103 protein-coding genes and 1 pseudogene are annotated in these 113,461 nt (G+C 64.5%); 46 read left to right on the top strand and 58 right to left on the bottom strand.

Annotated features, from left to right (window positions below; translation table 11 throughout):
* Positions 1–92: 92 nt before the first annotated feature.
* Positions 93–3,056, bottom strand: a complete 2,964-nt coding sequence (ppdK, locus tag AC5ZFO_RS26975) for a pyruvate, phosphate dikinase (RefSeq protein WP_282521537.1) — start codon at positions 3,054–3,056, stop codon at positions 93–95.
* A 96-nt stretch (positions 3,057–3,152) separates the two neighbouring features.
* A complete protein-coding gene (locus tag AC5ZFO_RS26970; protein WP_014497329.1) occupies positions 3,153–3,308 on the bottom strand; it encodes a DUF3096 domain-containing protein in 156 nt (51 codons plus the stop codon).
* 222 nt (positions 3,309–3,530) lie between these two features.
* Here AC5ZFO_RS26970 and AC5ZFO_RS26965 point away from each other — a divergent pair, with 222 nt between their 5' ends.
* Positions 3,531–3,884 (top strand): DUF1236 domain-containing protein, encoded by a 354-nt coding sequence (locus AC5ZFO_RS26965; protein WP_282521538.1) that lies wholly within the window; start codon positions 3,531–3,533, stop codon positions 3,882–3,884.
* A 314-nt stretch (positions 3,885–4,198) separates the two neighbouring features.
* On the opposite strand, the gene glyS is transcribed toward AC5ZFO_RS26965, so the two are convergent.
* From glyS to AC5ZFO_RS26935, 6 genes are all read right to left on the bottom strand, one after another.
* Complete coding sequence (gene glyS, locus AC5ZFO_RS26960) at positions 4,199–6,391, bottom strand: glycine--tRNA ligase subunit beta (protein WP_282521539.1); 2,193 nt, start codon at positions 6,389–6,391, stop codon at positions 4,199–4,201.
* Positions 6,391–7,326, bottom strand: coding sequence for a glycine--tRNA ligase subunit alpha (locus AC5ZFO_RS26955; RefSeq protein WP_496122815.1), 936 nt, complete (start codon positions 7,324–7,326; stop codon positions 6,391–6,393). The genes glyS and AC5ZFO_RS26955 overlap by 1 nt, the downstream gene beginning before the upstream one ends.
* A gap of 230 nt (positions 7,327–7,556) precedes the next feature.
* On the bottom strand, positions 7,557–7,748 hold the full coding sequence (locus AC5ZFO_RS26950; RefSeq protein WP_071916131.1) for a hypothetical protein: 192 nt from the start codon (positions 7,746–7,748) through the stop codon (positions 7,557–7,559).
* A gap of 104 nt (positions 7,749–7,852) precedes the next feature.
* Positions 7,853–8,761: a S49 family peptidase gene (locus tag AC5ZFO_RS26945; protein ID WP_282521541.1), complete on the bottom strand. Its 909-nt coding sequence runs from the start codon at positions 8,759–8,761 to the stop codon at positions 7,853–7,855.
* Between the two features lie 151 nt (positions 8,762–8,912).
* Positions 8,913–9,743 carry a tRNA1(Val) (adenine(37)-N6)-methyltransferase gene (locus AC5ZFO_RS26940; RefSeq protein WP_282521542.1) on the bottom strand — a complete coding sequence of 277 codons (831 nt, stop codon included), beginning with the start codon at positions 9,741–9,743 and terminating at the stop codon, positions 8,913–8,915.
* Positions 9,736–9,963 carry a putative signal transducing protein gene (locus tag AC5ZFO_RS26935; protein ID WP_282521543.1) on the bottom strand — a complete coding sequence of 76 codons (228 nt, stop codon included), beginning with the start codon at positions 9,961–9,963 and terminating at the stop codon, positions 9,736–9,738. Before AC5ZFO_RS26935 ends, AC5ZFO_RS26940 begins: the two co-directional genes overlap by 8 nt.
* 134 nt (positions 9,964–10,097) lie before the next feature.
* Between AC5ZFO_RS26935 and AC5ZFO_RS26930 the strand changes: the two genes are divergently transcribed.
* The 5 genes from AC5ZFO_RS26930 (at position 10,098) to AC5ZFO_RS26910 (ending at position 14,791) form a co-directional block, all read left to right on the top strand.
* The gene (locus AC5ZFO_RS26930; RefSeq protein WP_282521544.1) at positions 10,098–11,105 is read left to right on the top strand and encodes a polyprenyl synthetase family protein; all 1,008 of its coding nucleotides are present in this window, start codon (positions 10,098–10,100) and stop codon (positions 11,103–11,105) included.
* 342 nt (positions 11,106–11,447) lie between these two features.
* Positions 11,448–11,963: a winged helix-turn-helix transcriptional regulator gene (locus tag AC5ZFO_RS26925; RefSeq protein WP_282521545.1), complete on the top strand. Its 516-nt coding sequence runs from the start codon at positions 11,448–11,450 to the stop codon at positions 11,961–11,963.
* 1 nt (position 11,964) lies between these two features.
* Positions 11,965–13,227: a beta-ketoacyl-ACP synthase II gene (gene fabF / locus AC5ZFO_RS26920; RefSeq protein WP_496122814.1), complete on the top strand. Its 1,263-nt coding sequence runs from the start codon at positions 11,965–11,967 to the stop codon at positions 13,225–13,227.
* 44 nt (positions 13,228–13,271) lie between these two features.
* The gene (locus AC5ZFO_RS26915; protein WP_282521546.1) at positions 13,272–13,904 is read left to right on the top strand and encodes a LysE family translocator; all 633 of its coding nucleotides are present in this window, start codon (positions 13,272–13,274) and stop codon (positions 13,902–13,904) included.
* A gap of 14 nt (positions 13,905–13,918) precedes the next feature.
* Positions 13,919–14,791, top strand: coding sequence for an alpha/beta fold hydrolase (locus AC5ZFO_RS26910; RefSeq protein WP_282521547.1), 873 nt, complete (start codon positions 13,919–13,921; stop codon positions 14,789–14,791).
* Positions 14,792–14,990: 199 nt separating this feature from the next.
* Here the strand turns inward: AC5ZFO_RS26910 and AC5ZFO_RS26905 are convergent, their stop codons facing one another.
* The 3 genes from AC5ZFO_RS26905 to AC5ZFO_RS26895 form a co-directional block, all read right to left on the bottom strand.
* Positions 14,991–15,875, bottom strand: coding sequence for a 4-(cytidine 5'-diphospho)-2-C-methyl-D-erythritol kinase (locus AC5ZFO_RS26905; protein WP_282521548.1), 885 nt, complete (start codon positions 15,873–15,875; stop codon positions 14,991–14,993).
* 107 nt (positions 15,876–15,982) lie between these two features.
* Positions 15,983–17,776 (bottom strand): tetratricopeptide repeat protein, encoded by a 1,794-nt coding sequence (locus AC5ZFO_RS26900; protein WP_282521549.1) that lies wholly within the window; start codon positions 17,774–17,776, stop codon positions 15,983–15,985.
* Positions 17,777–18,105: 329 nt separating this feature from the next.
* Positions 18,106–19,767 (bottom strand): electron transfer flavoprotein-ubiquinone oxidoreductase, encoded by a 1,662-nt coding sequence (locus tag AC5ZFO_RS26895; protein ID WP_282521550.1) that lies wholly within the window; start codon positions 19,765–19,767, stop codon positions 18,106–18,108.
* Between the two features lie 139 nt (positions 19,768–19,906).
* On the opposite strand from AC5ZFO_RS26895, the gene AC5ZFO_RS26890 reads away from it, so the two are divergent.
* A complete protein-coding gene (locus tag AC5ZFO_RS26890; RefSeq protein ID WP_282521551.1) occupies positions 19,907–20,716 on the top strand; it encodes a uracil-DNA glycosylase in 810 nt (269 codons plus the stop codon).
* Between the two features lie 129 nt (positions 20,717–20,845).
* On the opposite strand, the gene AC5ZFO_RS26885 is transcribed toward AC5ZFO_RS26890, so the two are convergent.
* From AC5ZFO_RS26885 to AC5ZFO_RS26870, 4 genes are all read right to left on the bottom strand, one after another.
* Positions 20,846–22,354 (bottom strand): glycosyltransferase family 39 protein, encoded by a 1,509-nt coding sequence (locus AC5ZFO_RS26885; protein WP_496122813.1) that lies wholly within the window; start codon positions 22,352–22,354, stop codon positions 20,846–20,848.
* A 99-nt stretch (positions 22,355–22,453) separates the two neighbouring features.
* Positions 22,454–23,326 carry a ribonuclease HII gene (gene rnhB, locus AC5ZFO_RS26880; RefSeq protein WP_496122812.1) on the bottom strand — a complete coding sequence of 291 codons (873 nt, stop codon included), beginning with the start codon at positions 23,324–23,326 and terminating at the stop codon, positions 22,454–22,456.
* Between the two features lie 76 nt (positions 23,327–23,402).
* Positions 23,403–23,858, bottom strand: coding sequence for a VOC family protein (locus AC5ZFO_RS26875; RefSeq protein WP_282521554.1), 456 nt, complete (start codon positions 23,856–23,858; stop codon positions 23,403–23,405).
* Positions 23,859–23,882: 24 nt separating this feature from the next.
* Complete coding sequence (locus AC5ZFO_RS26870) at positions 23,883–25,046, bottom strand: PA0069 family radical SAM protein (RefSeq protein WP_014497353.1); 1,164 nt, start codon at positions 25,044–25,046, stop codon at positions 23,883–23,885.
* Between the two features lie 210 nt (positions 25,047–25,256).
* Here AC5ZFO_RS26870 and AC5ZFO_RS26865 point away from each other — a divergent pair, with 210 nt between their 5' ends.
* Both AC5ZFO_RS26865 and AC5ZFO_RS26860 read left to right on the top strand, forming a co-directional pair.
* Complete coding sequence (locus AC5ZFO_RS26865) at positions 25,257–27,644, top strand: phosphoketolase family protein (protein WP_496122811.1); 2,388 nt, start codon at positions 25,257–25,259, stop codon at positions 27,642–27,644.
* A 4-nt stretch (positions 27,645–27,648) separates the two neighbouring features.
* Entirely contained in the window at positions 27,649–28,824 is a 1,176-nt protein-coding gene (locus AC5ZFO_RS26860; protein WP_282521556.1) for an acetate/propionate family kinase, read from the top strand.
* A gap of 178 nt (positions 28,825–29,002) precedes the next feature.
* Here the strand turns inward: AC5ZFO_RS26860 and AC5ZFO_RS26855 are convergent, their stop codons facing one another.
* Complete coding sequence (locus AC5ZFO_RS26855) at positions 29,003–29,386, bottom strand: hypothetical protein (protein WP_282521557.1); 384 nt, start codon at positions 29,384–29,386, stop codon at positions 29,003–29,005.
* Positions 29,387–29,567: 181 nt separating this feature from the next.
* The gene (locus tag AC5ZFO_RS26850) at positions 29,568–30,407 is read right to left on the bottom strand and encodes an RMD1 family protein (RefSeq protein WP_282521558.1); all 840 of its coding nucleotides are present in this window, start codon (positions 30,405–30,407) and stop codon (positions 29,568–29,570) included.
* A 332-nt stretch (positions 30,408–30,739) separates the two neighbouring features.
* On the opposite strand from AC5ZFO_RS26850, the gene AC5ZFO_RS26845 reads away from it, so the two are divergent.
* Both AC5ZFO_RS26845 and AC5ZFO_RS26840 read left to right on the top strand, forming a co-directional pair.
* Positions 30,740–31,315, top strand: coding sequence for a glycosyltransferase family protein (locus tag AC5ZFO_RS26845; RefSeq protein ID WP_282521559.1), 576 nt, complete (start codon positions 30,740–30,742; stop codon positions 31,313–31,315).
* Between the two features lie 66 nt (positions 31,316–31,381).
* A complete protein-coding gene (locus AC5ZFO_RS26840; protein ID WP_282521560.1) occupies positions 31,382–32,359 on the top strand; it encodes a bifunctional helix-turn-helix transcriptional regulator/GNAT family N-acetyltransferase in 978 nt (325 codons plus the stop codon).
* Between the two features lie 358 nt (positions 32,360–32,717).
* Here the strand turns inward: AC5ZFO_RS26840 and moaB are convergent, their stop codons facing one another.
* Positions 32,718–33,281, bottom strand: a complete 564-nt coding sequence (gene moaB, locus AC5ZFO_RS26835) for a molybdenum cofactor biosynthesis protein B (protein WP_282521561.1) — start codon at positions 33,279–33,281, stop codon at positions 32,718–32,720.
* A 167-nt stretch (positions 33,282–33,448) separates the two neighbouring features.
* Positions 33,449–34,390, bottom strand: coding sequence for a KPN_02809 family neutral zinc metallopeptidase (gene ypfJ / locus AC5ZFO_RS26830; protein ID WP_496122810.1), 942 nt, complete (start codon positions 34,388–34,390; stop codon positions 33,449–33,451).
* 401 nt (positions 34,391–34,791) lie between these two features.
* On the opposite strand from ypfJ, the gene AC5ZFO_RS26825 reads away from it, so the two are divergent.
* The 3 genes from AC5ZFO_RS26825 to AC5ZFO_RS26815 all read left to right on the top strand — a co-directional run bounded on the left by AC5ZFO_RS26825 (position 34,792) and on the right by AC5ZFO_RS26815 (position 37,235).
* The gene (locus AC5ZFO_RS26825; protein WP_028150731.1) at positions 34,792–35,922 is read left to right on the top strand and encodes a site-specific DNA-methyltransferase; all 1,131 of its coding nucleotides are present in this window, start codon (positions 34,792–34,794) and stop codon (positions 35,920–35,922) included.
* A gap of 180 nt (positions 35,923–36,102) precedes the next feature.
* Positions 36,103–36,429 carry a hypothetical protein gene (locus tag AC5ZFO_RS26820; RefSeq protein ID WP_014497363.1) on the top strand — a complete coding sequence of 109 codons (327 nt, stop codon included), beginning with the start codon at positions 36,103–36,105 and terminating at the stop codon, positions 36,427–36,429.
* A gap of 119 nt (positions 36,430–36,548) precedes the next feature.
* On the top strand, positions 36,549–37,235 hold the full coding sequence (locus AC5ZFO_RS26815; RefSeq protein ID WP_282521563.1) for a glutathione S-transferase family protein: 687 nt from the start codon (positions 36,549–36,551) through the stop codon (positions 37,233–37,235).
* A gap of 52 nt (positions 37,236–37,287) precedes the next feature.
* Here AC5ZFO_RS26815 and AC5ZFO_RS26810 read toward each other — a convergent pair whose 3' ends face one another.
* From AC5ZFO_RS26810 to AC5ZFO_RS26790, 5 genes are all read right to left on the bottom strand, one after another.
* Positions 37,288–39,297, bottom strand: a complete 2,010-nt coding sequence (locus AC5ZFO_RS26810; protein WP_282521564.1) for a HAMP domain-containing methyl-accepting chemotaxis protein — start codon at positions 39,295–39,297, stop codon at positions 37,288–37,290.
* 271 nt (positions 39,298–39,568) lie between these two features.
* Positions 39,569–42,115 (bottom strand): HWE histidine kinase domain-containing protein, encoded by a 2,547-nt coding sequence (locus AC5ZFO_RS26805; RefSeq protein ID WP_496122809.1) that lies wholly within the window; start codon positions 42,113–42,115, stop codon positions 39,569–39,571.
* Complete coding sequence (locus tag AC5ZFO_RS26800; RefSeq protein ID WP_282521566.1) at positions 42,112–42,696, bottom strand: biliverdin-producing heme oxygenase; 585 nt, start codon at positions 42,694–42,696, stop codon at positions 42,112–42,114. The genes AC5ZFO_RS26805 and AC5ZFO_RS26800 overlap by 4 nt, the downstream gene beginning before the upstream one ends.
* A gap of 130 nt (positions 42,697–42,826) precedes the next feature.
* Positions 42,827–42,994 carry a YjiS-like domain-containing protein gene (locus tag AC5ZFO_RS26795; protein WP_282521567.1) on the bottom strand — a complete coding sequence of 56 codons (168 nt, stop codon included), beginning with the start codon at positions 42,992–42,994 and terminating at the stop codon, positions 42,827–42,829.
* Between the two features lie 53 nt (positions 42,995–43,047).
* Positions 43,048–43,491, bottom strand: a complete 444-nt coding sequence (locus AC5ZFO_RS26790) for a nuclear transport factor 2 family protein (protein ID WP_282521568.1) — start codon at positions 43,489–43,491, stop codon at positions 43,048–43,050.
* 91 nt (positions 43,492–43,582) lie between these two features.
* Between AC5ZFO_RS26790 and AC5ZFO_RS26785 the strand changes: the two genes are divergently transcribed.
* Positions 43,583–44,506 carry a LysR family transcriptional regulator gene (locus AC5ZFO_RS26785; protein WP_282521569.1) on the top strand — a complete coding sequence of 308 codons (924 nt, stop codon included), beginning with the start codon at positions 43,583–43,585 and terminating at the stop codon, positions 44,504–44,506.
* Positions 44,507–44,642: 136 nt separating this feature from the next.
* Here the strand turns inward: AC5ZFO_RS26785 and AC5ZFO_RS26780 are convergent, their stop codons facing one another.
* Positions 44,643–45,263, bottom strand: coding sequence for a glutathione S-transferase family protein (locus AC5ZFO_RS26780; RefSeq protein WP_282521570.1), 621 nt, complete (start codon positions 45,261–45,263; stop codon positions 44,643–44,645).
* A gap of 141 nt (positions 45,264–45,404) precedes the next feature.
* Here AC5ZFO_RS26780 and AC5ZFO_RS26775 point away from each other — a divergent pair, with 141 nt between their 5' ends.
* Positions 45,405–46,682, top strand: coding sequence for a flavin-dependent oxidoreductase (locus AC5ZFO_RS26775; RefSeq protein WP_282521571.1), 1,278 nt, complete (start codon positions 45,405–45,407; stop codon positions 46,680–46,682).
* A 202-nt stretch (positions 46,683–46,884) separates the two neighbouring features.
* On the opposite strand, the gene AC5ZFO_RS26770 is transcribed toward AC5ZFO_RS26775, so the two are convergent.
* Positions 46,885–47,307: a PaaI family thioesterase gene (locus tag AC5ZFO_RS26770; RefSeq protein ID WP_282524348.1), complete on the bottom strand. Its 423-nt coding sequence runs from the start codon at positions 47,305–47,307 to the stop codon at positions 46,885–46,887.
* 52 nt (positions 47,308–47,359) lie between these two features.
* Positions 47,360–48,499 carry an A/G-specific adenine glycosylase gene (mutY, locus tag AC5ZFO_RS26765; protein WP_282524349.1) on the bottom strand — a complete coding sequence of 380 codons (1,140 nt, stop codon included), beginning with the start codon at positions 48,497–48,499 and terminating at the stop codon, positions 47,360–47,362.
* Between the two features lie 128 nt (positions 48,500–48,627).
* Between mutY and AC5ZFO_RS26760 the strand changes: the two genes are divergently transcribed.
* The 9 genes from AC5ZFO_RS26760 (at position 48,628) to AC5ZFO_RS26720 (ending at position 58,771) form a co-directional block, all read left to right on the top strand.
* Positions 48,628–49,119 (top strand): DUF721 domain-containing protein, encoded by a 492-nt coding sequence (locus AC5ZFO_RS26760; RefSeq protein ID WP_282524350.1) that lies wholly within the window; start codon positions 48,628–48,630, stop codon positions 49,117–49,119.
* A 139-nt stretch (positions 49,120–49,258) separates the two neighbouring features.
* Positions 49,259–49,915 (top strand): DsbA family protein, encoded by a 657-nt coding sequence (locus AC5ZFO_RS26755; protein ID WP_282524351.1) that lies wholly within the window; start codon positions 49,259–49,261, stop codon positions 49,913–49,915.
* Between the two features lie 217 nt (positions 49,916–50,132).
* Positions 50,133–53,597 carry a chromosome segregation protein SMC gene (gene smc / locus AC5ZFO_RS26750; RefSeq protein ID WP_282524352.1) on the top strand — a complete coding sequence of 1,155 codons (3,465 nt, stop codon included), beginning with the start codon at positions 50,133–50,135 and terminating at the stop codon, positions 53,595–53,597.
* Between the two features lie 133 nt (positions 53,598–53,730).
* Positions 53,731–54,708 carry a small ribosomal subunit Rsm22 family protein gene (locus AC5ZFO_RS26745; RefSeq protein WP_282524353.1) on the top strand — a complete coding sequence of 326 codons (978 nt, stop codon included), beginning with the start codon at positions 53,731–53,733 and terminating at the stop codon, positions 54,706–54,708.
* A gap of 136 nt (positions 54,709–54,844) precedes the next feature.
* Positions 54,845–55,405, top strand: coding sequence for a LemA family protein (locus AC5ZFO_RS26740; RefSeq protein ID WP_282524354.1), 561 nt, complete (start codon positions 54,845–54,847; stop codon positions 55,403–55,405).
* A 32-nt stretch (positions 55,406–55,437) separates the two neighbouring features.
* Positions 55,438–56,640, top strand: a complete 1,203-nt coding sequence (locus AC5ZFO_RS26735) for a M48 family metalloprotease (protein ID WP_282524355.1) — start codon at positions 55,438–55,440, stop codon at positions 56,638–56,640.
* Between the two features lie 222 nt (positions 56,641–56,862).
* Positions 56,863–57,615 carry a P-loop NTPase family protein gene (locus tag AC5ZFO_RS26730; protein ID WP_071916170.1) on the top strand — a complete coding sequence of 251 codons (753 nt, stop codon included), beginning with the start codon at positions 56,863–56,865 and terminating at the stop codon, positions 57,613–57,615.
* Between the two features lie 60 nt (positions 57,616–57,675).
* Positions 57,676–58,344 (top strand): hypothetical protein, encoded by a 669-nt coding sequence (locus AC5ZFO_RS26725; RefSeq protein ID WP_282524356.1) that lies wholly within the window; start codon positions 57,676–57,678, stop codon positions 58,342–58,344.
* A 94-nt stretch (positions 58,345–58,438) separates the two neighbouring features.
* Positions 58,439–58,771, top strand: coding sequence for a GIY-YIG nuclease family protein (locus AC5ZFO_RS26720; protein WP_282524357.1), 333 nt, complete (start codon positions 58,439–58,441; stop codon positions 58,769–58,771).
* A gap of 221 nt (positions 58,772–58,992) precedes the next feature.
* Here AC5ZFO_RS26720 and AC5ZFO_RS26715 read toward each other — a convergent pair whose 3' ends face one another.
* The 7 genes from AC5ZFO_RS26715 to petA form a co-directional block, all read right to left on the bottom strand.
* Complete coding sequence (locus AC5ZFO_RS26715) at positions 58,993–59,499, bottom strand: GNAT family N-acetyltransferase (protein WP_282524358.1); 507 nt, start codon at positions 59,497–59,499, stop codon at positions 58,993–58,995.
* Positions 59,500–59,538: 39 nt separating this feature from the next.
* Positions 59,539–60,189: a glutathione S-transferase family protein gene (locus tag AC5ZFO_RS26710; protein WP_282524359.1), complete on the bottom strand. Its 651-nt coding sequence runs from the start codon at positions 60,187–60,189 to the stop codon at positions 59,539–59,541.
* A 150-nt stretch (positions 60,190–60,339) separates the two neighbouring features.
* A complete protein-coding gene (locus AC5ZFO_RS26705) occupies positions 60,340–60,879 on the bottom strand; it encodes an adenine phosphoribosyltransferase (RefSeq protein WP_014497384.1) in 540 nt (179 codons plus the stop codon).
* A gap of 9 nt (positions 60,880–60,888) precedes the next feature.
* Positions 60,889–63,054, bottom strand: a complete 2,166-nt coding sequence (locus tag AC5ZFO_RS26700; protein WP_282524360.1) for an anthranilate synthase component I — start codon at positions 63,052–63,054, stop codon at positions 60,889–60,891.
* Positions 63,055–63,360: 306 nt separating this feature from the next.
* A complete protein-coding gene (locus AC5ZFO_RS26695; protein WP_282524361.1) occupies positions 63,361–64,050 on the bottom strand; it encodes a dienelactone hydrolase family protein in 690 nt (229 codons plus the stop codon).
* 144 nt (positions 64,051–64,194) lie between these two features.
* The gene (gene fbcH, locus AC5ZFO_RS26690; protein WP_282524362.1) at positions 64,195–66,258 is read right to left on the bottom strand and encodes a cytochrome b/c1; all 2,064 of its coding nucleotides are present in this window, start codon (positions 66,256–66,258) and stop codon (positions 64,195–64,197) included.
* Positions 66,259–66,320: 62 nt separating this feature from the next.
* Entirely contained in the window at positions 66,321–66,851 is a 531-nt protein-coding gene (gene petA / locus AC5ZFO_RS26685) for a ubiquinol-cytochrome c reductase iron-sulfur subunit (protein ID WP_282524363.1), read from the bottom strand.
* Between the two features lie 278 nt (positions 66,852–67,129).
* Between petA and AC5ZFO_RS26680 the strand changes: the two genes are divergently transcribed.
* The 6 genes from AC5ZFO_RS26680 to AC5ZFO_RS26655 all read left to right on the top strand — a co-directional run bounded on the left by AC5ZFO_RS26680 (position 67,130) and on the right by AC5ZFO_RS26655 (position 70,908).
* Positions 67,130–67,588 (top strand): tRNA (cytidine(34)-2'-O)-methyltransferase, encoded by a 459-nt coding sequence (locus AC5ZFO_RS26680; RefSeq protein ID WP_014497389.1) that lies wholly within the window; start codon positions 67,130–67,132, stop codon positions 67,586–67,588.
* A gap of 18 nt (positions 67,589–67,606) precedes the next feature.
* Positions 67,607–68,242, top strand: coding sequence for a 7-carboxy-7-deazaguanine synthase (gene queE, locus AC5ZFO_RS26675; RefSeq protein WP_282524364.1), 636 nt, complete (start codon positions 67,607–67,609; stop codon positions 68,240–68,242).
* Positions 68,243–68,259: 17 nt separating this feature from the next.
* The gene (locus tag AC5ZFO_RS26670; protein WP_028153666.1) at positions 68,260–68,625 is read left to right on the top strand and encodes a 6-pyruvoyl trahydropterin synthase family protein; all 366 of its coding nucleotides are present in this window, start codon (positions 68,260–68,262) and stop codon (positions 68,623–68,625) included.
* Between the two features lie 116 nt (positions 68,626–68,741).
* Positions 68,742–69,629 (top strand): oxygen-dependent coproporphyrinogen oxidase, encoded by an 888-nt coding sequence (gene hemF / locus AC5ZFO_RS26665; RefSeq protein WP_282524365.1) that lies wholly within the window; start codon positions 68,742–68,744, stop codon positions 69,627–69,629.
* Positions 69,620–70,369, top strand: coding sequence for an HAD family hydrolase (locus tag AC5ZFO_RS26660; protein WP_282524366.1), 750 nt, complete (start codon positions 69,620–69,622; stop codon positions 70,367–70,369). The genes hemF and AC5ZFO_RS26660 overlap by 10 nt, the downstream gene beginning before the upstream one ends.
* Before the next feature lie 332 nt (positions 70,370–70,701).
* Positions 70,702–70,908, top strand: a complete 207-nt coding sequence (locus AC5ZFO_RS26655; RefSeq protein WP_028153663.1) for a YodC family protein — start codon at positions 70,702–70,704, stop codon at positions 70,906–70,908.
* 76 nt (positions 70,909–70,984) lie between these two features.
* Here the strand turns inward: AC5ZFO_RS26655 and AC5ZFO_RS26650 are convergent, their stop codons facing one another.
* Positions 70,985–71,812 (bottom strand): outer membrane protein, encoded by an 828-nt coding sequence (locus tag AC5ZFO_RS26650; RefSeq protein WP_282524367.1) that lies wholly within the window; start codon positions 71,810–71,812, stop codon positions 70,985–70,987.
* Between the two features lie 407 nt (positions 71,813–72,219).
* On the opposite strand from AC5ZFO_RS26650, the gene AC5ZFO_RS26645 reads away from it, so the two are divergent.
* Both AC5ZFO_RS26645 and AC5ZFO_RS26640 read left to right on the top strand, forming a co-directional pair.
* A complete protein-coding gene (locus tag AC5ZFO_RS26645; RefSeq protein WP_282524368.1) occupies positions 72,220–72,723 on the top strand; it encodes a hypothetical protein in 504 nt (167 codons plus the stop codon).
* A gap of 62 nt (positions 72,724–72,785) precedes the next feature.
* Positions 72,786–73,097 carry a 1-deoxy-D-xylulose-5-phosphate synthase gene (locus AC5ZFO_RS26640; RefSeq protein ID WP_282524369.1) on the top strand — a complete coding sequence of 104 codons (312 nt, stop codon included), beginning with the start codon at positions 72,786–72,788 and terminating at the stop codon, positions 73,095–73,097.
* A gap of 124 nt (positions 73,098–73,221) precedes the next feature.
* On the opposite strand, the gene AC5ZFO_RS26635 is transcribed toward AC5ZFO_RS26640, so the two are convergent.
* The 3 genes from AC5ZFO_RS26635 to AC5ZFO_RS26625 form a co-directional block, all read right to left on the bottom strand.
* A complete protein-coding gene (locus AC5ZFO_RS26635; RefSeq protein ID WP_282524370.1) occupies positions 73,222–73,803 on the bottom strand; it encodes a TetR/AcrR family transcriptional regulator in 582 nt (193 codons plus the stop codon).
* 146 nt (positions 73,804–73,949) lie between these two features.
* Positions 73,950–75,416: an amidase family protein gene (locus tag AC5ZFO_RS26630; RefSeq protein ID WP_282524371.1), complete on the bottom strand. Its 1,467-nt coding sequence runs from the start codon at positions 75,414–75,416 to the stop codon at positions 73,950–73,952.
* Positions 75,417–75,715: 299 nt separating this feature from the next.
* Positions 75,716–76,651 (bottom strand): LysR family transcriptional regulator, encoded by a 936-nt coding sequence (locus AC5ZFO_RS26625; RefSeq protein ID WP_282524463.1) that lies wholly within the window; start codon positions 76,649–76,651, stop codon positions 75,716–75,718.
* Between the two features lie 98 nt (positions 76,652–76,749).
* On the opposite strand from AC5ZFO_RS26625, the gene AC5ZFO_RS26620 reads away from it, so the two are divergent.
* Positions 76,750–77,076, top strand: a complete 327-nt coding sequence (locus tag AC5ZFO_RS26620; RefSeq protein WP_028158248.1) for a hypothetical protein — start codon at positions 76,750–76,752, stop codon at positions 77,074–77,076.
* Between the two features lie 140 nt (positions 77,077–77,216).
* On the opposite strand, the gene AC5ZFO_RS26615 is transcribed toward AC5ZFO_RS26620, so the two are convergent.
* From AC5ZFO_RS26615 to AC5ZFO_RS26605, 3 genes are all read right to left on the bottom strand, one after another.
* Positions 77,217–77,915, bottom strand: coding sequence for a helix-turn-helix transcriptional regulator (locus AC5ZFO_RS26615; protein WP_085402513.1), 699 nt, complete (start codon positions 77,913–77,915; stop codon positions 77,217–77,219).
* Between the two features lie 87 nt (positions 77,916–78,002).
* Positions 78,003–78,932 carry an NAD(P)-dependent alcohol dehydrogenase gene (locus AC5ZFO_RS26610; protein WP_282524372.1) on the bottom strand — a complete coding sequence of 310 codons (930 nt, stop codon included), beginning with the start codon at positions 78,930–78,932 and terminating at the stop codon, positions 78,003–78,005.
* A gap of 13 nt (positions 78,933–78,945) precedes the next feature.
* On the bottom strand, positions 78,946–79,326 hold the full coding sequence (locus AC5ZFO_RS26605; RefSeq protein WP_282524373.1) for a nuclear transport factor 2 family protein: 381 nt from the start codon (positions 79,324–79,326) through the stop codon (positions 78,946–78,948).
* 227 nt (positions 79,327–79,553) lie between these two features.
* Between AC5ZFO_RS26605 and AC5ZFO_RS26600 the strand changes: the two genes are divergently transcribed.
* A complete protein-coding gene (locus tag AC5ZFO_RS26600) occupies positions 79,554–80,561 on the top strand; it encodes a class I SAM-dependent methyltransferase (protein WP_282524374.1) in 1,008 nt (335 codons plus the stop codon).
* Between the two features lie 52 nt (positions 80,562–80,613).
* On the opposite strand, the gene AC5ZFO_RS26595 is transcribed toward AC5ZFO_RS26600, so the two are convergent.
* The 10 genes and pseudogenes from AC5ZFO_RS26595 to AC5ZFO_RS26550 all read right to left on the bottom strand — a co-directional run bounded on the left by AC5ZFO_RS26595 (position 80,614) and on the right by AC5ZFO_RS26550 (position 92,769).
* Entirely contained in the window at positions 80,614–82,818 is a 2,205-nt protein-coding gene (locus AC5ZFO_RS26595) for a PQQ-dependent dehydrogenase, methanol/ethanol family (protein WP_496122808.1), read from the bottom strand.
* Positions 82,819–82,954: 136 nt separating this feature from the next.
* A pseudogene (locus AC5ZFO_RS26590) lies at positions 82,955–83,173 on the bottom strand (sulfite exporter TauE/SafE family protein); the annotation flags it as partial.
* Between the two features lie 9 nt (positions 83,174–83,182).
* A complete protein-coding gene (locus tag AC5ZFO_RS26585; RefSeq protein ID WP_282524377.1) occupies positions 83,183–86,578 on the bottom strand; it encodes an adenylate/guanylate cyclase domain-containing protein in 3,396 nt (1,131 codons plus the stop codon).
* 392 nt (positions 86,579–86,970) lie between these two features.
* Positions 86,971–87,876, bottom strand: a complete 906-nt coding sequence (locus tag AC5ZFO_RS26580; protein ID WP_282524378.1) for a hypothetical protein — start codon at positions 87,874–87,876, stop codon at positions 86,971–86,973.
* Positions 87,877–87,985: 109 nt separating this feature from the next.
* Complete coding sequence (locus AC5ZFO_RS26575) at positions 87,986–88,513, bottom strand: hypothetical protein (protein ID WP_282524379.1); 528 nt, start codon at positions 88,511–88,513, stop codon at positions 87,986–87,988.
* 682 nt (positions 88,514–89,195) lie between these two features.
* The gene (locus AC5ZFO_RS26570) at positions 89,196–89,966 is read right to left on the bottom strand and encodes a sulfite exporter TauE/SafE family protein (RefSeq protein WP_282524380.1); all 771 of its coding nucleotides are present in this window, start codon (positions 89,964–89,966) and stop codon (positions 89,196–89,198) included.
* The gene (locus AC5ZFO_RS26565; protein WP_282524381.1) at positions 89,963–91,219 is read right to left on the bottom strand and encodes a CCA tRNA nucleotidyltransferase; all 1,257 of its coding nucleotides are present in this window, start codon (positions 91,217–91,219) and stop codon (positions 89,963–89,965) included. The genes AC5ZFO_RS26570 and AC5ZFO_RS26565 overlap by 4 nt, the downstream gene beginning before the upstream one ends.
* Before the next feature lie 10 nt (positions 91,220–91,229).
* Positions 91,230–91,493, bottom strand: coding sequence for a DUF6111 family protein (locus tag AC5ZFO_RS26560; RefSeq protein WP_282524382.1), 264 nt, complete (start codon positions 91,491–91,493; stop codon positions 91,230–91,232).
* Positions 91,490–92,161, bottom strand: coding sequence for a CoA pyrophosphatase (locus AC5ZFO_RS26555; protein ID WP_282524383.1), 672 nt, complete (start codon positions 92,159–92,161; stop codon positions 91,490–91,492). Before AC5ZFO_RS26555 ends, AC5ZFO_RS26560 begins: the two co-directional genes overlap by 4 nt.
* Positions 92,158–92,769, bottom strand: a complete 612-nt coding sequence (locus tag AC5ZFO_RS26550; protein ID WP_282524384.1) for a DUF1285 domain-containing protein — start codon at positions 92,767–92,769, stop codon at positions 92,158–92,160. The genes AC5ZFO_RS26555 and AC5ZFO_RS26550 overlap by 4 nt, the downstream gene beginning before the upstream one ends.
* A 258-nt stretch (positions 92,770–93,027) precedes the next feature.
* Between AC5ZFO_RS26550 and AC5ZFO_RS26545 the strand changes: the two genes are divergently transcribed.
* The 6 genes from AC5ZFO_RS26545 (at position 93,028) to AC5ZFO_RS26520 (ending at position 103,194) form a co-directional block, all read left to right on the top strand.
* Positions 93,028–94,026 (top strand): AAA family ATPase, encoded by a 999-nt coding sequence (locus AC5ZFO_RS26545; RefSeq protein WP_038935379.1) that lies wholly within the window; start codon positions 93,028–93,030, stop codon positions 94,024–94,026.
* Positions 94,026–94,970 carry a DUF58 domain-containing protein gene (locus AC5ZFO_RS26540; RefSeq protein WP_282524385.1) on the top strand — a complete coding sequence of 315 codons (945 nt, stop codon included), beginning with the start codon at positions 94,026–94,028 and terminating at the stop codon, positions 94,968–94,970. Before AC5ZFO_RS26545 ends, AC5ZFO_RS26540 begins: the two co-directional genes overlap by 1 nt.
* Positions 94,967–97,780, top strand: coding sequence for a DUF4159 domain-containing protein (locus tag AC5ZFO_RS26535; protein WP_282524386.1), 2,814 nt, complete (start codon positions 94,967–94,969; stop codon positions 97,778–97,780). The genes AC5ZFO_RS26540 and AC5ZFO_RS26535 overlap by 4 nt, the downstream gene beginning before the upstream one ends.
* 7 nt (positions 97,781–97,787) lie before the next feature.
* Positions 97,788–99,851, top strand: coding sequence for a hypothetical protein (locus AC5ZFO_RS26530; RefSeq protein ID WP_282524387.1), 2,064 nt, complete (start codon positions 97,788–97,790; stop codon positions 99,849–99,851).
* Positions 99,852–100,254: 403 nt separating this feature from the next.
* A complete protein-coding gene (locus AC5ZFO_RS26525; protein WP_282524388.1) occupies positions 100,255–100,659 on the top strand; it encodes a DUF2946 domain-containing protein in 405 nt (134 codons plus the stop codon).
* A gap of 147 nt (positions 100,660–100,806) precedes the next feature.
* Positions 100,807–103,194, top strand: a complete 2,388-nt coding sequence (locus tag AC5ZFO_RS26520; RefSeq protein WP_282524389.1) for a TonB-dependent receptor — start codon at positions 100,807–100,809, stop codon at positions 103,192–103,194.
* A gap of 135 nt (positions 103,195–103,329) precedes the next feature.
* Here AC5ZFO_RS26520 and AC5ZFO_RS26515 read toward each other — a convergent pair whose 3' ends face one another.
* The 3 genes from AC5ZFO_RS26515 to AC5ZFO_RS26505 form a co-directional block, all read right to left on the bottom strand.
* On the bottom strand, positions 103,330–103,812 hold the full coding sequence (locus tag AC5ZFO_RS26515) for a GNAT family N-acetyltransferase (RefSeq protein ID WP_282524390.1): 483 nt from the start codon (positions 103,810–103,812) through the stop codon (positions 103,330–103,332).
* Between the two features lie 67 nt (positions 103,813–103,879).
* Positions 103,880–104,398, bottom strand: coding sequence for a GNAT family N-acetyltransferase (locus tag AC5ZFO_RS26510; RefSeq protein WP_282524391.1), 519 nt, complete (start codon positions 104,396–104,398; stop codon positions 103,880–103,882).
* A 78-nt stretch (positions 104,399–104,476) separates the two neighbouring features.
* Positions 104,477–105,625, bottom strand: a complete 1,149-nt coding sequence (locus AC5ZFO_RS26505) for a hypothetical protein (RefSeq protein ID WP_496122807.1) — start codon at positions 105,623–105,625, stop codon at positions 104,477–104,479.
* Positions 105,626–105,750: 125 nt separating this feature from the next.
* Here AC5ZFO_RS26505 and AC5ZFO_RS26500 point away from each other — a divergent pair, with 125 nt between their 5' ends.
* The 3 genes from AC5ZFO_RS26500 (at position 105,751) to AC5ZFO_RS26490 (ending at position 107,398) form a co-directional block, all read left to right on the top strand.
* A complete protein-coding gene (locus AC5ZFO_RS26500; RefSeq protein WP_496122806.1) occupies positions 105,751–106,500 on the top strand; it encodes a glycosyltransferase family 2 protein in 750 nt (249 codons plus the stop codon).
* A gap of 64 nt (positions 106,501–106,564) precedes the next feature.
* Positions 106,565–106,945 carry a DUF2304 domain-containing protein gene (locus AC5ZFO_RS26495; RefSeq protein ID WP_282524394.1) on the top strand — a complete coding sequence of 127 codons (381 nt, stop codon included), beginning with the start codon at positions 106,565–106,567 and terminating at the stop codon, positions 106,943–106,945.
* Between the two features lie 48 nt (positions 106,946–106,993).
* Positions 106,994–107,398, top strand: a complete 405-nt coding sequence (locus AC5ZFO_RS26490; RefSeq protein WP_282524395.1) for a VOC family protein — start codon at positions 106,994–106,996, stop codon at positions 107,396–107,398.
* Positions 107,399–107,479: 81 nt separating this feature from the next.
* Here the strand turns inward: AC5ZFO_RS26490 and AC5ZFO_RS26485 are convergent, their stop codons facing one another.
* Positions 107,480–107,971 carry an NUDIX domain-containing protein gene (locus AC5ZFO_RS26485; protein WP_282524396.1) on the bottom strand — a complete coding sequence of 164 codons (492 nt, stop codon included), beginning with the start codon at positions 107,969–107,971 and terminating at the stop codon, positions 107,480–107,482.
* A gap of 116 nt (positions 107,972–108,087) precedes the next feature.
* On the opposite strand from AC5ZFO_RS26485, the gene AC5ZFO_RS26480 reads away from it, so the two are divergent.
* A complete protein-coding gene (locus AC5ZFO_RS26480; protein WP_282524397.1) occupies positions 108,088–108,969 on the top strand; it encodes a metallophosphoesterase family protein in 882 nt (293 codons plus the stop codon).
* Positions 108,970–108,985: 16 nt separating this feature from the next.
* On the opposite strand, the gene AC5ZFO_RS26475 is transcribed toward AC5ZFO_RS26480, so the two are convergent.
* From AC5ZFO_RS26475 to AC5ZFO_RS26465, 3 genes are all read right to left on the bottom strand, one after another.
* Complete coding sequence (locus AC5ZFO_RS26475; protein ID WP_282524398.1) at positions 108,986–109,540, bottom strand: hypothetical protein; 555 nt, start codon at positions 109,538–109,540, stop codon at positions 108,986–108,988.
* A 275-nt stretch (positions 109,541–109,815) separates the two neighbouring features.
* Positions 109,816–110,025 (bottom strand): DUF4170 domain-containing protein, encoded by a 210-nt coding sequence (locus AC5ZFO_RS26470; protein ID WP_282524399.1) that lies wholly within the window; start codon positions 110,023–110,025, stop codon positions 109,816–109,818.
* A gap of 30 nt (positions 110,026–110,055) precedes the next feature.
* Positions 110,056–111,690, bottom strand: a complete 1,635-nt coding sequence (locus tag AC5ZFO_RS26465) for an isocitrate lyase (protein WP_282524400.1) — start codon at positions 111,688–111,690, stop codon at positions 110,056–110,058.
* A 240-nt stretch (positions 111,691–111,930) separates the two neighbouring features.
* Here AC5ZFO_RS26465 and AC5ZFO_RS26460 point away from each other — a divergent pair, with 240 nt between their 5' ends.
* Entirely contained in the window at positions 111,931–113,376 is a 1,446-nt protein-coding gene (locus AC5ZFO_RS26460) for a helix-turn-helix domain-containing protein (RefSeq protein WP_282524401.1), read from the top strand.
* Positions 113,377–113,461: the final 85 nt, after the last annotated feature.

Below are 113,461 nucleotides of genomic sequence, written 5' to 3'. Positions count from 1 at the left end.
CGCTCGCAATGACGCGTGGATGGAGTGTCGTCTGAAATGAAAAGAGGCGGGGCTTTGCCCCGCCTCTCTCAACTCAATCCTGATCTCCGCGCTTACGCCTGGCTCGCGATCGCCTTGCCGAGCGCGGCCTGTGCCGCCGCGAGGCGGGCGATCGGCACGCGGTAAGGCGAGCAGGAGACGTAGTCGAGGCCGATGTTGTGGCAGAAGGCGACGGAGGCGGGATCGCCGCCGTGCTCGCCGCAGATGCCGACCTTGAGCTTCGGGCGCGTCTTGCGGCCGCGCGCGACGCCGATCTTGACGAGCTCGCCAACGCCTTCCTGGTCGAGCGCGACGAAGGGATCGACCGACAAGATGCCCTTCGACACGTAGGGACCGAGGAAGCTCGCCGCGTCGTCGCGGCTGATGCCGTAGGTGGTCTGCGTGAGGTCGTTGGTGCCGAACGAGAAGAACTCGGCGCTCTCGGCGATCTCGGCCGCGAGCAGGCAGGCGCGCGGCAGCTCGATCATGGTGCCGACCTGATAGGTCAGCTTGGTGTTGGTGTCGCGCATCACGGCTTTCGCGGTGGCATCGATGCGCGCCTTGACGAGGTCGAGCTCCATCTTGGTGGCAATCAGCGGCACCATCACCTCGAGGCCGACGGCCTTGCCGGTGCGCTTCTCGGCCTCGACTGCGGCTTCGAAGATCGCGCGCGCCTGCATCTCGGCAATCTCCGGATAGGCGATCGCGATGCGGCAGCCGCGGAAACCGAGCATCGGATTGAACTCCGAGAGCTCGCGCGCGCGGTCGGCCAGACGCCGCGGGTCGGTGTTCATGGCGCGCGCCACTTCCTCGACCTCGGCATGGGTGTGCGGCAGGAATTCATGGAGGGGAGGATCCAGAAGCCGGATCGTGACGGGCAGGCCCTTCATGATCTCGAACAGCTCGACGAAGTCGGCGCGCTGCATCGGCAGCAGCTTTGCGAGCGCGGCGCGGCGCGACTGCTCGTCCTCGGAGAGAATCATCTCGCGAACCGTGCGGATGCGCGTCTCCTCGAAGAACATGTGCTCGGTGCGGCAGAGGCCGATGCCTTCCGCGCCGAACTTGATCGCGGTGCGCGCATCCTCCGGCGTGTCACCGTTGACGCGCACGCCGATCTTGCGGACCTGGTCGGCCCATTTCATCAGCGTGCCGAACTCGCCGGACAGCTCCGGCTCGATCATCGGCATCCGGCCGGCGAGCACCTGGCCGAGCGAACCGTCGATGGTGATGACGTCGCCGGTCTTGAAGGTGCGGGAGCCGATGCTCATGGTGCCGCGGCCGTAGTCGACACGGATGGTGCCGCAGCCGGAGACGCAGGGCTTGCCCATGCCGCGCGCGACCACCGCCGCGTGCGAGGTCATGCCGCCGCGGGTGGTCAGGATGCCTTCGGCGGCGTGCATGCCGTGGATGTCTTCCGGGCTGGTCTCGATGCGGACGAGAATCACTTTACGTCCGTCGCCCTGGAGCTTGGCCGCTTCATCCGAAGAGAACACGATCTCGCCGGAGGCCGCACCGGGCGAGGCCGGCAGGCCGGTCGCGATGACGTCGCGCTTGGCGTCGGGATCGATGGTCGGATGCAGCAGCTGGTCGAGCGAGGCGGGATCGATCCGCGTCACCGCTTCCTTCTTCGAGATCAGCCCTTCATTGGCGAGTTCGACCGCGATGCGCAACGCCGCCTTGGCGGTACGCTTGCCGCCGCGGGTCTGGAGCATCCACAGCTTGCCCTGCTCGACCGTGAACTCCATGTCCTGCATGTCGCGGTAGTGCTTCTCGAGCAGCGTGTAGATCCGCGTCAGCTCCTTGAAGGCTTCCGGCATCGCCGCTTCCATCGACGCCTTGTCGGAACCGGATTCCTTGCGCGCTTCCTCGGTGATGTCCTGCGGCGTGCGGATGCCCGCCACCACGTCCTCGCCCTGCGCGTTGATCAGGAACTCGCCGTAGAGCTTGCTCTCGCCGGTCGATGGGTTGCGGGTGAAGGCGACGCCGGTCGCCGACGTCTCGCCCATGTTGCCGAACACCATGGCCTGCACGTTGACCGCGGTGCCCCAGGATTCCGGAATGTCGTGCAGCCTGCGATAGGTCACCGCGCGCGCGTTCATCCAGGATGAGAACACCGCGCCGATCGCGCCCCAGAGCTGGTCGTGCGGATCCTGCGGGAAATCCTTGCCGGTCTCGCGCGCGACCGCGTCCTTGTACTTGCCGACCAGTCCGACCCAGTCCTCGGCGCTGAGGTCCGTGTCGAGCGTATAGCCCTGGCTGTCCTTGAAGGTGTCGAGGATTTCCTCGAAGTGATGGTGCTCGAAGCCGAGCACCACGTCCGAATACATGGTGATGAAGCGGCGATAGCTGTCATAGGCGAAGCGACGGTCGCCCGACAGTTCCGACAGCGCTTCCACGGTCTCGTCGTTGAGGCCGAGATTGAGCACGGTGTCCATCATGCCCGGCATCGAGGCACGCGCGCCGGAGCGCACGGAGACGAGCAGCGGGTTCTTGACGTCGCCGAACACCTTGCCGGTCAACTTGCCGACATGGTCGAGCGCCTTCTCAACCTGCGACTGCAATTCCTTCGGATAGGACTTGTCGTGTGCGTAGAAGTAGGTGCAGACCGAGGTCGGGATGGTGAAGCCGGGAGGCACGGGAAGGCCGAGATTGGCCATCTCGGCGAGGTTGGCGCCCTTGCCGCCAAGCAGGTCGCGCATCTCCGTCCGGCCCTCGGCCTTGCCGTCGCCGAACGTGAACACCCATTTGCCGGCCTTGGCCGCGGCTGGCGCCGCCTTGGCGGGCGCGGCCTTTTTGGGGGCGGGCTTCACGGCAACCTTCGGCGCAGCCGACTTGGCCGCAGCCTTCGCCGCGGGCTTCGCAGCCGTCTTTGGAGCGGACTTTGCAGCCGTCTTGGCCACCGGCTTCGGGGCGCTCTTCAACGTGCTCTTGGCGAGCGCCTTGCGAGCCGCCGGCGCGGCTTTCGCCGCGGCGGAGGACTTTGATTTCGCTGGCGTTTTCGCTGGAGTTTTATTGGGCTTCGAGGCGGCTTTGGCCATAGCTTGCACACAACCTGCGAGAGGAATGGGAAATCGCGCGCCTTACACCACTTTGGGCAGGCCCGCGCAAGTCGAAGAGTTCCGGAAAATGAAGGCCTAGAGATGGAGCCACTTCAACAATCCGAGCCCGATCGCACCATTTATGATGAGAAAGATCGCGACGATCAGGTTGAGAAGGCGCGGCATGATCAGGATGAGCACGCCCGCAAGCAGCGACAGAAGCGGCGAGATGTGGGCGACGGTGATGTGCATGAAATGTCTTTCCGTGACGTGAGGCGAATCGCGGCTGGATCATACCGGACCGGGTTCCGCGGGTAGAGACGCACAAGAGGCGAGCAGGTTCCCGGCTTCGCGAAAACTGCCCGAAATTGCCGCCGATGCGGCAGGGGTTTCCCGGAACATTGCGAAGGGGACATGCATTGGCAACCGGTCGCGCCAGTAGCGCCGGCTGAAACCAGTTCGAAGGAGTTGCCCATGCGGAACAGGATTCTCGCCCTCGCCGCGCTTGGCGCCGCGCTCGGCTCGCCGATTGCAGCGTCTGCGCAATCCGGTCTCACCGTTGGCCGCGCGCCTGTTGTCGTCGACAGCGGCCCGACGATTGCGGTCGAAGAGAGGCCGGCATTTCGCGAATATGTCGTCGAGCAACGTGTGCCGGCCTTCCGTGTCCCGGATCGCGTGGTGGTCGGCGCCACCTTACCCGAAAGCGGCGTCACTTATTATGACGTGCCGCAACGTTTCGGCGCCACCACCTACCGCTACACCGTCGTGAACGGCGCAACCGTGCTGGTCGAGCCGCGCTCGCGGCGCGTCGTCGAGGTGATGGACTAGATTCTCGTCTGAACGCGTTTTCTTCACGCGAACCGGTATCCACTTCGCTTGAAAACGCTTCCGATCAACTCGATGTCCGGCGTGTCACTTCAATCAGGCTGGCGCGCATCGCGTAGTACGGACATCAGGCCCCGCCCGGTTCTCCCCCCGCCGGGCGGGGCTTTTTTGTGTGCTCTCGTGTCCCGGACGCGACGCAGCGCGCAGCGATGCGGCGCAGAGCCGGGACCCAGAATCTTTGTGAGGCTAACATGGGCCCCGGCTCTGCAGCGCACCGCTGAAGAAGCGCCGCGCTGCGTCCGGGGCACGAGGAGCCCTCAATCCTGGATTTTCGAGAAATCCGCGACCGCACGCGTGGCGCTGCGGATCTCGTTGAGCAGCTTCAGCCTGTTCTCACGCACCTTCGGATCGTCGTCGTTGACGCGAACCTTGTCGAAGAACGCATCGACTGGCGGACGCAGCTTCGCCATCGCACTCATCGCCGCGGCAAAATCTTCCCTGGCGACGGCAGCGCTCGCCTCCACCTTGACCTCGCCGATCGCCTTCGCCAGCGCCTTCTCCTCAGCGAGGCCATAGAGCGCAGCATCCGGCGCGCCGTCGAACGCGCGCTTGTCCTTCTTCTCCTCGATGCCGAGAATGTTACTCGCACGCTTGATGCCGGCGAGCAGGTTCTTGCCGTCATCGCTATCGAGGAATTTGCCCAGCGCTTCGACACGGCGGACGATCATCAGGAGATCGTCCTGGCCGCCGAGCGCAAACACGGCGTCGACGAGATCGTGACGCGCACCCTGCTCGCGGAGCTGAACCTTCAGGCGGTCGGCGAAGAAGGCGAGCAGATCACCGACCAGTGAGGCAAGATTATCGGCTTCGATCGGTCCACCTTTTTTTCGGAGGAACGTCGGATTTGGGGTCGGATTACGAACGATTCGAACAATGTCCTCAAACGCAGCGTCGCTGCCGCGCATGATATGAAGCGCGATTGCATCCTGGAAAATCGGCGTCAGGGAAATACGATCGCTCTGCTCCAGGATAATCCTGATCACGCCCAGCGCCGCGCGACGCAGCGCATACGGGTCCTTCGATCCCGTCGGCTTCTCGTCGATCGCCCAGAAGCCGACGAGCGTGTCGATCTTGTCCGCAAGCGCGACCGCGACGCTGACCGGATCGGTGGGTACGCGATCGGTAGGCCCCTGCGGCTTGTAGTGCTCCTCACACGCCGCCGCGACGGACGCGTCCTCGCCCTGGGCGAGCGCGTAATACTTGCCCATCAGTCCCTGCACTTCAGGGAATTCACCGACGACTTCCGTCAGCAAATCCGCCTTTGCCAGATGCGCGGCACGCGTCGCCTTCGCGACATCGGCGCCGACCAAAGGCGCGATCTCGGCAGCGAGGCGCTCGATGCGCTTGATGCGCGCAGCCTGCGTGCCGAGCTTCTCGTGGAACACGATCTGCTCGAACTTCGGCAGCCGGTCTTCCAGCTTCGTCTTGAGGTCGGTCTCATAGAAGAACTTCGCATCCGACAGACGCGGACGGATCACGCGCTCGTTGCCTGATACGATGACCTTGCCGCCGTCGGCCGCCTCGATATTCGCCGTGAGGACGAACTTGTTGGTCAGCTTCCCCGTCTTGGCATCCCTGACGACGAAGCACTTCTGGTTGTTGCGGATGGTGGCGCGGATCACCTCTTCCGGGATCGCGAGATACTCTTCTTCGAACGATCCCATCATCACGACGGGCCATTCGACGAGGCCCGAAACCTCGTCCAGCAGCACCTGATCCTCGACCAGCTCGAACCCTTGCGCGAACGTCAGCTCCTTGGCGTCGGCGAAGATGATGTCCTTGCGCGCCTGCGGATCGAGGATGACTTTGGCGGCTTTCAGCTTCGCTTCGTAGTCCTCGAAGCGGCGCACGTTGATCGCCGCCGGCGCCATGAAGCGATGGCCGTAGGTGGTCTGGCCTGTCTCGATGCCGTCGACCGAGAATTTGACGACATCGGGCTCTTCCGTTTCGGGCCCGAAGGTCGCGGTGATCGCGTGCAGCGGACGCACCCAGCTCAGCGATCCCGGTTTTGCGGAGCGCGCGCCCCAGCGCATCGATTTCGGCCAGGGGAAGGTGCGGATGATGACGGGCAGGATTTCGGCGAGCACGTCGATCGCGTCGCGGCCGGGCTTTTCGATCAGCGCGATGTAGAAGTCGCCCTTCGGGTCGCGCTGGATCTTGGCTTCATCGAGCGAGTTTAGACCCGTCGCCTTCAGAAAACCCTGCACGGCCGCATCGGGCGCGCCCATTTTCGGACCGCGGCGTTCGGTCTTCAGATCGGGCTGGCGCGCGGGGATGCCGTGCACGGTGAGCGCAAGGCGGCGCGGCGTCGCGAACGCCTTCGCACCCTCGTAGACGAGGCCCTCGGCGACGAGCTTGTCGGTGACCATGCGGCGCAGATCGTCGGCCGCCTTGGCCTGCATGCGCGCGGGGATTTCTTCCGAGAACAGTTCAAGCAAAAGATCGGGCATCAGGCCGCTCCGCCCGCTTCAGTATGGATCCAGGCCTCGCCGCAGGCCTTGGCCAGCTCGCGCACGCGGAGAATGTAGCTCTGCCGCTCGGTCACGGAGATCACGCCGCGCGCATCGAGCAGGTTGAAGACATGGCTCGCCTTGATGCACTGATCGTAGGCCGGCAGCGCCATCAGATGCGCCTCGCGCTTGCCGTCCTTCCAGCCTGCCTCCAGGTACTTTCTGCACGCAGCCTCGGCCATCTTGAACTGCTCGAACAGCATCGCGGTGTCGGCGACTTCGAAATTGTGCTTCGAATATTCCCGCTCGGCCTGCAGGAAGACGTCGCCATAGGTCACCTTGGCGTCGCCCTCGCGGCCATTGAAGTTGAGGTCGTAGACGCGGTCGACGCCCTGCACATACATCGCGAGGCGCTCGAGCCCGTAGGTGAGCTCGCCGGCCACAGGCGCGCATTCAAAACCCGCAACCTGCTGGAAATAGGTGAACTGGCTGACTTCCATGCCGTCGCACCAGCATTCCCACCCCAAGCCCCAGGCGCCCAGCGTCGGGCTTTCCCAATCGTCCTCGACGAAGCGGATGTCGTGCACGGCGGAATCGATGCCGATCGCGGCGAGCGACTTCAGGTACAGCTCCTGAAGGTTCGGCGGCGACGGCTTCATGATCACCTGGAACTGGTAGTAGTGCTGCATCCGGTTCGGATTCTCGCCGTAGCGGCCGTCCTTGGGCCGGCGCGAGGGCTGCACGTAGGCGGCGTTCCACGGCTTCGGCCCAAGCGCGCGCAGCGTGGTTGCCGGATGGAAGGTGCCCGCGCCCATCTCCATGTCGTAGGGCTGCAGGATCACGCAGCCCTGGTCGGCCCAGAACCGCTGGAGCGCGAGGATGAAGCCCTGGAACGAGCGTTCCGGGCGCATATGGGCGGGCAATGAGGCGTCCATCGTCAGATCAGGCTCTCGCGGGGGGTTTTGAATCGCGCGGGACCGTATCGACGGCGAGGATGGGAATCAAGGCAAAGGGGGCGGTTTCGGGCCGATCAGCCCCTCACCCCGAACGGTGCGGTAGGGTGGGCAAAGGCGCCCTTGCGCCGTGCCCACCATCTTTCCGGGACTGCGACTGCTGGTGGGCACGCTACGCTTTGCCCACCCTACGGCACTGTGGAAAGGCGCAGCTAACCCGGGCGATACGCTCCGGTCACGGGGTCACGTTTCAGCTTCTGAATATCCCCGGCATGGGCGGCTTCAGCGACGCGCGACAGGCGCATCTCCTCCAGCTCATGGTTGATCCGGACAGCGGTCTTGTAGGCCCAGCGGACCACGGCAAGCCCGCCCAGGACGCCCGCGAAAGCAACAAACGGCGGCATCGGTCGATCCTTGTCTAGTGCTCAGCCCCCACAGACATTCTTGCGCAGACCGGGCCGCGCCGCAATTGGCTCGGCCCGGACCAAATGGCGCGGGAGGGTGTCGCCTAGAACCCGAATTTCGCCCAAATCGCCCGCGTCTCGACCGCCGAGATCAGCTCGTCCGGCAGGCCGGCCATTGATTCCATGGCCGAAAGCTGCCCCGCACCGGGCGATTTCCGCCCCAAAATGCCCGAGAGCAAACCGGTCGGCTGCGCAATCACGGGGGTGAGAACCTTCTCGCCATAGCGGGCACGAAGAGTTGAGCGGAGATCGCCGATGCCGTCGGCGAGCCCCAGCGCGATCGAACTCTCGCCGGCCCAGTATTCGCCGGTGAACAGGGTGTCGTCGGCGCCCTTCAGCCGCGCGCCGCGGCTCTCCTTCACCAGCGCGATGAAGATCTGGTGGATTTCGCGCTGGAGCACCTTCAGCCTCGCCACGTCGTCGGGGTTTTCCGGAAGGAACGGATCGAGCATCGCCTTGTGCGCGCCGGCCGTGTAGAGCCGCCGCTCGATGCCGAGCCGCTTGATCGCCTCCTGGAAACCAAAGCTGCCGCCGACCACGCCGATCGAGCCGAGGATGGAGGACGGATCGCAGATGATCTCGTCGCCGGCGCAGGCGATCATGTAGCCGCCGGACGCCGCGACGTCCTCGACGAACACCAGCACGGGCAGCTTCTTCTCTGCCGCGAGCTGCTTGATGCGCAGATAGATCTGGCGCGACTGCACCGGCGAGCCGCCGGGCGAATTGATCACCAGCGCCACCGCCTTGGCGTTCCGGTACGAAAACGCCCGTTCCAGCACCCGCGCAACGCCCGCGAGCGTCATCCCCGGGCGCAGCGGCGTCACCGCACCGATCACACCGGACAGCCGCACCACCGGCACCACCGCCGTGCCGGGACGGAAGCGCGCCGGCAGATATTGCATGAGCTTGTCGGCCAGGCCGGAACCCTCACGATCGTTCAATTGTTCGGCCATGCCGTTACCTCTGCTTAACCATTTCTTATCACGCGACTGTCATTGGAAGTGCCTGGAACGTGTTTTGCAGATTTCCCGTTGGGAAGCTGCAATGAGGCAGCGGAGAACACCATGAAAATCTATCTGCTGCTGCTGCTGGTCGGTGCGCTGTTCATGGCGATCCGCCTGACGACCCCGCAAGAGCAGCAATCGGAATCGCTTCCGCAGTAAGCCGTCGCGGCTCCGCCAGCGGCAAGAGCGCCCTGCCCTCCAGGATCTCCGTCACCTGATTTTTAGGCACGCCTGACTCGTCGTTGAGCATGAGGCCCGGCAGCAGTCGTGTCGGAGCCCGGCCACCTTTGACCGCGCGCACCAGCACGCGGATCGCGGGCCGTCCCGCCTCGCCGTGAACCGGCAGGATCGACAGACTGCCGAAGCCGCGTGACAGCGCAGTCAAAACCTCCGCGATCCCATCGGCGCGCCAGATCAGGGTCAGCGCGCCGTCCGATCGGAGGATGCGCCGCGCCGCATGCACCCATGCATTGAGCGTCTCCTCCCTCGCAACATGCGCGGTGCGGCGCGCCTGATCGGGCGAACCGCGATGGCGTGCGGGATCGTTGAAGGGCGGGTTCATCAGCACCACGTCGACGCTGTCAGCCGCGAGGCCATTTGCCGCAAACGCCTGCGCGTCGGCCGTCACGTCGAGCACGATCGTCTCCGCGGCAATTCCATTCGCCGCCGCATTGGCGCGTGCAAGCTCCGCCAGTTCCGGATCAATCTCCACCAGGCTCAGCCCGATACCGGCGACGCGCCGGCCGAGCGCCAGCCCGGCCGTGCCGATGCCGGCGCCGAGATCGACCACGCGGTCGCCCGCCCGCGCTTCCGTCGCCGCCGCGAGCAGGATGGCGTCATGCCCGGCGCGGTGGCCGGACCGCTTCTGCCTCAAGCGCAATTGCCCGCCGAGAAAGGCGTCCTCGGTGAAGTCTGTGAGAACGTCAATCATCGCCGCGCAGTTCATGGCTGAGGCCGGCCTCGGTGAGGAGCTCCCTGGCCTCCCGGGCGTCCTCCTCATGGACCAGGATCCGCCGCGGCAGGATGCCCAGCGACCCCTCGATAATGCTCATGTTCTGGTCCAGCACCAGATGATGGATGTTGGCGCCGTCGAGCAGCGCGCCGATCGCCGACACCAGCACAATGTCGTTGGTCCGAACCAGTTCACGCAAAACGCAGGTCTCCTGCCTGAAAGGGGGCTAAAGCGGCAAATGTCAATGGTTCCGCAGGCCTTGCCGCATCCGCTGCCAGTTTCTATTGTCTTTCCATCAGAATAGCCCTTCCGGGGCAAATATTGGAGACCGGCGTGGCCGTCATCGTACCTTTCGAAACTCCCGGCGCGTCGATCGAAGAGCTGGTTGCCCTTGTCGCCGGTGACATGGAGCGCGTCAACGCCACGATCCTGTCGCGGACCGGGTCGGACGTAACCATGATCCCGGAGGTCGCCAACCATCTGATCTCCTCCGGGGGCAAGCGCCTGCGGCCCATGCTGACGCTCGCCATGGCCAACCTCGCCGGCTACAGCGGGGACGGTCACATCAAGCTCGCAGCAAGCGTAGAGTTCATGCATACCGCGACCCTGCTCCACGACGACGTGGTCGACGAGAGCGAGATGCGCCGCGGCAAGCTGTCGGCGCGCATGCTCTGGGGCAATGAGGCGAGCGTGCTGGTCGGTGACTTCCTGCTCGGCCAGGCGTTCCGCATGATGGTCGAGGTCGGCTCGCTCCGCGCGCTCGACATCCTCTCCGCCGCGGCCGCCACCATCGCCGAGGGCGAGGTGATGCAGCTTGCGGCCGCCAAGAACACCGCGACCACCGAGGACGAATATCTCGCCGTGATCCGCGGCAAGACCGCCGAGCTGTTCGCGGCCGCCTGCGAGGTCGGCCCCGTCATCGCCAATCGCCCGAAGGCGGAGCAGACCGCGTGCCGCTCGGTCGGCATGAATCTCGGCATCGCCTTCCAGCTCGTCGACGACGTGCTCGACTATGGCGGCAAGAGCGCAAAGCTCGGCAAGAACACCGGCGACGATTTCCGCGAGGGCAAGATCACGCTCCCGGTCGTGCTCGCCTTCCGCCGCGGCAACGACACCGAGCGCGCCTTCTGGATCCGGGCACTGGAGCGCGGCGAGATCGGCGACACCGACCTCGACCATGCCATCGGCCTGATGAACAAGCACCGCGCGCTGGAAGATACGCTCAGCCGCGCCCAGCACTACGGCGCCATGGCCGTCGACGCGCTGGCGCTGTTCCCGTCCTCGCCGATGAAGAGCGCGCTGGAGCAGGTGGTCGCGTTCTGTCTGGCCCGGTCGCATTAGGACTTGGCGTTTTTAGCGCGCGCGACGGCAACATGCTTGATGTCGTCCCGGCGACGGCCGCGACGACGCTGGTAAAGTAACGCCGCTCCTGCTTCCACCCCATCATTGCGAGCGCAGCGAAGCAATCCAGAATCCCTTCGCGGAGACAGCCTGGATTGCTTCGCTGCGCTCGCAATGACGGAGTATGGCGCGCGGCCATTGTTCGCCGACTCTCATTTCAGTCACGGCGACAACTCAAATAACAGCGACAGCTGCTGCGGTTCTCGGGGCTCGTTCCCCCACACCTACCGCTGCCCACCCAGTAACTTGCATTTTGCAATCCACTCCCCTACCTTCCCGGTCATGCAGCCCAAATCCCCCTCCATCCTGGAATGCCCGGTCGGCCGCGCCGTCGAGACGGTCGGCGAATGGTGGAGCATCCTGATCTTGCGGGATGCCTTCCAGGGCGCGACGAAGTTCGACGAATTTTCGCAAAGCCTCGGCATCGCGCCGAACATCCTGTCGCGGCGCCTTGCCCATCTCACCGAGAGCGGCATGTTCGTCCGCCGCCGCTATCACGAACGGCCGCCGCGGTACGAATATGTGCTGACGGAGAAGGCGCGGGATTTCTTCCCCGTGGTCGTGGCGCTGCTGGCCTGGGGCAACAGGCATCTCGCGCCCAAGGGCGAATCCATCGTGCTGGCGAATCGGAGCGACGCTCGCCCGTTCGATCCGATCGTGGTCGATGCCGCCGATATGCGTCCGATCACCCTCGCCAATGCGGTCGTCGTCCCGGGTCCCCGCGCCAGCCGCGGGATGCGCAAGCGGCTCGCCTCGCTCAAAGCCATGAACCCGGCCGTTGCGCCGGCTGGAGACTGACATGCGTCGTATCGTCGTGACGGGAATGGGGGCGGTGTCGCCGCTCGGCTGTGGTGTTGAACTCTCCTGGCGCCGGCTGCTGGCCGGCCAGAGCGGGCTGCGCCCTCTGCCGGAATGGTCGCAGGCACTGCCCGCCCGCATTGCCGGTCTCGTCCCCGACAAGGCCGAAGATGCCGAAGGCGGCTTCGATCCCGCGCAAGCCGCCGCGCCAAAAGACCAGCGCAAGATGGACCGCTTCATCCTGTTCGCCCTGCTAGCGACCGCAGAGGCGGTCGCGCAGGCCGGATGGACGCCGCAGGACGCGAGCGCACAGGAACGCACCGCGACGATCATCGCTTCCGGCGTCGGCGGCTTCCCGGCAATGGCGGAGGCGGTGCGCATCACCGAGCAGCGCGGCGCGCGACGGCTCTCGCCTTTCACGATCCCCTCGTTTCTCGCCAATCTCGCCGCCGGCCACGTCTCGATCAAATACGGCTACAAGGGCGCGCTGGGCACACCGGTCACGGCCTGTGCCGCCGGCGTCCAGGCGATCGGCGATGCCGCGCGCATGATCCGCGCAGGCGAAGCCGATGTCGCGATCTGCGGCGGCGCGGAGGCCTGCATCGATATCGTCAGCATCGGCGGCTTTGCCGCGGCACGCGCGCTGTCGAGCGGATTCAACGACGAGCCCGCGCGCGCCTCGCGCCCGTTCGATCGCGATCGCGACGGCTTTGTCATGGGCGAAGGCGCGGGCATCCTGGTGATCGAGGAGCTGGAGCATGCACTGGCGCGCGGCGCCTCCCCGATTGCGGAGATCGTCGGCTACGGCACGACGGCCGACGCCTATCACATGACGTCGGGCCCGCCCGACGGCGACGGCGCCCGCCGCGCCATGGAGCTCGCGCTGCGCCAGGCGAACCTTGCCCCCGCGGATTTGCAGCATCTGAACGCGCATGCGACGTCGACGCCGGCCGGCGACGAAAGCGAGCTCGGCGCGATCGTCGCGCTGTTCGGCCGCAACCGGAACATCGCGGTGAGCGCGACCAAATCGGCCACCGGCCATCTGCTCGGCGCCGCCGGCGGCCTCGAGGCGATCTTCGCTATCCTCGCCTTGCGCGACCAGGTCGCGCCGCCGACGCTCAATCTCGAAAACGCAGATCCCGGCGCGGAGGGCATCGACATCGTCTCAGGCAGCGCGCGGCCGATGCCGATGCTCAACGCCATCTCCAATGGATTTGGCTTCGGCGGGGTGAATGCCAGCGCGATCTTCCGCCGGATGGGCTGAACAAGAGGCCTTGCAATCGCAGCACGCTTCGTTACCAAAACGGGATGATCGAAACGAATTTCTGGCTGTTCCTGGCCGCAGCGTGCCTCATTGCCGCCGTTCCCGGCCCCGGCATCTTCTATGTCGCGGCACGGACCTTGTCGGAGGGACGCGCCAGCGGCTTTGCGTCAACCGCGGGCACGGCGCTGGGCGGGCTGGTTCATGTCGTCGCGGGCAGCCTCGGCATCTCCGCGATCATCCTTGCCAGTGCGGAGCTGTTTGCCGCCGTAAAATTCATCGGCGCGCTCTATCTGATCTGGCTCGGTATCAAGACCTTCCGCACCGCCGGCCGCGCGCTCTCGCTGGAGAGCGAGCCCGTCGGCGACAGGCGCGCGTTCCGCGACGGCGTGCTGGTCGAGGCGCTGAACCCGAAGACCGCCGCATTCTTCCTCGCCTTCATTCCGCAGTTCCTCGATCCCGCCGGGTCGAGCCCCACGCTGCAATTCATCGTGCTCGGCGCGATCTCGGTGATCCTGAACACGCTCGCCGATGTCGTCGTGGTGCTGATGGCAACTGCAACGCGCACGCAGCTGATTGGCAGGCCGCATCTGATGCGGCGTCTCGCGCAGGGCTCGGGCGTCTTCATCGCCGGCCTTGGCCTCTCGCTCGCGCTGGCGCGGCGGCCGGTGAATGGGTAGGGGAACGCAACACGATGCTCGCCCCGCAAAGCCGCTTCTACGAATCACACGGCCTGCGGCTGCACTATGCCGATTGGGGCAATGACGGCGCGCCCGTCGCCATCCTGGTCCATGGCGGCCGCGATCATTGCCGGAGCTGGGACGCCATCGCCCGCTCGCTTCAGCCGCATTTTCACGTGGTCGCGCCCGATCTGCGCGGTCATGGCGATTCCGACTGGACCAAGGGCGGCAGCTACGCGCTGACCGAGTATGTCTATGATCTCGCGCAGCTCATTCGCAGCATCGCAGCGCCTCAAGTGATTCTCATCGGTCATTCCATGGGCGGCATGGTGAGCCTGATCTTTTCAGGGTCGTTCCCCGAGCTGGTCACGAAGCTCGTCGTGCTCGACGGCGTCACCATGTTGCCGGACACCGCCAAGGCGCCGACGCATGAGCGCATCAGCAAATGGGTCAGCCAGCTCGACAGGCTGCACGACCGCACGCCGCGCCGCTATTCGACCCTCGAAGACGCGGCCGCGCAGATGGTGCTTCACAACAAGCGCCTCGCCCGCGACCTCGCGCTGCATCTTGCAACGCACGGCGCGCGGCGGAACGAGGACGGCACCTATAGCTGGAAGTTCGATCCCTACCAGCGCGCCTCTGCGCCGCACCGGCTCTGGCCGGACGATCACGTGGCGCTGTGGTCGCGCATCACCAGTCCGACGCTGCTGCTGAATGCCGGGGAAAGCTTTCTCGCGGGCGCCAGGGCCGCAGGCCTGGAACGCTATTTCCCGCAGGCGCGTGTCAAGACCATCGCCGGCGCGGGGCACTGGCTGCAGCATGACAAGCCGCAAGAGGTGTTGGGTGAGATCCGGCGGTTTCTCGGGCTGGCCGAAGAGAGCGGCTAGCTCCACTGCCGTAGGGTGGGCAAAGGCGCGAGAGCGCCGTGCCCACCATGCTTTCAGTTCGGGCGGTAGAAGTGGTGGGCACGCTTCGCTTTGAATCGTAGCCCGGATGAAGCGCAGCGTAATCCGGGGCCGCTGCGGCGGAAGAATCCCGGATTGCGCTTCGCTCCATCCGGGCTACGTATCGCGGCCGGGGAGATACCTAGCTCAACGTCCCCGCATGCACCCACCAGCCGGGGTGGTCGCGCCGGATCTTTTCCGCGGCGGCGTGCGCCTCGTTCGCTGCGCCGTAGATCGCAAAGCACGTCGCGCCGGAGCCGGACATGCGGGCAAGCTTGACGCCGGCGGAGTCACGCAAGGCTTCGAGCACCACGCCGATCACCGGCTCGATGCGCAGCGCAGGGGCTTCGAGATCGTTGGCCACGGTTTCGAGAACGTCGAGCCAATCGGCAACGGAGGCGCCCTCGTCCGGCCAGGCCGGCGCGTCGAGGACGGAAGTGGCGCCCACCAGCAATTCGCCGTTGCGCAGGCCCAGCGCCTGGAACACGTCCTTGGTGGCGACCGGCACGCGCGGATTGACCATCACGCAGGGCATGCTCGGCAGCGCGAGCGGCAGCAGCTGCTCGCCGACGCCGGTCATGTCACAGGCGCGCGAGACCAGGCACACCGGCACATCGGCACCGGTCGCGAGCGCGACTTTCTGCAAGCGCGGATCATCGAGCGACAGATTGTTGAGACGCGCGAGCAGCCGCAGCGCCGCCGCGGCATCGGCCGAGCCGCCGCCGATGCCGGCCGCGACGGGAAGCACCTTGTCGAGCGCGAAGGCCCCGAGCTTCAGGTCCGGCACGGCCTCGGCCAGCAGCATGGCCGCCTTGACCACGAGATTGTCGGCCATATCGCCGCAGGCCGCGGCCAGCGGCCCGGTGGTGACGAGCTTCAGCTCGCCTCCCGGCTCCAGCGTCAGCTGGTCAGCACAGTCGGCAAACGCGACCACGCTTTCGAGATCATGATAGCCGTCGGCGCGACGGCCGACGACGCGAAGGCTCAGATTGACCTTCGCGCGCCCTTCTTCAATCAACGCCGACATTGGCGATCAGCCCCCAAACGCACTTCACTCTCTCGCATGATCTCCGCGCAAACGCTCCGCGTTTGTCGCGCGGGAAAACCGCTACACACTTTTCCGGATCATGCGGATTAGCCGCCCTTGCCGTCGTCCTTCTTCTTGTCCGCCTGCGCGGCCGAAGAGTTCGAATCGTCGGTCATACCGTTGGAGATCTTGGCCTCGATCTTCGGAAGCTCCTCCGGCTCAGGCTTGAGATCGCGCGCGTGGGCCCACTGGAATTTCGCTTCCAGCGTGCGGCCGACGCGCCAATAGGCATCGCCAAGGTGATCGTTGATGGTGGGATCCTCGGGCTTGAGGTCGATCGCGCGCTCGAGGTTCTTCACCGCCTCTTCGTAATTGCCGATGCGGTAATAGGCCCAGCCGAGGGAGTCGACGATGTAGCCATCGTCGGGACGCTGCTCGACGGCGCGCTTGATCATCTTCATGCCTTCGTCGAGATTCACGCCCTGGTCGATCCAGGAATAGCCGAGATAGTTGAGGACGTGCGGCTGGTCGGGCTGGAGCTCGAGCGCCTTCTTCATGTCGGCTTCGGCCTTGCTCCACTCCTTAGAGCGCTCCTCGCAGATGCCGCGATAATAATACCAGACGCTGTTGGCCTTGTCGTTGCCGGCCGGCAGCACATCGACGCCCCGCGAATAGGTCGCGCCGCAATCGCCGAACTTCTTGCGGCCGCGCTCGATATTGCCGAGCGCCATGATGGCTTCGAGATCCTTGGAATCGTCCGATGTGACGCCCTTGAGGATCTTGATCGCCTCGTCGGTGCGGTCGGCGGAATCCAGATCGATCGCGAGCTGGATCTGCGCGTTGCGCTTCAACGGCGAGGTCGCGGGCACCCGCTCATAAACCTTGATCGCCATCTGCGGTCGCTTCACCGATTCATAGAGATCGGCGAGCGAGAGCAGCGCCAGCGGATGGGTCGGCTGGAGATAGAGCGAGAGCTGGAGATAGACCAGCGCCAGATCCTCGCCGCCGCGGCGGGTCAGCGTGGCGCCGATGCCGTAGAGCGCTTCGGCGGCACCGGCTTGGGCGGAGTCGGCCAGCGGCGGCATCTTCTTGCCGGCCTTGGTGTCGCGCAGGCCTTCCACGATCAGCGGATGGCGGGCGAGCTTCTTGTCGAAAGCCAGGTAGACGGTGGTCGCGGCCGCGGAATCCTTGTTGCGCGACAGCCAGCGCGCATAGGCCTCGGTGACGCGCAGCATGGAATCATCGAGCTTGTAGGCGCGCTCGAAGCGGACGCCGGCGTCCTTCTCCTTGCCGGAGAGCTCTAGGATCATGCCGGCATGGAGGTCCTTGAACAGCGGATACCATTCCGGACCGGCGAGCTTGTCGATGGTGGCGACGCCGCCCTTGGCATCGCCCGCGCCATAGGCGGCCCAGCCGGACAGCAGCGTGGCGACGAGATCGGTGATCGGACCGCGGATCGACTGGTTGATGTTGGTTTGCGCGGTCGCGTATTTCTTCATCTTGAGATCGTGCACCCCGACGACGAGACGCGCGACGCGGTTGGTCTTGTCGATGGTCAGGACGCGCTCGGCGAGCTTGACCGCCTCGTCGATGTCACCGTCGGCAACCGACGAGATGAAGGCGCGATCGAGCAGCTCGTTGTTCTTGGGATCGGTGCGGAGCGCCGAGCGGTAGAAGGCGGCGGCCGAGGCCGCATCGCGCTCGACGCTGGCGTGGCGGGCAGCGAGATAGCTGCCGGAGGTCGTCAGCGACTTCAGATCGTTCCGGGTCGGAAATTGCGCCGCCGTGTCGGACGGATGGTCCGGCGTCTGCGCCAGGACCGCGCCGGGGACCGTCGCAATCGCGGTGCCCATGAGGGCGATGGCGGCAACAGTCCAGCGGTTGAAACGATTTGAGAACATCAGGGGCTCGCCTTGAGTTGTAGTGCCTGGGTTTGCAGCAGTAGGCCGTATCGCATGCGAACGCGGCCGGTGGCATGGGGACCCGGAACCGTTGGGCCGACAATGCCGCTTTTGGCGCTTCACCGCAAGGATTCGGGCATGCGCCCCCCTCCGCACGCCCCAAACCGGCCGACAACGCCCCAAGACGCTGCCAACATGGCCTTATCGTGGCCGCGGACCGCACCCCCGGGCCGGTTCTCACGCGAACGTGCGTCACAATGCCGGGGGCACGTCACATTGGCCCCGGCTTGATCGCTTTGGTCCAATGATCCCGGCTTAGATGGCCTGGCTTACATGGCCTCGTAGTTCGGACCGCCGCCACCCTCCGGGGGAACCCAGGTGATGTTGCCGTTGGGGTCCTTCACGTCGCAGGTTTTGCAGTGGACGCAGTTCTGGGCATTGATCTGGAAGCGCGGGCTCGAGCCTTCCTCGACCCACTCATAGACGCCGGCCGGGCAATAGCGATTCGAGGGACCGGCGAACACGTCGTGCTCCGAGGTCTTCTGCAGGTTCATGTCGGCGACCTTGAGATGGACCGGCTGGTCCTCCTCATGATTGGTGTTGGACAGGAACACCGACGAGAGCTTGTCGAACGAGATCTTGCCGTCCGGCTTCGGGTAGTTCTTCGGCGCGTGGCTCTTCGCCGGATCGAGGGTGGCGCGATCGGGCTTCGCATGCGACTGCGTGCCGAACAGCGAGCCACCGAACAGCGTGTTGCACCACATGTCGAAGCCACCGAGCGCGACGCCGAGCACGGTGCCGAACTTCGACCATAGCGGCTTGACGTTGCGGACCAGGAACAGATCCTTGCCGACCGACGAGGACCGCCAGGCGTTCTCGTAGTCGACGATCTCGTCATTGGCACGACCGGCAGCGAGCGCGGCCGTGACATGCTCAGCGGCGAGCATGCCGGTGCCCATCGCATTGTGCACGCCCTTGATGCGAGGCACGTTGACGAAGCCGGCCGCGCAGCCGACCAGCGCGCCGCCGGGGAAGCTCAGCTTCGGCACCGACTGGTAGCCGCCTTCGGTGATGGCGCGCGCGCCATAGGCGAGCCGCTTGGCGCCCTCGAAGGTGCCGCGGATCGAGGGATGGGTCTTGAAGCGCTGGAACTCGTCGAACGGCGACAGATACGGATCGTCGTAGTTCAGATGCACGACGAAGCCGACGGCGACGAGATTGTCGTCATAGTGATAGAGGAACGAGCCGCCGCCGGTCTTGAGGTCGAGCGGCCAGCCGAACGAATGCTGGATCATGCCCTTCTGGTGCTTGGCGGGATCGATCTGCCAGACTTCCTTGAGGCCGATGCCGAATTTGCCCGGCTCGCTGTTGGTATCGAGCGCAAACTTCGCGATCAGCTGCTTGGTCAGGCTGCCGCGCGCGCCTTCGGCGAACAGCGTGTACTTGCCGAGCAATTCCATGCCACGGGTGAAGGAGTCCTTCGGCTTGCCGTCGCGGCCGATGCCCATGTCGCCGGTGGCGATGCCCTTCACCGCGCCCTGCTCGTCATAGAGCACCTCGGCTGCGGCAAAGCCCGGATAGATCTCGACGCCGAGCGCCTCGGCCTTGCGCGCCAGCCAGCGGCAGACATTGCCGAGCGAGCCGATATAACAGTGATGATTGTCCATCAGCGGCGGCATGATGAAGTTCGGCAGCTTGATCGCGCCGCCTCCCGTCATCCAGTAGAAGCGGTCGTCCTTCACCTGCGTCTTCAGCGGACAGTCGGAATCCTCGCGCCAGTCCGGGATCAGCTTGTCGAGCCCGGCCGGATCGATCACGGCGCCGGAGAGGATGTGCGCACCGACCTCGGAGCCCTTCTCCACCACGACGACGTTGAGATCGGCATTGAGCTGCTTCAGCCGGATCGCAGCCGCCAGGCCAGACGGGCCGGCGCCGACGATGACGACGTCGAATTCCATGGATTCGCGCGGGGGAAGTTCTTCGGTGCTCATCTGATCTCAGCCCTTGAGACGGTTCCTCGTCATTTGCGCCCCCTTGTTTCCGATTTTTCCGGGTAGGACAACCACGGAAATGCGTTCCACTGGGATGCAAGGCACCCCAAACTGATATAGTAAAAGTCTGACTTTCCAAATGATCCCCGAACCCGCACCCACCGTCCGAGAGCTTCTCGCCTTCTATCTGGAGGCCGGGGTCGACTGCGCGCTCGCGGAGGAACCTGTCGACCGCCTGGCGGAATTGGATGCTCCGCCGCCGGCCCCGCGCGCCGCACCTCCGGTCGAGGCACCACGGCCTGTTGCCGCGCCCGCGGTGATGCGCGGCGAGGCCGCACCTGCGCCGGACATTGCGATCGCCTCCGCACGCGAGGCCGCGCGCACCGCGCCGACGCTCGAGGCACTGCGCGAGCTGATGCAGAATTTTGAAGGCTGCGCGCTGAAGCACACCGCGACGCGGCTGGTGTTCGCCGACGGCAATCCGCAGGCGCGCATCATGTTCGTCGGCGAGGCGCCGGGCCGCGACGAGGACATTGAAGGGCTGCCCTTCGTCGGGCGCAGCGGCAAGCTGCTCGACCTCATGATCGGCGCGATCGGCCTCAACCGCACCACCGCCTACATCGCCAACGTGATTCCCTGGCGGCCGCCCGGCAACCGCACGCCGACGCCGCAGGAAACGCAGATCTGCCTGCCCTTCATCCAGCGCCAGATCGAGCTGGTGAATCCCGACGTGCTGGTGACGCTCGGCAATCCCTCGACGCAGACGCTGCTGTCGACGCGCGAAGGCATCATGCGCACCCGCGGCCGCTGGTTCGACTACGAGACGGGTGGGCGCACCATCCGCGCGCTGCCGACCTTCCACCCGGCGTATCTCTTGCGTTCGCCATCGTACAAGCGGCTGGCCTGGCAGGATCTGCGCGCAATCGCGAAGGTGCTGGCGGGCGCGTGAGGGACTGAACGCTCCCTCCCCGTCATTGCGAGGAGCGAAGCGACGAAGCAATCCAGACTATTTCCGCGGAAAGATTCTGAATTGCTTCGCTGCGCACGCAATGACGAACGGAGAGAGTACGCGCCCGACTTACGTCCCCTTCGGCCGCACGATGGCCCAGCCGATGCGCAGCAGTTGCTGGCGGCCGGTCACCAGCCATTCGAAGGCGCGCGGCACTTCCGGAACGATGCCGGGAAAGCGCGCGAGGATTTCCGGCGGCGGGGTGCCGGCGGTGTCGGAGGCGCGCCAGACCACGACGCCGCCGGTCTCGCTGAACTTGGCCTGATTGATCCACGGCGTGCGCGCGGGCTGGGCATCGATGAAGAGATGCGGCCGGCCGGAATGCAGCGTGATCAGGCTCGCAAGCTGGGTCTCGCCTGCGACCGCGCGCAGGCGATGATTGGTGCGGCGGGCAAAGCTCTCGTCGAAGAAATCCGAGATCGCGCGCGCCGGCATCGAGGTCGCAATCTCGTTGGCGCCGGTCCAGGGCAGGAACAGCACGGCGAGCACGACGCCGGCTGCGGGCGCCACGACGGCGGCAGCCCACACCGTCCGCAGCACGCGCGCGCGACGCATCGCGATGAGGTCGCCGGCCGCCACCACCACGGCAAGTCCCGACACCACCAGCACGACGCCGGCGCCACCGACGACGGCATCGAGCCCGAGCAGGCCGGAGATCAGGACCGCGCCGAGCGCAGGCGCCAGCGCGAAGAAATAGACGAAGTTGTGCGCGAGCGGCTCGACCGGCGGCCGGTAGATGATCGGCGCTTCCTCGCCCTTGGCGACGAACAGGCCGCTGTTGAGAAAGGTCAGCGCCGGGATCGCCGCCGCCCCGAGCACGAGCCCGCCGAGCAGCCAGGCCGCGTGCAGCGCGCGGGCGTTCAGCTCGGCGACCACAGGCAGGGTCGGCATGACAAGCGTCTCGGCGCGCATCAGCCAGACCGCATAGGGCAGCGCCAGGACAGCGACGACGATCAAAGCGAACAGCGGATCGAGCGCGCGCAGGGTGCGGCGACCGCCGGCGGTCGAGATCGCGAAGACGACGAGCAGGAGGAGAAGGAAGATCGCCGCGGGGGTCGTCAGCAGCAAGAGGCCCGCTTCGATCGACCAGGCGAACCAGGCATTGCCGCGGCGCTGGCCGATGATCTGCCAGGAATGCAAAAGAAGAAGCGCCCAGAGCGGCCGCGCCAGCACCAGCGGGCTAAAGTCGAGCGCCGGCGAGGAGAAGGCCAGCACCGTCATGGTCAGCAGCACGGCGAGCACCGCCTGCTGTGAGCCGACCACGGCGCGGGAGAGATGATAGAGCGCGATGAAGGTCGCGACCTCGCAGAGCTGGGCGAGGACATAGACGCCGAACATGTGGCCGCCGGCGGCGCGATAGGCGATGTCGGCGAGCCAGATCGGGAGCGGCGGGCCCAGATCGGTGCCGACCTGGTACTCGCGCCCGAAGGCCAGCAGGGTCGCGAGCGTGCCGGGCGGGCTGCGGTAAAACACCAGCGCCACGAACAGCCACATCGCGGCCTGGAGCAGCACGACGATCCACACGATCAGCCGCGGCCGGGCGCGAATGAGCTCGATGACCAGGGAGGTAAACCGCATGCAACGTCCGAAAGATGCAGCCAACCCGTCCAGCCGGCCCTATTCGCTCACATCTGTTTTGATAAAGGGCGTCACGCGTTGTGGCAACGACAGTCTGCCCTACAAGCCCGCTGACGCATCAATTTCAACGCTTGCGACCACCTGCACCTCGACCTCGGTCACCGCAAACAAGTCCCGCACCGGCTCGACCGTCGAGGGCATGTGCTTGGCGCGGGCGGCGGCGACGGGGGCGAAGAAGCTGCGGTGGTGGATGGTGGGACCAAGGCGGTCGAGCGCGTCGAGGTGCTCGGGAACGGCGTAGCCCTTGTGTTGCTCGAAACCGTAGCCGGGGCAGTCCTGCGCCAGCGCGCACATCAGCCGGTCGCGCGTCACCTTGGCGATGATCGAGGCTGCGGCGATCGACAGCACGATGCCGTCGCCGCCGATCACGGCCTCGCAGTCGCAGGCGGTGTCGAGCCGATCGCGGCCATCGACAAACACATGACGCGGCGTGTCGGGCAGCGCCACCACGGCGCGCTTCAGCGCCCACAGCGAGGCACGCAGGATGTTGTCGCGGTCGATCCGGGAGCGCGAGGCGACGGCAACCGAGACCTGCGCGGTGGCGCAGATCTTGTCGAACAGTCGTTCCCGCTCCTCGGCCGTCAGGCGCTTGGAATCGTCGATGCCGCGCGGAATGCGGTCGGGATCGAGAATCACGGCGGCCGCGACCACGGGTCCGGCGAGCGGCCCGCGGCCGGCCTCGTCGCAGCCGGCAACCGGCCAGACGCCGCGCTTGATCAGCGCGCGCTCGCGGCGGAAGGTCGGCGAGGCGACGGCGATGATGGCGCCCTGCCTGCCGGCCGGGGTCTTAACGGCCGACCCCTTGGCCGCCTTCGCAGGTGCTGCCTTCTTGGCGGCATCCTTCTTCGGCGCGGCCTTCTCTGGCTCTGGCGCGTCTTTGGCCGGCTTCCTGGCGGACTTGTCCCGAATCATGGCCGGGATCGTGCGCAAGCGGCCCAGCCGGCGCAACCGGGAACCCCGGACAATTCCCGTTATTCAGACCAGCCGCCTACTCGGCCAGGTGCACCCGCCGGTCCTCACCGACCTCGATGCCCGGCGCGACCACGACTTCCCAGGGATGGCCGTCGGGGTCGGCGAAATAGCCGGAATAACCGCCGTAGTCGGTCTCATGCGCCGCTTTCAGCAGCGCGGCGCCCTTGCCGACAACGAAGGCCAGAACCGCGTCGACCTCGTCGCGCGTGGCGCAGTTCCAGGCGAGCGTGATGCCGCGGAAGGTCGCAGGCCTCGGATTGTCCGGTAACTTGGCGTCGGCCGCGAGTTTATCCCAGTGAAACAGGGCCAACACCGGACCACCGGTATCGTAGAACGCGACGGCCTCGCCGGTCGCCTTCAAACGACGCGAGAAGCCAAGCGCGTCATAGAAGGCGATGCTGGCACGAATGTCGCTCACACCCAGTGTGATGACGGTGAGCCGCGGCACCGGCGCGGTAAGTTCCTGACTCATGCTACGCCTCTTCCACTTCCTCGATCAGAACAGGCTGAGCTGATCGCCGTTCCGCTTCGGCCTCGCAAAGTGATCCGTCGTCAGCTTGGAGCGCCGCTTGTTCAGCCCAAGCCTGTCGCAGGCGATCTCGAAGCGGCGGCCGATGGTCCAGGCCATCGGCCCGGTGCCCTTCATCCGCTCGCCCCATTTCGCGTCGTAGTCGCGGCCGCCGCGCATGTCGCGGATCAGGGTGAAGACGTGGCGGTAGCGGTCCGGATAGTTGGCCATCAGCCATTCGCGGAAGAGATCGCGAACCTCCAGCGGCAGCCGCAGCAGAACGTAGGAGGCTTCCTTGACGCCGGCATGGGCGGCGGCATCGAGGATGCGCTCGATCTCCGAATCGTTCAGCGCGGGGATCACGGGCGCGACCATCACGGTGGTCGGAATGCCGGCCTCCGAGAGCTGCTTCAGCGCCTCCAGCCGCTTCGGCGGCGTCGCCGCGCGCGGCTCCATGGTGCGCGCGAGCTTTGGATCGAGCGAGGTGACCGAGATCGCGACCTTGGCGAGGTTGCGCTTGGCCATCCGCGCGAGAATGTCGATGTCGCGCACGACCAGCGCCGACTTGGTGACGATGCCGACGGGATGGCCGGCGCGCTCCAGCACTTCGAGAATGCCGCGCATGATCTTACGCTCGCGCTCGATCGGCTGATACGGATCGGTGTTGGTCCCGATCGCGATCATCCGCGGCTCGTAGCCGGTCGCGGCCAGCTCCTTCTCGAGCAGCGCCGGTGCATCGGGCTTGGCAAACAGCTTTGACTCGAAGTCGAGCCCCGGCGACAGGCCGAGATAGGCGTGCGTCGGCCGCGCGAAGCAATAGACACAGCCGTGCTCACAACCGCGATAGGGATTGATCGAGCGGTCGAAGCCGATGTCGGGGGATTCGTTGCGGGTGATCACCTTGCGCGAGGTGTCGACGCCCACGCTGGTCTTGAACGGCGGCAGCTCCTCCAGGCTCTGCCAGCCGTCGTCGAAGGCGACGCGGGCCTCAGCCTCGAAGCGGCCGCTGGCGTTGGACTGCGCGCCCCGCCCCCGCCTGCGCTGTTTGTCGATGGCGACCGCCAGTTCGGGAAAATCAGAGTCCGCACCCGCCGGCTCGGAGGGCGCCGTGACCGGCGGGTGCTTGAGAGCATGAGAGGATGCTGGACTCATGAAGCCAAGATAGCACGCCAAAGGAACAAATCAAGAACACAAACAAAAAACTGAAAAACAGCCCCATGCACGGTAGCCGCCCAAATTTCGGGCGCGGTCCTTTGACCTCACGCAACACACCCGTCGCGGCGATCCTGTTCGATGCCGGACAGGGATCAATCGCACCGGAACAAAGTTGGTGACGATCGCTGGGTGAAAGTCGGCAGGAACATGACAAATCAACGACAATCGGCCTCAGGGAGCAGCGAGCTCGATCTGCTCGATCGCTATTGGCGCGCCGCGAACTACCTCTCCGTCGGGCAGATCTATCTGCTCGACAATCCGCTGCTGCGCGAGCCGTTGCGGCCGGAGCACATCAAGCCGCGCTTGCTCGGTCATTGGGGCACGACGCCCGGGTTGAACTTCATTTACGCCCATCTCAACCGCGTCATCCGCGCGCTCGATGTCGGCGTGCTCTATATCTGCGGTCCCGGCCATGGCGGCCCGGGCATGGTGGCCAACACCTATCTCGAAGGCAGCTACAGCGAGATCTATCCCGACGTCGCGCGCGATACGGACGGATTGCGAAAACTTTTCAGGCAGTTCTCCTTCCCCGGCGGCATTCCGAGCCACGCGGCGCCGGAAACGCCGGGCTCGATCCATGAAGGCGGCGAGCTCGGCTACGCGCTGGTGCACGCCTATGGCGCCGCATTCGACAATCCCGACCTGATCGTTGCCTGCGTGGTCGGCGATGGCGAGGCCGAAACCGGCCCGCTCGCGGCGTCCTGGCACTCGAACAAGTTCCTCAATCCCGCCAATGACGGCGCGGTGCTGCCTATCCTGCATCTCAACGGCTACAAGATCGCGAACCCGACCGTGCTCGGACGGATGCGCGACGCGGAGATCCGCGACCTGTTCCGCGGGTTCGGCCACGAGCCGCTGTTCGTCGAGGGCGACGATCCCAAATTGATGCACCAGGCCATGGCGGACGCGCTCGACGTCGCGCTCGCCAGCATCCGCTCGATCCAGCAGCATGCCCGCGACGGCCGTAAAAGCGTCGAACGGCCGCGTTGGCCGATGATCGTGCTGCGCAGCCCGAAGGGCTGGACCGGCCCGAAGGAGGTCGACGGCAAGAAGGTCGAGGGCTTTTGGCGCGCGCATCAGGTTCCCGTTGCGGGCTGTCGCGAGAACCCGGCGCACTTGAAAATCCTCGAAGATTGGATGCGCAGCTACGAGCCCGAGAAGCTGTTCGACGGCAGCGGCGCGCTCATTCCCGAGCTTCAGGCGCTCGCACCCGAGGGCATCCGCCGCATGGGCGCCAATCCGCACGCCAATGGCGGCCTGCTGAAGAAGGAGCTGAAGCTGCCGGACTTCCGCAGCTTTGCCGTGGAGGTGCCGCAGCCGGGCGGTGTGACGGGCGAAGCGACGCGTGAGCTCGGCAAGTTTTTGCGCGACGTCATCCGCCTCAACGCCGAGGCACGCAACTTCCGCATCATGGGCCCGGACGAGACCGCGTCGAACCGGCTCGACGCCGTGTTCGAGGCGACCGAACGGGTCTGGATGGAGCCGACGGAGCCTTACGACGTGCATCTCGCCCAGAACGGCCGCGTGATGGAGGTTTTGAGCGAGCATCTCTGCCAGGGCTGGCTCGAGGGCTATCTGCTCACGGGACGGCACGGCTTGTTCTCCTGCTACGAGGCCTTCATCCACATTGTCGATTCCATGTTCAACCAGCACGCCAAATGGCTGAAGGTGACGCGACATCTGCCCTGGCGGCGGCCGATCGCCTCGCTGAACTATCTCCTGACCTCGCATGTCTGGCGGCAGGACCATAACGGCTTCAGCCATCAGGATCCCGGCTTCGTCGATCTCGTCGCCAACAAGAAGGCCGACATCGTCCGCATCTACTTCCCGCCCGACGCCAACACGTTGCTGTGGATCGCCGATCACTGCCTGCGCACCTATGACCGCATCAACGTGATCGTCGCCGGGAAGCAGCCGGCGCCGCAATGGCTATCGATGCAGGACGCGGCCACGCATTGCGATGCCGGCATCGGCATCTGGACCTGGGCCGGCAACGAGGACGCGAACAGCGAACCTGATGTGGTGATGGCCTGCGCCGGTGACGTCCCGACATTGGAGACGCTCGCCGCGGTCGACCTGCTGCGCAAGGCGCTGCCCGATCTGAAGATCCGCGTCGTCAACGTCGTCGACCTCATGACGCTGCAGCCGAAAGACCAGCACCCGCACGGTCTGTCCGACCGTGACTTCGACAGCCTGTTCACGTCAGACAAGCCGGTGGTCTTCGCCTATCACGGCTATCCCTATCTCATCCACCGCCTCACCTATAACCGCACCAACCATGCCGGCATGCATGTGCGCGGCTTTGCCGAGGAAGGCACCACGACGACGCCGTTCGACATGGTCGTGCTCAATGGGCTCGACCGCTATCACCTCGCGATCGAGGCGATCGCGCGCGTGCCGGGTCTGGCGACCAGGGCCGCGCAGGTGCAACAGCAGTTCCGCGACAAGCTGATCGAACATTCGCACTATGTGCGCGAACACGGCGAGGACATGCCTGAGATCCGCGATTGGGTCTGGCCGGGCAAGACGGGTTGACGTCATGACGGCGTCGGTCCTCGTCCTCAACTCGGGCTCGTCGAGCATCAAGTTCGGCCTGTTTGATATCTCGGCGGACGAACCTGTCCTGCTCTGCAAGGGCCAGCTCGACGAGCAGGAAGCCAAGCCTCGACTCGTGGTGAAGAGCCCCGCTGGCGAGGACCTGTTCGAGACGCGAAGGGAATCGTCCGACGCGGACAGCGGCCATCTGTTCGCCGACGTGCTCGGCTTTATCAAAGATCGCTTTGGCGACCCGCGGGCAGTAGGTCACCGCATCGTTCATGGCGGGCCGGATTATTCGGGTCCGGTCCAGCTGACTGACGACGTCTACGCAAAGCTGGAAGCACTGAGATCACTGGCGCCACTGCACCAGCCCCGCTGCCTTGAACCTGTCCGCTTCATCAGGGCAATACAGCCCGACCTGACGCAGATCGCTTGTTTCGACACCGCCTTCCATCACACCATTGCGCCACCTGCGAGCCGCTTCGCGCTCCCCCGGCGCTATGAAGAGCGCGGTATCAGGCGTTATGGATTTCACGGCCTCTCGTTCGAATATGTCGCAGGCCGCCTCGCCGCAATGGCGCCCGAGCTCGTTGCCAAGCGCACCATCATCGCGCATCTCGGCAATGGCGCCAGCCTGTGCGCATTACGCGATGGTCGCAGCGTCGACACCACGATGGGACTGACGCCGCTCGATGGCCTCGTGATGGGTACGCGCTGCGGCACGATCGATCCCGGCGTGCTGCTCTATCTGCAACAGCACGAGAGGATGTCGGTCGAGGATGTCCAGCACCTGCTCTATCACGAGTCGGGCCTGCTCGGCGTCTCCGGCATCTCTGCCGACATGCGCACGCTTCTGGCAAGCGGCGAGGCTGCGGCGCGGGAAGCGGTAGACCTGTTCGTCTTCCGTGCGGCGCAGCAGGTCGCGGTGATGGCGACCACGCTGGGCGGGCTGGACTGTCTGGTCTTCACCGGCGGCATCGGCGAGCATGCGAAGGAAATCCGCGCCGCGATTGGTGAGCGGCTTGGGTGGCTCGGCGTGCATATTGACGCGGGTGTGAATGACGCGGCACGCGAGCGGATCAGCGGCAGTGGTAGCGCCGTCAATGTGTTCGTCATTCCGACGAATGAGGAGCTGACAATCGCTCGGCACTGCGCGGCTGTACTGCGAGCGAAATGAAAGCCCGGTCGACCGCTGCATCTTTCCCTTCTCCCCCATGGGAGAATTTCAGCGGGCCATGACTTGTCGGGCCATGACTTGTCGCAGCGCTGCGCGCCGCTGCCGAAATGATCATGGTGCGCAAAGCAAATGATTTCGCCATCGCTTCGAGCACCATGGGTCAACTACGTCGCTCCGCTCAGTACGGAGAGTACCCGCCTGGGCAAACATAGTTTCCGTAAGCGTCATAGCCGCAGCCGCTGCGATAGTAGGCCCCCGTCGCAGCTGCGCCGACCGCCGCGGCCCCCACCGCCGCCGCACCGACGCCATAGCGGTATCCACGATACCCTGCATAAGCGCCCCGATAGCCGTAACGCCCGCCGCGCACGGCAACAGCACCGCCCCGGTATCCACGAGCCGCGACCGCGCCCCCGCGGTAGCCTCCTGCCCGCACGGCACCGCCGTGGAAACCTCCGGCGCGCACGCCGGCGCCGCGACCGCCGCGAGCAAACGCGTCATCGGGAGTGAAAGTGACCAGCAGCATAGCTGCGGCTGCCGAAGCGATGAGAGCTTGACGCAACATTAGCGTACTCCTTCTTCGAGAGAGGAAGCCGCGGACACCTGCTCATCGCGTTGACCGCGGGTCCGACCGAAGTCTCGTGCGCTGGAGCTTGGCGCCCTTGATTTGGATCAAGCCAAAATGTTCCACTTACGTGAACGACTGCTCGTCTTCACGCAACTTGCACGACAACGCGCAGCCTGAGCTAGTGCGTCCCCGACAATATCTGGATGCACCCGATCACGACCTCGATCACGATCAGCACCACGACCGCGATTTCCAGCCGCAGCGAGCGCTGGGTATCGATGATGTCGGTGAGCGCGTTGGCGGTTTCCGACACCGCGGTGAGCTTGCGCTCGAGCGTGTCGAGGCGCTCCTTCAATTCGTACTCGTCTTCGAGACGGGCATAGAGCCGGTCGAGCTCGGGCTTCTCCCAGAGCACGTCCGGTTTCTCGGCCACCGCGACACGGCCGGCGACGCGCTGCTGGACCAGAAGCGCGTTGCCGATCAGTCGCAGGATGTCCTTGCGCCGGGGCGGCGTGCGGCCCTGCTCCGCGAGCTTGCGCGCGAAGGGCTCGATCACGTCGAAGACCGCGGCGACGCGCCGCTCGTCGCGGGCAAGCGAGGTGCTCTTGGCGAGCGCATCCGCAATCAGCAGCAGCCGGTCGTCGGAGAATTTTGCGAGGCAGATCGGCCCGCCCGGCTGGATTGCTTCGGTGCTCTCATCCTTGCAGAGCTGCGCCTGCGCGATCTCCTCCTCGAAGGGGCTGAGCTCGCCGGTCACGCGGGATTTCAGGCTGTCGATCAGCACCTTTTCCTCCGAGGGAAGGAGGCCGATCAGCACCACGACGCCGTAGCGGAAGATCACGACGAGGCCGGCATGGACGCGAAAGGCGGCGGGCGTCGAAGAAACGGCCGCACCAAGCTCGAGCCCGGACGGATTGATGCGTTCACCCAGCATCACGGCGCGAATCCGCAAGGTCGGCGCGGCTTCCGGCTTCGGCGATGTTGGCGTTGCGCCAACGGGAAGTTGATCTGCGGTCACTGGACTATCTCACTTTGCGCGGCGAGCGTTGCACGTTTTTCCCGTCGTAAGGTTTGTTCAGACTGCCGGTGCAGCCTTGCGGACGTGCCGTCCTCGTCCCGATCATATCGGCAGAGAATGCCGCGTTTGAGGCTCACGAAAACGAGATTCGCCGAAACATTCGGCAACGACGCCACCCCGCGCGCGACATATTCGGGTGCGATGGACTGCCCGTGGCTTTCCATTGCGGACCGAAGCCCCGTCCAAAAGTTGCACTCGGCGATGGCGCGTGTTTATGACAATATCATAACGAGCTACGCTTCTCCCGAAGTGCGGACACCGAAGCCTCAATCATGCTGAGCGTCATCATTCCGACCGAAGGCGTCGAGCAGACGGCGGTCGCAACCCTCGCCGCGCTGGTGCCCGGCGCCGCCGCGGGCGTCATCCGCGAAGTGCTGCTGGTCGACGGCACCCGCAACGGCGTCATTGAGCGCGTTGCGGACGTTGCAGGCTGCCGTTTCATCGGCTTCGAGGGATCCTCGCAGGGCGCCGCGCTTGCCGCTGGCGCACTCCAGGCCCGTTCGCCCTGGCTGATGTTCCTCCCCGCCGGCGCGGTGCTGGAAACCGGCTGGATCGACGAGACCACCCAGTTCATCCAGGCCGTCGCGACCAGCGGCCGGGACCGTGCGGCGGTGTTCCGCTACGCGCGCTCGCCCTACGCCGATACCGGATTCCGCGACATGCTCCGCGCCGTGGTGCGCAAGCTCGTCGGCCCGCTCGGCGATCAGGGACTTTTGATCGCCCGCGATCACTACGACCGGATCGGCGGCTACCCGCCCCAGGCCCGCCGTTCCGAGGCGCGGCTGCTCCGGCGGCTCGGCCGCTCGTCCCGGACCATGCTGCGCAGCCGGATCGTCATGGTCGGCTGAGGTGACTGACCTGATACTTGCCAAAGTCAAATAATTGTTTGACAATGGCAAGCATCGAGGTGACCCATGCCATCAGCCCTTTCGTCATCCAGCACTTCACCATCCGGCCCCTCGTCGACCGAACAGGTCGCTGACGACCAGGTCCAGGCGGTTCGCGCCTTCAACCGCTTCTACACCCAGAAGCTTGGCGTGCTCGACCAGCAGCTCCTGAAGAGCCCGTTCTCGCTGAGCGAGGCGCGCGTGCTCTACGAGCTGGCCCATGGTGGCGAGCAGTCGGCCAAGGAGATCGGCATCGCGCTCGGGCTCGACGCCGGCTATCTCAGCCGCATCGTGCAGAATTTCGACGAGAGCGGCCTGATCGCGCGCAAGCCGCTTCCGAGCGACCGCCGGCAGGTTCAGTTGAGCCTGACCGCGAAGGGCCGCCAGGCGTTCGCCAGGCTCGAACGCTCGTCCCAGGACGACGTCGCCGCGATGCTGCGGCCGCTGCCGGGCGAGGAGCGCAGCAAGCTCACCGGCGCGATGGAGACGATCGAGCGGCTGCTCGCCATGCCGCGCACGCCATCCCCGCGCGCGACCTTGCGCGAGCCCCGCCCCGGCGACATGGGCTGGGTGGTGCAGAGCCACGGCGCGCTCTATGCGAGCGAATACGGTTTCGACTCCGGCTTCGAAGCGCTGGTGGCCGAGATCGTCGCCAAATACATGACCTCCTACGATGCCTCGCGCGAGCGCTGCTGGATCGCGGACATCGAGGGCCGTCCGGTCGGCTCGGTGTTTCTGGTCAAGGCCAGCGACGACGTCGCCAAGCTGCGCCTGTTGCTGCTCGATCCGGCCGCACGAGGCCAAGGGCTAGGCCAACGGCTGGTCGCCGAATGCGTCTCCTTCGCGCGCGCCTGCGGCTATCGGCGGATGACGCTGTGGACGCAGAGCAATTTGGTCGCCGCGCGAAAAATCTATCAGGATGCAGGTTTCAAGCTGACCGCCACCGAGCCGCATCGCAGTTTCGGCCAGAACCTCACCGGCGAAACCTGGGAGCGCGATCTCTGATGCGGCGGCACGCGCTCATCACGGGAGAGCTCGTCGATCTCTACAAGCGCCGCGCACGACGGCTGCACGCGGAGGCGTGCCGGACTATGTGGCGCGTGGTGTGGGGCTCGCTCAGACTGAAGAGATAGTCACTGGCGCAGCGGGCGCGATGCGCATTGCTGTGCCCTCGCCCCTTGCGGGAGAGGGCGGCGACGCTGGTAGATACGAACTCACTTGGTTGAGGGGTATGTCTCCGAGCATTCCGCGCGGATAGATACCCCTCATCCGGCGCTACGCGCCACCTTCCCCCACATCCGCCCTCGCCAAGGCTTCGGCGGACATGAGGGGGGAAGGGAAGAAAGAGCCTTAGCGTCCGCACTTACACCGTCGCGCCCTGCGCCTTTGCCCTTCGCAGATGCTCATCTAACCGCGGCATGATCTCGACGAAATTGCAGGGACGCGTGCGGTAGTCGAGCTGGGCCGCGAGGATGCCGTCCCAGCCGTCGCGACAGGCGCCGGGCGACCCGGGCAGGCAGAAGATGTAGGTGGCGCCGGCGACGCCGGCGGTGGCGCGGCTCTGGATCGTCGACGTGCCGATCTTGGCGTGGCTCAGCATGTGGAAGGCGATCGAGAAGCCGTCCATGCGCTTCTCGAACAGCGGCTCGATCGCCTCCGGCGTGACGTCGCGTCCCGTAAAACCGGTGCCGCCGGTGGTGATGACGACGTCGACACCGGCGTCAGCAATCCAGCGGCGGACGACGGCGCGGATCGCCTCGACGTCGTCGGTGACGATCTCGCGCGCGGCAAGATGATGGCCCGCAGCGGTGAGGCGATCGGCCAGCGTCTGGCCGGACTTGTCGTCGGCGAGCGCGCGCGTGTCGGAGACGGTGAGCACCGCAATGTTGAGCGCGATGAATTGTTTGGATTCGTCGATCGAGGCCACGACTTCACTCCTGCTTCCCCAACCCCGCCGTCATCCCCGGACGAACGCATTCGCGTTCGCTCGGGAGGTGCGCGCGCAAGCGCGCCTCGAAGGATGGGCCGCGGGCTCGCCATCCTTCGAGGCTCGCCAAGAGGCGAGCACCTCAGGATGACGCCACAATCAGTCTACTAGGACCCGCCGCCGAACGTGTTGCAGGCCTGGACGGTGCCTTGCTGGTAGCCGGTCATGAACCACTGCTTGCGTTGCGCCGCCGAGCCGTGGGTGAAGGAATCGGGCACGACGCGTCCCGTGGCCTGGCGTTGCAGCGTATCGTCGCCGATCGCACTCGCCGTGGTCAGCGCGGCGTCGATGTCACCGGGCTCGAGGAAATTCGGACGCTTCTTCGCCTCGCGGTTGACCCAGACGCCGGACAGGCAGTCGGCCTGCAATTCGACCTTCACCTGGAGCGCATTGGCCTCGGCCTTGCTCCCGGCCTGCTGCTGCAGCCGCGTCACGCGCGGAATGATGCCGAGCAGGTTCTGGATGTGATGGCCTGCCTCATGCGCGATGATGTAGGCGGTGGTGAAGTTGCAGGCGGACTTGCCGGAGCAGCCGCGGAAGCGCGTCTCGACCTCGCGGAAGAAGCCGGTGTCGAGGAAGATGGTGCGGTCCGGCGGACAGTAGAACGGCCCCATCGCCGACTCTGCCCGGCCGCAGCGGCCGCCATTGGTGACGTTGCGGAACAGTACGACCTTCGGACCGGTGTAGGACTGGCCGCTGGCCTGGAAGATCTCGCTCCAGCGGTCGTCGATCTCGCCGAGGATGCCGGAGATCATGCTGCCCATCTCGTCGGTCGGCGCGCCGCGTTTGGCGGTCGAGGACGATTGGCGATCGGTCTGGTAGCTCGGCGCCTGGCCGCCGCCGGTGAGGATCTCGGCGCCGCCGATCAGGATGCGCGGATCGATGCCGAAGGCATAGCCGACCAGGCCGAGCACGATGATGGTGCCGATGCCCAGACCGCCGCCGCCCATCGGCAGGCCGAACCCGACTCCGCCGCCGCCGCCCATGCCGCCACCGTCATCGCGACGATCCTCGATGTCGTCGCTGCGGCGGAAATCATCGTAACGCATGGCGGGTTTCCCTCAGTCCTCAATTGGCGTCATTTGGGCGCAGAAGCGCGAAAGCTCAACGCGCCACACACGTAAAATTTCCAATGCGTTAATCAATATCCCGCTCGGCAATTATTGCCTAGTGCGACAGCATGCCGATGCCAGCAATTTTTTCCGGGGTCGTGCAATTTTTTCCGAGAGAAATTTGGCGACCTGACTGCTCCCGCAGCGCGAAGAAATACGAAATACACTGGAAAACACGACGAATGAGCAGAGCGAAACGCGCGCCATGCGCGATGCGAGGGCTGCTCACGAAAGCGGCGGGTTAAGTCGATTTTTACTTTGCCGCTCCATTGTAACGGTCAGTCGGTTGTTTGGTCCCGCGTCGCCGACAGCGTCGCCTGAGTCAGAGTTCTTGAGTCATGGTAGTGTCGCGTCGCGGGGCGTCTGCAAGGGCGCCCCGCACAAATTTTGAGTCCGCTTCGCACAGCATCATCCTCGGTGATTGCGTCGCCGAGATGTCGAAGCTTCAGGCAGGTTCGGTCGACCTCGTGTTCGCCGATCCGCCCTACAATCTCCAGCTCAAGGGCGATCTCAAGCGCCCCGACGAATCCCATGTCGATGCCGTCAACGACGACTGGGACAAGTTCGATTCGTTCTCCGCCTATGACGACTTCACCCGCGCCTGGCTGCTTGCCGCCCGCCGCGCGATGAAGCCGTCGGCGACGATCTGGGTGATCGGCTCCTATCACAACATCTTCCGCGTCGGCGCGATCATGCAGGATCTCGGCTTCTGGCTCCTGAACGACATCGTCTGGCGCAAGTCGAACCCGATGCCGAACTTCCGCGGCCGCCGCTTCACCAACGCGCACGAGACCATGATCTGGGCCGCGCGCGACGAGAAGGCCAAGGGCTATACGTTCAACTACGAAGCGCTGAAGGCCGCCAACGAGGACGTGCAGGCACGGTCAGACTGGCTGATCCCGCTCTGCACCGGCGAGGAGCGCCTCAAGGGCGCCGACGGCAAGAAAGTGCATCCGACGCAGAAGCCGGAAGGCCTGCTCGCGCGCGTGCTGCTGTCGTCGTCGAAACCCGGCGATCTCGTGATCGATCCCTTCAACGGCACCGGCACCACCGGCGCGGTCGCGAAACGTCTCGGCCGCTCCTATATCGGTTTCGAGCGTGACAAGACCTATGCCAAGGCGGCGGAAGCCCGCATCGCCGCGGTCGAACCGCTGCCGGAAGAAAGCCTCGCCCCGTTCATGACCGCGCGCGAAGCGCCACGGGTCGCGTTCTCCGAGCTGATCGAGCGCGGCATGATCATGCCCGGCACGAAGCTGTTCGACGCCAAGAAGAAGCTCGGCGCACTGGTGCGCGCCGACGGCGCCATCATGCTGGGCGACAAGGTCGGCTCGATCCACCGCATCGGCGCGGTGGCGCAAGGCGCGCAAGCCTGCAACGGCTGGACCTTCTGGCATGTCGAGACCAAGAAGGGTCTCAAGCTGATCGACGAGCTCCGCGCCGAGATCCGCGCGGGTATGGGGGCGGAGTAGCCACTTCCCGCGATCTCGTAGGGTGGGCAAAGGCGCCCTTGCGCCGTGCCCACCATCTCTCTCCCCGGGACGCAGATTTGGTGGGCACGCTTCGCTTTGCCTACCCTACGGCTCCTTGAACGCCGCAACAGCCAGGACTACATTTCCCCGATCAGCCCCGTCCTGACCGGTCCGGCTCCCATGCGACGACAGTCCGAGACTTTGCTGCTGGTGCCGCTGCTGCCGATCTTCCTGCTCGGCATGTTTCCGATGTTCCTGATCGCCCTGCTCGGCTTTTTCGGCCTCGCCATCTTCGGCGTGCTGGTGGTCTGCGTCGGGCTCGCCAGCAGCAACGAGGCGCACGACAATTTCAATCACGACGTCATCGTGCACGGCTATGCGCGCGGATCGGAGCGCAAGGCGCGGGCCTCCGACATGCATCTCGCCACCCGGCTCGGGCTGCGCCTGGAGGCCGTGGGCGCGGCCATGGTCATTACGGCGGCGATCGGTCTTTGTTACGCCGGCTGATCTGCGCACCACGCAGATACCGCCCGGCAAACTCGCCGGTTGCTCTCCCAGGCCATGTTCGGGCACAGAAGGCCGCGACGCCGCAATCATTCTCTAAAAAGGGAATTGGGGAGACAAACATGCTCAAATTCTATTTCAACGGATCGCCGAACCCGACCAAGGTCGCGCTGTTCCTCGAAGAGTCCGGCCTACCGTTCGAGCCGGTCAAGATCGACACCCGCACGGGCGAGCAGTTCGCGCCGGACTATCTGAAGATCAATCCGAACGGCAAGGTGCCGGCAATCGATGACAACGGCACGATCGTGTTCGACAGCAACGCCATCCTGCTCTACCTCGCCGAGAAGACCGGCAAGTTCCTCCCCGCCGCCAACGTCCGCGGCGAGACGCTGTCATGGCTGATGTTCATTGCCACCGGTGTCGGGCCGTATTCTGGCCAGGCCGTGCACTTCAAGCATTTTGCGCCGAAGGACCAGAACCACGACTACGCACATAACCGCTACCAGTACGAGACCGATCGCCACTACAAGATCCTGGACGCTCACCTCAAAGGCCGCAGCTATATGGTCGGCGACAGCTATTCGATCGTCGACATGGCGCTGTGGGGCTGGGCGCGGATGGTGCCGTTCAAGCTCGGCGACGACGCCTTTGCGCGCTACCCGAATGTGAAGCGGTTGGTGGACGAGATCTCGGCGCGGCCGGCGGCCGCACGCGCGATCGCGCTGAAGGACAAGTTCACCTTCAAGGCCGAGATGGACGACGAGGCGCGCGCCAACATGTTCAAGCACATGACGACGAAGGTCGCCTGATCACATCTCGACACGATTTGAAGGCCACGCGCATCCGCGTGGCCTTTTGCTTTTATGCGGCGTGGACCGAGTTCAGGAACTTCGCGACTTCCTGCTTCAGCCGGTTGCTGTCGGCCGAGAGCGAGCGCGCCGCCGAGAGCACCTGCGAGGAGGCCGAGCCGGTCTCAGAGGCCCCGCGCTGGACGTCGCCGATATTGGTCGAGACGCGCTGCGTGCCGTGAGCGGCCTGCTGGACGTTGCGGGAGATGTCTTGCGTCGCCGCGCCCTGCTCTTCCACGGCGGCGGCAACCGCCGACGAGATCTCCGACAGCCGCTCGATCGTGCCGCTGATCTCCCGGATCGAGCCGACCGATTGCTCGGTCGCGGCCTGGATGCTCGAAATCTGTTGGCCGATCTCGCCGGTCGCTTTCGCAGTCTGCTCGGCCAGCGCCTTGACCTCGGAGGCGACCACCGCAAAGCCGCGGCCGGCCTCACCCGCACGCGCCGCTTCGATCGTGGCGTTCAGTGCCAGGAGGTTGGTCTGGCCGGCAATCGTGCTGATCAGCTCGACCACGTCGCCGATGCGGGCGGCCGCCTTGGACAGCTCGCCGACGCGCTCATTGGTCCTGCTCGCCTGCCCGACAGCCTCGTTGGCGATCCGGGCGGATTCCTGCACCTGGCGGGCGATCTCCGAGACCGAGGAGGACAGCTGCTCGGTCGCGGACGCCACCGCCTGCACATTCGCGGTGGCTTCCTGTGACGCCGACGCCACCTCGGTCGAGAGATTCTGCGCGCGCGTCGCGGTCGCCGTCAGCGTGCCGGCCGAAGCCTCGAGCTCGTTCGATGCCGACGACACGGTGTCGACGATCTCGCCGACCGCCTGCTCGAACTGGTCGGCGAGCCGGACCATGTCGGCCTTGCGGCTCTCCGCCTGCCGCGCCTCGGTCTCCGTCTGCTCCGTGCGCAGCCGTTCGGTGTCGATCATGTTGGTCTTGAACACCTCGATCGCCTTGGCCATGTCGCCGATCTCGTCGGCCTTGCCGCGCCCGGGAATCTCGACCTCGAGATTGCCGCCGGCCAGCATCCCCATCGCGCGCGTCATCGACGTCAGGGGACCGACGATGCCCCGCGCGATCAGGAAGGCGACGATCAATCCGAACAGGGTGGCAAGGCCGCCCGCGATCGCCTGCACGGTGGTCGTGCCGTCAATCACGGCTTCGGCCTGGCTGCGCGACTCCTTGTAGTCCTTCTTCAAGGCGGTTTCCGCGACCTTGAGCTTGGCGATGCTGTCGACGATGAGGGGCGCGAGGCTCTTGTGGTAGATCTCGTCGGCCTGGAGCATCGCGGCCGACGTCGTCTCGAACGCGGATTTGTAGATTCCGAGCGAGGTCTTCACGGGCGCGAGCGTGGTTCGCAATTCCGCCGCCTGCGGGCTCTTTTCGAGCGCCGAGAGGCGCTGCGACGCCCTGTCCACATTGGTTCTGAAGTTGGCGGGCCCCTTGCTGTCGCGCAGGGCCAGGAAACGCCAGTTCGCGATCTGGACGAGAAGGAGCCTGGATTCGAGGTCCGCGACGAGGGCCCCGGTGTCTTCGTCGACGGCTGCGCGCGCCACGTCGACCAGCTTGCCCATCTTGACAGTCAGCTCGTCACCGCTCGGCAGCAGCGTCGCCTTGCCCGTCCGCGCCTCATTGACGGCGTCGCCGAGATTGTCACGCAGGCTGCGCATTTTCGCGATGTCGGCGATCAGATCGTTGTAGAGCTTCCGTCGCTCCTCGGAGAGCGTCCCCTGCGCCCCGACCTTCAGCAGCTCGGTCGCCGCCGTCTCCCGCTCTGCGGCCTCCTTCATTGCGGGCTCGCTGGCGTCGTAGATGTAGCGCAGATTGGCGCGCTGGATCGCCTGAAGATGGGTCGAGACCTCCAGGACCCGCGCCGTGCTGTCCGAAAACGCCGAAGCTTTTGCGACCTGGTCCTGCACGGACCGCAAATTCCAGATGGCGACCACCGCCATCACGAGACCAACCGCCACCAAGGCCATGAAACCTGCGTACAGGCGTCCCCTGATCCGCAAACGAAAGTTCGGCATTCCCACTATTCCACCCAGGTGCATGTGAATTCGGGCGGACGAACGACCCCGGCAATCGTCACGGCCACCCCCGGCAGCCGCGAGTCGCTTTTCGGCACCCACGCTGCACCGCGGTACAATGAGGGACACTCGTTAATTGAACCTTCCGATTTTTCGCGTATGTGTGCGCCGGCTCGCACAAGACCTGCTGATTTTATCGGCAGTTGCACAGGTTTCGGGGCAAAGCCCGCAGCCGCATGCAGAGCGCTGCACGCGTCGCCGGGATGGATATTTATTGGGCGACCGTCCCCTGCAACTTGCCGAGCGCGTTCTCGACGACTTCCAGCGTGTAGGGCTTCTGGACCACCGGCGCGGACGCCAGCTCGTCCGGGATCGGCGCGCGCTCGCCATAGCCGGTCGCGAACATGAAGGGCACGCCGATCTCCTTCAGCTTCTCGGCCACCTTGATGCTGCTCTCGTTGCCGAGGTTGAGATCGAGCAACGCAAAACCCGGACGCGTGCGCTCGATCGCGCGCAACGCCTGGTCGACGCTCGCCGCAGTATCGACATGGCGGGCACCGAGATCGAGCAGGATGACTTCCGCCGCCATGGCGATGATCAGATTGTCCTCGACGATCAGTGCCGTCTCGGAAATTCGCGGACGGGCGGGTTGCTGCTCCTCGACGCGCATGGCGGCTCCTGCGATTGATGGTACCAGTTCGACGAAATTGGGCGGGATGACGAATTTGGCCTGGACACCCAACAGGTCGAACCGGATCTCGGCTTCGCCCTTGAGGTCGAACGGCACCGATCGCTCGATGATGGTGGTGCCGAAGCCGCGGCGCGACGGCGGCTGCACCGGCGGCCCGCCGCTCTCCTTCCACTCGATCTCGAGGCTCGAATTCGGATCGAGCCGCCAGACCACCTCGACCTGGCCGGTGGAATCCGCGAGCGCGCCGTATTTGGCGGAATTGGTCATCATCTCGTGCACGACCAGCGCCAGCGTCGCGAACGCCTTGGGATCGAGCGCGACGTCGGGCCCGCCCATCTTCACGCGGCCGGCGCGCGCGCCGAGATAGGCGCCGGCCTCGGACTCGACCAACGAGCGCAGCGCAACCGGCGCCCAGTTCAAATTGGTGATCTGGTCGTGGGCGCGGGCCAAGGCCTGGATGCGGCCGCCGAGCACGCCGGCGAACTCCTCGACCGAAGTTGCGGTGTCCTTGCTCTGCGCGACCAGCGCGCGGACGAGGCTCAAGATGTTGCGGACGCGGTGATTGAGCTCGGCGATCATCAGCTCCTGCCGCTCCTGCGCGCCGCGACGCTCGCGGGCGGCAAGGTCGGACAGTTGCAGGATCACTTCGAGCAGCGTGACGCGCAGGCTCTCGGCGATGCGGATGTCGGCCCTGGACCACGGTTTCGACTGGCCCGCCACCGTTTCCTGCCACAGCTCAAAGCTCTTGCGCGGCGTCAGGCGTGGTCCGTTCGGACCCTCGTCATAGACCTTGTCGGGCGCGCCGGCCCAGTTCACCGAGCGCACGACCTCGCGCCGGAAGAAGATCAGGCAATCCCGCGGGGTCCGCGAGATCGGAATGGCGAGGAATCCGGCCGCGCGGTCGCGAAAGGACTGGCCAGCAGCATAGACCTTGGCAATCTCGGCACTGGCGAAAATCCGTCCCGGCGAGGTCCGGTTGATGAAGGCGACCAGCTCCTTCACCTCGTCCTCGGTCGGCGTCTGGCCCTGAAGCGTGATCTTGTTGTCGGACCACACCGCCACACCGTCGCAATCGATCATCCCGCGATAGTCGCCGAGGAAGTCGACGATCGCGCGCCGGCTGTGCTCGTGCGAGGCCGCGGTCTCGATCAACCGCTCCTGCACCTGGTGAGCGCGCATCTCGTAGGCGACATCGCCCTCGCGCTCGCGCCCCTCCACGATCCAGGAGAACATCTGCCCGAACAGCTCGGACGCGGTGCGCTTCTCGAACGAGATGTAGCGCGGCGAATAATGATGGCAGGCGAACAGGCCCCACAGCTTGCCGTCGCGCAGGATCGACACCGACATCGAGGCCCCGACGCCCATGTTGCGCAAATATTCGATGTGGATCGGCGAGACCGAGCGCAGCACGCTCATGGAGAGATCGAGCAGCCCCGTATTGTGCGTGGCCGTCGAAAACAACGCGGCCGGTTTCGAATTGATATCGGCGATGATGCGCAGCCAGTTGCGCTGATAAAGGATGCGGGCCTGTTTGGGGATGTCGGAGGCCGGATAGTGCAGGCCGAGGAACCGCTCGAGGCCGGCTTCGGCAGCTTCAGCGATCACCTCGCCCGATCCGTCCGGGTGAAACTGATAGACCATGACGCGGTCGAATCCGGTCAGGACCTTGAGCTGGCGCGCCGCCTCGCGGGCGAGTTCGGTCATGCCGCGGGTCTTGCGGATTCGCTCCAGCATCAGGCGGACGAGCTCGCCGGAATTGACGCCGGGCTCGCTGACGCTGGGCTCTGCCTCGATGACCAGATAGGCGCCGGAGAAGTGGATGGAGAGATCGTAAGGCGGCTTGCCGGGCTGGAGTTCGACACCGAACATGCGCTCGGTCGTATCGGGACCGCTGAGATGATCGACGCGGCTGCGAATGGTCTCGACGGCGGCTTCCGCGATGACGCGCGACAGCGGCTGCTGGAGCAGGTCGGCGACGTCAGTCCCGAGAAAGCTGCCGACATTGTCGGAGGCCATGCAGATCGTGAAATCCGACAGCACCGTGAGCAGGAAGCCGAACGGCTGGACGCTGCCGGGAATGTGGATCGGCTCGCGATCGCAATTGGTGAGATTGACCGCCTCGTTCATGCGCGGTCCGCCGCCTGCTCGAAGGCCGCGAAGGCGACACGTGCCGATTCGATCGCCTCGTCCTCGTCGCAAGCCTCTTCGTTTTGAAGCTTCGCCAGAAAGCTCTGCCAGAGCCGTTTGCCCGCGCCATGGCCGAGATAGGCGGTGGCCTCGCCGATGCGCGGATCGGCCGCATCGGCGACCGCCTTCAGCAGAAACTTTGCGCCGAGACGGGAGCCCTCCAGAACGTACAACGTGCCGAGCATGCCACTGCGCGTCAGCGGCTGCACGGACACGGTGGATTGCGCGACGCTGCCGAGCTGCACGAGATCGGCCGCGATCGCGGCGCTGCGCGCCCGTTCCCGCCAATCCGGAAGCATCTTGGCGACGCCAGCCTGCACAAGTGCTGCTTCGAGCGGAAGAAGTGCGCCGGCGCTGGCTTGCAGGAAGCGGCGGTAACCGGACATGACTGTGAGGTCGAACGACGAAAGCTGCGCATCGAGCTCCCGGTGCGCATTCGCAGTCGCATCTCTCAATCGTTCGCGGAGTCCGGGAAAACTGCGGCCCACCTGTGTCGAGACGTCCGAAACCCCAGCCAGCATGAAATTTCCCAAACGCGTGCGATGGGGGGCGCGATTGCCCCCGAACCGAGCAAACGCCCGGCGGAACCCGATGGTTCCGCCGGTGACGATAAAATGGGATGCAGGCGGCGCTTGGATCTCGTTCGTTTGTCTAACTCCGTCGCACCGGTCTCCTCAGTTCGTACGCGATCTCCGCCCGGGTCATGCCGCAGTCCTGAAGCTCCCGGTCGCTCATGGCGGCGAGCTGATATCGGGCCCGGGATCGTTCACGCCTGATACGGACGATCGCTGCCAACCTGCGCCAGATCGAGACGACCATCGCCGACCGGGGTCGACGACACCGGTCGGCGGACGAGATGGTCCTCAATCCCGTCAGCTCGCAGCCCTCACGGGCGTCTGCGGAAACGGACCGAGCGCTTTCTCGGTCAGGGTCGAGTCGCAATATTCCCGGATCTCCTTGATCTTCCCGTCCTCGAGGCGAAACACCAGGCAGTAGTCGTTGTCATAACGAACGCCCTCGGGCGTGACGTTGTCGCCCTTGGCTTCCACCACGACGACGTCGCCATCGGCGACGAAACGGTGAGCGACGGTGCGGGTCCGGTCACGCAAGCGGGTACGTACATAACCGTGCAGATCGCCAAGGATCGCCTCCTTGCCGGAGAAGGTGCGCGACCAGGAATACTGGCCGGTCACGACCCATCTGGCATCGTCGGCGAGGCTTGCGACGAACAGGGCCCGGTCGCGCGCGGCCGGATCGGGATTGGCGGCGGCGGCAAAGATATCCTGCATCAGTTTCTTGTTGGCGCTCGCGCTCATGGCGGCATCTCCGTTTGGTGGCAACACGGAGATCATCCCTGCCGGATGAGAATTCTTCAAATCGATAGTGGATATGATATCTATTCGCCTCATGAATTTGAATTCGCTTGACCTCAATCTCCTGACCGCGCTCGACGCGCTGCTGCGCGAGGCCAATGTCAGCCGGGCCGCGCTTCGGATCGGGCTGTCGCAGCCGGCCGCGAGCCACGCGTTGCAACGCCTGCGCGACATCTTCGGCGATCCGTTGCTGGTGCGCACCGGCGCGCGCATGGAGCTGACGCCGCGGGCGCAAGCGCTCCGCGCGCCGCTGGCCCAGGCGCTCGACCAGGTGCGCGGGCTGTTCATACCCGACGACTTCGACGCCGCGCGCAGCGAGCGACAATTCCGCCTGATGATGCCGGATCTCGCGGTCGAGCTGCTGATGCCGCCCTTGATGGAAAAAGTGACGCGGGCCGCGCCCAACGTCCGCATCGACGTCGTACCGTGGCGGGGCCCCGCGATCTTTCACGCCGAGTTCGCCCGCACCATCGACCTCGTGATCTCGATCGGCAACGCCTTCAAGGGCTTTCACCGCCAGTTGCTCTACACCGACAGCGACGCGCTGGCGGTGCGACGCGGCCATCCCATGGCTGCGAAGCTGAAGCGGCGCGAGACGTTCCTGGCCGCACGCCATGTCGGCGTCATCATCCGCGGCCAACCGGAGGATCTCATCGACACCTGGCTGCGCGCCAAGGGCATCGAGCGGCACATTTCGCTGGTGGTGTCAGGCTATCTCGAAGCGCTGCACGTCGCCGCCCGCACCGACCTCGTCGCCTTCGTGCCGCGCCGTCTGATCGCGGCGCTGTCGAAGCAGCTCGGCCTCGTCGCGGTGACGCCGCCGCTCGATCCCGGAATCGACGAGCAGTTCATGTTCCATCCGACGCGGGCGCAGATGGACCCGGGCTCGATCTGGCTGCGGCGGCTGATGCTGGCGACGGGACGGGAATTGGAGCAAGCCAAGCGCAAGCTCTCGTAGGGTGGGCAAAGCGGCTTGTCCGCCGAAGCTCGAAGAGCGAAGGCGGAAGCGTGCCCACCACTTCTTTCATAACGCGGATAGATGGTGGGCACGGCGCTTTGCGCCTTTGCCCACCCTACGAAGCCGACGCCCTGCCTTACGCCTTCTGCGCGTCCATCACCTTGCGCACGGCGGGGCGGTCGGACATGCGTTTGAAGTGATCGGCGATCTTCGGCGTGGCATTGATGTCGACGCTGTCGCCTTCGAGCCAGAGCGAGAGCGTGTGGAGGTAGGGATCGCAGATCGTGAACTGGTCGCCCATCACCCAGGGACCTTTGAACATCTTCTGCTCGATCAAGGAGAAGCAGGCGCCCATGGTCTTCGGCACCATCGCCTTCATGTCGGCGAACGAGCTCTCCTGCGTCGCCCAGCGCGCGCCGCGCATCTTGTGGGCATGGTTGATGTGCGCGGTCGAGCAGAGATAGGAATTAAACGACTGCACCTGGGCGAAGTCGAAGGGATCGTCGAGCGGCGCGAGCTTCACCTTGGGGAAGGTCTGCGCGATGTAGGCCAGCATCGCCGGCGTCTCGGTCAGCACGCCGCGATCGGTCACCAGCGCCGGCACGCGGCCCTTCGGATTGATCGCGAGATAGTCCGGGCTGTTCTGCTGGTTATCCTTGAAGCTCAGCCGTTCAGCCGTGTAGTCGGCGCCGGCCTCCTCCAGGGTCATGTAGGTGGCGAGCGCGCAGGTGCCGGTGGCGTAGTAGAGCTTGAGCATGTCGGACCTCATGGGAAAATTGGAAACTAACGGCTGCGGGCCGCCAGGTCCATAGCACGGCGTTCTCCGTGCTTTTGCTCTTCGCAGTTGCCCACCGCCGCCCGCCTGTGCCAAGACGCCCGCAATCGGAGGGGTTTTGTCATGACCGTACTCATCGCCGGCGGCGGCATCGGCGGGCTGACGCTTGCGCTCAGCCTGCACGGAATCGGCGTTCCCGCAAAAGTGTTCGAGAGCGTCGCGGAACTGAAGCCGCTCGGCGTCGGCATCAACGTGCTGCCGCATGCGGTGCGCGAGCTGATCGAGCTCGGGCTGATGGACAAGCTCGACGCCTGCGGCGTACGCACGCGCGAGCTCGCCTATTTCTCCAAGCACGGCAAGCCGATCTGGAGCGAGCCGCGCGGGCTGGAAGCCGGCTACAAATGGCCGCAGTTCTCGATCCATCGCGGCACCCTCCAGCAGCTCCTGCTCGACACTGCGATCGAGCGGCTCGGCCGCGAGAACATCCTGACCAGCCACCATCTGACCGGCTGGACCGAGACGGACAACGGCGTGCGCGCGGATTTCATCGACAGGGCGACCGGCAAGGCTGCCGGCAGATACGACGGCGCGATCCTGATCGCCGCCGACGGCATCCATTCCGCCGTGCGAGAAAAGCTTTATCCGCAGGAGGGACCGCCGATCTGGAACGGCCGCATCCTCTGGCGCGGCGTCACGCCGTCAAAGGCCTTCCTCACCGGCCGCACCATGATCATGGCCGGGCACGAGATCCTGAAATTCGTCTGCTATCCGATTTCGAAGGCGCCCGATGCGGCGGGCAACCATCTGATCAACTGGGTTGCCGAGCGCCACATGCCGCCGACCTATCAGTGGCGCCGCGAGGATTATAACCGCACCGCGCGGCTGGAGGAGTTTCTGCCATGGTTCGAGAGCTGGCAGTTCGACTGGCTTGACGTGCCCGGCCTGATCAAGAACTGCCCGCATGCCTATGAATATCCGCTGGTCGACCGCGATCCGGTGTCGCAATGGACCTTTGGCAAGGTCACGCTGATGGGCGATGCCGCGCATCCGATGTACCCGATCGGCTCGAACGGCGCCTCGCAGGCGATCCTCGATGCCCGCACCATCACCCGCGAGATCCTGGCCCATGGCCCGACGACCGCGGCGCTGCTCGCCTATGAGGCCGAGCGCAGGCCCGCGACCACCGACCTCGTCCTGCTCAACCGCAAGAACGGCCCCGAGCAGGTGATGCAGCTCGTCGAGGAGCGCGCGCCGGATGGTTACGGCGTCGTCACCGACGTGCTGTCGCAGCAGGAGTTGGAAAACATCGCCGCGAACTACAAGCGCGTCGCGGGATTCCAGGTCGAGGCGCTGAATGCGAAGCCGCCGATCGTGAGCGCTGGTGCGCGCGCGGGGGTGTGAGGCTCTCGCTCAAAGCGAGATGTGCATGAATGCGCCCTCGCCCCTTGTGGGAGAGGGCAGCGACGCTGGCAGATGCGGGCTCACTTTGGTGAGGGGTCTGTCTCCGCGAGTGCAATCCGCATTTGAATTCGCGGAGACATACCCCTCATCCGGCGCTTCGCGCCACCTTCTCCCACAAGGGGAGAAGGAAGAAAGAGCGAGTCTATTTCCCCACCACCCTCGCCGCCTCCAGCAGCCGCTCGCTGGCGCTGGCCGTCGCCAGCACCGTGCCGTCTTCGGCCATCAGCTTCGCCTCGACGAACGCAATCGTCTTGCCGAGCTGCGTCACCTTGGCCTCGCCGATGATCGGTCCGGGCCTTGCGGGGCTGAGGAAATTCACGGTCATGCTGATCGTGGTGGTGTAGAGCCGGCCCTCGCTCATCACCAGCACGGCCGGTCCCATGGTGTCGTCGAGCATGGCAGAGAGCATGCCGCCCTGGATGAAGCCCGCCGGATTGCAGAACTCGGGCTTGCCCTCGAAGGCGAGCCTGATCCAGCCCTCCTCCGGACGGGCATCGACCAGGCGCCATCCGAGCAGCTCGGCGCAGGGCGGCCTTGGAAAATTGTCGAGTGCGGTCTTGACCATTGGCAGCCTCCGTATCGGGCGCTGATAGCGTAGCGCTGCTGCCAGCGCACTGTCAGGAGCGCGCGGCCGTTGAAAGATCCAGCGCGTGCGCGATCACCTTGCGCATGACGTTGGGCAGCGCCTCACCGGCGAGGGTCGCGATCGGCACCCAGCGCATGCCTTCGGGCGCGCGCGTGCGCGCTTCGGCCTCCGCCGTGTAGACCACCAGCTCCAGCGGAAAATGCGTGAAGACGTGGGTGACGACGCCCAGCTTGCGCTGCCAGCGCGACAGCCCCTTCAGGTCCGGCGCCTGCTGCTTTGCCGTCGCGTCTTCCTGGCCGGCCAGCCAGTCCGAACCCGGCACCTCGGTCATGCCGCCAAGAAGGCCTTTTTCGGGCCTCGAGCGGACCAGCAGCTCGCCGCCGCGCGTCACGACGAAGGCAGCACCGCGCCGCAGCGTTCCGCTCTTCTTCGGCGCCTTGCGCGGAAACGTTTCCTGCGTCGCTAGCGCACGCGCGGTGCAATCCTCATTGAGCGGACAGAGCGAGCAGGCCGGCTTCTTCGGCGTGCAGATCGAGGCGCCGAGATCCATCAGCGCCTGCGCGCTGTCGCCAGCGCGAGACGTCTCGTCGCCGGCGCGAGAGTCTGCGAGCAGCGTCGCCGCCAGTTGCTGGATCAGCGGCTTGGCCTGCGGCAGTTCCTCCTCGACGGCGAACAGGCGCGACACCACGCGCTCGATGTTGCCGTCAACAGGCATGGTGCGGCGGTCGAACGCGATCGCGGCAATCGCCGCCGCCGTATACGGCCCGATCCCCGGCAGCGCGCGCAGCCCCTCTTCCGTGTCCGGAAACACGCCGCCGTGCTCGCGCGTCACGGCCACCGCGCAGGCATGGAGATTGCGCGCGCGGGAGTAATAGCCGAGGCCAGCCCACATCCGCAGCACGTCATCCTGCGACGCTCGCCCCAGCGCCGTGACATCCGGCCAGCGCGCGACGAACTTTTCGAAATAAGGGCCGACGGCTTTCACGGTGGTCTGCTGGAGCATGATCTCCGACAGCCAGACGCGGTATGGGTCCGAGGTCTCGCCGGGTGCAGCCCGCCAGGGCAGGCGGCGACGGTGGCGATCGTACCATTGGAGGAGCGCGAGCGGGCGCGATGAGGTCCCCGCCTGACCAGGTTCCAATTTCGCCTTTAGTGCCGATTTGGGGCTCATGCTCTCAGTGTAGCGGCAACGCGCCGGCCTCTCCACGTCATGCCCACCCTCATCGCGGGCATCCACGTCTTTCTTCGCGGACCGCTTCCCAATGGTGAGGCCTACCCTCCGAAGTGCTATAAGGGTCCATGTCCAAATTCCCTCCCAAACCCGGTCCCATCAGCGCCAAGCCGCTTTCGCTGCTGCTCAACGACGTCTTTGCCGAGGCCTATGCCAAGCAGGGGTTTGCCGCGCGCGAGCTGGTGACGCGATGGGCGCAGATTGCCGGGCCGGAGATTGCGGCCCATGCCGAGCCTTTGAAGATGCAATGGCCGCGGCCGGTCGAGGGCCAGCCGCAGGAGCCGGCGACCCTGGTGCTGCGGGTCGAGGGGCCGATGGCGCTGGAGATCCAGCACTCCGCCGACGTGATCCTGGAGCGGGTCAATCGCTTCTTCGGCTGGAGCGCGGTCGGCAAGCTCGCCTTCCGCCAGGCCCCCCTGTCGCGCGCCCGGCCGCCGGTCCGGCCCGGTCCGCCGGATCCCAAATCGGTGGCCAAGGTGGCGGAGAGCCTGGGGGACATCGAAGATGAAGAATTGAAGACAGCGCTGGCGCGGCTCGGGGCGGCCATCAAGCGAAATTGAGCCTCATTCCGCCGGTAATCTGGACCCGTCCCTGTCGCTCGCCATTGCCTCAAACTACGTTTCAAGCTAGCGACAGGCCGCCTGAACGGGAACTCAATAGGACCCTTGGGGCGAGACCACATCAATTCGGGAGCCGACCTTGATCATCACCCGCCGCGCCTTCAACACGATGCTGTCGCTGACCGGTCTTGCCGCGTTCGCCGGGCTGTCGCCGCTGCGGTTCATCAACGAGGCCATGGCGCAGTCGGCCGCCGATGTGGCCAAGCCCGTGTCGCTCCCCGACATGGCACTCGGCCCCAAGGACGCCCCCGTCACCATCACCGAATATGCCTCGATGACCTGCCCGCATTGTGCGGCGTTCAACGAGCAGGTGTTCCCCAAGATCAAGTCGGAATACATCGACACCGGCAAGGTGCGTTACATCTTCCGCGAGTTCCCGCTCGACATCAAAGCCGCCGCCGGCTCGATGCTGTCGCGCTGCATCGCCAAGGACGACGCGCCGAAATATTTCGCGGTCACCGACATGCTGTTCCGCCAGCAGAACGACTGGGTGTTGAAGAACACCACGGAGACGCTGACGCGGATCGGCAAGCAGGCCGGCCTCACCCAGCAGCAGGTCGAGGCCTGCCTGAAGGACCAGGCGCTGCTCGACAAGATCGCCGCCGACCAGAAATACGCCAGCGACGTTCTGAAGGTGGATTCGACGCCGACCTTCTTCATCAACGGCGAGAAGATCAAGGGCGAAGCCTCGTTCGATGAATTCGCCAAGAAGATCAATCCGCTGCTGAAGAGCTGATTTTCCCCGCTCAACGCCTGATTCGCATCTCAAAAGCCGTATCTTTCCCGGCATAAATCCCTTGGGAAAAGCGGCTTTCGCCGGTTGCCCTCGCGGCGCACCGCGGCCATTGTCCGACCGCATGAGGCGCCTCGCGCGACTCACCCAGAGAGTGACATTGCCTTCCATGGTATTGTCCCGGCAGGGGATTCGCGCCTGCCAACAGAGATGCGTGCTTATGAAAATCACCCGCCTGCGCCTTCACGGCTTCAAGTCCTTCGTTGAGGCCACGGACTTCGTCATCGAGCCCGGCCTGACCGGCGTGGTCGGCCCCAACGGCTGCGGCAAGTCGAATCTCGTCGAGGCGCTGCGCTGGGCGATGGGCGAAACCTCGTACAAGTCGCTGCGCGCGGCCGACATGGACGCGGTGATCTTCGCCGGCTCCGGCAACCGTCCTGCGCGCAACCACGCCGAAGTGACGATGACGATCGACAACACCGATCGCACCGCGCCGGCGGCGATGAACGACAGCCAGCTGCTCGAAATCTCCCGCCGCATCGAGCGCGAGGCGGGCTCGGTCTATCGCATCAACGGCCGCGACGTGCGTGCGCGCGACGTGCAGATCCTGTTCGCCGACGCTGCCACCGGAGCGCGTTCGCCCGCCCTCGTCCACCAGGGCAAGATCGGCGAGATCATCCAGGCCAAGCCCGAGCAGCGCCGCCGCGTGCTGGAAGATGCTGCCGGCGTCGCCGGCCTGCACGCCCGCCGCCACGAGGCCGAGTTGCGGCTGAAGGCCGCCGAAACCAACCTCACCCGCGTCGAGGACGTGATCGGCCAGCTCGCCGGCCAGATGGAAGGCCTGAAGAAGCAGGCCCGTCAGGCCGTGCGCTATCGCGAGGTCGCGGCCAAGGTCCGCAAGGCGGAAGCGACGCTGTTCCACCTGCGCTGGATCGGCGCGCATGCCGACGTCAACGAATCCGGCCAGACCCATGATCTCGCGGTTCGCGAGATGGCCGAGCGCACCCAGCATCAGGCCGAAGCCGCCCGCATCCAGGCGATCCGCGCCGCCGAAATGCCGGCGCTGCGCGATGCCGAAGCGCGCGCCGCGGCCGGGCTGCAGCGCCTGACCAATGCGCGCGAGCTGCTCGACCGCGAGGAAGAGCGCGCCAAGGAGCGCGTCGCCGAGCTCGAGCGGCGCCTCGCCCAGTTCGAGGGCGACATCTCGCGCGCCCAGCAGCAGACCATGGACGCCGACGTCGCGCTCCAGCGGCTCGACACCGAAGATTCCGAGCTGAAGGAAGAGATCAAGTCGCGGGTCGAGAAGCGCTCCGGCGTCGACGAGCGCGTCGGCGAAGCCGAGGCGGTGCTGACTGAAACCGAGCACCAGTTCGCCGAGCTCACCACGGCGCTCGCCGACCTCACCGCCAAGCGCAACCAACTCGAAGCCAATGTCCGCACCCATCGCGACAAGCTCGCCCGCCTCGACCAGGAGATTTCGAATGTCGCGGCCGAGGAGCAGAAGCTTGCCGACGAGACCGGCGGCTTCGGCGATCTCGACGAGCTGACCGCAACGGTCGAGAACGCGGAGCAGACCCTTGCTGCTTCGGAAGCCGCGGCCCAGGCGAGCGAAGCCGCGCATGTTGCCGCGCGCCAGACGCTGGAATCCTCGCGCTCGCCGCTCGTCGAAGCCGACAAGCGCGTGCAGCGGCTCGATACCGAAGCGCGCACGATCTCCAAGATCGTCAACGGCGAGACCAAGAATCTGTGGCCGCCGATCATCGACGGCATCACCGTCGACAAGGGCTTTGAGAAGGCGATCGGCGCAGCGCTCGGCGACGATCTCGATGCGCCGGTCGATCCGTCCGCGCCGATGCGCTGGACCAATGCCGGCGTCACCGACGGCGATCCGGAGCTGCCCGAGGGCGTCGTACCGCTCGCGAGCCACGTTCAGGCGCCCGCCGAGCTGGCGCGCCGCCTGGCGCAGATCGGCGTGGTGCCGCGCGAGCGCGGCGCCGAGCTGGTCTCGCAGCTCAAGACCGGCCAGCGGCTGGTCTCGCCCGAAGGCGACGTCTGGCGCTGGGACGGCTTTGTCGCCGCGGCCCACGCCCCGACCGGCGCGGCGCGGCGCCTCGCCGAGCGCGCCCGCCTCGTCGACATCGAGAACGAGCTGGAGCAGGCCCGCATCGACGCGCAGATCAAGCGTCAGGCGCTAGAGAATGCCGAGTCCGAGCTGCAGATGGCCGCCAGCACCGAGGGTGCGAGCCGCGAGGCCTGGCGCGCCGCCCAGCGCGAGGTGAACGTCGCGCGTGAGCGCCATGCCACCGCCGAGCGCGAGATCAGCCGCCGCGCCGCGCGCAAGGCGACGCTGTCGGAAGCCCATAGCCGTATCGCCGCCGACCGCGCCGAGGCCGAGGCCGCGTACGAATATGCCGAAGCCGGCATCACCGAGCTGCCGTCGAGCGAGGACACCGAGACCCGTCTCGCCGCCGTCCGCAGCGACATCGAGGGCCATCGCCGCATGGCCGCCCAGGTCCGCGCCGAGGCGCAGGCGCTGGCGCGCGAGGCGGAACTCGCCGACCGCCGTGTGCAGGCGATCTTGGCCGAGCGCACCGAGTGGCAGAACCGCAAGGAGAGCGCGGCCTCTCACATCGACACCATCCAGACCCGCATCACCGAGGTCTCGATCGAGCGCAGCGATCTCGAAAACGCGCCCGCCGTGTTCGCCGAGAAGCGCAGCGCGCTGATCACGGAGATCGAATACGCGGAAAACGACCGCCGCATGGCCGCCGACGCGCTCGCCTCGGCCGAGACCGCGATGGCCGAAACCGATCGCGTCGCGAAATTGACCCTCGAGGCGCTCTCCAGCTCCCGCGAGGCCACCGCGCGCGCCGAGGAACGCATGGAAGGCGCACGGCGCCGGCTCGAGGACATCGAGCGCGAGATCCGCGACATGCTGGAGGTCGAGCCGCAGGCCGTTGCCGGCCTCGCCGAGATTGAGCCCGGCGCCGAGTTGCCGCCGCTGCACGACATCGAGGAAGACCTCGAAAAGATGCGCCGCGACCGCGAGCGCCTGGGTGCGGTGAACCTGCGCGCCGAGGAAGAGCTGCGCGAGGTCGAGACCCAGCACACCGGCCTCGTCACCGAGCGCGATGACCTCGTCGAAGCCATCAAGCGGCTGCGCCAGGGCATCCAGAGCCTCAACAAGGAAGCGCGCGAGCGGCTCCTGACCTCGTTCGAGGTCGTCAACAACCACTTCAAGCGCCTGTTCGTCGAGCTGTTCGGCGGCGGCGAGGCCGCGCTGCATCTGATCGAGAGCGACGACCCGCTCGAAGCCGGTCTCGAGATCATCGCAAAGCCGCCAGGCAAGAAGCCGCAGACGCTGTCGCTGCTCTCGGGCGGCGAGCAGGCGCTGACCGCGATGGCGCTGATCTTCGCGGTGTTCCTCACCAACCCCTCGCCGATCTGCGTGCTGGACGAAGTCGACGCACCGCTCGACGACCACAACGTCGAGCGCTACTGCAACCTGCTGCACGAGATGACCGGCTCGACCGACACCCGCTTCATCATCATCACGCACAATCCGATCACGATGGCGCGGATGAACCGGCTGTTCGGCGTCACCATGGCCGAACGCGGCGTCTCGCAACTGGTGTCGGTGAGCCTGTCAGAGGCGGTGGACATCCTCGACCAGAACGTGGCGTGATATCTCTGGCGTCATTCCGGGGCTCGCGAAGCGAGAACCCGGAATCTCGCGCCACAATCTCGAACTTCTCTGATGCGCAATTGCGCATCAGAGTTCACGACTTCGTCGCGCCCCGGAATGACGGTGGGCAAAGATGATCTCACCCACCCTCCCCGCCGAACTGAAAGCCGCCCTCGACGGCAAGCTTCAGGGCTTCTCCCGCACCGACGCCGCACAGCGCTCGCAAAAAATCTCGACCACCTATCGCGCTGGGGGCACCTCCGGCACCATCAAGTCCGACGCCGATGCACTCGCCTACGCGCTGGCACGGATGCCGGCGACCTATGCGGCCGTGGCCGCCAGCCTGAATGCGCTGACCGAGATGGCGCCGGACCTCGCCCCGGAAACCCTGCTAGACGTTGGCGCGGGCCCGGGCACCGCGAGCTGGGCCGCTGCTGAGGCCTTTCCGTCGCTGCAGGATTTTACCCTGCTCGACGCCAACGCCACGCTCAGCCGTCTCGCGCTCGAGCTGGCGCGCGACAGCACGCGTCTCGCTGATTGCCGCTATCTGCCGGGCGATGCCGGCACCAACCTCGTCGAGGCCTCGCAAGCCGATCTCGTCGTCGCGAGCTACGTCATCGGCGAGCTCAGCGAGACCGATCAGCGCAAGCTGGCGGAAACGATGTGGGCGAAAGCGCGCCACGCGCTGGTCGTGATCGAGCCCGGCACACCGGCCGGCTACGCGCGCATCCTCGCGCTGCGCCAGCAGCTGATCGCGCTCGGCGCCTATGTCGCCGCGCCCTGCCCGCACGAGAAGCCCTGCCCGCTCGTCGCGCCCGACTGGTGCCATTTCAGTCAGCGCCTCCCGCGCTCGCAAGCGCACCGCCAGATCAAGGGCGCCGACGTGCCGTTCGAGGACGAGCGCTTCATCTACATCGCCCTGACCCGGACGGCGCCCACAACACGTGCCGCGCGCCTGCTGGCGCCGCCGGATGTCGGCAAGGCCGAGATCACCGCAAAGCTCTGCACGGAGGGCGGCCTCGCCATCACCAAGGTCCCGCGGCGCGACAAGGCCGCCTATGCAAGCGCCCGGCGCTGGCGCTGGGGCGACGCGGTCATTGCCGAAAGTTAACTTCGTCGGACGCTTTTGCCTTGAACTCGGATGGTTCCCCATTCGACCAAGTCTTACCTTCCTCTGCGCCGGGCTCTCGTCCTGCGCCAATTTGGTCTAGGCTGCGCCCGCCTTCTTCCCCCTTCAGGAGTTCTCCATGTCGACCGGCTGGATCGTTCTCGGCGTCATCGTCGTCCTCGTGTTCCTGGCGTTCAGCGCCTACAACCGGCTGGTGGCGCTGAGCCAGCGCGTCGGCCAGGCCTTTGCCGACATCGACGTGCAGCTCAAGCAGCGCCACGACCTGATCCCGAACCTGGTCGAGACGGTGAAGGGCTATGCCTCGCATGAGCGCGGCACGCTCGACGACGTCATCAAGGCGCGCAACTCGGCGATGTCGGCGCAGGGGCCGGCGCAGGTATCCGCCGCCGAGAACCAGCTCTCCGGCGCGCTCGGCCGGCTGATCGCGCTGTCGGAGGCCTATCCGGACCTCAAGGCCAACGCCAACTTCCAGCAGCTCGCCAGTGAGCTCTCCGACCTCGAGAACAAGATCGCGGCGAGCCGCCGCTTCTTCAACAACGCGGTCCAGGAGTACAACACCGGCATCCAGCAGATGCCCGCCGCCCTGTTCGCCGGCATGTTCGGCTTCACCAAGAAGGACTTCTTCGATCTCGGCGCCAGCCGCACCGAGGTCGAGGCCGCTCCGCAGGTGAAGTTCTGAGTTGAGCCGATAGGCCGGCAGGGCATCGCGTCATGGCCGCGTATGGTCTCTACACGCACATCGCCTCGAACAAGTTTCGTTCGATGCTGCTGCTCGCCGGCCTGTTCATGCTGGTCTACGTGCTGGTCTATTCCGGCGCGCTGGTCGCCGAAGTCGTCATCAACAGCAATGGCACTGTCGCCTACTATCTGAACCGCGCTTTCCACGACCTCATCGTCGCCGCGCCGTTCGCGACGATCGCGGCGGCGGTCTGGATCGTCATCGCCTATTTCTTCCACCAGTCGATGATCGATGCCGTGACCGGCGGCCACGACGTCACCCGGCAGGAAGAGCCGCGGCTCTACAATCTGCTCGAAAACCTCTGCATCTCGCGCGGCATCACGATGCCGAAGCTGAAGATCATGGAGAGCCCGGCGCTGAACGCGTTCGCGACCGGCCTCAATCCGCGGCAATATTCGATCACCGTGACCACGGGTCTCCTCAATGCGCTTGATGACAAGGAGATCGAGGCGGTGCTGGGCCACGAGCTGACCCACATCAAGAACGGCGACGTGCAGCTGATGGTGGTCGCCGTCATCATCGCCGGCGTGGTCGGCTTCTTCGGCGAATTGTTCTTCCGCCTGTTCACGAGCTTCAACTGGAGCTCCGGCTCCGGCGGCTCGTGGTCGTCGGGCTCGTCCTCATCGTCGCGATCGTCCTCGTCATCGAGCGACAGCAAGAGCTCCGGCGGCGGCGCGGTGATCGTGATCATCATCGCGGTCGTGCTGATCGTGGTGGCGTGGCTGTTGTCGCAGGTGGTGAAGCTCGCGCTGTCGCGTTCGCGCGAATATCTCGCCGACGCAGGCTCGGTCGAGCTGACGAAGAATCCGGACGCCATGATCTCGGCGCTGCGCAAGATCGAGAACCGCGGCGAGCTGCTGGGCGCGACCTCGGCGGTGATGGAGCTCTGCGTCGACAATCCGCGCGAGGGCTTTGCCGATTTGTTCGCGACCCATCCCTCGGTGCAGTCCCGGGTCGACGCGCTGGTCAAGTTCGCCGGCGGCCATGATCCCGGCCCGCTGCCGCCGCCCGACGAGGCGGACGAGCCTGAGGCACAGGTGGAGCGGCAGGACGGCCCGCCGCCGTTGCGCCAGGGGCCTTGGGACGATGCAGGCGGCTCGTCCGGTCCGCCGCCCGTACCCGCACCCTCCGGAACTGCAGCCGGCAATCCGATGGGTCCTTGGGGCCATCGTTAAACGGCGGGATTTTAAAAGGGCGGGATTTTAAGCGACTTGCGAAGAGCTGCGTTGCGATTGGGAAAAACCTCGGAAATTGCCACAACCATAGGCCGAGGATTTGAATTCTCCCTTGTTTCTGCCATGTTCGCGCCCAACAGCAGACTTGGGACATCCTTGGGACATCGATTTGGGGCCCGACCGATTGCAAGGCGCAATCGGAGGGCGCGTTAGGGGACAGAAATGGCAAAGCCGGCAGTGGTTGTGGTGGGCGCGGACAAGGGCGGGGTGGGCAAGACCACGGTGTCGCGCACCCTGCTCGATTATTTTTCCGCCAACAACGTACCGACGCGCGCTTTCGACACGGAGTCGCCGCGCGGAACCCTGAAGCGCTTCCACCCCGAGATCACCGAGATCGTCGACATGATGACGACCTCGGACCAGATGAAGATCTTCGACACGCTCAACGCGGCGAGCCCGTCGGTGACCGTGATCGACGTCCGCGCCGGCCTGCTCTCGCCGGCGCTGGCCTCGCTGCGCGACATCGGCTTCCTCGACGCCGCCAAGGCCGGCCAGATCACCTTCGCGGTGTTCCACATCCTGGGCCCCTCGATCGCGTCGCTCGACGAAATCGCCGAGACCGCGGGCTTCATGGGCGGCGCAAAATATTTCCTGGTGAAGAACTTCATCAACGACACCCAGTTCTTCCAGTGGGACCAGGCGACCTACAATTCCTACTTCCACCGCATCAAGGACGCGACCGAGCTGACCATCCCCAAGCTCAACGAAATGGCCTATGAGCAGGTCGAGGTGTCCTCCGTCCCGTTCCTGAAATTCGTCGCCAACAAGGGCATCAACGACGAGGCCGCGAACTATTCCTTCGTGCTGCGCGGCTATGTCCGGCACTGGCTGGCGAATGTCTGGAGCGAGTTCGACCGGATCCGGCTGACCGACATCGTCGGATCGAAACCCGCCACCCGCCACAGCGAAAAATAGTTGCAGAGCCCGGGCGGATACGGCTGGATTGGGCGGTGAGTTCGCCTGATATAGCTGCCGATGCCCGTGACGCCCCTTTACATCATCTGCTCGCCCCGCCCGCAGGTCGGCAAGACGCTGCTGGCGCGGCTGTTGAGCGAATTTTTGCTGCTCAAGAACGGCGACGTCGCGGCCTTCGACGTCAACCTGAAGGAACCGTCGCTGCTCGACTATCTGCCGAAGGTCACCGAAACGGCTGACGTGATCGACACCTACGGCAAGATGCAGCTGATGGACCGCGTCATCGTCGATGACGGGCTGGCCAAGGTGATCGACCTCGGCTTCCACGCCTTCGACGAGTTCTTCAAGATGACCGACGAGATCGGCCTGTTGAAGGAGGCAGCACGCCGGCATGTCGCACCACAGATCCTGTTCGTGGCCGATACCGATCGCGTCTCGGCCCGCGCCCATGAGATGCTGCGCGGGCAGATCCCCCGGGTGAACCTGATCACGGTGGACAATGAGCACGTCGTGCGCGGCGAGCTGCCGGCCGCGATGGCGACCGGGCGGCTGTTCCGCCTGCCCGCGCTGCCCGGCTTCCTCAAGACCTATATCGACCGGCTGAACTTCTCCTTCACCGGCTATCTGCGTCAGGAGAAGGACGCCTCCACCGAGCTGCACCAGTGGACCCGGCGGAACTACCTCGCCTTCCGCGAGCTCGAGCTCAGCCTGATCCTGCAACGGTCCTGAGGCGATAATTTTACCCGGGCAATATTGACTGCGAGCCGGACCGGGCCTATTGAGAGGCGGACATCGGTATCCCTCGCAGCAAGGTCCCACCCCCGTGAGCATCGACCGGAAGGCAGCCGTCGCCGCCTACAAGGAGCGCAAGACCATTGCGGGCATCTACGTCGTCCGCTGTGCGGCATCGGGCGAGGCCTGGGTCGGCCAGGCGCCGAACCTGCAGACCATCCAGAACCGCATCTGGTTCTCGCTGCGCCAGGGCAGCCACACCTGCCCTACCCTCCAGGCCGCCTGGAACGCGCATGGCGAGGCTGGCCTGACGTTCGGTGAATGCGAGCGGCTGGAACATGAGGAAACGGACTACGTCAGGAACGCGCTCCTGAAGGAGCGCATGCTGCATTGGCGGTCCGCATTGAAGGCCGAGGCGATCTAGGCAGTGTACCCATAAATTCGTCGGCATGACGCGACGATAAGCCATGTCCGCTTTGCCCTGAGGTCGCGCGCCGGCGCAATCTGTCGCGAAGGAGGCATGGCGGTAGTAGGTCTCTCGTTTCAACTCGCTGCATGCGAGATGCGACGCCAGGAAAGCCTTCTTCGGGCACGTAGCGCGCTCACATGATGGGAGGGATCGGCGATCAGAACGATATTGGTCTTTCATATGCGGAGGACGTAGTACCGTGAATAAGTTTCACCACCCGGGTCCCAAGGGGCCGTGGGTTGGAAGCCCATCCTTTCGTACAGACGATGCGAGTCCGTCAGCGAGTTGTTGCTGGACAAGCGTATGCGATCGTATCCCGCGCTGCGGGCAAAGCTAATAAGTCCATCTCCGATAGCCCGTGCGATTCCGCGACCACGGTAGATTGGGGCGACAAACATGCGAACCATTTCGCACTCTCGATCATCGAAACATTTGATCGCACCGGTGCCGATGATTGCGCTTTCGGCGACCGCACACAAAAAGAGAGCCCGATCGACGTACACGGTTTCCGCGTTGTCGACGTCCGACAAACGCGAATAGATGAAGTCCCGTACAAAGGAGTCCGGGTGGCCATCAAAATGCTCATGCCAAGCGGCCTCGATGAGCCGCCGAGCCCCTGGCGCGTCGCCAAGTCGGAATGGCCGAATTGTCCAATTGGGTTCCAGCCGCGTGAGGATCGCCATGGGCATCGCCTCCCTTGACCATAGTCCCTCACGTGCAAATCAAAAATCAAGCCGGCCGTAGAGTTCGTCGAATGGTACGCACACATGCTCACGGTAGGCGGACCTCGATTGCAGCCGCTCATACCAGCGCTCAACGTTCGGCAAGTTCGGACGCGGAAGGTCAAGATTAAGGTAGCGATAAAGGTGGGTCCCTATCGGAATATCGGCAAGTGATAGGCGGTCTCCCAGCATGAAAGACCGGCCGTTCAACTGATGGTCGATATGTTTCAGACAACGGCTGGTTTGTTCCAGAGCTTTGTCGACCGCAGCCAAATTGCGCTGTGCTTCGGGCGTCCTGTACCAGCCCCAAAATACGCCAATCATGAATGCTGGCTGCAACGCGGTTTGCGACCAGTCCATCCATTGATCTGCCGTCGCCCGCTCAGCCGGATTCGTCTTCCAGAACGAAGTTTCGGAAGAGTATTTGGCCGCAAGATACCTTAAGATGGCGTGCGACTCCCAGACCATGACGCCAGCGTCATCAATCACTGGAACACGGCCATGCGGGTTCATGGCCAGGAATTCTGCCGTATCCAGCCCCCCGAACGAGCCTCCCAGTTCGACATGCTTGTGCACGATGCCGAGCTCACCGATCAGCCACATCACCTTCTGTAAGTTGAACGACGATTTGCGGCCGTAGACGGTGAGCATTTGGCGTAGACCTCAATTGGGGTATTCTGGGATATTCTCTTTCTACCTAAAGTAGCAGTAAGCAAAAATGAAGTGACGGCACAAGCTGCAATAGCTCCTTTGTCACTGCCGTCCGGCTGGCGCTATCCTGATCATCTACGCCAAAGCGACTCAATGCCCTTCGAACGTCATCAGCGTGCGCACCGGCACGTCCATTGCGCGCAGTTTGGCGGCACCGCCGAGATCGGGCAGATCGACGATGAAGCAGGCGGCGACCACATTGGCGCCGATCTGGCGCAGCAGCTTCACCGCGCCCTCCGCAGTGCCGCCGGTGGCGATGAGATCGTCGACCAGGATCACGCGCTCGCCGGGCCGGATCGCGTCGACATGCATCTCCATCTCGTCGATGCCATATTCGAGAGAGTAAGCGATGCGCACGGTGGTGTGCGGCAGCTTGCCCTTCTTGCGGATCGGCACGAAGCCGGCGGAGAGCTGGTGCGCCACCGCGCCGCCGATGATGAAGCCGCGCGCTTCCATGCCGGCGACCTTGTCGATCTTGTTGCCGGCCCAGGGATTGACCAGTTCGTCGACCGCGCGGCGGAACGCGCGCGCATCCGCGAGCAAGGTCGTGATGTCGCGGAACAGGATCCCCGGCTTGGGATAGTCGGGGATGGTGCGGACGCTCGCCTTCAGATCGTGGTCAAAGGTCATTGGTGCCTCTCAATCAACGCGCGCATCCAGCCGGAACGCATTCTCGACAATCCTCAGGCCCACCTCACCGCTGAGCGACATCAGCGATTCCGGGTGGAATTGCACGCCGGCAACCGGCAGCGTCTTGTGCTCGAGCGCCATGGCGACGCCGTCCTCGGTGCTGGCGGTGACGTCAAGCACCTCGGGCATGCTGTCGCGCTCGACATAGAGCGAGTGATAGCGGCCGATGACGATCTCGTTCGGTAGATTGCGCATCAGGCGCCCGCCGCGCACCTGCACCCGTGAGGGCCGGCCGTGCGCGGGATGCGTGAGCTGACCGAGCTCGCCACCGAAATATTCGCCGATCGCCTGCACGCCGAGACAGACGCCGAACACCGGCAGCTTCTTCTCCAGCGCCGCATCGATGGTCTTCTTGATCCCGAAATCTTCGGGCCTGCCTGGTCCGGGCGACAGCACGAGCAAATCCCACCTCTTCCGCTTGAGCATGTCGAGCGCATGCACATGGCGGACCACGGTGACGTCGGCGCCGACCTGGCGGAAATAATCGGCCAGCATGTGCACGAAGCTGTCGTCGTGATCGATCAGCAGCACCTGCTTGCCCGAGCCGGTCGCATCGGGCGCGAAGGCCGACAGCGGCTTTGGCGGATCGCCGCGCAGCGCCTGGAACAGGGCTGCGGCCTTCACCTGGCACTCGCGGTCTTCGGCCGCGGGATCGGAATCGAACAGGCAGGTGGCGCCGACACGCACCTCGGCGAGACCATCCTTCATGCGGATGGTGCGGATGGTGAGGCCCGTGTTGATGCTGCCGTCGAAATTCACCGCGCCGATCGCACCGGCATACCAGCGCCGCGGCGAGCGTTCGTGATCCTCGACGAACTGCATCGCCCAGAGTTTTGGCGCGCCGGTCACCGTCACCGCCCAGGCATGGGTGAGGAAGGCATCGAGTGCGTCGAAGCCGGGACGCAGCATACCCTCGACGTGATCGACGGTGTGGAACAGTTTTGAGTAGGTCTCGATCTGCCGCCGCGCCAAGACCTTGATCGTGCCGGGCACGCAAACGCGCGCCTTGTCGTTGCGGTCGACGTCGGTGCACATGTTGAGCTCGAACTCGTCCTTCTCCGAATTCAGGAGCTGGCGGATCTGCTCGGCATCGCCGATCGCATCGGTGCCGCGCGCGATCGTGCCCGAGATCGGGCAGGTCTCGACGCGGCGCCCGTCCGAGCGCACGAACATTTCCGGCGAGGCGGAGACGAGGAACTCGCCCTCGCCGAGATTCATCAGGGCGCCGTAGGGCGACGGGTTGATGACGCAGAGGCGCTGGAACACTTCCGCCGGCGAGCGATCGCAGGGCTCTGCGAACAGCTGTCCCGGCACCGCCTCGAACAGATCGCCGCGCGCGAAAGCCGCGCGCGCGGTTTCGACGGTGGCCTGATATTCGCCGGGAGCGTGATCGGCAAAACCCTGACGCGGTGTCTTGAGGTACGGGCTCTCGACGGTCTCACGCGGCAGGCCTTCGGTAGACTTGCCCTTCCACGCAAAATCGTAACTCAGCACCACGCCGCGGCCGGTCGCGCGGTCGTAGGCGAGCAGGCGATCGGGGACATAGAGCACGATGTCGCGCTGATCATTTTCGCGTGCGCGCTTCTGCACGAGGTCCTCGATCTGAAACACGAGGTCGTAGGCGAAGGCGCCGAACAGGCCGAGCAGCCCGTCATCGTTGGCGGAGAAGGCGGCGACGAGATCGCGTACCAGCGACATCACGCTGGCGCGCCGCGTGCGCTGGTCTTCCTCGACCGGCGCATCGCCGCGGATGATGTGGCCGGCAAGCCGCGTGGCGCTCTTCTCGGAGATCACGACACAGGGCTCGCGCAGCACGTCTGCGAGGAAGGCGATCAGCACCTGGCCGCGTTCATTGAGCGCTTCCAGCTTGAAATTGACGCCAGTGGTCTCGAGCTTGAGCGGCGGGTCGGAGAAGCCGAGGTCAAAGCTCTCGTAGCGGCCGGGCACGGTCGTGCCCGAGGACAGAACCACGCCGCGGCGGCGGTCGAGCAGGTTGATGAGATCGTCGAGCCTGTTGGCGCCGCCGGTGAACTGCTCCGCCACACGCGTGATCGCGAGACCACCGCGGGTCACGTACTCACTTCGGGCCGGGAGGGCAAAGACTGTCCTGTTCATGTCGTCCTCTTACGAAACTTGCCGAGGGAACGCCACACAGGACAAACGATCAGGCCGCCGCACTGCGTGGCGACCTTCGACGATTTTGAGAAATGAAATCGCACCGGCCACCTCTTTAGGAGGTGCGCCACCAAAGACGGGCTGGGCGGACGGCGGTGCTCATGGGGCCGATACTCACCATGGCGCGGGGACGGCGTCAAGGGTGGCCCCGGCGCCGTAGCCCGGATGGAGCGTAGCGCAATCCGGGGTTCGGCCACGTTGAGACGGCCCCGGATTACGCTTCGCTCCATCCGGGCTACGGGTTGGTTAAGCTGCGCTGTTGCCGCCCAGATGATTTGCGAAGAACTTGATCGCCCTGCCCCAGGCGAGCTCGGCGGCTTCGCGGTCGTGCACGGCCTGGCGCTGCTCGTTGACGAAGGCGTGTTCGGCGTCATAGCGGAACAGCTCCAGCGACTTGCCGGCGGCCTTCATGCCGTTTTCAAAGGCATCGACCAGTTGCGGCGTGCACCAGTCGTCCTTGTTGGCGAAATGGGCCTGGAGTGGGATCTTCACGTCGGCGGGCTTGGCCGCCTGCTCCGGCGGGATGCCGTAGAATACGACGCCGGCCGCAAGCTCCGGAATCTTGGTCGCCCCGATGATGGTGACGGCGCCGCCGAGGCAGAACCCTGTTAGCCCGACCTTGGCGCCGTTGCGCGACAGGTATTGCGTGGCGCCGCGCACGGTCTGCGTGGTGGCGTCCATGAAGTCGAGCGAGTTCATCTCCTTACCGGCGGCGTCCATGTCGTGATACGGCACCACCTTGCCCTTGTAGAGATCGGGCGCCAGTGTATCGAAGCCGGCGAGCGCAAAGCGGTCGCACAGGCCCTTGATCTGGTCCGACAGGCCCCACCATTCCTGGATCACGACCACGCCCGGCGCGTTGCCGCGCGCGGCGTTGGCGAGATAGCCCGAGGCGTCCTTGCCGTCCGGGCGCTTGAAGGTGATGGCGGTTCCCATGGTGTCCTCCGATGAGTTTCTGGGGGAGCGGTTGGCGGTATTTTGGCGTTTGAGCGAGCGATAGGCAATCGCGCCAATCAACACACGCTCGTGTCCAACAAAAAAGCCCCCTTGCGGGGGCTCTTCATTTTCGTCTCGATCCACTCAGTGGGAGTCGGACCAGACCTTCTTCTTGGTGAAGTACATCAGGCCCGCGAAGATGATCAGGAACACGAACACCTGGAAGCCGAGGCGCTTGCGCGCTTCCATGTGGGGTTCGGCGGTCCACATCAGGAACGTGGTGACGTCCTTGGAATATTGCGCGACCGTGGTCGGCGAGCCGTCGTCATAGGTCACCTGGCCGTCGCTGAGCGGCTTCGGCATCTTGATGGCGTGGCCCGGGAAGTATTTGTTGAAGTAGGAGCCTTCCGGGATGGTCACGCCCTCAGGCACCTTGTCCTCAAAGCCCTGGAGCACCGCCGCGACATAGTCCGGGCCCTGCTCCTGGTACTGGGTGAAGAAGTCGAAGATGAACCAGGGGAAGCCGCGGCCGTAGGAGCGCGCCTTGGTGATCAGCGACAAATCGGGCGGCGCCGCACCGCCGTTCGCCGCGCGGGCCGCCTGCTCGTTCGGGAATGGCGAGGGGAAATAGTCTGCCGGCCGGCCCGGGCGCTCGAACATGTCACCCGCATCGTTCGGGCCGTCCTTGACCTTGTAGTCGGAGGCAAACGCCGCCGCCTGCGCCACCGAATAGCCGGGGCCGCCGGCTTCCGCGAGGTTGCGGAACGCGATGTAGGACAGGCCGTGGCAGCTCGAGCAGACCTCCTTGTAGACCTTCAGGCCGCGCTGGAGCGCGCCGCGGTCGTACTTACCGAAAGGGCCGGAGAACGACCATTTGTTGCCCGGCGGCCTGTCGCTGCCTTCGGAGGCGCGAGCGTCCTGAAGGCTGCCGAGGAACAGCGCGCCGGCGGCAACGAGCGCGATGGCGACCGAGGCCACCGCCTTGCCGCCCTTGGCCAGGATCGCCTCCGAGATCGAGTTCGGCACCGGCCGCGGCGTCTCGATGCGCGAGAGCAGCGGCAGCACGATCAGGAAGTAGGCGAAATAGCAGACCGTCAGGACCCGGCCGGCAATCACGTAGATGCCTTCCGGCGGCTGCGCGCCGAGATAGCCGAGCAGGATGCAGACCGCGACGAAGATCCAGAAGAACTGCTTGGCCAGCGGCCGGTACTTCGACGACCTGGTCTTGGCGGCATCGAGCCAGGGCAGGAAGCACAGGATGATGATCGCCGAGAACATCCCGATCACGCCTGCGAGCTTGTTCGGGATCGAACGCAGGATCGCGTAGAACGGCAGGTAATACCATTCCGGCACGATGTGCGGCGGCGTCACGCCCGGGTTCGCCGGAATGTAGTTGTCGGCGTCGCCGAGATAGTTCGGCATGTAGAAGATGAACCAGGCGTAGAGCAGCAGGAAGCAGGCGACACCGAACCCGTCCTTGATGGTCGCGTGCGGCGTGAACGGCACCGTATCCTTTTCCGTCTTCGGCTCGACACCGTCAGGATTGTTCTGGCCGGCGACGTGCAGCGCCCAGACGTGGAGCACGACGACGCCAGCGATCAGGAACGGCAGCAGATAGTGCAGCGAGAAGAAGCGGTTCAGCGTCGGGTTGCCGACCGAATAGCCGCCCCACAACAGCGTCACGATGCTCTCGCCGACATAGGGAATGGCGGAGAACAGGTTGGTGATGACGGTGGCGCCCCAGAAGCTCATCTGGCCCCACGGCAGCACGTAGCCCATGAAGCCCGTCGCCATCATCAGGAGGTAGATGATGACGCCGAGGATCCACAGCACCTCGCGCGGCTCCTTGTAAGAGCCGTAATAGAGGCCGCGCAGCATGTGGACGTAGACCGCGAAGAAGAACATCGACGCGCCACAGGCATGCATGTTGCGCAGCAGCCAGCCGTAATTGACGTCACGGACGATTAGCTCGACCGACTTGAAGGCGAGATCGGCGTGCGGCGTGTAGTGCATCGCCAGGACCACGCCGGTCAGGATCTGCATCCCCAGCATGAAGGAGAGGATGGCGCCGAAGGTCCACCAATAGTTCAGGTTGCGCGGGGTGGGATAGACGACGAAGGAGGAATGGACGAGACCGATGATCGGCAGACGTCGCTCGATCCATTGCAGGGCCGGATTGCTCGGCTGGTAGTCGGATGGTCCGCTCATGATGCGATCCTGAGGAAATAGTACGACGAGACGGCGCGAAGCTTCGGGCGAAGGCCCGAAGCTCAGCCGATCTGGATTTTGGTGTCGGAAACGAATTGGTACGGCGGCACCGGCAGGTTCGCGGGCGCGGGCCCCTGGCGGATGCGGCCGGACGAATCGTACTGCGAACCATGGCAGGGGCAGAAGAACCCGTCGTAATTGCCCTCATGAGCGATCGGGATGCAGCCGAGATGGGTGCAGATGCCGATCACGACCAGCCACTGCTCATGGCCCGGCTTGACCCGGGCCTCGTCGGACTGCGGATCGGGCAGGCTCGCCACGTTGACGGCGCGTGCCTCGTCGATCTGCTTCTTGGTGCGGTGGCTGATATAGATCGGCTTGCCGCGCCAGAACACCTTGATGTCCTGTCCCTCGGCGACCGGGGTGAGGTCGACCTCGATCGGCGCACCGGCGGCGATGGTCGACGCATCGGGATTCATTTGAGAGATGAAGGGCCAGAGCGCAGCTGCGCCCCCTACTGCTGCAGCTGCCCCCGTTGCAACGAATAAGAAATCACGGCGTGTCGGATGGTCCGCCGAAGACGCTGTCGTCACGATTCCAACCCTTTCTTCTTATGCTGCCGACGGAACCGTTCCGGGAGCCCCCGAGGTCCCCAAAACAGTGTGCCGGCGCCCGCGGCCCCCCGCGGCGGCAGAACTTCACTTGTCCCCACCGAAACAAGGCGAAAACAGCAGTCCAGAATCGTTCTATTGGCACCCTTGCCGGGCGAGCGCAAGCCCGCTAACGGCGTGGGGGCGTGCAATGCACGAATTCCGCGGCCGGCGATGTTTTATTGAGACATTTCCGGCCCGCACCGACCCCGATACAGCCCATGCAGATCGCGCTTTTCCAACCCGACATCGCCCAGAACACCGGCACGATTCTCAGGCTCTGCGCCTGCCTGGGCATGGCGGCCCACATCATCGAGCCGGCAGGCTTCCCGTTCTCCGACCGCTTGTTCCGCCGGGCGGGAATGGACTACCTCGATCATGTCAGCGTGACCCGCCACGACTCCTGGTCGAAATTCGAGGACTGGCGTGCGACACAGGGCTACCGCCTGCTGCTGTTCACCACCAAGGCCGCCACCGATTACCGCGATTTTCATTACCAGACGTCGGACATCCTGCTATTCGGGCGCGAGAGCGCCGGCGTCACCGACGCGGTGGTCGAGGCTGCGGATGCGCGGCTGGTGATCCCCATCACGGCGGGGCTGCGGTCGCTTAATGTCGCCATGACCGCGGCGATGGCCGCAGGCGAGGCACTGCGGCAGCTCCGGAACCCGCAAGTTTGAGATGTTGAGGAGAGACCATTGAGTTACGCGGTCAAGGAAATCTTCCTGACCCTGCAAGGCGAAGGCGCCCATGCCGGGCGCGCGTCCGTGTTCTGCCGTTTTGCCGGCTGCAACCTCTGGAGCGGCCGCGAGGCCGACCGCGAGGAAGCAACCTGCAAATTCTGCGACACCGACTTCGTCGGCACCGACGGCACGCTCGGCGGCCGCTATGCCTCGGCCGCGGAACTCGCCGACACCATCGCCGCGCAATGGACGGCAACCACCGACAACAACCGCTACGTGGTGCTCACCGGCGGCGAGCCGCTGCTCCAGGTCGATGCCGCGCTGATCGACGCCCTCCACGCACGCGGCTTCGAGATCGGCGTCGAGACCAACGGCACGATTGCGGCGCCTGAGGGGCTCGACTGGATCTGCGTCAGCCCCAAGGGCGGCAGCGAGCTCGTCCAGTGCCGCGGCCATGAGCTGAAGCTGGTCTATCCGCAGGCCCTCGCCGCCCCCGAGACCTTCGAGAGCCTCGCCTTCGAACGCTTCTCGCTGCAGCCGATGGACGGACCCGAGGTTGCCCAAAACACCGTGCGTGCGATCGACTATTGCCTGCGCCATCCGCAATGGCGGCTGAGCGTGCAGACGCATAAATCGCTCGGCATCAGATAGGATTGGTTTTCGAACAGATGTGGGAATTGACGAAATCGTTCCGCTTCGAGGCGGCGCACTCATTGTCGGGAACGACCTTTGGCGCCGCGAGCGAGGAGATCCACGGCCACTCCTTCCGCGCCGAGGTGACGTTGCGCGGCACGCCCGATCCTGCGACCGGCATGGTGGTCGATCTCGGCCTGGTCCAGCGCGCCATCGAGGACGTGCGGCTCACGCTGGACCACAAATACCTCAACAAGATCGAGGCGCTGGGCACACCGACGCTGGAGAACCTCTCGCGCTTCGTCTGGGAGCGGCTCCAGCATATCGGCAAGCTCACCCGCGTCAGCATCCACCGCGACAGTTGCAACGAGAGCTGCACCTATTACGGTCCGCAGGGGTGAAATTCGTAGGGTGGGCAAAGCGCAGCGTGCCCACCATCGAGCTCTACGATGAAGATTGGTGGGCACGGCGCCAGGGCGCCTTTGCCCACCCTACGAGACCGGTTTTGGAATTGGATATGGACGCTTCAACAATCGAAGACCGCAAGAGCCGCGCCCGCGCCTGGTTCGAACGCTTGCGCGACGACATCTGCGAAAACTTCGAGCGGCTCGAGGACGACGCGCCGGAAAGCCTTTATCCGGGCGAGGCCGGGCGCTTCAAACGCACGCCCTGGCAGCGCACCGATCATACCGGCGCGCCCGGCGGCGGCGGCGTGATGTCGATGATGTCCGGCCGCCTGTTCGAGAAGGTCGGTGTGCATTGCTCGACGGTGCACGGCGAATTCGCGCCCGAGTTTCGCGCCCAGATCCCGGGCGCGGCAGAGGACCCCAAGTTCTGGGCCTCCGGCATCTCGCTGATCGCGCATCTGCGCAATCCACACGTCCCCGCCGTGCACATGAACACCCGCTTCGTCGTCACCACAAAAGCCTGGTTCGGCGGCGGCGCCGATCTCACCCCGGTGCTCGACCGCCGGCGCACGCAGGACGATGCCGACGCGCTCGCCTTCCACGCCGCAATGAAGGAGGCCTGCACCGGCCCGAACGGCGTTGCCGACTACGACAAGTACAAGAAATGGTGCGACGAGTATTTCTACCTGCCACACCGCAAAGAGGCCCGCGGCATCGGCGGCATCTTCTACGACTGGCACGACAGCGGCGACTGGGACGCCGACCTCGCCTTCACCCAGGACGTCGGCCGTGCCTTCCAGAAGATCTACCCTGACATCGTCAGGCGCAATTTCGCGAGCGCCTGGACCGCTGAGGATCGCGAGGAGCAATTGATCCGGCGTGGACGCTATGTCGAGTTCAACCTGCTCTACGACCGCGGCACCATCTTCGGGCTCAAGACCGGCGGCAACGTGGACTCGATCCTGTCGTCGCTGCCGCCGGAGGTGAAATGGCCATGAGCACCACGATGCCTCCGCTGCCGCGCGCCATGCTGATCGACATGGACGACACCATCCTGTCGGCCTACGGCCGGCCCGAAATCGCCTGGAATACGATCGCGGAAGAATTTGCCGACGAGCTCGCGCCGCTGCCGCCGCAGCAGGTCGCGACCGCAGTTTTGGCCTTCGCACGAAACTTCTGGGCGAATGCGGAAGCCGCGTGGCGGATGAAGCTTGGCGAGGCACGGCGGCTCACGGTGCGGGGCGGCTTTGCCGCGCTCGCCGCCGACGGCCACCGCGCCCTCTCCGACGATCTCGCCGATCGCCTCGCCAACCGCTTCACGACCTATCGCGAAGAAGCGATCTTCGTGTTCCCCGGTGCGCATGATGCTATCGACGCGTTCAAGGCACGCGGCGTCAAGCTCGCGCTGGTCACCAACGGCGCCGCCGACATGCAGCGCGCCAAGGTCGAGCGCTTCGAGCTGACCCATCGCTTCGATCACATCCAGATCGAGGGCGAGCACGGCTTCGGCAAGCCCGAGGAGCGCGCCTATCTGCACGCGATGGAGGCGCTGGGCGTCACCGCGAAAGACACCTGGATGATCGGCGACAATCTGGAATGGGAGGTCGTGACGCCGCAGCGCCTCGGCATCTATTCGATCTGGATCGACGTGCATGGCGACGGCCTGCCCGAAGGCTCGGCCGTCAAGCCCGACCGCATCATCCGCTCGCTGACCGAACTCGTGCCGGACCCGACCTAGCCAAGGCGCGCAACCAAAAACATCGAAAACAACCCCATGCACAGTAGCCGGCTGCTGCAATTTCAACAGCTTGCCGCAAACGCAATGCATTGCTGATTTTACGAAATCATTTGACGCGTCGGGCAAAACAGGCGCATGATGCCATCATCGCCGCGCCCGGGACGGAAGAGCCCCTGGTGACCTCGGGCGATCCCCCACTCGAACCTCTGCCATCGACCTTTCGGCAGTCTGTGCAAGCCGCAGCGAATTCACGGGTCCCATAGCCCGTGATCGGCCTGTCATGACGGCTTGCTAGCCTCCCCTCTCGTCGATCAACCCCGAAAGGACCATCCATGGAACTGAAAACCGGCGACGTCGTGATGCTGAAATCCGGCGGCCAGCCGCTGACCGTCGCAGAGGTGAAAGGCGACGACATCCTCTGCCTCTGGATGGGCTCGGAAGGCGATCTGTTCCGCGAGACGCTGCCGCTGGCCGCGCTCGACCGCCTGGAAGTGGAAGACCACGACGAGGATGAGGACGAAGACGAGGATGACGAATAGGCACGCCTAAGCGACCTGCGATCGCGAGAAAGGGAGACCTGAAGCCTCCCTTTCTTCGCGTCTTCAGATCCGCTGATCAGAAGCGATAGTTCACACCAACGCGGGCGATGTCGAAGCTCGGCTTGATATCGACGTGAGTCGCGATGACGCCCGTCAACCCGGCCGGCGATTGAAGCGAGCCGGTCAAGTTGTAGCCTTTCGTGCCGAAACCCATGTGCAGATACTCGCCCTTGACCGACCACCCTGTCCCCAGAGCATATTCGAAACCGCCGCCAACCGCGTAGCCGATCAGGACGGCGCTGTCAGAAGCGCTCATGGAGCCCAGCGGTCCCAAGGTTGGCGGGAAGAGGGCAGTGACGATACTGCCCGTAGCGTTCGCACTAACCTTGGTATCGGCCAACGCAATACCGCCGGTCGCGTAGAGCAACGCCGGCCCAAACGCATAACCCACTCGGCCACGGAAGGTCGCATACCAATCGGTGCTGACGGAAGTACTGCCGCTGAAATTGCCGCCGATGGAGACGGGAACACCAATAGCCGAGTTGCCGGTGCTGGCCTTTGAATTGAGATACTGCCAATCAGCCTCGATGCCGAGCACCGTCTGCTCAATCTGCCAGTTGTAGCCGCCCTGGACACCGGCGGTGACCCCATTACCGTTGCCGGATACGGGGTTGAAGCCATAGATGCCCGAACCGCCATTCGAGTTCACGATTGTCCCGGTGGCGTTCGACGCACCGTAGCTGCCCCAGCCATAACCAACGTTGCCGCCGATATAGAATCCCGTCCAGTTGCCCACCTGAGCGGGAGCCTTCGACGACATACGGACCGGCGCCAGATCCGCAGCCTGGGCCGTGATCGGGCCGAGAGCGACTGTCGACAGCAATACAAGCGAAAACTTCCTCATTTCAACACCCCCCCTTATTGAGCCGCACTGGCGGCCTGCCAATCATCATGAAGCAAAACCAACGCAGCCTCAAAGCGCGATTGAATGCGCGAATCAGATCGCCCAATCGTTGCGCTCGGAGCCGGCGACTCCCTTCGCTGCTCGGGGCGGACAATGCGACGCCGTGTCTGCTCTGTTTGGTGAAGCGGACCTCGAGGGACTGCCTCTCGCTGGTCGGCTATGGGTCAAAGTGGTCTATCGGCTTATCGCGCGGAAATGTCCGCTGAGGGCCACGAGCGGGCACCGGGGCGACGGCACGCGGCGTTGGCAATCGGGATAAACTTGCCTTTCACCATGGCTAGCGACCACTGTGGCGCCGACGTATCTCCCTGCTAGAAACTAATACCCACACAATCGGAGCGAGAGCAATGAGGGCGATGGTTTCGGCGATGGTCTTTGCCACGATCTCTTCATATGACGCCGCCCATGCCGATTCCAGCACGGCCTCTGCGGCCCGTGCTCCTCAGAGCGCTAAGATGCTGGATAACATCTTGCAACAGCCTCGTACTTCTAAGAGTGATGAAGTTTTCCGGAAGAGCGCGCCGCCACCGGGGACGGTGCGGTTGAGCAATAGGGCTTTAGCGGTTGTAAAATCCTTCATGCACGGGGTGCGCCGTGCGATGCCCGAAGGCGATCAGATCGCGTGGATTGGTTGGGTAAAAGATCAGGCGGTTAAAGGGCCGAACGACACCAATTGGACAAGTCATGGCGCGGGCTGGGTCCTTGGTGCGTACCCACGGGCTCAAGTACCACCCGACATCATCGACACGGTTCGTGGTGTAGAAATTGTGTTCACGACCAACGATGATCCATCATCACTGACGGGAAAGACCATCGACGTAGCCAATCATAAGTTCTTTGTGCACGACTAATTCGAAGCAGAAGGCCCTATCTAACCGCCATAAAACGGATCTTGGCCATCTCGAGTTTAAGCATGCCGAAAACGCGTATCATGTATATCGAGAATAAATCCGCGTCGCTGAACGGACCGGCGCGGATTGGTCGCGTCTCGTTCTCGAAAACGGGCAAATCTATCAGCTATGGAGGGCGCACTTTCCAAAGCCTGAAAGGTAGTGGCTTCAAGGCAAACCACTACGACGTTGAGACGCGAGAAAGATTTTGGATTTCGGGTCCGCGAAAAGATGGCAAGGATCGCCTCTATGCTGACAGCTCCGCGGCTGTCGAAATCGACCCGGACGTTGCGGAGGAATACTGGCGCGATATCAGGGAAGCGCGCTCCGAATGAGTTCCGCGAACGGCACGGTCCGGCGTCGCGCGCAATCAGCAGTCGTCTTTGGGGGCACAAGCGGTCTGACCTCGGATTTTTGCGGATAACGATCTCCAGGCTGAGCCTCTCCCGGCTTCCTAATCTAGGGAGAGGGAGCCCGTGCCAAGTGCAAGGCGGCCTCAACGCCGCCTTCCAGGATCTGCTCCGCCTGCGCAGCGTTGGGCACGGCCCGCGCGAACTGAAGGGTGCCCACCATGAGGCCGAAGATGGCGGTCGCGCGGCGGCGGCTCGCTGATGCATCTGCGTCAGGAAGCAGTACGGCTAATGTCGCAACGTAGCCTCGCAGCCCTTTCTCGTAATCTCTCCTGGTGGACAGGGGCTGTCGGGCGATTTCGGGGAGCAACGCCGCCGAGGGGCATCCGCCCGTCGGGTCTTCGAGGTGAGCGCGGTTCAGGTATCTCCGGATCGCGCCCTCAAGGTCCAGGCCTCTCCGCTGATCCTCATCGAGGCGATGTTGCTGGTCGTCGAGCGCGCTCGCCAGCGCCTCGCGAACGAGCGCGTCTTTGGATTCGAAGTGCGGAGAGAATGCGCCTTTGGTCAGGCCGGCCTCGTCCATGATCCCGGCGATCCCGGCGGCGGAGATGCCGTTCCGGCGCATGCACTTCGACGCCACATCGATGATGTGCCGTCGCGTCGCCGCCTTATGACCTTTCTCGAAGCGCATCTTCTCTCCTCTCCACAAATATCCCGCGGCCCTTACGCTGCGGCCGCTTCCAGCAAAGCTTGGAGGTCGCGATCAAGTTGCTGGGCCACTGGATCGACATTATCGCTGCCAAGCCGACTGAAAACGGATGCTGGTCGATCACGACGTTAGATCGCACTCGACTCTGCGCCCAAGATGCCTTCGATGCCGCGGGCAAGGTTTAGAAGCCGCCGGTCGCTCCCTAAGGGGGCATCCAGCTCAAGCCCAATCGGCAGCCCCGCGCGAGACAAGCCAACAGGAAGGCTGACACCGGGCAACCCCACGCTGCTTGCCGACACGGTGTGGTTCGCCAAAGCGAGGTAGCTAACTTCCTGTCCCGCGATATGGACGGTCGCCTGCTCCTCGATCAAAGGCGCCGTGCAGGGCGTGGTCGGTTGCAGAATGACCAGCGCCCCATGAGAGACGAACGCCGTGTTGAGCCGGCGCTGGATTTCCGGCCGGCTCACGTCGAGCGCAGTCTGATAGGCCTCTGCCGAGGTAGCACCTGCACCACCCGGCAGTACGATGTGCGCCCACGCCTGCCGAAGTTGGGGCTTAAGGCCCTCGTAAATGGCCTCGAACGTGGTCGGAATGTCATGGCGGTGAAGAAATTCCGAAATTTCGCCCATCGTCTCATGAGCGAAGATGCCCCATGTTGCGGTTTGGACAAGGGAATTGAAATCGTCGCCAAGATCTACTTCAACGATCTCGGCGCCGGCGTCCTGCAAGCGCCGAACCACCTCGCGGAAGCGGGTCTCGACTTCCGAGTCCACCAGATCCAGGAACTGTCGCGGCGCGAAGGCCAGCCGGGCACCCTTCAGGCCGTAGCCGCCGTTGGATAACTCCGCAGCCTGTTCACCGGTCACGACCTGATCCACCAAAATGCAGTCCTCGACGTTTCGGGCGAACACGCCCGTCGTATCGAGCGTATGGGAGATCGGCGCAACGCCGTCGCGTGGCCAACGTCCAGTGGTTGGCTTGAAGCCCACGACCCCACAGAACGATGCGGGGACCCGGATGGACCCAACGGTGTCACCGCCCAAGGACGCGGGAACGATGCCGGCGGCCACGGATGCGGCGGAGCCGCTCGAGGAGCCGCCCGACACGCGATCTCGTGCGTGCGGATTCTTCACCTGGCCGTAACGTGCGTTGTGACCGGTCAAGCCGTACGACATCTCGACGAGGTTATTCTTGCCGAAGACCAAAGCGCCCGCCCCCTTGATGGCCCGGACGGCGTCGGCATCTTCGCGCGGCACGAAGTGAGCGAGACCTTCGACGCCCAGGCTGGTAGGTAGCCCTTTCGTCAAATAACTGTCCTTCACCCCAAGCGGCACGCCAAGGAGCGGGGCCGCCGATCCGGCCGCACGCGATTTGTCTGCGGCCCTTGCGGCCGCCAGCACCCCAGCCTCGTCGATGGTGATGAAGGCGTTCAGCTCGGCAAGCGCTCGGGCGCGCTGTAAAAGCGCCGCGGTGTAGGCCTCCGAGGTAATGTCGCCGTTGCGAACCGCTGCTGCAGCGGTTGCGAGCCCAAGCGAGTCGACATCTGTGGTTTGTCGCGATGCGATGTGGCGTGAGGCCGTGGTCGTGTCGTCCATGAAATCCTCGCTGGGAGCTGTTTGGCGGCACCCGGCCGCCGCCCAACAGCGGCTCAGCTTGATGCCATTACGGTCATAATATTAAATTACGATCGTAATTCAATAGAAATGGCGGCTTCGCTGGGGACACATGAGCGTGAGGTGCCGATGGATTGCGGGCAATGATTGGTTTCAACGGCGATTTCTGCTTTGGGTCACAAGCCGGCATCGACCCAGAGCGCTGGAACGTCTGCTAAGGGGCTAAAAGGCGACATGCGGCCTGTGGAGTCGGCACCGCTCCTCGCCGGGTGGCGGCCAGCTCAAAGCTCGGAGACCAATTCCACCAGGATATGACGCAGCCACGCATGAGATGGATCGTGATCGTAGGAAGCGTGCCAGAGCAGTGAAACAGCTACGTCCTGCAAATCCACCGGAGGCTGGCTCAGGCTAAGCTTGAGTTCTGTGGCGAACAACCGAGCCAGCCGCGCGTGCATTGTCACGACGACAGGTGCGCGTGCCACCAAGGCAGGGACAGTGAGGAAGCGAGGCGTGGTCAGGACAACCGTCCGCCGCAATCCTAGTTTCTCAAGGGCGTCGTCTACCACGCCGCGCACAGTCCGGCCCGGCCGCAGGCTCGTGAGAACATGAGGTAACCGCACATAATCTTCGAGCGAGATTTTGGCGTCGGTGATGCCCGTTATCTCCGCGTTGAACATGCACAGATAGCTCTCGTTGAACAGCAGACGCCGCTTGTGGTGGATCTGGCCCTGAGGAAAGACGTCATAGCCAATAGCGAGGTCCAGTTCGTCGGCATCGAGATCATCCAGAAGTCTCGACGAGTCGATGTTGTAGAGGCGCAGATGGACGCCAGGCGCAACCTTGCGCAGGCGTGCGAGGAGAGCGGGAAGGACCAGGATTTCCATGCTGTCCGGGAGTCCGAACCTGAAGGTCCGCTCTGCCGTCGCTGGATCGAATGCGTCGTCGCGTGAGACAATCGTTTGGATTTGAGACAGCGTAGCCCGCACCGGCTCTACCAGCATCACTGCACGAGGAGTGAGGCGCAAGCCGTCGGGCCCGCGCGTCAGAAGCTCGTCGCCGAACAGGTCACGCAGGCGGGCGAGGTTGTGGCTCATCGCCGACTGACCAATGCCTACACGGCCCGCAGCTCGCGTGACGCTACGTTCGCGAAGCAAGGCATCGAGGTGAACCAGTAGGTTTAGGTCGAGATGGCTTAGATTGACGGCATCGATACCCATCATCGATCCAATCTGTTTGATCAATGAACATAGGCCGTCCATCTTATGTGGCAAGGGAACGGAGGGCATGGCCCACCGCCCAGCTAAAGGAGATCAACATGTCAATCCGCAGTAGCCTTTTAGCCGCCACACTAGCCTTAGCCGCTTTTGGAACCGCTCATGCAGATAGCCTCAGGCCAATTCAGGCAAAGAGCATCGATCTCGGCGGGGTGTCCGGCGTCGCCTACTACACCGTTGAGCGCGATGGGTTCCATGTCGTGACGACCCTTGCTCAGGGCGAGACGGGAACGCCAATCCGCGTGGTCTCTGTTCTTGCGCCAGGCCAAAGCGTTGTTCTCTCAACGTCCCAGCAGCCACGTGCGCTTGAAATCAGCCGGGCGGGCAACGAAGTGTTGGTCCGCAAGGCGGCGCCCGTCACAAATTAAGGTTCGAGCCTAGCGGGCGCGGTAATTTTCGGCGCCCGCTCTAACCCCGGAAGGCGTCAGGCGGCCCCTCATGCCGGCGATGGTGAAGCGCACCAGCAGGTGATAGCTCGCCAGCATCGGCGTCGGACCCGGTGGCGAGATCAGCCGAGAGTCTTGCGACGTTCCGCGTCGACTTGAGCTCGCCATTGCTTGACGAGATCGCGTCGGCGACCGGGATAGCGTTCCGTCCTGAGCTTGATCTTTTCTATCCGATCCGCCCGGAATGAGCGGAAGTCCTTTCTCATTTCGCACCAGCCGGCAATGATGCGCCGGGAATCGAAAAAGCCGACGCCAATTGGCCAGATGATCCGCGTGGTCTTCGCGCCTTGCGGGTCGCGATACACAATGGAAAGCTTGTGTTGGTCGCGCATCGCTTGCCGCACGACGCGAAGGTCGACGGCTTCGGGCTGCTTCGGCCTGCGCCCCACATGAAAGGCACTGTCGTCCAGCTTGTGTTGCAGCTCCGAGGGGAGGACCGCGCCAATTTTAGCGAGCGCGTCACGCGCCGCCAGCGCGAACTCGTCATCGGTCTGGCGAGATACCCATTGGGCGCCCAGCGCCAAGGCCTGGATTTCCTGTTCCGAGAACATCAGGGGAGGAAGGAGGAAGCCGGGTTGCAAGACATAGCCAAAGCCAGGCTCACCGTCGATTTGTGCGCCCAAGCCCTGCAAGTCGGCGATGTCGCGATAAATCGTTCGCAACGACACGCCCGCCTCAGCCGCAAGGTCGTTGCCCGACACCGGGGTGCGGTGCCGCCGCAAGATCTGCATAAGGTCGAATAATCGTTGGCTCTTCGACATAGACCAAGTCTAGCACGAATCCTGCCAAAAAATGGCAGTAGGCATCGCGGGCGACGGGCGGCGGGGCTTTACTGGCCCGGACGGCATTTACATCGCTACCAGAGCCTTTCCGGCAAGCTTGCGCCCGGCTTCAAGCGCCGCGATGAGCGGGATCGCATCGTTCAGACGCACGGTCTCAGCAACTGGCAAGCGCAGCTTTCCATTCGCCGAAGCGACGGCAAGGCCGTCAAGGATATCAGCCCGCGCGGTGCAGACGATCGGCTTGAGTTTCCGGTTGAAGATCGCACGGATGAACTTGATTGGCGCTGGATTGATATCGAGATACACGCCGCCTTCGCGAAGCAGGCCAACCCCGGCAGCAACCGCCATCGTTCCCGCCGTGTCATACACTACGTCGAAGCGTTCACGGATCTTCGACAGATCGGTGGCCCGATAATCGAAGAGAGGCTGGACGTCCAAGTCACGGGCTCGCTGCATCGCCTGCGCACTGCATGTCCCCGCGACGGTCGCCCCGAACACCTTTGCGAGCTGCACCGTGGCCTCGCCGACAGCACCGGTGCAGCCGTTGACGAACACCTGGCTGCCGGATTTCAGGCCAGCCTTGTCCACGAGGCCGTTCCATGCGGTGACCCCCGGCGTAGCCAGGCAAGCCGCGTCCTCGAACGAGACCGAATCCGGCCTCCTGGCGACGAAGGCTTGGGGGGCTATGACGGCTTCGCCAAGCGCGCCGCCATGCTTTATCTGCGCCATGCCGAACACGGGATCGCCAATTTTGAAGCGCGTGACGCCAGCGCCGACAGCGGTCACGATGCCGGAAAAATCGCTGCCCATGGCGCGCGGAAATTTCTTCCCCGTCACCATTTTGAGATAGCCATTGCGCACCTTCCAATCGATGGGATTGATGGCGGCGAACTTGACCTTGACCGCGACTTCGCCGGTCCCCGGAGCCTTCAGCTCGAAGGCTTCGAGCTTCATCGTTTCGGGACCGCCGTAACTGTCATATTGAATCCGTTTCATGGTCGATCGCGCCTTAGTGCGGTTGGACGGTCGCCGTGTAGGCGGCGAACGGAGCCGCGTCGTAGATCACTTCGGTCGATGCGATCTTGCCGTTCTTCACCTTGAGGAGCTCCGCGACGACGGCGTTGGCAACCGGATGGGTGTCCGCGCTGTAAACGACGACAGCCTGCTCATCGTCGCCGTAGGCGACGAGAACCGTGACCTTCTTGATCATGCGGGCGAAACCCTCGTGGAATTCGCGAAACTTCTGCACGCCGGCGATCCGCCCGCGCGGCGACGTGCAAACAACGTCGTCCGCCGACACGGAAGTAATCGTATCCACGCTCCTGCTGGCGATGGCCTCGATGTAGGTCTTGGCGATCTGCAGCGCTTGGCCGTTGCTTTGGGTTTTCATCGTCTTCCTTTCAGTGAAAAATGCCCTGAAAGAAGACCTAGCGCAGGCCGGTGACAGATTCTGGCAGTAGGAAATCGGCGCGGCTATAGGCGCCTTCGCGCCGCGACCGGCCTGCCTCCCCTGTCCACTGCCCCGGACCTCGCGCTCCGCCAACCTTCATTTGAATGATGACGAGACAATTGGTCGCAACCACTTTCCACCGAAAGACCTGAATGAGGTCGGGAGAGATGAGCACCTGTCCAGCATGCGGCAGTGGATCAACTGCCAAATTATTCGAAGTGACCGCAGATCAAGCCTCTCGATCCTTCGTCAGTCCGCGCCAATATCCGGATCGCTCTCGAAAGTTAATAAGCCACCTGTCGCTGCTCTGGGGCCGCGACAGCTGCGATATCCGCAAATGCGCCGATTGCGGATTCGGATTTGCAGATCCGTTCGTCGCGGGCGGCGCCGAGTTTTATAACCTGGCCGCGCCGCATCCCTCCTATCCAACCATGAAATGGGAGTATGCGAGGACGATCGAAGCGCTGAGCGGCCTCGGCACTGCCGGAAAAACGGCGATCGATGTCGGGGCCGGGTTTGGCTATTTTCTCGATCACATCAAGGACAAACTCTTTCACGCGTCCGACATTTACGCTGTCGACTACAACGAAGCAGCGCAACAGGCATTGCAATCGAAAGGCTACAAGACCTTTTCGGTCGACCTTCGAGAGGATGGCTTCAGCCCGATGAAGGAGGCCTTCGACATCATCTTCATGTTTCAGGTGTTCGAGCACATGGACCGGGTGGATGACGTCTTCGCGCGGTTGAAATACCTTCTCAAGGCGCAAGGCTCTGTCTTCATCGCCGTGCCGAATGATATCCGAACACGATACATGGAGTGCCACGGATCGCTCATCGACATGCCGCCGAACCACATTGGCCGCTGGACGAAGGACGCGTTTGATGCGGTATGTCGACGACACGGCCTGCAATTGAGCATTTGCGAGCGGGAGCCATTCAATCTCCTGAAGTTCCTCAGGGAAGACATCGTAGACAGCTTTTTGCGCAGGGCAGAGAAACCGGGCAGCGTCAGTGAGTTCGTGCGCGGCCTGCCGCGAAGCAAAGCGCAGCGGATTGGGCAGGCTGTGATCGCACTTGCGCTTTCGCCATTACGCTTGCCGGCATGGGCCTACGCGGCCAGGAACTCCTCGACGCTCGGCAGTGCGCTCTGGGTGAAGATCGACAAAAGCGCGTGACGGGCGACCCCGGTCGAACGGGCCGCTCGCCGCCGCAGCGCCTGCTGGCTCATCACCTGCTCTTCGGTCTGATGGCGTCAACAGTTCCCTGTATGAAGGCCTGGAGTTTCCCGACGTCCCCTTCCGTCAACTTGCCGCTGAAGTCAGGCATGCCGTGGTCGCGGAATGGACCGTGGAAGAGGATATGCCTCAGATTGGTAATCTCTTCGGCGCTGACGTAGCCGAGATTGATGATGTTGCCGCCACGGCCGACGCCAGGCACGCCGTGGCAGGCTATGCAGGCCGCCGCGACATAGATCTCCCCGCCTTCCCTGATATCCCTCGGATCGTACTTCACACCCTGCAGCAGACCTTCGGTCCGATACTTGACGAAGTCCGGCAGCTTCGCCGTGCCGCCGAGTGCGTATGTGTAGATCGTTCCCGGATTCTGGTACTCGGTCGCGCGGTGCGTCAGGCCGTAGGAGCCGCCCCAGCCGACCGCAATCGAGATGTATTGCCTGTCGTCGACCACGTAGGTTGCGGCGGCCGCCACCGCGCCGGAGCCGGTTGGTCTTTCCCACAGCTTGGTTCCGTTTGCCGCGTCATAAGCGACGAAGCGGCCATCCGCCGTGCCCTGGAAAACCAGATTGCCGGCGGTGGTCAGCGTCCCGCCGTTCCACGGCGACACGTGCTCGACGCGCCAGACTTCCTTTTGATGCACCGGATCCCAGGCGAGCAGACGTCCGAATGGGGCCGACTTCGGAGGGTTGAAAACGAAACCGATATTCCCGCCCAGCAAGCCGCCGAGCTTGCCCGGCGCAGCAGCATTCTGCACGAACGACTTTTCCGGCGACAGATTGACCGGGATGTGCTGCGCTGGAAGGTAGACGAGGCCGGTCAGCGGATTGAACGACATCGGCTGCCAATTGTGAGCCCCGTCCGGTCCCGGAATCGACTCGTATTGATCTGCGTCGCGCGCGGCCGGCAGCTCAACAGGCCGTCCGCTGGAATCGTATCCCGTCGCCCAATTCACATCGACAAAATTCTTCGCCGAGATGAACTTGCCGTTGGTGCGATCGATGACGAAGAAGAAGCCGTTTTTCGGCGCGTGCAGGATCACCTTGCGCGCCACATCGTCGATCTTGATGTCGGCCAGGATCATCGGCTGGGTTGACGTGTAGTCCCAATTGTCGCCGGGCGTCTCCTGATAGTGCCAGACATACCGGCCCGTGTCGGCGTTGAGCGCGACGATCGAGCCCAGATAGAGATTGTCGCCTCCCGACGGGCTGCGAAGCTTGCGATTCCAGGGGCCGCCGTTTCCGGTGCCGACATAAACCATGTTCAGATCGGGATCGAACGTGATCGAGTCCCACGGCGCACCACCGCCACCGTTGACCCAATATTTGCCTGAGGGATCCCAGGTCTTCGCCGCGGCTTCCATCGAGGCGTCTTCAAATGGCTTCGACGGATCGCCGGGCACGGTGAACCAACGCCAGAGTTGCTTGCCCGTCTCGCTATCGTACGCCGTGACATAGCCGCGCACACCATACTCGGCACCGCTCTGACCGATCACGACCTTGCCGTTGAAGACACGCGGCGCGCCGGTGATCGTGTAGGAATGCTCATGATCGATCAGCGTGTCCGTTTCCCAGATCTTGGCCCCGGTCGCGGCATCGAGCGCGATCAGGCGCCCGTCATAGGCGGCGACGAAGACCTTGCCCTTGTAGAGCGCGAGGCCACGGCTGACGGAGTCGCAGCAGCCCCTGTAGCCCTTCGACCGGTCAACGCCTGGATCGAACGACCAGATTTTTTTGCCGGTCCGCGCGTCAATGGCATGGACAACGTTCCAGGGTGCCGGCTGATACAGGATGCCGTCGACGACGAGCGGGGTTGCCTCGATCCCGCGCGATGATTCAAGATTGTAACTCCAGACGAGCCCGAGATCCCTGACGTTGTCAGTGTTGATCTGGTTGAGCTTGCTGAACCGCGTTTCGGCGTAGTCGAGGCCGACGGTCGGCCAATCCCTGGATGTTTTCGTATTTGCTTTGATGAAGTCGCTGTCGACTCTCGAGATATCCGCCTTGATGCGGTCCTGCTTCGCGTCGGTCCCGGTCTGCGCCCATGCACTGGAAGGGAGGGAAAGACCCAGGAGAGCAGGAATGAGAACAAGAGCGACACTGATCTCACGGAAGGCAATCTGAATCCCGGACCGATCGCTCGACGTTTTTTCAGGCCAATGGCACTCTGCGTTGGGGCACTCTGCGCTGGATCGTTCCATGCCTCACCTTCCTCCGTGCATGTCGAGACCACGATGCGTGCGCATGCCTGCGCCCGCTTCCGTTGATATGAAGCCTCCAACCTGCCTCGACGGTGCTACCGAAGCATTTCAGTCCTGACATGCCCGATTGCAGTTGTAAGAAAGCGTCCACGACCGTCATCGGCGAAATGCCGTAGGCGCCGAGCGCGGTCGTCGGCGCCGCACGGACGAGCACGATCAGCGCACGGCGGCAGTCGGCATAGCGCAGATAGGCAATGGCGCGGTTGAGATTGGTGAAGATCGCGGAGATCGCGATGATCGGCACGGGCTGGGCGCCGACCAGCGGCACCAGCACCAGCGGCATCAGGGCGCCGGTCGCGCGGGATCAGTCCAGGGCACTTTGAACGTCGCGCGCCCGTCTGAGGTCAGCCGTTTCGGCTCCTTCGTCGAACCAACGGAGGATTGGTTCTAACAGAGCGCGCGCCTCGTCAGGCCTTCCCTGCGTCCGCCAGAGCTCTGCGAGGCTTGTGACGGCGCGTAGTTCCAAGGATCTGGCGCTTTGACCACGCGCCACCTCGATAGATTTCTTGAGATGAAGTTCAGCCTCTCTTGTCCTCGATGGGTCGCATACGAGAAGAAGCTGCGCGTTCTGCCGATGCAACTCTGATTCCCATGACCTGCCTGTCATGTCACCCATATCGGCCAGGGTTCCTTCGACAATCGATAGCGCGCTTTGGATGTCGCCCGCCTTGGCGTGCAGGTCCGCCAGCCAGCTGGTCATCATCGGAAGCATGAAGCCGACACCCTTCCGTCGCGCTTCGCCGAGTCCCAATGCCATGTCTTCCTGGGCCTCTCCGAGCCGGCCTAGTTCGCCGGCTGCTCGGCCTCGAGAAATTCTCGACAAGATTGCGTATAGCGAAAACCGCTGCTCCTGCGACATTTGAAAGCTTTTCTCGGCGCTTTCGAAGGCGCGGCCGGCCTCGCCGCGCAGCAGGTGCACGACAGACGTCATGTAATGCGCGAACGCTACGGTGTAGGGGTGGTCGAGGTTTTGCCCCAAAGCAAGCGCTTCCGAAACGCGGGAAAGGGCTTGATCCGGATAGCCCAGAAACCACGAGTCCCAGGACAGCAGCAGAAGTGAAGCCGCTTGGGGTTCCACCATGTAAAGATTGGATAGGGGCTGTTTTCCTTTGCCAACCGAGAGCTTGATCGATTCCTTGAAATGGTCCGCTGACGATTGGAAGCTTCCCATCGTCAATAACGTACTGCCCATCACTCTATGAGCCACCATCAGCGGCACGGGTTGGGACAATGCCCGGGACCGTGACAGGAACTCGCCGGCCAGGCGGAGCGCATCGTCATTCTTTCCACCCATCCAGAGGTGCCCCCACAACCCAAACAGGGCCTGGAAATACTCAGGGATATCGCCCAGCTGCAGGCATAAGGCATGAGCTCGCGAAAACGCTTCGCGGGTTTCCGCGGAGGCATACCCCTGAACGGCGATAAGCGGTATTCCCAACGCCAATTGGATGTCGATCTCCTGTTTGATCCGCTCAGGCGTTTCCGGCAAGGCGTCCAGAAGCTGAAGGGCCTTTCGAAAGCTGGCAATCGCTTCGACGTTGGCGGAATGCGCGAGCGAGCGCTGCCCGGACTCGAACCAGCAACGAATGGCCGATTGGTGATTGCCTGCCTCTTGATGGTGATAGGCCAGGACCTGGGGTTGATTTTCGGCGAGCTCCGAAAAATCATGCTGCAAGACTGCCGCGATGTCCGCGTGTATCTGCTGCCTCTTGCTCCGAAGCAAGGAGTCATAGATCGCGTCGCACAACAGCGCATGCTTGAAGGCGAAACGAAGGGAAGGCGAAATGCCGACTCGATAGATGATGTCCGCCTGTTCGAGCAACGAGAGGGCCGACAGCATGTCGTCATCGCCCATTCGTGATGCGGCCGACAAGAGATCATAGGAGAACTCGCGCCCAATCACGGCCGCAATCTGTACAAGTCTGCGGCTCGGCGCAACGCGGTCCAGCCGCTCCATCAATGCATCACTCAGCGTGTCCGGAACCCTGAGTGACGCCAGCTGTGGTGCGCGCTCGAAACCGCCTCGGGTTCGTGAGGGCGCGCTCATCATGCTGCTCGTCAGTTCTTCGACGAAAAGTGGCACGCCGTCGGCCTTTGCAATAATTCGGTCGAGCACCGGTTCGGGTATGCTTCCTCCCTTCAAGATGTCCCGGATCATCGCCTTGACTTCGGTGAGCGACAATCGCGTGAGCGAGTGCATGGTGGCGTTCGCACGCGTTATCCAATTGGGACGAAACTCGGGTCGGCACGACACGATCAGCAGGACGCGGGCGTGATCGATGCCGCTAATGATCGATTCAATCAGCTCAAGTGACGATGGATCCAGCCAGTGCGCATCCTCGAGGATGCAGAGCGTGGGGCGCTGGACAGAAAACGCCAGGATGATGTCGACAAGCGTGCTTATCGTCCTGTTCTTTATTTGCTGCGGCGTTAGACCGGATAGTTCCAGGTTATTCTCCAAAGGGATTGATAACAGCTTGGCAATGAGCAAGACCGGCTCTTTGGAGTGATTGATTGATCGCGGAAGGTAATTTGTAAGTTTGACAAGCTTGTCTGTCTCGGCGCCGCGAGCTGTTAATTGGGCCGCTTGTTCGATCTGACTGATCACCGGATAGAATGCGCTTTGACTATGGTAGGGCGAGGACTGATGGTGCAACAGAACGTGTGGCTCCTGCTGAACATGCGATATCAATTCGTGGAGGAGCCTTGATTTGCCGACCCCGGGAATACCCGAGAGCAATATGACCTGGCCCTCGCCTTCTTTGACCTTCCGCCATCTATCGAGCAGCAAGCTCAGTTCGGTTGAACGTCCAATGAGCGGGGTAAGAGAGCCCGTATGCGCAGCGTCGAAGCGGCTGGCGGAATGTTTGGCGGAGAGCACGCGATACACGTGAAGCGGCTCACTCAGGCCCTTGATTTCATAGAGCCCGACGTCCTGAAAATCAAACGCTGCCCATACCAGACGCTTCGTCGATTCCGAGATGAGCACCGTATTGGGAGCGGCAAGGGTCTGTAGACGTGCGGCGATATTGGGCGTCTCCCCCACTGCGTCCATCGACCACGTACCACTATCTCCAATCTCACCGACAATGACCGGGCCTGAGCAAACACCCACGCGACAATTCAGGGCGACCGGCCCTGAAATCTTCGTAATTCCGAACGCAATTTCCAGACTGGCGTGAACAGCGCGAACGGCGTCATCCTCGTGTGCGTAAGGCCAGCCGAAAAATGCCATCACGCCATCGCCGAAATAGCGGGCGACCTCGCCGCCATAGCGTGCGATTGCGGCGCTGCACTGTACCCGATACACGTCAATGAGCTTTTGGAGATCCTCTGGATCCAACTTCTCCGATAGCTGCGTAGAGCCTACCAGGTCACAGAACATCACCGTGATCTGGCGAAACTCGGCTTCGCGATGTTTGTCAGGAGGATGTTTGTCAGAAGAGGGTGACACCACGGCGGCGCTTGCAACCGCCGTCGGCGTGCCGGCGGGCTGGCGCGCGGCTGTCAATGCCTTGATGGCCGTCAGCAGCTTCTTGCGGTGACCTAGAGACGATACTCCCAGCTTTTCGAGATCATCCTCCGTCAAATCCGGCAGGACCGAGAAGTCGATGTGGTTTTCAGCGAAGGTTTTGGCGTAATGGCCTAGACCGTGGCTCCCCAGCCACTCAGCCAAGTCGGTGATCGTTGTCCTCGTCATTGCAGAGGTCCTCGCCTACTGCCGTGGTCCATCAGGGAGCTGAGCCTCGGACCTCCATGCGCGGCCTTCGTCACCTGAACATAGGAAACCTTCTCCGGCGGACGACATCATTTTCCGCACGCGACACTAAATGAGCGAGCGTTATATCAGCGTTAAACGAGCGTTAGATGAGCGCTCATTCAACTCCGAAATTTTCCCTATTCGGTGTCGAGGCGCAACCGCAGCTCGGCGCGAGGACGCCATACGCCGGTGCCATACCCCGCTACCCGCGGCGCAGTCGCGCGCCCTGATGGCTTGAAGCGCAATCGTCCTGTCACCCTATCGGGGACCGGGCCTCCATTCTCGTCCGTCTCGCCAAGCCGGACCGGCGATGGACGATCGCGCTGTTCCGCTCACGCTGCGGGCCGTCGAGCACCCCGCTTTTCACCCTTCAAGGGATGTGAGCGGCGACAACAGGGGAGCGCCTCTCCAAGCGCCTGCTCAAGCTCTTCGAGCATCTCCGCATCGGATTTGAGAAGCTCGTGATTATATCCCTTCGCCAGAATCACTGCCGATTCATACGTCTCCTGAACCACCCTGATACGATCATTCGCGGGAAGGGAGGCTACGAATTTGATGGTTTCTTCGACGTGATTGGCCTCGCTTCCGAGGGAGCTGTGACTTCTGAGGAAGCGGGTCGCATCAGTGTCACCCGGACAGATCGCCTGCACCTTCTCTATATCGCTCTGCTGCTTCAGCGCCGCGATGCGCTCCAGGCAGTACGAATAGCCGATGCAGCCGATTGGATAGTCCTGGACGCAAAGTTCGTCGAAGCGCTTGCAGAGCGGCTTGATGCCCTCTGGAATGAAGTTGGCGACGAGGCGCTCGCCGGGCGCACCCAGCGCACGCAGGTCCTTCAGCGCGAGCCGGTCGTGACCGGTTTCCTCGCGTGCACGCTCTTCCAAATAGTCTGCAACCTCGGGCCTCCCCAGCTCGTTGAAGCGCCGGGCGGCGCGCCGGAGGTTTCGAGGCGTATCGACTGAGGTGTGATACGCGCCCACCAATGCCACGATATAGCCGACGAGCGTCGGCTCAGGGCGCGCGAGGTTCTTTTCGATTCTGGTAAATCCGAGATTGATCGCGCCGTCGAGCAGCCCGATCGTGCTGCCCGCTGAGCCCACACCTGTCATCGGTGCAGAGAAGGGATCCATGTTTTCCACCGTACCGCCAGGGGCATGAAACCAAACCTCTCCCGACTCGCGAGCGATGATCGAAGTATCGCACGCGACGTTGACCCACTCCGTGACCTGCAGTGTCATTCGAACCTCCACTTTCGCGTGAACGCCCGTTTGTTTTCACTGGGATGCGACAAAAATTCGCGCCCCAGCCAGAGACACTCTGTCGCATCCGAGACGGATTGCGATACCGCTAGATTCCGTTCGGCGTGATGGCCATCAGCAACTTGGCCGTCTCGAGCAGAGGCTGCCCAAGAGTCGGACGTGTGGGTCTCGGCAGCACCAGAACGACCCCGACGGTTCTTTCGAGCCCTGCGTCTGCCAAACTGAACCCAGCATCGAACTCGTCTTCCGTGATGACGATGGGTTTCTCCAAATAGATGCCCCGAGCCGCAAGGGCTGCTTTTGCTGCAGTCGAGCGCGCCAGGTACTGCGCCATGGATATCGTACCCGTACTGGGTGTGATCAGGGGATTGTTGGCGGGACCTGTCCATATATCGACGATCCACTGTGCGAGGACGTCACTTTGGTACGAGAAATCAGCTACCTTATCTTCCAAATCGTCCTTCGCAGTGCCCATCTCGTCCGCGAAAATTCCGCGTTTTTGCTTCTTATTTGGTCCTGCCGCGTGCGCCGCTACGGGAAGCATTGCGCCGCCGGCGGCTCCTGCAAGGAACCAACGCCGATTGAAATTCGGTTGTGGCTTGATGTGCGAGGCCATAATCAATCCCTCCCTGCTGAAATCAGTTCGGTGTCTTACTGCCGCACTCGTACTCTAGTTGTAAGTTTTCTTCCTGACAAGGCTGCTGCTCCACTGCCCAATTCAACCCGCACAGACGATGGTTTATTTGAGCGAACAATTGTGAGTACGTCCTATCGACTTTGCCGCATCAAAGCCTCCATGCCGACGCTCACGGCGCGCCGCTGTTTCGAGGCATGATGAAGATCACGCGCATTGCCGCATGCTGCCAGTGGCAAGCTCCTACGAGTACACGTAAGGCGATTGAAGATTATACCGCCTCTGGTCTGGATGGTTTGCATCATTGCGACTGCGGCACAGCATCAACATCCCTGGGTCACACGGTCGGTACTGAGGACTTCTGCGGCTATTCGCGTCAGTCATGATGTAGCGAGCATGCCGGCACATGATCCGCAGGCTTGTTGCGACCAATTCGACGCCAAGTGTGATTGGGCCATTGTCCTGCATTTGCAAATGTCAGCACCGTTGACCTGCCTTGGAAAAGGCACCACATCCGCGCCGCAGGTGAGAGAGAGCTACGGGGTCATAAGCCGCCGATGACGGCTAAGCCGGGCGACTTCCGGTTTGTGCTCGGAAGCCGACGTCCATGAGCACGAGGTTCGATTCACGGTCTAGCCGCGAACGCCAATTGGACCGGAGCCATCTATGCGATCAGCGACCTTGCCGCCGCCGAGATCATCACCAGCCCGCCGGTGATGACAGCGACATCGAGGATCGCCGTGTGGATGTGCACCGGCATCCGCTCGACGAAGGCTTTTGCCAGAAACGCGCCGGGGATGGCGATCGCGCCGATCAGCAGCGCGAAGGCGAGCACTTGCGCATTGACGGCGCCGGCAAGGCCGAACACCGAGATCTTGATGAGACCGGTGCCGAGCGAGATCATCGCATCGGTCGCGATCACGGCGGCGCCTTCGAGGCCCGCGGCCATCAGCGGCGAGAGCAGGATCACGCCGGAGCCCGAGGTGCCGCCGACCAGCACGCCATAGCCGACCGAGCCGGCGGCAAGGCCGGTGTCGCCGATCCTGACCTGGCGGCGGCGGAGCACGCGGCGCAGCGGCACGCTCAGGATCAGCATGGAGCCGATCACGAGTGCTGCGCCCGCATTGGTCAGCCGCGTGTAGCCGTAGGCGCCGAGCGCGGTCGTCAGCGCCGCACAGGCCAGCACGATCAGCGCGCGGCGGCGATCGGCATAGCGCAGATAGGCGAGCGCGCGGCTCGAATTGGTGAAGATCGCGGAGATCGCGATGATCGGCACCACGGGCTCGGCGCCGACCAGCGGCACCAGCACGAGCGGCATCAGGGCGCCGGTGCCGTAGCCGGCGAGACCACCGATGATCGAAGCAAACAACGCCATCAACGCGACCAGCAGGAGCTGAAGGACCGAGATGTCGGCGAAGCCTGAGACGATGTTCAATTTCTCTCGTCGCGGCTGACGCGTGCCGCTGCTTGATCGGCGATGGAAGCGAGCGCGGCTTCCTCTAGGGGAAAATCCGCCGCAAGCCAAGCGTCCTCGGCAAGCGTCAGCACATGCCCGAGCGCGGGTCCTTCCGCCATGCCCCGCGCAATGAAGTCGGCGGCGCGAAGCGGAAATTTCGGCGCAGTCCAGCGCTGCGGCAACTCGGCGAGCGCACGCCAGCGCGACGATCCGACGTCGCCGCCGTCCCGCGCCCAGCCGAGCAACACGCGATCGTGATAGCGCTCCGCGCCGAGCCGGTAGAGCAACCGCCGCGCATTGGCCTCGTCCTTGGTGGCGAAGCGCCACCAGCGGTGCCCCATCGAATCCAGCGCCTTGCTTTCCGCATTGGAGAGCCTCAGGCGCGTGGCGACGCGCTTGGCATCTTCGGTCACGGCGACCGTCAGCGCGGCGAGCCGCCGCGTGCTGCTTGCCGGCAAGCCAAGCTCGCCCTCGATCGCGATCATGGCCGACAGCGGCCCGGTATAGACGACGCCTCCGCTCAGCGCTTGCAGCAACCCGCCATCCGCCATCGCGCGCGCGGCATCGGAGGCACCGTGAGCGACCAGCAGCTTCAGCATCTCCAAGCGCACCCGCTCGGCCGACAGGCTCGCAAGCCCCGCACGTCCCCGGATGCAGGCGAGATAGCCGTCGCGGTCGGGCTCGCCGGCCCCGAAGGCGGCGTGGATGCGGAAGAAGCGCAGGATGCGTAAATAGTCCTCGGCGATGCGCTGGTCGGGATCACCGATGAAGCGCACGCGCCGCGCGGCCGCATCCGCGATCCCGCCGACATGGTCGTAGACGACACCTCGCACATCGGCCGACAGTCCGTTCATGGTGAAGTCGCGGCGCTCGGCGTCCTTCACCCAGTCGCGGCCGAACGCGACCCTGGCCTTGCGGCCGAAGGTTTCGGTGTCCTCGCGCAACGTCGTGACCTCGTAAGGGTGTCCGTCGATGACGAGCGTGATGGTGCCGTGGTCGATGCCGGTCGGCACGCTCTTGATGCCGGCAGCCTTGGCGCGGCGGATCACCTCGTCGGGCAACGCGGTGGTTGCGATGTCGATGTCGCCAGGCACGAGACCGAGCAACGCATTGCGCACGGCGCCGCCGACCACGCGCGCTTCCTCGCCGTCGGCGTTGAGCAGTGCCAGGACGCGCGCCGTCCCGCCGGAGGTCAGCCAGGGCGCATTGGCGAGTAACGGCTCTGCGCTCATGGTCCAGCCCCTATTTTTCCACGCCCGGCACGAGCCTGCCGTTCTCGACATGGGCGGGTACGTAGGTCGAATCCGGTGCGGCGCCGGAGAAATGCGCGAAGCCGATCAGCCCCGCGATGACTAGCACGAGCGCGGCCAGGACCAGGCGCGCGACGACGGTGACCGGCCAGGATGATCGCGCGAACAGGCCGGAGCGGGTGGCGGCCAGGAACAGCGCATAGACGGCAAAAGGGATGAGGAAGATTCCGATCTCGGTCAGAGCCGGCCGGATCATGATGAGTAGATCCGCTCATACAGCACACGCAGCATTCCGGCCGTCGCACCCCAGATGTAGCGTTCCGCGAACGGCATCGCGTAATAAAACCGCTCCATGCCGCGGAATTCCTTGCTGTGCACCTGGTGGTTCACCGGGTTCATCAGGAAGGATAGCGGTACCTCGAAGGCATCATCAACCTCGGAATGGTTGATGGTGAGCTCGAAGCCGGGCCGCACCTTGGCGACCGTCGGCAGGATGCGGAAGCCGAAAGCGGTGCCGTAGAGATCGAGGTAGCCGATCGGCTCGACGAAGTCTCTGGACAGGCCGACCTCCTCCTCGGCCTCGCGCAAAGCCGCATCGAGCGGCGAGGCGTCGGTCGCGTCGATCTTGCCGCCGGGGAAAGCGATCTGGCCGGCATGGTCGTTGAGATGCGCCGAGCGCTGCGTCAGCAGGATGGTCGGCTCGGGACGGTCGACCACGGCGATCAGGACCGCAGCCGGCCGCACCGGCTGCTCGCGCGCGACGATCTCGAGCATCTTGTCGGTGCCGGGATCGCCCGAGGCGGGGATGATGTTCGGATCGTAGAGGCCGGGCGGCACCTCGAAGCCGAGCCTCGCCGTGGATCGGGCGAAGAAATCGGCCGCGCCGATCACGACCGGACCGCTCTTCAGGATAGGCTTGTTCAAAGTGCGGCCCTCACCTGCTCCGCGTCGGCCATGGCGAAGAATTCGCCGGCCGACTCGACGCCGAACATCGGCTGGCCATCGACCATCCGCTCCTCACCCATGTCAACCAGATCGTAATAGAGCGCCCGGGTGACCTTGGCCCAGAGATCGGCGCGGACATGCAAGTATGGCGTCAGCCCGCCCTCCCTGGCCTGCTCGAAGCGCAGCCGGTGCGCGGCATCGCAGGTGACCCAGTCGTCGACATTGGTGCGGAAGCGGAGCACGCGATGGTTGTCCTCGCCGTCCTTCTGCATCTCGACCGCCATGAACGGCGCGTCGTCGACGCGAATGCCGACTTTCTCCACAGGCGTGACGAGAAAATGCTTGTCGCCTTCGCGCTTCAGGACCGTCGAGAACAGGCGAACCAGCGCAGGGCGGCCGATCGGCGTACCCATGTAGAACCAAGTACCGTCGGAAGCGATTCGGATGTCGAGATCGCCGCAAAACGGCGGATTCCAAAGATGCACCGGCGGCAGGCCCTTCGTGGCGCCGTCGGCATTGGCAGCACTTTTGGCGGCGGCAGTCAGCCCCTCAAGACCTCGATCGGCGCTCTGCCCTTGGTTCGCCATGGTTTGCCCTGACTTTGTCCGTTGGCACGATTGGTGCAGGTTTTACGTTGTACCCGGGTGCGCGGTTCCACACCGGATTAGCCCGGTGTGGAGGTCGCCACTTCGTGATGCCCTACATATCCCTAAGCCGATAAGGTGGGGATAGGTTAATTCAACGAATACATGGCCTTCCTGCAAGTCTAGCATAGGGCCCATGTGCGACTTGTGATGATCTGACGACGCAAGCGGGCCGCGTGGCGGACTTTAAGGAGCTGACGGATGGCGGAAAGTGTCGAGAAACTGGAAGACGGAATCGTCCGTTCGGCCGAGCAGGTGTCGAGCCAGATTCGCGCGGCGAAAGACGCAATCGCGTCCGTCATCTTCGGCCAGGATCGGGTGATCGAGAACACGCTCGTCACCATCCTCTCCGGCGGTCATGCGCTGCTAATCGGTGTGCCCGGCCTCGCCAAGACCAAGCTGGTCGAGACGCTCGGCGTCACGCTGGGTCTCGATGCCAAGCGCATCCAGTTCACGCCCGATTTGATGCCGTCGGACATTCTCGGCGCCGAAGTGCTCGATGAGAGCACCGCCGGCAAGCGTTCCTTCCGCTTCATCTCCGGTCCCGTGTTCGCGCAGCTGCTGATGGCCGACGAGATCAACCGCGCCAGCCCGCGCACGCAGTCGGCGCTGCTCCAGGCGATGCAGGAGCAGCACATCACCGTCGCCGGCGCGCGGCACGACCTGCCGAAGCCGTTCCACGTGCTCGCCACGCAAAACCCGCTGGAGCAGGAAGGCACCTATCCGCTGCCGGAAGCCCAGCTCGACCGCTTCCTGATGGAGATCGACGTCGACTATCCCGATCGCGACGCCGAGCGCCGCATCCTGTTCGAGACCACGGGTGCCGAGGAGACGCTGGCGAGGGGATCGATGAACGCAGATGCGCTGATCACCGCGCAGCGGCTGATCCGCCGTCTGCCGGTCGGCGATTCCGTGGTGGAGGCGATCCTGTCGCTGGTCCGTTCGGCTCGCCCGGGCGAGGAGAGCGGCGAGACCGGCAAGTTCATCGCCTGGGGTCCCGGCCCGCGCGCCAGCCAATCCTTGATGCTCGCCGTGCGCGCACGCGCACTGATCGACGGACGCCTGGCGCCCTCGATCGACGACGTGCTCGACCTCGCCGAGCCCATATTGAAGCACCGCATGGCGCTGACGTTCCAGGCGCGCGCCGAAGGCCGCACGATTCCGGACGTGATCAAACAATTGAAGGCTCGGATCGGTTGATGGTCGCAGACAACGGGCACACGGCGAAGGAGATCATCGCGATCCGACGTGCCGATGGCGAAAGCCGTACGCTCGCCGCTTCGCTGCCACGCCTGGTGCTCGAAGCCCGCCGTATCGCCGCCAACGTCATCCACGGCCTGCACGGAAGGCGCCGCGCCGGCTCCGGCGAAAACTTCTGGCAATACCGCCGCTTCGTCTCCGGCGAGCCGGCGCAGAACGTCGACTGGCGCCGTTCGGCGCGCGACGACCATCTCTATGTGCGCGAGCTTGAATGGGAAGCCTCGCACACGGTCTGGATCTGGCCCGACCGGTCGCCCTCGATGGCCTTCGCCTCCAAGACCGCGCGCGAATCCAAGCTCGAGCGGACGCTGATCGTTGCCTTCGCGCTGGCCGAGCTGCTGGTCTCGGGCGGCGAACGCGTCGGCATTCCCGGACTGATGGCGCCGACCGCGAGCCGCAGCGTCATCGACAAGATGGCGCAGGCGATGCTGCATGACGATGCGGACCGGCTGAGCCTGCCGCCGTCCTTCGTGCCTTCCGCGCTCGCCGAGATCATCGTGCTGTCGGATTTCTGGTCGCCGATCGCGGAGATCAAATCCACGCTCGCGGGCCTGTCCGGCTCCGGCGCGCATGGCACGATGGTGCAGGTGGTCGATCCCGCCGAAGAGTCGTTCCCTTATTCCGGCCGCATCGAGTTCGTCGAGCCCGAGGGCTTCGGCGTGATCACGGCGGGCCGCGCCGAGACCTGGGCGCAGGACTACACCGCGCGGCTCGCGCTGCACCGCGACCAGATCCGCGCCGAGACCAGCAGGCTCGACTGGCTGTTCACCACCCATACGACCGACCGCTCCGCCGCCGAGCTCTTGCTGTTCCTGCATGCAGGCATGCAGGTGAGCAAGTCGGGCAACCGCACCACGACGATCAAGGTGGGGCCGGCCGCATGATGGGATTGCCGCTCGCCTTCACCGAACCGCTGCTCCTGATCGGCCTCGTCAGTCTGCCCGTGCTGTGGTGGCTGCTGCGCGTGATACCGCCGCGGCCGCGCCGCATCGAGTTTCCACCGACGCGCCTGCTGTTCGACATCGCACCTCGCGAAGAGACGCCCTCGCGGACGCCGTGGTGGCTGACCGCGCTGCGGCTCCTGGCTGCGGCCCTCGTCATTTTCGCCGCCGCCGGCCCGATCTGGAATCCGCAAACAGGCGCCGCCGGCAGCAAGGCGCCGCTGATGATCATGTTCGACGACGGCTGGAGCGCCGCATCGCACTGGGATGTCAGGGTCAGGGCCGCCGACGAGCTGATCGCCAATGCCGACAACGACCGCCGCGCGATCGCGCTGGTGCCGCTGTCAGAGCCCAATCGCGACATCACCCTGATGCCTGCGGGTGCGGCGCGCGTCGCACTGCGCCAGCTCGCGCCAAAGCCCTACTCGATCGATCGCGTTGAAACCCTGACCGCCATCGACCGTTTCCTGAAGGCGACCGGCGACTGCGAGATCGCCTGGCTGTCGGATGGCGTCGATACCGGCCGCGGCGAGGACTTCGTGCAGGGCCTTGGCAAGACCATCGGAGATCGCAGCCTGACGGTGTTCGAAGGCGGCACGTCCTCCCCGCTGGCGCTCGTCGCCGCCGAGAACGCCGCCGCCAAGATGACGGTGAAGGTGCTGCGCACCGACAGCGGTATCGCCGTCGGCACCGTGCGCGCGCTGGACCAGAAGTCCTCGCCGATCGGCGAAGCGCGTTATTCGTTCGGCCCGCAGGACAAGGAGACCGAAGCCTCGTTCGACCTGCCGGTCGAGCTGCGCAACGACATTACGCGGCTCGATATATCGGGCGAGCGTTCGGCCGGCGCGGTGCAACTGCTCGACAAGCGGTGGCGCCGCCGCGCCATCGGCATCGTCACCGGCACGACCAGCGAGACCGCGCAGCCGCTGCTGGCGCCGACCTTCTACCTGACCCGTGCGCTGGCGCCGTTCGCCGACGTGCGGCTCGCCGACCGGGGCTCGCCGCAGCAGGGCATCACGCAATTCCTCGACCAGAAGCTGCCGATGATCATCCTCGCCGATGTCGGCACCGTCGCCCCTGAAATCCGCGAGCGTCTCAACGCCTGGATCGACCAGGGCGGCGTGCTGGTGCGTTTCGCCGGTCCAAGGCTGGCCCAGGCCGAGGACGATCTCGTGCCGGTCAAGCTGCGCAAGGGCGGCCGCACGCTCGGCGGCAGCCTGACCTGGGAGAAGCCGCAGCATCTCGCCGGCTTCGCCGCCGACGGCCCGTTTGCCGGCGTCGCAGTCCCCAAGGACGTCACCGTGAACCGCCAGGTCCTGGCCGAGCCCGACGCGGTGCTCGCCACCAAGAGCTGGGCCTCGCTGGAAGACGGCACGCCGCTCGTCACCGGCGAGCATCGCGGCAAGGGCCTGGTCAGCCTGTTCCACGTCAGCGCCGACATGCGCTGGTCCGACCTGCCGATGTCGGGCACCTTCGTCGAAATGCTGCGCCGGGTCGTCGACATGTCCGGCTACACCGCCAAGCCAGGGCCCGGGGTCGCGGGCGAGGCGAGCACCGAGACGGTGGCGCCGCTGCACATCCTCGACGGCTTCGGCGCGTTCGGGCCGCCGCCGGCCACCGCGAAGCCGCTGCCCGCGGATTATCGCGACCGCGCCACGCCTGATCATCCGCCCGGCTTCTATGGTCCGGCAGAAGGACCGCTCGCCGTGAACACGCTCGCAGCTTCCGACCGCATCGCCGCGCTGAACACCGCAGGCCTGCGCGCCCGGCACGCGACCTACACCAATGCCGAGCCGCGCGACCTGCGCGGCTGGCTGCTGTCGACGGCGCTCGCGCTGTTCCTGATCGACGCCATCATCGTCGCGGTGCTCGGCGGCGGAATCGCCGCGCTGCTGCGCCGGCGCGCCGCGACAGCCATGATCGTCTTCGGGCTGGCGCTTGCAGGCCTGGTGTCGCTTGCGCCCGCGCCGTCGCACGCCGATGGCGCCTCCGACGAGTTCGCCATGAAGGCGGTGTCGCAAACCCGCCTCGCCTATGTCGTGACAGGCAATGCCGACGTCGATTCCATCGTCAAGGCCGGCATGTCCGGTCTGACGCAATTCCTGGCGCAGCGCACCGCGCTGGAGGCCGGCGATCCCGTCGGCATCGATCCCGGACGCGACGAGCTCGCCTTCTTCCCGCTGATCTACTGGCCGATCGTGCCGGGCGCGCCCAAGCCGCCGCAGGATGCCATCAACAAGATCGACGCCTACATGAAGCAGGGCGGCACCGTGCTGTTCGACACCCGCGACGCGATCGAAGCGCCGCCCGGCGAGAACGGCGCCGCACAGACCCCGGGCATGCAGACGCTGCGCGAGATCCTGTCGTCGCTCGACGTGCCCGAGCTCGAGCCGGTGCCGCGCGAGCACGTGCTGACCAAGACTTTTTATCTGTTGCGCGACTTCCCGGGCCGTTTCAGCACCGGCCAGACCTGGGTCGAGGCCTTGCCGCGCGATGAGGACGACGACAGCGCGCAGCGGCCGGCCCGCGGCGGCGACGGCGTCTCGCCGATCATCATCACCTCGAACGATCTGGCCGGCGCCTGGGCGCAGCGGCTCGACGGTCAGTTCATGCTGCCGATGTCCGGCGGCGACGCCCGCCAGCGCGAATTCGCCTACCGCGCCGGCGCCAACATCGTGATGTACACCCTGACCGGCAACTACAAGGCCGACCAGGTGCACGCACCGGCCCTGATCGAACGTCTGGGGCAATAGGATCGACATGAATTACGGCATAGCGTTCACGCCGCTTGTTCCCGCGATCGTCCTGTGGCTCGCGCTCGCCGCGATCGTCGTGGTTGCGCTCGTGCTGCTGCTGGCGCGCGCGCGGGGCGCTGCCGTGCGCGTGGCCGCGCTGGCGCTGTTCCTGCTGGCGCTCGCCAATCCCTCCTTTACCCGCGAGGACCGCGATCCGCTCACCTCGGTCGCCGCCATAGTCGTCGACAAGAGCCCGAGCCAGAATTTCGGCAACCGCAATCGCGAGGCCGCGCAGGCGCAGGAAGCGCTGGTCGACAGCCTGAAGAAGATCAAGGGCCTCGAGGTCCGCGTCGTCGACGCCGGACAGGCCGATGGCGAGACCGACGGCACAAAACTGTTCGGGGCGCTGGCCACCGCGCTGTCGGACGTGCCGGTCGACCGCGTCGCCGGCGCGTTCCTGATCACCGACGGCCGGGTCCACGACATCCCGGCCAACACCGCCGGGCTCGGCTTCCAGGCACCGGTGCACGCGCTGATCACCGGGCAGAAGGACGAGCGCGACCGCCGCATCGCGATCACGGCGGCGCCGCGCTTCGGCATCGTCGGGCAGACCCAGACCATCACCTACCGCCTCGACGACCAGGGCGTCACCGGCGAGCGCGCCAAGGTCACGATCCGCAGGGACGGCGAGGTCCTGAGCGAGCGCACGCTGGGAAGCGGCCAGAGCGCAAGCGTCGACGTCGACATCAAGCACGCCGGCCCAAACATCGTCGAGATCGAGGCCTCGCCGCTCGCCAATGAGCTGACGCCGGTGAACAACCGCGCGGTCGTCGCCATCGACGGCGTGCGCGACAAGCTGCGCGTGCTGCTGGTCTCGGGCGAGCCGCATTCCGGCGAGCGCACCTGGCGCAACCTGCTGAAGTCCGACGCCAGCGTCGACCTCGTGCACTTCACCATTCTGCGTCCGCCGGAGAAGCAGGACGGCACGCCGATCAACGAGCTGTCGCTGATCGCGTTTCCGACCCGCGAGCTGTTCCAGCAGAAGATCAACGAATTCCAGCTGATCATCTTCGACCGCTACGCCCGCCAAGGCGTGCTGCCGATCGCCTATTTCGACAACATCGCGCGCTATGTCCGCGCGGGCGGCGCGGTGCTGGTCTCGGCCGGCCCTGATTATGCCTCCAACACCAGCATCTGGCGCACGCCACTGGATTCAGTGCTGCCGGCAGAACCCGTCGGCGTGACCGAAAAGCCGTTCTATGCGCATCTGTCGGAGATCGGCAAACGCCACCCGGTCACGCGCGGCCTCGAAGGCTCGGCCTCCGAGCCGCCGCGCTGGAGCCGGTTCTTCCGCACCGTCGACACCCGCAACGCGGTCAACCCGCCGGTGATGACGGGCGTCGACGGCAAGCCGCTCCTGTTCCTGTCGCGCTTCGGCGAGGGCCGCGTCGCGCTCTTGCTCTCCGACCACATCTGGCTGTGGGCGCGCGGCTATGAAGGCGGCGGTCCGCATCTCGATCTCTTGCGGCGGATGTCGCACTGGCTGATGAAGCAGCCGGACCTCGATGAGGAGGCGCTGCGCCTCCAGGTGCAGGGCAAGGATCTCGTCGTGGTGCGCCAGACCATGTCGGACAGCGTCCAGCCGGTCAGCGTGACCTCGCCGTCGGGCGTGTCGCAGGACCTGACGCTCAGCCCTGCCGATCCCGGCGAGTGGCGCGCCAGCCTGCCGGCCAGCGAGCTCGGCCTGTGGCAGGCGACCGACGGCACGCTGAAGGCGCTGATCAATGTCGGCCCGACCAATCCGAAGGAGTTCTCGGAAGTCACCTCCACGACTGAAACCTTGAAGCCGCTGACGCAGGCGACCGGCGGCAACGCCGTGCGCGTGGTCGACGGCACCAGCGTCGAGCTGCCGCGCATCGTACCGGTGCGCTCGGCGAGCGTCTTCGCAGGCGATGGCTGGATGGGCGTGCGGATGCGCGACGCCAGCGTCGTGAAGGGCGTCGGCGTGCTGCCGATCTTCGCCGGCCTGATCGGCCTGCTGCTGCTGCTCGGCGCGTTTGCCGCCACCTGGGTCCGCGAAGGGCGCTGATCTCCTGAAGCGGGATGGATGAGACTCGCCTAGCGCCGCGACGGCGGTGCGTTCCCTCCCCCCTCGCGGGGGAGGGCTAGGGAGAGGGGTGGCCCAGCAATAGGTGTCATCAGTTGTTAGCGATGCATCGAGCGCGGGTAGGCGACGGAAAGAGTCCCCGTCTGGCCCCCCCCTCCCTGCCCCTCCCCCGCAAGGGGGGAGGGAACGGAGAGAGCACCGCTGTTGGCCCAACTCGATTCGAATTCAACCCATCGCGCTAGTTGCCCGAACGACACATCGATTCGGCTGCCAGCGCGCATTGGTCCGCTCGCTGTTGACATCCGCTGATCTAAGCTGCGATGTTACATTATAACATCGCGAGATCAGGGGAATTGATCCCTGCGATGTGGGGTGGCTTTTCCAGATGAAGTGGTTCCGGTCGAATATCAGGCACGGCGCCCGGCTCGCGTTGTTCGCGATGCTGGTGCAGTTCGGGCTGACGTTCGGCCACAGCCATTGGTTCGCCCAGGCCGCTCCCTTCGCCCAGTCCTCGCTCCAGCAGACCGACGGCAGCAAGAGCATCGCTTCAATCGACCGCGCCGCGGTCGAGAGGCAATCGCCCGCCGGCCCCGACCGGGAGCAGCCGGGCGAGGACAATTGCGCGATCTGCGCCCTGGTCGCGATGGCGGGCACCGTCATGTTCGCGGCGCCGCCTCTCTTGCTGCTGCCGCAGGCGATCGACCTGCTCTACCGCACCCTAGACGCCGAATTCATCCATCTGAACTCGGCCGGCACGGCGTTTCAGCCGCGCGCCCCTCCCGCGTCCTGACTTCCAACAGCGCTTGATCACACCCGGCTCGCCGCTTTCAGGCGAACGCACGGGAGCAGTTGAAGTCGAATTCCGTCGCGCTGCGACGGCAGGCCGCCTCCGATCAGCACCAAATCTCGCGGACGGCGCCTGACTGGAATCAGGACCATGTCATTTGAATTGCGACGCGCGCAGCGTCTCGGTGGAGCAAGCCTGCTCCTGCTCGGCGCCGCCGCCACATCGGCGCTCGCCCAACAGCCGGTACAACAGCCTGCGCAAGATAAATCATCGACCGAGCTCCCCTCCGTCACCGTGACGGCGCCGAGCCCGATCGTGCGCAGGGTGGTGCCGACCCGCAGCCCGGTCCATGTCGCGCGCACCGGACGGTCGCGCAGCCAGCAACGCACGGCCGAAGCAACGCCGGCAGCGCCAGCGACGGCCGCCACGCCCCAGCAGGGCGTGCTGCCAATCGTCACCAACCAGTTCGCCACCGTCACGGTGGTGCCGAACGAGGAGATCCGCCGCGAGGGCGGCGGCCAGCTCGGCGATCTGCTGTTCTCCAAGCCCGGCATTACCGGCTCGAGCTTTGCGCCCGGCGCCTCCAGCCGGCCGATCATCCGGGGCCTCGACGTCAACCGCGTCGGCATCGTCGAGAACGGCACCAATGCGAACGGCGCCTCCGATCTCGGCGAGGATCATTTCGTCCCGATCGATACGCTCGCGACCAATCAGGTCGAAGTGGTGCGCGGGCCGGCCGCCTTGCGCTATGGATCGACCTCGATCGGCGGCGTCGTCAGCGCCACCAACAACCGGATTCCGGATGCGCTGCCGAGCTGCGGCACTCAGCCGTTCCAAAGCTATGGCATGCCGGTCAAGGCGCCGCTCGCGAGCGCCGCAACCTCGCCCTGCGTCACCGCCGAAACGCGCAGCGCGTTCAGCTCGGTCGATCGCGGCGTCGAGAGCGGCGTGCTGCTCGACACCGGCGCGGGCAACTTCGCCTTCCATGCCGACGTCTACGGCCGCAACACGACGGATTACGGCATCCCGAGCTACCCCTATTTGACCGACCAGACCCGGACCATCACAAACGGGCGCCAGCCCAATTCGGCGTCGCGCACGGACGGCGCCTCGATCGGCGGCTCCTACTTCTTCCAGGGCGGCTATATCGGCGCGTCGATCACGCAGAACGACTCGCTCTACCATATCCCCGGCATCGACGGCGCCGACCACAACACACGGATCGACGGTCATCAGACCAAGATCAACGTCAAGGGCGAGTACCATCCCGACGCTGCAGCGATCGACGCCATCCGCTTCTGGGCCGGCGCGACCGACTATCGGCACAACGAGATCGGCCTTGCCGATCCCGCCAATCCCAACACTGACGGCGTAAGGCAGACCTTCACCAACAAGGAGCAGGAGATCCGCACCGAGGTGCAGCTGATGCCGTTCAACGCGCGCTTCGCCGAAGTGACGACCGCGCTGGGCTTTCAGGTCGGCCATCAGGAATTGACCGCGCCGAGCCCTGACAATCCCGGCACGCTGTTCAACGGCCTGTGGGACCCCAACAACAACACCCGCGTTGCCGCTTACGCCTTCAACGAGTTCAAGTTCACGGAAGCAACGCGAGCGCAGATCGCCGGCCGCATCGAGCATGTCGAGCTGCACGGCACGACGCCGAACTTCCCGGCGGATTATCTACCCGACGGCACGCCGCAGGTGGGCATCGCACGCAATCCGTCCTTCACGCCGAAGAGCGGCAGCATCGGCCTGTTGCAGGACCTGCCGGGGGGTATGGTCGGCAGCATCACCGCGCAATATGTCGAGCGCGCGCCCAAGGCCGCGGAACTGTTCTCGCGCGGCGCGCATGATGCGACCGCGACGTTCGACATCGGCAATCCGAACCTCGCCATCGAGACCGCGAAGTCGGTCGAGGTCGGCGTCCGCAAGGCGACGGGGCCGTTCCGCTTCGAGGCGACCGTCTACTACACGCATTTCGACAATTTCATCTTTCGCCGCCTCACCGGCGTGATGTGCGACGACAATTTCGCGTCCTGCGGCACGCCGGGCGCCGAGCTGAACCAGGCGGTGTATTCGCAGGCCAACGCCAACTTCCGCGGCGGCGAATTCCAGTCGCAGCTCGACGTCGGTGCATTCCAGGGCGGCATCTGGGGCATCGAGAACCAGTTCGACGTGGTGCGCGCCACCTTCACCGACGGCACCAACGTGCCGCGCATTCCGCCGCTGCGGATAGGCGGCGGCGTGTTCTGGCGCGACGACAACTGGCTGATGCGCGTCAACCTGTTGCACGCCTTCGCGCAGAACAATGTCGCCGTGATCGCGGAGACGCCGACGGCGGGCTACAATTTGCTGAAGGCCGAGGTCAGCTACAAGACCAAGCTCGATCCGCGTCTGTTCGGCGCGCGCGAGATGACGGCCGGCATCGTCGGCAACAATCTCCTCAACGAAAGCATCCGCAACTCGGTGTCCTACACCAAGGACGAGGTTCTGATGCCCGGCATCGGCGTGCGGGCGTTCGCCAACTTCAAGTTCTAGCCTTGCGGCAGCCGGGGCCCACGGGCCCCGGCACACGCGCGTTGAGTGAACCGTAGCCCGGATGGAGCGGAGCGAAATCCGGGGTTTCTCACCTGACGGAAAGACCTTCCCGGATTGCGCTCCGCTCCATCCGGGCTACGGGCTGCGCGTCAGCCGCTTCTCGAAGCGCCATTGATCGACGGGGAACGGCCCGTTCGAGGTCTCCGACATCATCACGAAGGTGCCGGCGTTGCGCCAACCGCTCTTCTCGTAGAACCGCGCAGCGCGCGCGTTGCCGACGGCGCAGGCCAGCCACGCCAGCTCCACGCCGCGCGCGGCAAGGCGGGCCTCTGCGTCGGAGATCAGCGCCGCTGCGACGCCCGCGCCGTGCGCCTTCGGCGATACGAAGAGCTGATACAATTCGTCAGCCCTGAGGGCGCAGAGGCCGAGCGGGGCGCCGGCCGGGCCGACGACGCGGATATCGGGAAGCATGACCGCGAGCCGATGGCGAAAACTCGAGAGCGTGCGGAGGCGGACCAGCTCCGACGGCGCAAGCGAGGCATGCGAGCCATGCCAGGCATCGTGCCACAGCTGAGCGAGATGATCGACTTCACCGGCATCAGCGGGCCGCACCTGCATTGTCGAGACTCCGCAAAAGGTATCGTACCCCGGATGGAGCGCAGCGCAACCCGGGCTGCGAACGACCCTACCCCGCCCGCGCCTTGCTCCAGTCGGGCGTGACCTGCCCCGACACGCCCTCGAAAGCGCCGTCGACGAGCTCGAACACCAGGACGCGCGCGGCGTCGACCGGGCCGGGCATGGTGACGCGGCCCTTGGCTACCTGCTTGAAGCCGACGCGGCTGTAATAGGGCTCGTCGCCGACCAGCAGCACGATGGCGTGACCTTTCTCCTTGGCGTCCTTCAGCGCGCGCTCGATCAGGAGACGGCCGATGCCGCGGTCGCGGAACGGCGGCTCGACGGTGAGCGGCCCGAGCAGCAGGGCCTGCGTCTCGCCGACCAGCACCGGCAATTGCCTGACCGAGCCGACCAGAAGCGTGCCGATGCGGGCCGTGAAGGACAATTCGAGCAGATGGTCGACGTGCTCGCGAATGCGGTAAGCGCTGAGCACGAAACGGCCGGGGCCAAAGGTGCGCTCGTGCAGCCGTTCGATCGCCTGGGCGTCACCGGCGGCTTCCGGAAGGATGGTGAGCGAGAGATCGGTCATGTCGGCATGCGTCTTCGAGCGAAATGGTTTCAGGTTCGCGTCAGGAAAACGCGTCAATGCGAGATGCGGGATAACATCTCAGACGGCCGCGGTCCATCGGCCTCGTGGGCGATAAAGCCCCTGTGCCGGACCGCGGCTGAGGACCGTCGCGAACAGCAGCGTCCAGAGCGACAGCATCAGGATCGGGATGACATAGTACTGCGTGAAGACCGGATGCGTGGCAAAGAACGCCAGATTCAGCGCGAGATTGCCCGCCACCAGCAACGCGAGTTTTCTGGCGCCGCCATGGCCGGCGGAGCGCCACAACAGCGCGGTCCCGACGCAGGCGATCACGATCAACGGGAATTGCGTGTCGCGGAGATAGGCCTGCAGCACGGCCGGATCGAGGCTCCGCGGGGCCGTATCCTGGCCGCCATAGGCCGAGACCAGCGGATTGCCTGAGTTGACCAGGTTCGCCGCGAACACCGGCAACAGCCCGACGAGGAACGAAAGGCCGAGCACGAGACCTGAGACGAACGTCTCGCGGGTACGCCAGATCAGGAACGACAATCCGAAGAACAGGAAATAGCCGGCCGACAGAACCACGTTCGCGATCCGAAAGCTCGCGGACAGGCCGAGCAGCAGGCCGACGGCGGCGACCATCAGCAGGCGGCGCCGGCCTCCACCGACGAAAAATCTTGCGGTGAACAGACCCGCCAGCGCGCAGACGACCATGGTCGGCGCCATCGAATAGCTCGCCTTGGTCGGATTGATCATGAAGTAGATCGAGAGCGCGCCGAGCAATGCGGCGAGCGTCAAGGCGGCCTTCTCCTGCGCCCGCCACAACCCGAACAACGCAAGGCCGGCGACGATCGCGTTGGCCAGCATGTAGAGCGGAACGACCTGGAACCCCTCCGGGAACAGCGCCAGCACGAAGCCCGTGCCCGGCGGCGGCGTCATCACCCATTTGCTGCCGTCGGCAGTTTGAGTGTGGCAGGGTGCCCGCGTCGGTTCGTTCCAGTTCGGAAAATCGATACTGCGCAACTTGGCCGCGAGATAGCCGTCGGTTTCACGGGCGAGGCTGGTGTCGAGCCCCTGCCAGCCGAAGCGCTGGAACAGATGCGCCTGCCTGAGATAGCAGATGTCGTCATAGACGCCACGGCTCTCGCTCCAATGCGAGACCAGCCTGATGTTGCTGGCCAGAATTGCCAGAAACACAATTGAAAAAAATACTTTAACAGCTCTCATCGGCATTCGCCGGGCGGCCCCACACAGCTTGAAATGACCCGCCGCCTGTACAGGAAAAGCACCGGCAAGTATAGCAGAGTGGGGATTCTGGAGGTGAGGCAGACGTGGCCGATATGGGACTGCGCTTGGATTCAACTAACACATGCCACAACGGTGCCGCCGCACCGCAGCAGGGCACGTCGCGAGTCCTCATCATCATTCCCTGCTTCAATGAGGAGGCCTCGGTCGGCGGTCTGCTGAGCGAGATCGCAGCAACCGGCTGCGGCTACCACACCCTGGTCGTCGACGACGGCTCGTCGGACGCGACGTCCGCGGTGGCAAGCTGCCGCTCCCTGGTCGCCCGCCTCGCGCAGAATCTCGGCATCGGCGGCGCCGTGCAGACCGGCATCAAATACGCGGCGCGTCAGGATTTCGATTTCTGCATCCAGATCGACGGTGACGGCCAGCATGATCCGCGTGCCATCGAGACGCTTCTGGAGGCCTATCGTAGGGACCCGACCAACATCACGATCGGAAGCCGCTTCATCGACCATGCCGGCTTCTGCTCCACGCGCATGCGGCGCGCCGGCATCAGGCTGATCGTGCTTGCGCTCAACGGCCTCTTCAGCGGCGGCCGCATCACCGATCCGACCAGCGGCATGCGATTGCTCGACCGTTCCGCCATCGCCTTCTTCGCAAAAGCGTATCCGACGGATTTTCCGGAACCGATCTCGCTGGCCTGGGCGATGCGCGCAGGCCTCACGGTCAGCGAAGTACCGGTCGAGATGCGGGCGCGGGAGACCGGCGTCAGCTCGATCGACGGATTCAAATCGGCGAGTTACATGATCCGCGTCCTCGGCTATATCCTGCTCGCGCGCCTCGTGAGGGCGTCATGACGCCGAGCGTCCCCGTTCCGATTTGTGGTCCCATCATCTCGTCGAACATTCTGAGGAGGCAGCCGTGACAGATGCCCTTCCAAGTCCGGAGACGGTCGTCGTCATCTCCGCCTTTGCGCTGATCTACATGCTGATGCTGCTGCGCAAGACGCTGCAAGGCAAGTTCGATCTCTATGACTTCCTGATGCTGTCCATGGTGGCGATCATCCCCGCCGGCTTCACGCTGTTTCCGACACTGGCCTATCTCGTCAGCCATCTGACCGGCGTCGTGTTTCCGTTCGTCGTGATGTTCGGCGCCCTGTTCCTGGTGGTGTTCGCGTTCATGCACAACATGACGGCGCGACTGCACAGGCTGGAGCGGCAGAACTGCGCGCTGATCCAGGAGCAGAGCCTGCTGGTGCTGGAGCTGCAGGCGAAGCAGGGCCGTCAGGGCGTCGAGTCATGAGCGCGTAGCTCTCCAGCGTCGTCTCGAGGCAAGACAAGGAGAACGGGCATGCTGAAGAACGCGAAAGTGGCAACCCGGCTTCCAGCCAAAGACCTCGACCGCGCGCGGGCGTTCTATTCGGAAAAGCTCGGGCTGGAGCCGGTCGAACAGCGCGAGGGTGGGCTCCGCTACGTCTGCGCGGCCGGCGAGTTTGCGATATTCGTCTCGGCCGGGACGCAATCCGGCACGCACACGCAAATGGGGTGGGACGTCGAGGATCTCGAGGCAACCGTGCGCGAACTTCGCGCACGTGGCGTCGCGTTCGAGGACTATGATTTGCCCGGCTTGAAGACCGTTGATGGAATTGCGGAGATCACGGGAAACTATCCGAGCAAGGGTACCGGCGAGCGGGGCGCCTGGTTCCGCGACAGCGAAGGTAATTTATTGGGGATCGGGCAGCCGGTTCGGGCTTGAGGATTCGGCCCGATCGCTTCCAGGTCACGCCGCTTCAACGTCACGCCGCTTCAACATCACATCGCTAAAACGCCAAATCCTTTAACGCCACGTCGCGGTCAGCGGCTTGCCGTCCAGCACTTCCGCGAGCCTTTGCCGCGTGCCGTGCGTGGTGCCTTCGGGCAGCGCCGTGATCGCGAAGAAGCCGCATTCGACGATCTCGTGGTTGGGCTCAGGGACGCGATCCTGCTTGAACTGCCTGACCACGTAGACCGCGACGTGGTCGCGGCGGGAGACGTGGCTGTTGAGGAAGATGCCGTGCAGCACCGCGTCACCGGTGAGGTCGATGTCACCTTCCTCCTTGAGCTCGCGCCGCATCGCCTGCTCCATGGTCTCGCCGAGATCGACACCGCCGCCGGGCAGATACCAGCCGGTGATGTAGCTGTGCCTGACCAGGAACACCCGGTTCTCGGAATCCAGCACCACGGCGCGGACGCCGAGCGTCATGCCGCGGACAAGCAGGAAATAGGCATGGAAGATTCGCCGCAGCAGCGGTTCGAATGTCCGTCGGACGCTGTTCAGACGATCCCCCATCAGGCTCCCAAGAAAACTACCAAGAGAACTTCCATGAGGCCCCTGCCCGGGCCCCGCTTGCACAGTCCTCGCGACCTTGCCATTACAGCGGACGAATAGCGAGGCAATCGCGCGCCATGGCCCCCTTCACGCTCGCCCATCTGTCCGACCCGCACCTGCCGCCGTTGCCGAAGCCACGGCTTATCGAACTCGCGGGCAAGCGCGCGCTCGGCTACGTCAACTGGACGCGCAACCGCCACAAATACCAGCGCCGCGAGGTGCTCGACGCGCTCGTCGCCGACGTCCAGGCGCAGACGCCCGACCACATCGCGGTCACAGGCGATCTCGTCAATCTGGCGCTGGAGGCGGAGTTCGCGCCGGCGCGCGCCTGGCTCGACGGCGTCGGTCCGCCCGACCGCGTCACCACCATTCCCGGCAATCACGATGCCTATGTCCGCGCCACCTCTCACCGCTTCGGCGAGACCTTTGCACCCTACCTTGCGGGCGATGATGGCAGTGTCGGCTTTCCGGGCGTGCGCCGACGCGGGCCGCTCGCGCTGATCAGCCTGTCCACGGCGGTGCCGACGCTGCCGCTGATGGCGACGGGCACGCTCGGCCGCGATCAGCTCGCATCCCTCGAAGCGGTCCTCGATCGCCTCGCCGCCGAGGACGCCTTCCGCGTGCTGCTGGTGCATCATCCCCTGAAGTCAGGCGCGCGCCAGAAACGGATGACCGATGCGGCCGCGCTGCTGGCACTGATCAAGCGTCACGGCGTCGAGCTGATCCTGCACGGGCACGACCACATTCATTCGACGATGTGGTTCGAGGGCCCCAACGGCAACATCCCCGCGGTCGGCGTGCCGTCGGCCTCCGCGCTCGCCCACGGGCGTTACCCGGCGGCAGCGTATAATTTGTTCACGATCGAGAAAGACAATGCCGGCTGGCGCTGCGAGCAGACGGTTCGTGGCCTCGGATCCGGATTTCAGATCCGGCAGATCAAGCAGGCAAGGTTGATCTAGTTCGCCGGAGGGCGTCTCACCAGCTCCGCAGCGCCGCCAGCACAGCGAGGCCGAACAGCGCGGCGGCGCCGAGCACAAACCCGAACACGAACGGCCAGAGGCGCGAGCGGCGCGGCGGCTCGGCGGCCGCGGGCTTCGGCTCCGGCGGGACCACCATGGCGTGCTCGCGTTCGATCATGCGGCGGGCGACGTAGTCGGTCACGGCTTCGACGATCGCCGCGGTGTCGTGCGATTCGGCGAGCACGATGCGGCCGAAGCGGGTGTCCTGGACGAAGCGATACATCCGCTTGTCGCGCCCCATCACGATGTGTGCGACGACGTCGATCCAGAGCCTGGGCGTATCGCCCTGGCTGATTCCGCGATCGAACAGATCGATCTTATCAGGCACCTGCGCGAACAGGGGATCGAGCGCGTCGTTGAGGATTTCCAGCCGCGCCACCTCGGCGTCGCGCAAATCGACGACCACACCGGTGCGGTCGGCGGCCTCGATCCGTGCGCGCAGCAGCGCGTCGCGCAGCCGCACCGGGCGCGGCTGGATGGGATGGGTCCCGCTGGTCTCAGGCTCTGACATTGTCGGCCTCGTCCTCGACTTTCCCCCATTAACCTATCAGCAACCAAACCCTCCGCAAAGGGTCCACAATTCCAGAGACTTACACCGCCCACAGCCGATTGACCTGTGCCAAAAACAGACGATCCCACCCGGCTTGCGCCGGATGGGACCCTCCGTCCTTGGACGTTTCTTGATTCGATCGTGATGCGATCACGCATCACGATCTAATTTTGTTTGAGCATGATCCTCTCGGAAAACCGGTTCCCACTTTTCCGGATCATGCTCCAAGGCAGCCGTCAGGCCGAGACCCGCGACGGCTCTTCCACGATCGAGAAGCGGACGCCGGCCTTGTGGCGGTTTTCTTCCGAGACGGTGCGCCAGGCTTCCTCGGCTTCCGTGCGGGTCTTGAACGGACCCTGCACCTGGGCGGAGCCTTCCACCAGCTTGTGGAAGTTCATCGAACCGAACTCGCCGCCGATCACCCAGAAATTGCTGCCTTTGGTCATTGTCAGTCTCCTCTTGGATAGCGTGGTGCGTTAGCCGAACTGGTTCATCGTGTTGTGGGTGCCGCCCGCCTTCAGGGCAGCCTCGCCGGCGAAGTATTCCTTGTGGTCGTCGCCGATGTCGGAGCCGGCCATGTTCTGATGCTTGGCGCAGGCGATACCCTGGCGGATCTCGGCGCGCTGCACGTTCTTCACGTAGCCGAGCATGCCCTGGTCGCCGAAATATTCCTTCGCCAGATTGTCGGTCGACAGCGCCGCCGTGTGATAGGTCGGCAACGTGATCAGGTGATGGAAGATGCCGGCACGCTTGGCTGAGTCGGCCTGGAAGGTGCGGATGCGCTCGTCGGCTTCCTTCGCCAGCGGCGTATCGTCGTATTCTGGCTTCATCAGCTCGGCGCGGTTGTACTTGCTGACGTCCTGGCCGGCTTCCTTCATCGCGTCGTAGACCTGCCAACGGAAGTTGATGGTCCAGTTGAACGACGGCGAGTTGTTGTAGGCCAGCTTCGCGTTCGGAACCACCTTGCGGATCCGGTCGACCATCTTGGCGATCTGCTCGATATGCGGCTTCTCGGTCTCGATCCAGAGCAGGTCGGCGCCGTTCTGCAGCGAGGTGATGCTGTCGAGCACGCAGCGGTCTTCGCCGGTGCCGGGACGGAACTGGTAGAGATTGGAGGGCAGCCGCTTCGGACGCATCATCTTGCCGTCGCGGTTGATGATGACATCACCGTTGCGGGCGTTCGCGGCCGTGACTTCCTCGCAATCCAGGAAGCTGTTGTACTGGTCGCCGAGATCACCAGGCTTGTGGCTGACGGCGATCTGCTGCGTCAGGCCGGCGCCGAGCGAGTCGGTGCGGGTCACGATGACGCCGTCTTCGACGCCGAGCTCGAGGAAGGCGTGGCGGCAGGCGCGGATCTTCGCGATGAACACCTCGTGCGGCACGGTGACCTTGCCGTCCTGGTGACCGCACTGCTTCTCGTCCGAGACCTGGTTCTCGATCTGGAGCGCGCAGGCGCCCGCTTCGATCATCTTCTTGGCGAGCAGATAGGTCGCCTCCGCGTTGCCGAAGCCGGCGTCGATGTCGGCGATGACGGGCACGACATGGGTCTGGAAGTTGTCGATCTTCTCGATCAGCTCCTTCTCGCGGGTCTTGTCGCCTTCCTTGCGCGCCTTATCGAGGCTGCGGAAGATGTCGTTCATCTCGCGCGAGTCGGCCTGACGCAGGAAGGTGTAGAGCTCCTCGATCAGGGCGGGCACCGAGGTCTTCTCGTGCATCGACTGGTCGGGCAGGGGGCCGAATTCGGAGCGCAGCGCCGCGATCATCCAGCCGGACAGGTACAGATAGGTGCGATCGGTCTTGCCGCCGAAGTGCTTCTTGACCGAGATCAGCTTCTGCTGGGCGATGAAGCCGTGCCAGCAGCCCAGCGACTGGGTGTACTTGGTCGGATCGTTGTCATAGGCCGCCATGTCGGCCCGCATCAGCGCCGCGGTGTAGCGGGCGATGTCCAGACCGGTCTTGAAGCGGTTCTGCAAGCGCATGCGCGCGACGGCCTCGGCGGACACCCCGTTCCAGGTCGGCTGGGTCTTGAGGAGCGCCTGGGCCGCCTTAATCTCGCTCTGATACGAGGCCGGGCTCTGCAGGGCGTTGATGCCACGGGGCTGGTAATTCATCTGACGATCCTTTCGCTGATGACAACTCAACTTGTCATCGACATTTTTGACAGTGCATTGCGAAATGCGTGTCATGAGCTAAACGCTAGAAAGCGAAGTTCGTACAGAGGCCTTGTATTCGAATGGTGATGTCATGTAACATCAGAACATGTAATAGATGTTATTTTGTAAATCTTGTAAATAATATACGTCAGTAAGACTGCCCTTGATGCGTCTGTCATTCCCTTGGGAGATCTGAAAATGCCCGCCGTATCCGGGAAGAAACTGTTCGTCGGCCCGCGTTTCCGGCGGATCCGGCAGCAATTGGGGCTGTCGCAGACCCAGATCGCCGAGGGGCTCGGGATCTCGCCGAGCTACGTCAACCTGATCGAGCGCAACCAGCGCCCGGTGACGGCCCAGATCCTGCTGCGACTGGCCGAGACCTATGACCTCGACCTGCGCGACCTCGCGACCGCCGATGAGGACCGCTTCTTCGCCGAGCTGAACGAGATCTTCTCCGATCCGCTGTTCCGCCAGATCGACGTTCCCAAGCAGGAACTGCGCGACCTCGCCGAGCTCTGTCCCGGCGTCACCCATGCGCTGCAGCGGCTCTATGCCGCCTATGCCGAGGCACGCCAGGGCGAGACCTTGGCCGCGGCGCAGATGGCCGACCGCGACGTCGGCACGCGCTATGAGGCCAATCCCGTTGAGCGCGTGCGCGAGCTGATCGAGGCCAACCGCAACTATTTTCCGGAGCTGGAGCAGGCCGCGGAGACGCTTCGCGACGAACTGAACGTGCCGGCCGAAGGGCTCTATGCCGCGCTCGCCGCACGCCTGCGCGAAAAGCATTCGATCCAGACCCGCATCATGCCGGTCGACGTGATGCGTGAGACGCTCAGGCGTTTCGACCGCCATCGCCGCCAGCTCTTGATCTCCGAGTTGGTCGATCCGCCCGGCCGCGCGTTCCAGCTCGCCTTCCAGCTCGGCCTGGGCGAATGCGCGCAGCATCTGGAGACCATCATCGGCCGTGCCGGCCCGCTCGACGACGCGCCGCGCCGCCTGTTCCGCATCACGCTCGCCAACTATTTTGCGGCGGCCGTGATGATGCCCTACCCGGCATTCCTGGCCGCGGCGGAGGCCTTGAACTACGACATCCACGTGCTGGCGCAGCGCTTCAATTCCGGCTTCGAGCAGGTCTGCCATCGCCTCACCACGCTGCAACGGCCGAACGCGCGCGGCATTCCGTTCTTCCTGCTGCGCGTCGACAATGCCGGCAACGTGTCGAAACGCTTTTCGTCCGGCACGTTCCCGTTCTCGAAATTCGGCGGCACCTGTCCGTTGTGGAACGTGCACTCGACCTTCGACACGCCGGATCGCCTGTTGAAGCAGGTGATCGAGCTGTCCGACGGCACGCGCTATTTCTCGATCGCGCAGATGGTGCGACGCCCCGTCGCGCCGCATCCGCTGCCGCAGCCGCGCTTCGCCATCGGCCTCGGCTGCGAGATCCGTCACGCCGCCCGCCTCGTCTACGCCTCCGGCCTGGATTTGGAGAAAACGGAGGGCACGCCGATCGGCGTCAACTGCCGCCTCTGCGAGCGCGAAAACTGCGCCCAGCGCGCCGAGCCGCCGATCACGCGCACGCTGATTTTGGATGAGACGACAAGGCGGGTGAGCTCGTTTGCATTTTCGAATGCACGGGAGTTGTGAGGGGGGCTCCGCTGTCATGCCCCGCGAAGTGTTTAGCCCGGACAGATCACTGACGGGTGTTCGGAGACATAGCTGACACATCAAC

Source organism: Bradyrhizobium sp. Unk1 (genome assembly GCF_059512345.1).
This window is presented reverse-complemented; position numbering and strand designations above follow the sequence as displayed.

Coding starts and splice junctions, on each gene's coding strand:
- ppdK (WP_282521537.1), bottom strand. CDS start 3,056: ATGGCCAAAGCCGCCTCGAAGCCCAATAAAACTCCAGCGAAAACGCCA.
- AC5ZFO_RS26970 (WP_014497329.1), bottom strand. CDS start 3,308: ATGCACATCACCGTCGCCCACATCTCGCCGCTTCTGTCGCTGCTTGCG.
- AC5ZFO_RS26965 (WP_282521538.1), top strand. CDS start 3,531: ATGCGGAACAGGATTCTCGCCCTCGCCGCGCTTGGCGCCGCGCTCGGC.
- glyS (WP_282521539.1), bottom strand. CDS start 6,391: ATGCCCGATCTTTTGCTTGAACTGTTCTCGGAAGAAATCCCCGCGCGC.
- AC5ZFO_RS26955 (WP_496122815.1), bottom strand. CDS start 7,326: ATGGACGCCTCATTGCCCGCCCATATGCGCCCGGAACGCTCGTTCCAG.
- AC5ZFO_RS26950 (WP_071916131.1), bottom strand. CDS start 7,748: ATGCCGCCGTTTGTTGCTTTCGCGGGCGTCCTGGGCGGGCTTGCCGTG.
- AC5ZFO_RS26945 (WP_282521541.1), bottom strand. CDS start 8,761: ATGGCCGAACAATTGAACGATCGTGAGGGTTCCGGCCTGGCCGACAAG.
- AC5ZFO_RS26940 (WP_282521542.1), bottom strand. CDS start 9,743: ATGATTGACGTTCTCACAGACTTCACCGAGGACGCCTTTCTCGGCGGG.
- AC5ZFO_RS26925 (WP_282521545.1), top strand. CDS start 11,448: ATGCAGCCCAAATCCCCCTCCATCCTGGAATGCCCGGTCGGCCGCGCC.
- fabF (WP_496122814.1), top strand. CDS start 11,965: ATGCGTCGTATCGTCGTGACGGGAATGGGGGCGGTGTCGCCGCTCGGC.
- AC5ZFO_RS26915 (WP_282521546.1), top strand. CDS start 13,272: ATGATCGAAACGAATTTCTGGCTGTTCCTGGCCGCAGCGTGCCTCATT.
- AC5ZFO_RS26910 (WP_282521547.1), top strand. CDS start 13,919: ATGCTCGCCCCGCAAAGCCGCTTCTACGAATCACACGGCCTGCGGCTG.
- AC5ZFO_RS26905 (WP_282521548.1), bottom strand. CDS start 15,875: ATGTCGGCGTTGATTGAAGAAGGGCGCGCGAAGGTCAATCTGAGCCTT.
- AC5ZFO_RS26900 (WP_282521549.1), bottom strand. CDS start 17,776: ATGTTCTCAAATCGTTTCAACCGCTGGACTGTTGCCGCCATCGCCCTC.
- AC5ZFO_RS26895 (WP_282521550.1), bottom strand. CDS start 19,767: ATGAGCACCGAAGAACTTCCCCCGCGCGAATCCATGGAATTCGACGTC.
- AC5ZFO_RS26890 (WP_282521551.1), top strand. CDS start 19,907: ATGATCCCCGAACCCGCACCCACCGTCCGAGAGCTTCTCGCCTTCTAT.
- AC5ZFO_RS26885 (WP_496122813.1), bottom strand. CDS start 22,354: ATGCGGTTTACCTCCCTGGTCATCGAGCTCATTCGCGCCCGGCCGCGG.
- rnhB (WP_496122812.1), bottom strand. CDS start 23,326: ATGATTCGGGACAAGTCCGCCAGGAAGCCGGCCAAAGACGCGCCAGAG.
- AC5ZFO_RS26875 (WP_282521554.1), bottom strand. CDS start 23,858: ATGAGTCAGGAACTTACCGCGCCGGTGCCGCGGCTCACCGTCATCACA.
- AC5ZFO_RS26870 (WP_014497353.1), bottom strand. CDS start 25,046: ATGAGTCCAGCATCCTCTCATGCTCTCAAGCACCCGCCGGTCACGGCG.
- AC5ZFO_RS26865 (WP_496122811.1), top strand. CDS start 25,257: ATGACAAATCAACGACAATCGGCCTCAGGGAGCAGCGAGCTCGATCTG.
- AC5ZFO_RS26860 (WP_282521556.1), top strand. CDS start 27,649: ATGACGGCGTCGGTCCTCGTCCTCAACTCGGGCTCGTCGAGCATCAAG.
- AC5ZFO_RS26855 (WP_282521557.1), bottom strand. CDS start 29,386: ATGTTGCGTCAAGCTCTCATCGCTTCGGCAGCCGCAGCTATGCTGCTG.
- AC5ZFO_RS26845 (WP_282521559.1), top strand. CDS start 30,740: ATGCTGAGCGTCATCATTCCGACCGAAGGCGTCGAGCAGACGGCGGTC.
- AC5ZFO_RS26840 (WP_282521560.1), top strand. CDS start 31,382: ATGCCATCAGCCCTTTCGTCATCCAGCACTTCACCATCCGGCCCCTCG.
- ypfJ (WP_496122810.1), bottom strand. CDS start 34,390: ATGCGTTACGATGATTTCCGCCGCAGCGACGACATCGAGGATCGTCGC.
- AC5ZFO_RS26825 (WP_028150731.1), top strand. CDS start 34,792: ATGGTAGTGTCGCGTCGCGGGGCGTCTGCAAGGGCGCCCCGCACAAAT.
- AC5ZFO_RS26820 (WP_014497363.1), top strand. CDS start 36,103: ATGCGACGACAGTCCGAGACTTTGCTGCTGGTGCCGCTGCTGCCGATC.
- AC5ZFO_RS26815 (WP_282521563.1), top strand. CDS start 36,549: ATGCTCAAATTCTATTTCAACGGATCGCCGAACCCGACCAAGGTCGCG.
- AC5ZFO_RS26810 (WP_282521564.1), bottom strand. CDS start 39,297: ATGCCGAACTTTCGTTTGCGGATCAGGGGACGCCTGTACGCAGGTTTC.
- AC5ZFO_RS26805 (WP_496122809.1), bottom strand. CDS start 42,115: ATGAACGAGGCGGTCAATCTCACCAATTGCGATCGCGAGCCGATCCAC.
- AC5ZFO_RS26800 (WP_282521566.1), bottom strand. CDS start 42,696: ATGCTGGCTGGGGTTTCGGACGTCTCGACACAGGTGGGCCGCAGTTTT.
- AC5ZFO_RS26795 (WP_282521567.1), bottom strand. CDS start 42,994: ATGGTCGTCTCGATCTGGCGCAGGTTGGCAGCGATCGTCCGTATCAGG.
- AC5ZFO_RS26790 (WP_282521568.1), bottom strand. CDS start 43,491: ATGAGCGCGAGCGCCAACAAGAAACTGATGCAGGATATCTTTGCCGCC.
- AC5ZFO_RS26785 (WP_282521569.1), top strand. CDS start 43,583: ATGAATTTGAATTCGCTTGACCTCAATCTCCTGACCGCGCTCGACGCG.
- AC5ZFO_RS26780 (WP_282521570.1), bottom strand. CDS start 45,263: ATGCTCAAGCTCTACTACGCCACCGGCACCTGCGCGCTCGCCACCTAC.
- AC5ZFO_RS26775 (WP_282521571.1), top strand. CDS start 45,405: ATGACCGTACTCATCGCCGGCGGCGGCATCGGCGGGCTGACGCTTGCG.
- AC5ZFO_RS26770 (WP_282524348.1), bottom strand. CDS start 47,307: ATGGTCAAGACCGCACTCGACAATTTTCCAAGGCCGCCCTGCGCCGAG.
- mutY (WP_282524349.1), bottom strand. CDS start 48,499: ATGAGCCCCAAATCGGCACTAAAGGCGAAATTGGAACCTGGTCAGGCG.
- AC5ZFO_RS26760 (WP_282524350.1), top strand. CDS start 48,628: ATGTCCAAATTCCCTCCCAAACCCGGTCCCATCAGCGCCAAGCCGCTT.
- smc (WP_282524352.1), top strand. CDS start 50,133: ATGAAAATCACCCGCCTGCGCCTTCACGGCTTCAAGTCCTTCGTTGAG.
- AC5ZFO_RS26745 (WP_282524353.1), top strand. CDS start 53,731: ATGATCTCACCCACCCTCCCCGCCGAACTGAAAGCCGCCCTCGACGGC.
- AC5ZFO_RS26740 (WP_282524354.1), top strand. CDS start 54,845: ATGTCGACCGGCTGGATCGTTCTCGGCGTCATCGTCGTCCTCGTGTTC.
- AC5ZFO_RS26735 (WP_282524355.1), top strand. CDS start 55,438: ATGGCCGCGTATGGTCTCTACACGCACATCGCCTCGAACAAGTTTCGT.
- AC5ZFO_RS26730 (WP_071916170.1), top strand. CDS start 56,863: ATGGCAAAGCCGGCAGTGGTTGTGGTGGGCGCGGACAAGGGCGGGGTG.
- AC5ZFO_RS26725 (WP_282524356.1), top strand. CDS start 57,676: ATGCCCGTGACGCCCCTTTACATCATCTGCTCGCCCCGCCCGCAGGTC.
- AC5ZFO_RS26715 (WP_282524358.1), bottom strand. CDS start 59,499: ATGGCGATCCTCACGCGGCTGGAACCCAATTGGACAATTCGGCCATTC.
- AC5ZFO_RS26710 (WP_282524359.1), bottom strand. CDS start 60,189: ATGCTCACCGTCTACGGCCGCAAATCGTCGTTCAACTTACAGAAGGTG.
- AC5ZFO_RS26705 (WP_014497384.1), bottom strand. CDS start 60,879: ATGACCTTTGACCACGATCTGAAGGCGAGCGTCCGCACCATCCCCGAC.
- AC5ZFO_RS26700 (WP_282524360.1), bottom strand. CDS start 63,054: ATGAACAGGACAGTCTTTGCCCTCCCGGCCCGAAGTGAGTACGTGACC.
- AC5ZFO_RS26695 (WP_282524361.1), bottom strand. CDS start 64,050: ATGGGAACCGCCATCACCTTCAAGCGCCCGGACGGCAAGGACGCCTCG.
- fbcH (WP_282524362.1), bottom strand. CDS start 66,258: ATGAGCGGACCATCCGACTACCAGCCGAGCAATCCGGCCCTGCAATGG.
- AC5ZFO_RS26680 (WP_014497389.1), top strand. CDS start 67,130: ATGCAGATCGCGCTTTTCCAACCCGACATCGCCCAGAACACCGGCACG.
- AC5ZFO_RS26670 (WP_028153666.1), top strand. CDS start 68,260: ATGTGGGAATTGACGAAATCGTTCCGCTTCGAGGCGGCGCACTCATTG.
- hemF (WP_282524365.1), top strand. CDS start 68,742: ATGGACGCTTCAACAATCGAAGACCGCAAGAGCCGCGCCCGCGCCTGG.
- AC5ZFO_RS26660 (WP_282524366.1), top strand. CDS start 69,620: ATGGCCATGAGCACCACGATGCCTCCGCTGCCGCGCGCCATGCTGATC.
- AC5ZFO_RS26655 (WP_028153663.1), top strand. CDS start 70,702: ATGGAACTGAAAACCGGCGACGTCGTGATGCTGAAATCCGGCGGCCAG.
- AC5ZFO_RS26650 (WP_282524367.1), bottom strand. CDS start 71,812: ATGAGGAAGTTTTCGCTTGTATTGCTGTCGACAGTCGCTCTCGGCCCG.
- AC5ZFO_RS26645 (WP_282524368.1), top strand. CDS start 72,220: ATGAGGGCGATGGTTTCGGCGATGGTCTTTGCCACGATCTCTTCATAT.
- AC5ZFO_RS26640 (WP_282524369.1), top strand. CDS start 72,786: ATGCCGAAAACGCGTATCATGTATATCGAGAATAAATCCGCGTCGCTG.
- AC5ZFO_RS26635 (WP_282524370.1), bottom strand. CDS start 73,803: ATGCGCTTCGAGAAAGGTCATAAGGCGGCGACGCGACGGCACATCATC.
- AC5ZFO_RS26630 (WP_282524371.1), bottom strand. CDS start 75,416: ATGGACGACACGACCACGGCCTCACGCCACATCGCATCGCGACAAACC.
- AC5ZFO_RS26625 (WP_282524463.1), bottom strand. CDS start 76,651: ATGGGTATCGATGCCGTCAATCTAAGCCATCTCGACCTAAACCTACTG.
- AC5ZFO_RS26620 (WP_028158248.1), top strand. CDS start 76,750: ATGTCAATCCGCAGTAGCCTTTTAGCCGCCACACTAGCCTTAGCCGCT.
- AC5ZFO_RS26615 (WP_085402513.1), bottom strand. CDS start 77,915: ATGTCGAAGAGCCAACGATTATTCGACCTTATGCAGATCTTGCGGCGG.
- AC5ZFO_RS26610 (WP_282524372.1), bottom strand. CDS start 78,932: ATGAAACGGATTCAATATGACAGTTACGGCGGTCCCGAAACGATGAAG.
- AC5ZFO_RS26605 (WP_282524373.1), bottom strand. CDS start 79,326: ATGAAAACCCAAAGCAACGGCCAAGCGCTGCAGATCGCCAAGACCTAC.
- AC5ZFO_RS26600 (WP_282524374.1), top strand. CDS start 79,554: ATGAGCACCTGTCCAGCATGCGGCAGTGGATCAACTGCCAAATTATTC.
- AC5ZFO_RS26595 (WP_496122808.1), bottom strand. CDS start 82,818: ATGGAACGATCCAGCGCAGAGTGCCCCAACGCAGAGTGCCATTGGCCT.
- AC5ZFO_RS26585 (WP_282524377.1), bottom strand. CDS start 86,578: ATGACGAGGACAACGATCACCGACTTGGCTGAGTGGCTGGGGAGCCAC.
- AC5ZFO_RS26580 (WP_282524378.1), bottom strand. CDS start 87,876: ATGACACTGCAGGTCACGGAGTGGGTCAACGTCGCGTGCGATACTTCG.
- AC5ZFO_RS26575 (WP_282524379.1), bottom strand. CDS start 88,513: ATGGCCTCGCACATCAAGCCACAACCGAATTTCAATCGGCGTTGGTTC.
- AC5ZFO_RS26565 (WP_282524381.1), bottom strand. CDS start 91,219: ATGAGCGCAGAGCCGTTACTCGCCAATGCGCCCTGGCTGACCTCCGGC.
- AC5ZFO_RS26560 (WP_282524382.1), bottom strand. CDS start 91,493: ATGATCCGGCCGGCTCTGACCGAGATCGGAATCTTCCTCATCCCTTTT.
- AC5ZFO_RS26550 (WP_282524384.1), bottom strand. CDS start 92,769: ATGGCGAACCAAGGGCAGAGCGCCGATCGAGGTCTTGAGGGGCTGACT.
- AC5ZFO_RS26545 (WP_038935379.1), top strand. CDS start 93,028: ATGGCGGAAAGTGTCGAGAAACTGGAAGACGGAATCGTCCGTTCGGCC.
- AC5ZFO_RS26540 (WP_282524385.1), top strand. CDS start 94,026: ATGGTCGCAGACAACGGGCACACGGCGAAGGAGATCATCGCGATCCGA.
- AC5ZFO_RS26535 (WP_282524386.1), top strand. CDS start 94,967: ATGATGGGATTGCCGCTCGCCTTCACCGAACCGCTGCTCCTGATCGGC.
- AC5ZFO_RS26530 (WP_282524387.1), top strand. CDS start 97,788: ATGAATTACGGCATAGCGTTCACGCCGCTTGTTCCCGCGATCGTCCTG.
- AC5ZFO_RS26525 (WP_282524388.1), top strand. CDS start 100,255: ATGAAGTGGTTCCGGTCGAATATCAGGCACGGCGCCCGGCTCGCGTTG.
- AC5ZFO_RS26520 (WP_282524389.1), top strand. CDS start 100,807: ATGTCATTTGAATTGCGACGCGCGCAGCGTCTCGGTGGAGCAAGCCTG.
- AC5ZFO_RS26515 (WP_282524390.1), bottom strand. CDS start 103,812: ATGCAGGTGCGGCCCGCTGATGCCGGTGAAGTCGATCATCTCGCTCAG.
- AC5ZFO_RS26510 (WP_282524391.1), bottom strand. CDS start 104,398: ATGACCGATCTCTCGCTCACCATCCTTCCGGAAGCCGCCGGTGACGCC.
- AC5ZFO_RS26505 (WP_496122807.1), bottom strand. CDS start 105,625: ATGAGAGCTGTTAAAGTATTTTTTTCAATTGTGTTTCTGGCAATTCTG.
- AC5ZFO_RS26490 (WP_282524395.1), top strand. CDS start 106,994: ATGCTGAAGAACGCGAAAGTGGCAACCCGGCTTCCAGCCAAAGACCTC.
- AC5ZFO_RS26485 (WP_282524396.1), bottom strand. CDS start 107,971: ATGGGGGATCGTCTGAACAGCGTCCGACGGACATTCGAACCGCTGCTG.
- AC5ZFO_RS26480 (WP_282524397.1), top strand. CDS start 108,088: ATGGCCCCCTTCACGCTCGCCCATCTGTCCGACCCGCACCTGCCGCCG.
- AC5ZFO_RS26475 (WP_282524398.1), bottom strand. CDS start 109,540: ATGTCAGAGCCTGAGACCAGCGGGACCCATCCCATCCAGCCGCGCCCG.
- AC5ZFO_RS26470 (WP_282524399.1), bottom strand. CDS start 110,025: ATGACCAAAGGCAGCAATTTCTGGGTGATCGGCGGCGAGTTCGGTTCG.
- AC5ZFO_RS26465 (WP_282524400.1), bottom strand. CDS start 111,690: ATGAATTACCAGCCCCGTGGCATCAACGCCCTGCAGAGCCCGGCCTCG.
- AC5ZFO_RS26460 (WP_282524401.1), top strand. CDS start 111,931: ATGCCCGCCGTATCCGGGAAGAAACTGTTCGTCGGCCCGCGTTTCCGG.